This window comes from Nonomuraea sp. IBHARD001 (assembly GCF_056106265.1).
In genome coordinates, this window is sequence record NZ_JBWBBW010000001.1 from 402670 (window position 1) to 489843 (window position 87174).

General features: G+C 66.5%; 67 protein-coding genes, 5 pseudogenes and 3 CRISPR repeat arrays. Of the genes and pseudogenes, 36 read left to right on the top strand and 36 right to left on the bottom strand.

What is annotated here, in order from left to right; genetic code table 11:
- Positions 1-496 precede the first annotated feature (496 nt).
- Positions 497-6895: a DNRLRE domain-containing protein gene (locus tag ACTWNK_RS01665; protein ID WP_474301691.1), complete on the top strand. Its 6399-nt coding sequence runs from the start codon at positions 497-499 to the stop codon at positions 6893-6895.
- A gap of 87 nt (positions 6896-6982) precedes the next feature.
- Complete coding sequence (locus ACTWNK_RS01670) at positions 6983-8047, top strand: hypothetical protein (RefSeq protein WP_474301692.1); 1065 nt, start codon at positions 6983-6985, stop codon at positions 8045-8047.
- A gap of 348 nt (positions 8048-8395) precedes the next feature.
- Here the strand turns inward: ACTWNK_RS01670 and ACTWNK_RS01675 are convergent, their stop codons facing one another.
- A complete protein-coding gene (locus ACTWNK_RS01675; protein ID WP_474301690.1) occupies positions 8396-8680 on the bottom strand; it encodes a hypothetical protein in 285 nt (94 codons plus the stop codon).
- A 767-nt stretch (positions 8681-9447) separates the two neighbouring features.
- Here ACTWNK_RS01675 and ACTWNK_RS01680 point away from each other — a divergent pair.
- A complete protein-coding gene (locus ACTWNK_RS01680; protein ID WP_474301693.1) occupies positions 9448-10746 on the top strand; it encodes an IS630 family transposase in 1299 nt (432 codons plus the stop codon).
- A gap of 42 nt (positions 10747-10788) precedes the next feature.
- On the opposite strand, the pseudogene ACTWNK_RS01685 reads toward ACTWNK_RS01680, so the two are convergent.
- Positions 10789-11911 (bottom strand): annotated as a pseudogene (locus ACTWNK_RS01685) (IS630 family transposase).
- A 106-nt stretch (positions 11912-12017) separates the two neighbouring features.
- Here ACTWNK_RS01685 and ACTWNK_RS01690 point away from each other — a divergent pair.
- Complete coding sequence (locus ACTWNK_RS01690) at positions 12018-12461, top strand: hypothetical protein (RefSeq protein ID WP_474301694.1); 444 nt, start codon at positions 12018-12020, stop codon at positions 12459-12461.
- A gap of 74 nt (positions 12462-12535) precedes the next feature.
- Here ACTWNK_RS01690 and ACTWNK_RS01695 read toward each other — a convergent pair whose 3' ends face one another.
- The 8 genes from ACTWNK_RS01695 to ACTWNK_RS01730 form a co-directional block, all read right to left on the bottom strand.
- Positions 12536-13642: a hypothetical protein gene (locus tag ACTWNK_RS01695; RefSeq protein WP_474301695.1), complete on the bottom strand. Its 1107-nt coding sequence runs from the start codon at positions 13640-13642 to the stop codon at positions 12536-12538.
- A gap of 142 nt (positions 13643-13784) precedes the next feature.
- Positions 13785-14336 carry a hypothetical protein gene (locus ACTWNK_RS01700; RefSeq protein WP_474301696.1) on the bottom strand — a complete coding sequence of 184 codons (552 nt, stop codon included), beginning with the start codon at positions 14334-14336 and terminating at the stop codon, positions 13785-13787.
- A 462-nt stretch (positions 14337-14798) separates the two neighbouring features.
- Entirely contained in the window at positions 14799-15131 is a 333-nt protein-coding gene (locus ACTWNK_RS01705; protein WP_474301697.1) for a hypothetical protein, read from the bottom strand.
- A 63-nt stretch (positions 15132-15194) separates the two neighbouring features.
- On the bottom strand, positions 15195-15650 hold the full coding sequence (locus ACTWNK_RS01710) for a Scr1 family TA system antitoxin-like transcriptional regulator (protein ID WP_474301698.1): 456 nt from the start codon (positions 15648-15650) through the stop codon (positions 15195-15197).
- Positions 15635-16042, bottom strand: coding sequence for a helix-turn-helix domain-containing protein (locus tag ACTWNK_RS01715; RefSeq protein ID WP_474301699.1), 408 nt, complete (start codon positions 16040-16042; stop codon positions 15635-15637). The genes ACTWNK_RS01710 and ACTWNK_RS01715 overlap by 16 nt, the downstream gene beginning before the upstream one ends.
- The gene (locus tag ACTWNK_RS01720; RefSeq protein WP_474301700.1) at positions 15955-16575 is read right to left on the bottom strand and encodes a DUF6879 family protein; all 621 of its coding nucleotides are present in this window, start codon (positions 16573-16575) and stop codon (positions 15955-15957) included. The genes ACTWNK_RS01715 and ACTWNK_RS01720 overlap by 88 nt, the downstream gene beginning before the upstream one ends.
- A 505-nt stretch (positions 16576-17080) precedes the next feature.
- Positions 17081-17395: a hypothetical protein gene (locus ACTWNK_RS01725; protein WP_474301701.1), complete on the bottom strand. Its 315-nt coding sequence runs from the start codon at positions 17393-17395 to the stop codon at positions 17081-17083.
- A 71-nt stretch (positions 17396-17466) separates the two neighbouring features.
- Positions 17467-18765: an IS701 family transposase gene (locus ACTWNK_RS01730; RefSeq protein ID WP_474301761.1), complete on the bottom strand. Its 1299-nt coding sequence runs from the start codon at positions 18763-18765 to the stop codon at positions 17467-17469.
- Positions 18766-18983: 218 nt separating this feature from the next.
- On the opposite strand from ACTWNK_RS01730, the gene ACTWNK_RS01735 reads away from it, so the two are divergent.
- Both ACTWNK_RS01735 and ACTWNK_RS01740 read left to right on the top strand, forming a co-directional pair.
- On the top strand, positions 18984-19274 hold the full coding sequence (locus tag ACTWNK_RS01735) for a hypothetical protein (protein ID WP_474301702.1): 291 nt from the start codon (positions 18984-18986) through the stop codon (positions 19272-19274).
- A 347-nt stretch (positions 19275-19621) separates the two neighbouring features.
- Entirely contained in the window at positions 19622-19960 is a 339-nt protein-coding gene (locus ACTWNK_RS01740) for a hypothetical protein (RefSeq protein ID WP_474301703.1), read from the top strand.
- On the opposite strand, the gene ACTWNK_RS01745 is transcribed toward ACTWNK_RS01740, so the two are convergent.
- Complete coding sequence (locus ACTWNK_RS01745; protein WP_474301704.1) at positions 19951-20469, bottom strand: GNAT family N-acetyltransferase; 519 nt, start codon at positions 20467-20469, stop codon at positions 19951-19953. The two genes, ACTWNK_RS01740 and ACTWNK_RS01745, sit on opposite strands and share 10 nt — an antisense overlap.
- Before the next feature lie 263 nt (positions 20470-20732).
- A complete protein-coding gene (locus tag ACTWNK_RS01750; protein ID WP_474301762.1) occupies positions 20733-21125 on the bottom strand; it encodes a dihydrofolate reductase family protein in 393 nt (130 codons plus the stop codon).
- 488 nt (positions 21126-21613) lie between these two features.
- Between ACTWNK_RS01750 and ACTWNK_RS01755 the strand changes: the two genes are divergently transcribed.
- Positions 21614-22036: a toll/interleukin-1 receptor domain-containing protein gene (locus ACTWNK_RS01755; RefSeq protein ID WP_474301705.1), complete on the top strand. Its 423-nt coding sequence runs from the start codon at positions 21614-21616 to the stop codon at positions 22034-22036.
- A gap of 345 nt (positions 22037-22381) precedes the next feature.
- On the opposite strand, the gene ACTWNK_RS01760 is transcribed toward ACTWNK_RS01755, so the two are convergent.
- Positions 22382-22969 carry a hypothetical protein gene (locus tag ACTWNK_RS01760; RefSeq protein ID WP_474301706.1) on the bottom strand — a complete coding sequence of 196 codons (588 nt, stop codon included), beginning with the start codon at positions 22967-22969 and terminating at the stop codon, positions 22382-22384.
- Positions 22970-23148: 179 nt separating this feature from the next.
- Between ACTWNK_RS01760 and ACTWNK_RS01765 the strand changes: the two genes are divergently transcribed.
- The 3 genes from ACTWNK_RS01765 to ACTWNK_RS01775 all read left to right on the top strand — a co-directional run bounded on the left by ACTWNK_RS01765 (position 23149) and on the right by ACTWNK_RS01775 (position 24106).
- Positions 23149-23499: a lasso peptide biosynthesis B2 protein gene (locus ACTWNK_RS01765; RefSeq protein WP_474301763.1), complete on the top strand. Its 351-nt coding sequence runs from the start codon at positions 23149-23151 to the stop codon at positions 23497-23499.
- A 125-nt stretch (positions 23500-23624) separates the two neighbouring features.
- Positions 23625-23897, top strand: coding sequence for a protein-L-isoaspartate O-methyltransferase family protein (locus ACTWNK_RS01770; protein ID WP_474301707.1), 273 nt, complete (start codon positions 23625-23627; stop codon positions 23895-23897).
- Complete coding sequence (locus ACTWNK_RS01775) at positions 23897-24106, top strand: hypothetical protein (protein ID WP_474301708.1); 210 nt, start codon at positions 23897-23899, stop codon at positions 24104-24106. The genes ACTWNK_RS01770 and ACTWNK_RS01775 overlap by 1 nt, the downstream gene beginning before the upstream one ends.
- A 180-nt stretch (positions 24107-24286) precedes the next feature.
- Here ACTWNK_RS01775 and ACTWNK_RS01780 read toward each other — a convergent pair whose 3' ends face one another.
- The 4 genes from ACTWNK_RS01780 to ACTWNK_RS01795 all read right to left on the bottom strand — a co-directional run bounded on the left by ACTWNK_RS01780 (position 24287) and on the right by ACTWNK_RS01795 (position 27294).
- A complete protein-coding gene (locus ACTWNK_RS01780) occupies positions 24287-24529 on the bottom strand; it encodes a hypothetical protein (RefSeq protein WP_474301709.1) in 243 nt (80 codons plus the stop codon).
- Positions 24530-24710: 181 nt separating this feature from the next.
- A complete protein-coding gene (locus ACTWNK_RS01785; protein ID WP_474301710.1) occupies positions 24711-25181 on the bottom strand; it encodes a cytidine/deoxycytidylate deaminase family protein in 471 nt (156 codons plus the stop codon).
- The gene (locus ACTWNK_RS01790) at positions 25178-25858 is read right to left on the bottom strand and encodes a RibD family protein (RefSeq protein WP_474301711.1); all 681 of its coding nucleotides are present in this window, start codon (positions 25856-25858) and stop codon (positions 25178-25180) included. The genes ACTWNK_RS01785 and ACTWNK_RS01790 overlap by 4 nt, the downstream gene beginning before the upstream one ends.
- Positions 25855-27294, bottom strand: coding sequence for a helix-turn-helix domain-containing protein (locus tag ACTWNK_RS01795; RefSeq protein ID WP_474301712.1), 1440 nt, complete (start codon positions 27292-27294; stop codon positions 25855-25857). The genes ACTWNK_RS01790 and ACTWNK_RS01795 overlap by 4 nt, the downstream gene beginning before the upstream one ends.
- A 236-nt stretch (positions 27295-27530) precedes the next feature.
- On the opposite strand from ACTWNK_RS01795, the gene ACTWNK_RS01800 reads away from it, so the two are divergent.
- From ACTWNK_RS01800 to ACTWNK_RS01825, 6 genes and pseudogenes are all read left to right on the top strand, one after another.
- On the top strand, positions 27531-28484 hold the full coding sequence (locus tag ACTWNK_RS01800) for an AAA family ATPase (RefSeq protein WP_474301713.1): 954 nt from the start codon (positions 27531-27533) through the stop codon (positions 28482-28484).
- A gap of 20 nt (positions 28485-28504) precedes the next feature.
- Positions 28505-28978, top strand: coding sequence for a hypothetical protein (locus tag ACTWNK_RS01805; RefSeq protein WP_474301714.1), 474 nt, complete (start codon positions 28505-28507; stop codon positions 28976-28978).
- Positions 28979-29885: 907 nt separating this feature from the next.
- A complete protein-coding gene (locus tag ACTWNK_RS01810; protein ID WP_474301715.1) occupies positions 29886-30122 on the top strand; it encodes a hypothetical protein in 237 nt (78 codons plus the stop codon).
- Between the two features lie 61 nt (positions 30123-30183).
- The gene (locus ACTWNK_RS01815) at positions 30184-30759 is read left to right on the top strand and encodes an RNA polymerase sigma factor (RefSeq protein WP_474301716.1); all 576 of its coding nucleotides are present in this window, start codon (positions 30184-30186) and stop codon (positions 30757-30759) included.
- Positions 30746-31645: a hypothetical protein gene (locus tag ACTWNK_RS01820; protein ID WP_474301717.1), complete on the top strand. Its 900-nt coding sequence runs from the start codon at positions 30746-30748 to the stop codon at positions 31643-31645. The genes ACTWNK_RS01815 and ACTWNK_RS01820 overlap by 14 nt, the downstream gene beginning before the upstream one ends.
- 483 nt (positions 31646-32128) lie before the next feature.
- Positions 32129-32419 (top strand): annotated as a pseudogene (locus ACTWNK_RS01825) (hypothetical protein); the annotation flags it as partial.
- Positions 32420-32585: 166 nt separating this feature from the next.
- Here the strand turns inward: ACTWNK_RS01825 and ACTWNK_RS01830 are convergent.
- Positions 32586-32789, bottom strand: a complete 204-nt coding sequence (locus ACTWNK_RS01830; RefSeq protein WP_474301768.1) for a hypothetical protein — start codon at positions 32787-32789, stop codon at positions 32586-32588.
- A gap of 122 nt (positions 32790-32911) precedes the next feature.
- Between ACTWNK_RS01830 and ACTWNK_RS01835 the strand changes: the two genes are divergently transcribed.
- The 3 genes from ACTWNK_RS01835 to ACTWNK_RS01845 all read left to right on the top strand — a co-directional run bounded on the left by ACTWNK_RS01835 (position 32912) and on the right by ACTWNK_RS01845 (position 34688).
- The gene (locus tag ACTWNK_RS01835) at positions 32912-33472 is read left to right on the top strand and encodes a nucleoside triphosphate pyrophosphohydrolase family protein (RefSeq protein ID WP_474301718.1); all 561 of its coding nucleotides are present in this window, start codon (positions 32912-32914) and stop codon (positions 33470-33472) included.
- Positions 33473-33666: 194 nt separating this feature from the next.
- Positions 33667-34035, top strand: coding sequence for a class I SAM-dependent methyltransferase (locus tag ACTWNK_RS01840; protein WP_474301719.1), 369 nt, complete (start codon positions 33667-33669; stop codon positions 34033-34035).
- A 296-nt stretch (positions 34036-34331) separates the two neighbouring features.
- Positions 34332-34688, top strand: coding sequence for an NUDIX hydrolase (locus ACTWNK_RS01845; protein ID WP_474301720.1), 357 nt, complete (start codon positions 34332-34334; stop codon positions 34686-34688).
- Positions 34689-34988: 300 nt separating this feature from the next.
- Here ACTWNK_RS01845 and ACTWNK_RS01850 read toward each other — a convergent pair whose 3' ends face one another.
- A complete protein-coding gene (locus ACTWNK_RS01850) occupies positions 34989-35558 on the bottom strand; it encodes a DUF732 domain-containing protein (RefSeq protein WP_474301721.1) in 570 nt (189 codons plus the stop codon).
- Positions 35559-35766: 208 nt separating this feature from the next.
- Positions 35767-38289 (bottom strand): ATP-binding protein, encoded by a 2523-nt coding sequence (locus tag ACTWNK_RS01855; protein ID WP_474301722.1) that lies wholly within the window; start codon positions 38287-38289, stop codon positions 35767-35769.
- 693 nt (positions 38290-38982) lie between these two features.
- Here ACTWNK_RS01855 and ACTWNK_RS01860 point away from each other — a divergent pair.
- From ACTWNK_RS01860 to csb2, 6 genes are all read left to right on the top strand, one after another.
- Positions 38983-39180, top strand: coding sequence for a hypothetical protein (locus ACTWNK_RS01860; protein WP_474301723.1), 198 nt, complete (start codon positions 38983-38985; stop codon positions 39178-39180).
- A 422-nt stretch (positions 39181-39602) separates the two neighbouring features.
- Complete coding sequence (locus ACTWNK_RS01865) at positions 39603-39935, top strand: hypothetical protein (RefSeq protein ID WP_474301724.1); 333 nt, start codon at positions 39603-39605, stop codon at positions 39933-39935.
- Positions 39936-40599: 664 nt separating this feature from the next.
- The gene (cas3g, locus tag ACTWNK_RS01870) at positions 40600-43032 is read left to right on the top strand and encodes a type I-G CRISPR-associated helicase/endonuclease Cas3g (RefSeq protein WP_474301725.1); all 2433 of its coding nucleotides are present in this window, start codon (positions 40600-40602) and stop codon (positions 43030-43032) included.
- Positions 43029-45191 carry a type I-G CRISPR-associated protein Cas8g1/Csx17 gene (cas8g1, locus tag ACTWNK_RS01875; protein WP_474301726.1) on the top strand — a complete coding sequence of 721 codons (2163 nt, stop codon included), beginning with the start codon at positions 43029-43031 and terminating at the stop codon, positions 45189-45191. The genes cas3g and cas8g1 overlap by 4 nt, the downstream gene beginning before the upstream one ends.
- Positions 45188-46117: a type I-G CRISPR-associated RAMP protein Csb1/Cas7g gene (gene cas7g, locus ACTWNK_RS01880; RefSeq protein ID WP_474301727.1), complete on the top strand. Its 930-nt coding sequence runs from the start codon at positions 45188-45190 to the stop codon at positions 46115-46117. The genes cas8g1 and cas7g overlap by 4 nt, the downstream gene beginning before the upstream one ends.
- A gap of 1 nt (position 46118) precedes the next feature.
- Positions 46119-47543: a type I-G CRISPR-associated protein Csb2 gene (gene csb2 / locus ACTWNK_RS01885; RefSeq protein ID WP_474301728.1), complete on the top strand. Its 1425-nt coding sequence runs from the start codon at positions 46119-46121 to the stop codon at positions 47541-47543.
- A 186-nt stretch (positions 47544-47729) separates the two neighbouring features.
- A CRISPR array of direct repeats spans positions 47730-48353; the repeat unit is 36 nt; unit sequence GTTGCACTCAGCCTTACGGCTGAGCTCCATTGCAGG.
- 433 nt (positions 48354-48786) lie between these two features.
- On the opposite strand, the gene ACTWNK_RS01890 is transcribed toward csb2, so the two are convergent.
- From ACTWNK_RS01890 to ACTWNK_RS01920, 7 genes and pseudogenes are all read right to left on the bottom strand, one after another.
- The gene (locus ACTWNK_RS01890; RefSeq protein ID WP_474301494.1) at positions 48787-49236 is read right to left on the bottom strand and encodes a hypothetical protein; all 450 of its coding nucleotides are present in this window, start codon (positions 49234-49236) and stop codon (positions 48787-48789) included.
- Between the two features lie 184 nt (positions 49237-49420).
- Positions 49421-50077: a hypothetical protein gene (locus ACTWNK_RS01895; RefSeq protein WP_474301729.1), complete on the bottom strand. Its 657-nt coding sequence runs from the start codon at positions 50075-50077 to the stop codon at positions 49421-49423.
- A gap of 142 nt (positions 50078-50219) precedes the next feature.
- On the bottom strand, positions 50220-50402 hold the full coding sequence (locus tag ACTWNK_RS01900; protein WP_474301492.1) for a hypothetical protein: 183 nt from the start codon (positions 50400-50402) through the stop codon (positions 50220-50222).
- 236 nt (positions 50403-50638) lie between these two features.
- The gene (locus ACTWNK_RS01905) at positions 50639-51490 is read right to left on the bottom strand and encodes a helix-turn-helix domain-containing protein (RefSeq protein ID WP_474301730.1); all 852 of its coding nucleotides are present in this window, start codon (positions 51488-51490) and stop codon (positions 50639-50641) included.
- A complete protein-coding gene (locus tag ACTWNK_RS01910) occupies positions 51462-51983 on the bottom strand; it encodes a DUF6879 family protein (protein WP_474301731.1) in 522 nt (173 codons plus the stop codon). Before ACTWNK_RS01910 ends, ACTWNK_RS01905 begins: the two co-directional genes overlap by 29 nt.
- Positions 51967-52173 carry a hypothetical protein gene (locus tag ACTWNK_RS01915; protein WP_474301732.1) on the bottom strand — a complete coding sequence of 69 codons (207 nt, stop codon included), beginning with the start codon at positions 52171-52173 and terminating at the stop codon, positions 51967-51969. Before ACTWNK_RS01915 ends, ACTWNK_RS01910 begins: the two co-directional genes overlap by 17 nt.
- 1065 nt (positions 52174-53238) lie before the next feature.
- Positions 53239-54361 (bottom strand): annotated as a pseudogene (locus tag ACTWNK_RS01920) (IS630 family transposase).
- Between the two features lie 538 nt (positions 54362-54899).
- Here ACTWNK_RS01920 and ACTWNK_RS01925 point away from each other — a divergent pair.
- Together ACTWNK_RS01925 and ACTWNK_RS01930 are read left to right on the top strand one after the other, a co-directional pair.
- Positions 54900-55367, top strand: coding sequence for a site-specific integrase (locus tag ACTWNK_RS01925; RefSeq protein ID WP_474301733.1), 468 nt, complete (start codon positions 54900-54902; stop codon positions 55365-55367).
- 661 nt (positions 55368-56028) lie between these two features.
- Positions 56029-56798: pseudogene (locus ACTWNK_RS01930) on the top strand (transposase family protein).
- Positions 56799-57161: 363 nt separating this feature from the next.
- Here ACTWNK_RS01930 and ACTWNK_RS01935 read toward each other — a convergent pair.
- Positions 57162-57617: a TnsA-like heteromeric transposase endonuclease subunit gene (locus ACTWNK_RS01935; protein WP_474301734.1), complete on the bottom strand. Its 456-nt coding sequence runs from the start codon at positions 57615-57617 to the stop codon at positions 57162-57164.
- Positions 57618-57925: 308 nt separating this feature from the next.
- Between ACTWNK_RS01935 and casA the strand changes: the two genes are divergently transcribed.
- From casA to ACTWNK_RS01970, 7 genes and pseudogenes are all read left to right on the top strand, one after another.
- Positions 57926-60160 carry a type I-E CRISPR-associated protein Cse1/CasA gene (casA, locus tag ACTWNK_RS01940; RefSeq protein WP_474301735.1) on the top strand — a complete coding sequence of 745 codons (2235 nt, stop codon included), beginning with the start codon at positions 57926-57928 and terminating at the stop codon, positions 60158-60160.
- 24 nt (positions 60161-60184) lie between these two features.
- Positions 60185-61309 (top strand): type I-E CRISPR-associated protein Cas7/Cse4/CasC, encoded by a 1125-nt coding sequence (cas7e, locus tag ACTWNK_RS01945; protein WP_474301736.1) that lies wholly within the window; start codon positions 60185-60187, stop codon positions 61307-61309.
- Positions 61294-62097 (top strand): type I-E CRISPR-associated protein Cas5/CasD, encoded by an 804-nt coding sequence (gene cas5e, locus ACTWNK_RS01950; protein ID WP_474301737.1) that lies wholly within the window; start codon positions 61294-61296, stop codon positions 62095-62097. The genes cas7e and cas5e overlap by 16 nt, the downstream gene beginning before the upstream one ends.
- 6 nt (positions 62098-62103) lie before the next feature.
- Positions 62104-62856: a type I-E CRISPR-associated protein Cas6/Cse3/CasE gene (gene cas6e / locus ACTWNK_RS01955; protein WP_474301738.1), complete on the top strand. Its 753-nt coding sequence runs from the start codon at positions 62104-62106 to the stop codon at positions 62854-62856.
- Positions 62857-62865: 9 nt separating this feature from the next.
- Positions 62866-63897, top strand: coding sequence for a type I-E CRISPR-associated endonuclease Cas1e (gene cas1e, locus ACTWNK_RS01960; RefSeq protein ID WP_474301739.1), 1032 nt, complete (start codon positions 62866-62868; stop codon positions 63895-63897).
- On the top strand, positions 63894-64199 hold the full coding sequence (cas2e, locus tag ACTWNK_RS01965) for a type I-E CRISPR-associated endoribonuclease Cas2e (RefSeq protein WP_474301740.1): 306 nt from the start codon (positions 63894-63896) through the stop codon (positions 64197-64199). Before cas1e ends, cas2e begins: the two co-directional genes overlap by 4 nt.
- A 21-nt stretch (positions 64200-64220) precedes the next feature.
- A CRISPR array of direct repeats spans positions 64221-66994; the repeat unit is 28 nt; unit sequence GTCGCTCCCGCGCACGCGGGGATGTTCC.
- Between the two features lie 94 nt (positions 66995-67088).
- Positions 67089-67741: pseudogene (locus ACTWNK_RS01970) on the top strand (IS5 family transposase); the annotation flags it as partial.
- 1639 nt (positions 67742-69380) lie between these two features.
- On the opposite strand, the gene cas3 reads toward ACTWNK_RS01970, so the two are convergent.
- The 8 genes from cas3 to ACTWNK_RS02010 form a co-directional block, all read right to left on the bottom strand.
- Positions 69381-72206 (bottom strand): CRISPR-associated helicase Cas3', encoded by a 2826-nt coding sequence (gene cas3 / locus ACTWNK_RS01975; RefSeq protein ID WP_474301741.1) that lies wholly within the window; start codon positions 72204-72206, stop codon positions 69381-69383.
- 152 nt (positions 72207-72358) lie between these two features.
- Positions 72359-73566: direct repeats of the CRISPR family, unit length 28 nt; unit sequence GTCGGCCCCGCGCACGCGGGGATGGTCC.
- 106 nt (positions 73567-73672) lie between these two features.
- Positions 73673-74862 (bottom strand): IS3 family transposase gene (locus ACTWNK_RS01980; RefSeq protein WP_474301764.1). Its coding sequence is split into 2 segments (ribosomal slippage): positions 73673-74631 and positions 74631-74862, totalling 1191 coding nucleotides; the frame shifts between segments, so codons are not numbered across the junction.
- Between the two features lie 468 nt (positions 74863-75330).
- Entirely contained in the window at positions 75331-76593 is a 1263-nt protein-coding gene (locus tag ACTWNK_RS01985) for an FAD-dependent monooxygenase (protein WP_474301742.1), read from the bottom strand.
- Complete coding sequence (locus ACTWNK_RS01990) at positions 76590-76817, bottom strand: hypothetical protein (protein ID WP_474301743.1); 228 nt, start codon at positions 76815-76817, stop codon at positions 76590-76592. Before ACTWNK_RS01990 ends, ACTWNK_RS01985 begins: the two co-directional genes overlap by 4 nt.
- A gap of 203 nt (positions 76818-77020) precedes the next feature.
- Positions 77021-78313, bottom strand: coding sequence for a bifunctional DNA primase/polymerase (locus ACTWNK_RS01995; protein ID WP_474301744.1), 1293 nt, complete (start codon positions 78311-78313; stop codon positions 77021-77023).
- 124 nt (positions 78314-78437) lie between these two features.
- Entirely contained in the window at positions 78438-79355 is a 918-nt protein-coding gene (locus ACTWNK_RS02000) for a DNA-processing protein DprA (protein WP_474301745.1), read from the bottom strand.
- Between the two features lie 411 nt (positions 79356-79766).
- Positions 79767-80822: a DUF4192 domain-containing protein gene (locus ACTWNK_RS02005; RefSeq protein WP_474301746.1), complete on the bottom strand. Its 1056-nt coding sequence runs from the start codon at positions 80820-80822 to the stop codon at positions 79767-79769.
- 259 nt (positions 80823-81081) lie between these two features.
- Complete coding sequence (locus ACTWNK_RS02010) at positions 81082-82254, bottom strand: hypothetical protein (protein WP_474301747.1); 1173 nt, start codon at positions 82252-82254, stop codon at positions 81082-81084.
- A 2626-nt stretch (positions 82255-84880) separates the two neighbouring features.
- Between ACTWNK_RS02010 and ACTWNK_RS02015 the strand changes: the two genes are divergently transcribed.
- Both ACTWNK_RS02015 and ACTWNK_RS02020 read left to right on the top strand, forming a co-directional pair.
- Positions 84881-85606 carry a hypothetical protein gene (locus ACTWNK_RS02015; protein WP_474301748.1) on the top strand — a complete coding sequence of 242 codons (726 nt, stop codon included), beginning with the start codon at positions 84881-84883 and terminating at the stop codon, positions 85604-85606.
- A gap of 124 nt (positions 85607-85730) precedes the next feature.
- A complete protein-coding gene (locus ACTWNK_RS02020) occupies positions 85731-87143 on the top strand; it encodes a ParB/RepB/Spo0J family partition protein (protein ID WP_474301749.1) in 1413 nt (470 codons plus the stop codon).
- Positions 87144-87174: the final 31 nt, after the last annotated feature.

The following is an 87174-nucleotide window of genomic DNA, read 5'->3' on the forward strand; positions in this document are numbered from 1 at the left end:
CGTATCACCGCCACCTCCACCTGGGTGTCGGTGATGGTCCGAGGGGCGCCGGGGCGTGGGTCGTCGCTCAGCCCGTCCAGCTGGCGGGCCAGGAAACGGGCCGCCACTTGGTCGCCATGCTCCAGTTAACGCGCAGCCGGGCCGCCACAGCGGTGTTGCTCCGGCCATCGGCGCACTCCAGCACGCTTCCGGGCCCGCATGGCCAGACTTGGGCGGTCGAGCGGCGTGCTGCCAGCCGCGCAGGGTCTGGCGCTCCGGAGTGGTCAACTCCACCGGTTCCAGTCTGGTGTCGCCCATGAGGTCAGCACACTGCCTCCACCCCAATCGCGCAGCAGGTCTCCGAAGACGGGGCGTCAGACAACCCATGAGGCGATCACTCACCCTGGAGAAGCCTTTACAGAAGGTCATCTATATGTAATGATCGCCACGTTTTGGAACACTAGTTCGAAAGACGTGAATGAACCCATCACGACCATCGCCCAGCCTATCCCGCCGGATGCGCCGCCACACTGCGCTGATCGCCGCCCTGACCATGCCCCTCTCCGTCATGAGCGCACCCGCAATCGCGCAGGGACCTGTGCCTCCATCTCCCGCCGCTCCCATCTCCACTCCGCCGCCGAGCTCTCCTGCCACACCCATCGGCAAGGCGCTGGCGCAGGCCCAGAAAGACAGCCGGCGCATCGAGATCGAGTCGCTACGCTCGGAAAGCGCCACCTACTACGCCAACCCCGATGGCACGACGCTCCGCATGGAGCTGAATCTCGAGCCAATCCGGGTCAAGAACGCCAAAGGTGATGGCTTCATCCCCATCGACACCACTCTCGTCGAAGCCGGCGGCACCATCAGACCCAAGGCGATCAAGGGCGACCTGACCTTGTCGTTGGGTGGCGACACAACAGCGATCAAGGCCAAAGACGCCAAGACCCTCACCCGCGTTGACGCCCCAGGCAAGTTGCCCAAACCAACCCTCAAAGGGAACACCGCCACCTACGCATCGACGTACGGCAAGGGAATCGATCTCGTCGTCGCCGCAACCCCGACCGGGTTCCGCCAGCAAATCGTTCTGCGGCAACGCCCAGCGGGGCCGGTGACCTTCCGCATCCCCACAACGCCGCCCAAGGGCCTCTCCTTCGGCAAGGGCGACAAGGGGCAGCCGACGCTGAAGAGCGAGGACGGCAAGATCTTCCTCGTCATTCAGCCAGCGCCCCTGCTCGACGCCGACGCAGCCGATCCCAGCGGAGATTTGGAGGCCGCCAAGGTTGGCAGAGCGGCCGTCAGCCTGGAAAACTCCGATCTGGTCTACAGACCGGATCCTGTGTTCCTCGCTGACCCGGCAACGACTTACCCCGTGACCATGGCCGCAGTCGATGACGACTGGTACGAGTGCGAGATCGATACGCCCTCCAGCACGTACTGCCCCGACGGGGTGAGCACGCCATACGAAGGCGAGCCCATGGACACCTTCGTCAACAACGCGGACTATCCCGACAGCTGGTCAAACTTCAACCTCGACCGGATCCTGGTCGGCAAGTCCAACAGCGGCAACGTGCGCTGGCGCAGCTACATCCAGTTCCCGCTGCCCGCAACCAGTGACCCGTTCTGGGGCTCGACAATCGAGAACGCGGACCTGACGCTGTGGAACCACCTGTCCAACGACTGCGGCCTGTATGTCGGATCGGGCATCACAGCCCGGCGCGTCACCTCCGACTGGGACGAACTGGAATTGACGTGGTCCAACCAGCCGTCGGTCACAAACACAGGCGCGGACACAGAGTACGGCGCCTACAACAGCGCCGCCTGCACGGGGTCGTTCAACTACGAGTGGGACCTCATCCATTCGGTCAACGGGATCGTGCAGGCATGGGCTGCTGGCGAACCGAACTACGGCTTCCAGCTCACTGCAGGTAGTGAATCCGACATCACGAACTGGCGCCGCTACCGCACCCGTGAGTCCACCTATTCCTCCCCGGCGCACGCCCCCAGGCTCAGCGTCGACTTCAAACCAGCGGCGAAGCCTCAGCTCGGCGTCATGGTGCTGAAGGACAATGAAACCCCTCCCTCGACGCACGGGCAGTTCAACCAACTGGTGACGGAAGGACGCATTGGCAACACCTTGCGTGAGCCTGCGCCGGTCACCGACGAGCAGGCGCGAGCCTACCTCGACAACAGTGACCAGGACTATGTGGCTCCTTCCGAAGAAGTAGAGACACCGCTTCCTCCGCCGGAGGGAGACGTGGCAGCACACTGGTCGTTCGATGAGGGCACTGGGACAACCGCCGCCGACAGCTCAGGCAACAACCACCACGCAACCGTCAACGGCGGCATCACGTGGACTCCAGGTGTCAGCACATCCGCGCTGGCCAACATCGGTGTCAGCACCCCCGCGTCGGCAGGCCCAACAGATGAGAGCCTGCTACCGGCCCGTGTTGTCACAGCCCGTCAGGCAGCGGCCAAAGGCACGCGAGTCGAGGTCCCCGAAGAGACAACCGCCACCAGCATCACTTATGCCGAACCGGACGGAAAGACGTTCACAACCAAGATCAGCACGGGACCGGTGCGCACACGGCGCAACGGTACCTGGATCCCCATCGACACTACCTTGGCCGACCAGGGCGGCAAGCTTCGGCCCAAGACCCTCGCTGAGGGAGCCATCGTCGAACTCTCGGCCGGTGGCACGGATCCTTTCGTGAAGATGTCCGTTGACGGGAGGTCGTATGCGCTGCGCTGGCCGACGCCCCTGCCGAAGCCGAAGGTCAAGGGCAGCGTGGCCACTTATGCCGATGCGGCGGGTGCCGGCGCGGACCTGGTGGTGACGGCGTCGCCGACAGGGTTCCGCTACGAGGTGGTGCTGCGGCAGAGGCCCGCCAAGACGGTGGAGCTGCGCATCGGCATCGAAGACGAGAGCCTGACCCTGACGGAGGCCAAGGGCGACCGGTTGCTGGTGAAGGGCAAGGACAAAAGGCTGGTCGCCGTTGGGACCGAGCCGTTCCTGTCGGATAGCAGCGGCGGCAAAGCTCGCAGGGCGGCGGTCAAGCGTGGTGAGACCGATGCGCACCTGGTCACCGAGGGCGGTCGTACGGAGTTGGTGGTCAAGCCGGATTCGGCTTTCCTGTCGGATGCTGCCACGACCTACCCGGTGAGTGTGTCTGCGGCGGTCACGATGCCGCTCAGCACCGATGTTCAGGTCACCTCCGGCGACACGGCCAGCCTGCCCGCCTATCCAGGTGGCCAGGACCTCATGGCCGGCACCATGACCGGCGGGTTGAAGGCACGCACACAGCTGCAGTTCGACACCTTCGGTCTGCAGGGGCGGACGGTGACCGCTGCCACGCTGTCGATGAACACCATCGACAGCCAGGCCTGTGGCCCGGCACTGCCCAACGGCATTCAGGTCGCCCGGCTGACCAGTGCCTGGAACCCGAACAATCTGTACTGGGCCAATAAGCCGACTCTCACCACCGAGGATGCCTCCACCAACTTCAAGGGCGTCAACCAGGACTGTGCCGAATGGCCGGATGACCTGGAGTGGAACGTGACCGGCATCGCCCAGGACTGGGCTGCGGGGGCCGTCAACCACGGCCTGGTGCTCAAGTCGCCCAACGAGACGAACATCAACAACTACCGGGTGTTCACCGCTGTCGAGGCCACCGAGTTCATGAGTGCGCCCACGCTGACCATCACCAGCACCGCCCCTGCCTCCAACCCGGTCGTTTCTGCCCCGTCCATCACTCCGGCGCACACTGTCAGCGGCGTCACAGTGACGACCTCTCTCACCCCGCAACTCGCCGCCGCCGTCGCCGACACCTCCGCCGGAAACCTCACCGGCCAGTTCGAGGTCGAGCACGACCCGTCCGCCGCAGGGCAGGGCACCGGCCAGATCTGGGCCGGCACCTCCGCTGTGGTCTCCGGCGGTCAGGCCGCGGTCGCCATCCCCGCAGGGAAGCTGGCTGATGGCTGGAAGATCCGCTGGCGGGCCCGCGCGGTCAACGCAACCGCCTCCACCACCTCGGCGTGGTCGAGCTGGCAGAGCGCCACGGTGGACGTGCCCAACCCGACGGTCGGTGACTTCCAGGTCACTCCCTCGCAGGTGGTTGACGGCGTCACCGTGACCACAAGCCTGACGCCTGGTCTGCACATCACGGTCACCGACCCGGCGGCTCAGCCGCTGCGAGCTGAGTTCACGATCGAGCACGACCCGGCGGCACCCGCCGGGCAGGGCAACGGTCAGATCTGGACCGAAGCTGTCGACAATGTCGCCTCCGGCACACCAGCCTCGGTGACCGTCCCCGCAAACAAGCTGGCCGATGGGTGGAAGGTGCGCTGGCGCGCCCGCGCGATCAACACCGCCACCACCGTCGGCTCGCCCTGGTCGGACTGGCAGGTCCTGACCGTGGACCTACCAGACCCGGTCTCCGCCCCCATGGTGGGCGCGCTGCAGGTGAGCCCGTCAGCTCAGGTGGATGACAGGGTTGTCACAAACACGGCCACACCGGCGTTACTGGCTCAGTTGAACGACGCGGCCAGTGCTCCCCTGCGTGGCGAGTTCGAACTCGAGCACGATCCCGCCGCACCGGCCAGTCAGGGCAGCGGGCAGATCTGGGCTGGTGGCGTTGACAATATTGCAGTCGGCGCTCAGGCAAGCGTTGCCGTTCCCACTGGCAAGCTCACGCACGGCTGGCTGGTGCGCTGGCGTGCCCGCGCTGTGTCGGCCACCGCCACCTCCACGTGGTCAGACTGGCAGCAACTAGCCGTGGACATTCCAGGGCCCACGGTGCATAGTTTGTCATTCATGCCTTCGGTCGTGATCGATGACGAGGCGAGGACCACTCTCACCCCGACCTTGAAGGCCACGTTCGGCCATCCCAACGATGACCCGATACGTGGCGAGTTCGAGGTCGAACACGCCCCGAACGCACCGGCCAGTCAGGGCAGCGGGCAGATCTGGGCAGGTGTCGCAGACGATGTGGCCTCCGATACGGTCGGCCATGTCGCAGTCCCGACAGGTGAGCTGTCCGACGGGTGGCGAATCCGCTGGCGTGCCAGAGCCGTCGTACCCGGACGATCATCCGACTGGTCTGATTGGCAGCAGGTCACCGCCAGGACGACTTTGACCGACAGCGGCCCGTTCGCGCAGACGACAGAGCCCGTTCTGCCCAGCGGGGACTTCTCCGTGGCTGCTTGGTTGCGAGTCAGCGACAAAGATGGTTCCTCCACGCTGTTGGAGCAGCGGGGAGCCCACCAGTCGCCTTTCCTGCTCGGCAATGATCCCCACGACGGGCTTGTGTTCACCTTCACCAGCGCCGACGATCTGGCGGCAACACGTGAGGGTGTGAGGTCCGGGATTGAGCCGCCGGTCAACGAGTGGTTTCACCTCGCAGCCACATACACCGGTGGCTCACGTGCCGCCAACCTGTATCTGAACGGGACAAACATCGGCAGCGCGGCCCTCACCTTCACGCCGTGGCAGGCGGTTGGCCCGACGACGCTCGGTACCGCGCTCACCGGCACGCTCGACGAGATGTGGGTGTACGGAAGAGAGCTACTGCCTGATGAGCTCTTCGCCCTCATGGACGGCAGCTCCGCTGCCTCACCTGACGAAGGAGCATCCGCTAGAGCAGTGACATCGGCGCCCTGGACCTACGACAGGCTCAACGGAACAACCTGTAAGAACGAATATGGCATAGGCCGCCGCGAGTACGGGTTGCTGAAGAATCGATTCAGTGGCTGCTACAAAAGCACTGTCTTGGTCCACGAGCCCGACGAAGAAAGTCAGCCCGAGGATAGTCTCGACATGGACAACCTCTGGATGGGCGGCTTTCTCTTCGTAGCAAAAACGTTCTCCGGACGTCGCGGCCTCGATGGCGGGGCGACGACTCGTGACATCTGGTACGACGTCTACATGGACGGCGCCTATGACGCGTTCGACGTCCGTGGCGAAGTGAGCAAAGTCGAGCTCACCGTCGGCATGAGCGTGACACAGGGACAACAGTCCTGCAAACATGTGACCTCTTTTGATGGCGCCACCCAGCGAAATCACATCACGAAAACCATGAAACAATGGGCAGACTTCTACGACGCACCCCAGAGTGAACCACGGTACGTCACCACGTTCCGTTTCAGGGCGGCCGCAGGTGACGCCCCCGCGACGCGCAGGAACCGCAATGGCGCAACCGTTCAGAACGTGGAGAAGATCTCCAACTGCGTCTTCGACAACTATGGGAAGATCACTCACACCGATGACGCGGAGCGAATCAAGTGGATGCACGCTTCAGCAAAAAGAGATGGCATCGTCCGATGCGACTCCGCAGACAGCAAGCAGGTGTCGCGTAGCACGGGTGGCTGCATTCTCCCCGTCACTCCTTCTATCCAATGGGTCATGGGCGCAGGCTACGACAAGGCCACAATCCATTACTACAAGGCCTGCTACGAGAAGGCTGACACCTACCCAAAGAATCCGAACAAGAGCATTCCCGGGTGCGCACTCAAGCAGGGCCAGAAACGCCCTCCCGCCAATCAGCTGCTCTGGCGGGTAGGCGAGCCGACAAAGGGAAACAGCAACGCGCGTGCGCGAACCAGGTGCCATAGCCTCTGGCCCAAGTTCAGCGACAACGGCCAGGAGTGCGACGAGTACCCGTTCCAGTCGACGGGCAACAGAACAGCCGAAGGCGACGGAGACTACGGAAACCTGTCGATCTGCGCCATGCCATCAGCAGACAACGGCAAGGCGGGCACCGCTCTGGGACGCCTATACAATAATGACAGGATCATCTTCGAAGACGTATTCTTCAACCGATTCAGGGATGATCCGCCGACCACCCCGGTCCCGACAATGGCAAACCACTGCTGGCCTGGGCACATCAACACCGCCTCCAAGTACTACAGCGGCGTAAAGTAGAAACCTGATCAACCGCCACCGGGTCGATTAGCACCCGGTGGCGGTTGATCGTATCTATCACCACCCCAACCGAATGGCCTCACCCGTATGAAATTGAACGATGCCGTCAGGTACTACACGGACCTTCTCCAGTCCTCTGCTCCGTTCGGGGAGACCTTGGCATGGACTGTGGTTCGCCCTGTCGAGGGACTATTGCCCTCGGTAGAGGACATCGCCTCAAGGCTTACCGGCGGCGGCAGCCCCGTTCTCGTGGAATCTGACGAGGAGTTCACCGAGGAAGCGGTATTCATGGACGACTGGCCCGTCTACCTAGAAAAGGCGGACTCAGCGATCATGCTGGCTGAACCCAGCGGTTTCAGCTACGCCGCCCGACACCAGGTAATGAGATGGCTGAGCCAAGATGCGCAGGTCTGGCATCTGTCATGGAACGTCGCAGGCACGCGGGGCATCGAGTACGCCGCCCACGGGCAGTACCTGGCCCGGATCCCATCGCTCGAGCCGGAGTCGGTGCACGGAGCGGATCCCAGCGCCCTCGAGGAGGAAGCTGAGGCCTTGAAGGCCGTGTCGGGCGCACCCTGGCCAGCCCGGCAGGCGACTGCGATGGCCATCATCGAGGCGCGCACCGGTGCGCGGCTGCCTGCTGACTGGTATGAGCGCCCCCGTACGGTCGCGATCGTCGATCCATTGATCGACGAGGAATGTCCGCCGATCGGTTTTCGGCACCACGAGCCGGATCTGGCGGCGCGGCTCTGCCTGGCATCGCCGGAGACCCGCCGTCTGATCCTGCTTCACGTCATTGACCTCCTGATCGAACGGTTCGCTCTCGGATCCACCGCTGTGACTCAAGCCAAACAAGTGGTGCACGATCGCCTTCCGATCAGTACCGATCTGCTCCAGCGTGTTTCGAGTGATTGGGAAGCCCTCGGACAGCGATGGGCCGGGCAAGGCGCCGCAGTTCGGGAACAAGCTCACGATGAGTGGACGCGATGGGTGGCAGCCAACGGAGTGCGCCACGGTATGCGCTCATTCCAGGAAGAAGCGACTGTTCTCGACGGCCTCACCTATGCCAGATTCGCCTTCGGTGACGAGTGGCCCGGCATCCGGGCATGGATTCGCGCCGAACTGAGGTCCGGATTCTCTCGTTCGCGTTAGGTTGTCCACTCGTGTATGCACGGTGTTTCCATGGGCGGGAGGAAACCTCGCCCTTCTCAGTACGCCGTTCTGCTCGAGCGTGGAGTTCGACTCCAGCGCTTGGGCGATGCCTCGGTGGCGGACGCCAGTGCGGTACTGGGGTGTGGCGACCCTCTTGCTGGCCTGCATGCTGCACGCAGTGACCGCCGTCCGTGGCCGTGAGCGGGCAGGCCAACTGCTCGTGCGGGTTCTGGCGGTCGGTGTTCTGCTGATGCATGGCTCTGGAGCGCTGTCGCTTTGGTGTCGGCGACGCCGACGACCAGCAAGCCTTCGCGGTGGTTGGCGAAGGTGGCGACGCCGATCGCAACGTCATGAGACTTGATCTTGCCGGCCCGGGGCAGCAGAGAGAAGGATCACGTCCACAGCGGTGGTGCATGAGCCGTTGTTCGCGTGATCCTGATCTTTCAGGTAGGCGGTGAGTCTCCGCAGGAGCGTTCTGGGAGAATGTTTCGCCTGGATCATTCGCATGCGGGCCTTGGCAGCCACGTCCAGGTCCAGGTAGCGATGGACCTTGGTTCTTTCGTCGGGCTGTTCGGCCACTGCTGCGCCGATGGACCTGACGATGGTGGCGCGGTCGGGGACGATGCCCGCCACGTCGGTGCAGTGGCGGATTTCTTTGCTTGGCCGCTCCCACGGGGTCGTTGGATCAGATCTGCATCGAGACCTCTATGTGGAGCGGCGAAGGCCAGGAGACTTTCACGGACGGATCGCCAGAGCATGGTGACGCTCGAACCGGTTGATGCCGCCTTCCACGGCTGAGCAGGCTCGGTAGTCGACGGCGTCGAACAGCGACGGCCTTCGACCCGGCTGCTGCGGCCCTGGTGGCTAGCGATTCGGCCTGGCTCGGCGAGAGGGCTGACCTGGCACTGTAACCAGGAAAGGATGAGATCGTGGCCCCATACCCACGGCGCAAGACGAGGCCTGTGCGGTCGTGCACGTGCACGCCATCTTGCTCCTTCGGGCGTCCACGTCGACAAGCGGCCAACGTAGCGGTCTATTGGGGACTCTAGAATTTATACCGTACAGTAGCTTCGTACTGTCTGGTATAGATGCTAGAGTATGCAGTGTCCTCTCCTCTGGCCGGACGCAGGGCACGCGATCCCGTCCCCTCGATGAAGTTCGCCAACTCTTCAAGAAAGCAGCGCAGCCTCAGGTCGTTGCGCCTGCTCTGGGCCCGGCACCTCCAGGGCCACCCCTGCCCGATAGGCGGCCAGCCAGCGTGGCCAGGTGCGGGAAGTGACGCCCACCAGGCTGGCTGTGACGACCTCGAAGGCTGCCGGACGGGCCACTAGTGTCATCCGCCTGAAGTTCGGCGGGTAAATCCTTATCCTGGATGGATAGGCGATTCCGGCGCGTCAGCGGTGAAGATCGTGTTAGCGGACGCCGAGCGAGCTCGGCTCCACGTCCTGATGGTGGATATGCCGGGACTGGCTGATCGCGCGAGGATCGTGCTGGCCTGCGCTGAACCGCAGGCCAGCAACGCGCAGGTGGCACGGGACCTCGGGATGAATGTGGCAATGGTGCGGCGCTGGCGCGGAGCCTACGCACAAGGCGGGATCGACGCCCTGCTGGACAGGCCCCGAACCGGGCGGCCCAAGGCCGAGCTGACGATCACCGAACAAGAGCGGGTCACGCTGCAACGGTGGGCGCGAAGAGCGAAGTCGGCGCAGGTCCTGGCGATGCGCTCGAAGATCGTGCTGGCCTGCGCCGAGGGCAAGGCCAACCAGCAGATCGCCACCGAGTTGCGGGTGCATCCGGACACGGTCTCCAAGTGGCGCTCCCGCTTCCTGCGACTGCGGCTGGACGGGCTGATCGACGAGCCGAGACCTGGCCGGCCACCGTCGATCACCGTGGACCAGGTCGAGCAGGTGGTCGTGACTACCCTGGAGCAGACACCAACCGGCGCCACCCATTGGACGCGGGCCTCGATGGCCCAGCGCAGCGGGTTGTCGGAGTCGACGATCGGCCGGATCTGGCGCGCTTTTGAGCTCAAGCCGCACCGCAGTGACACCTTCAAGCTCTCCACCGACCCGTTGTTCGTGGAGAAGGTGGTCGATGTGGTCGGGCTCTATCATCACCCGCCCGAGCGGGCGGTGGTGCTGTGCGTGGATGAGAAGTCCCAGATCCAGGCCCTGGACCGGTCGCAGCCTGTGCTACCGATGATGCCGGGCATGCCCGAGCGGCGCACCCATGACTACGTGCGCAACGGCATCACCAGCCTGTTCGCCGCCTTCAACGTCGCCGACGGCACGGTGATCGGCCAGCTGTACCGTCAGCACCGCGCTGTGGAGTTCAAGAAGTTCCTGGTCACGATCGACAAGACGGTGCCCGTGGAGCTGGACATTCACCTGATCTGCGACAACTACGGCACCCACAAAACGCCCGCGATCAGGGCGTGGCTGGCCCGTCATCCCCGCTTCCACATGCACTTCACGCCCACTGGCTCCTCCTGGATCAACCAAGTCGAGCGCTGGTTCGGCTACCTGACCGACCAGCTGATCCGCCGTGGTGTCCACAAGAGCGTCCAGGCGCTGGAGAAGGACATCCGCACCTGGATGGCTCTGTGGAACACCGACCCCAAGCCGTTTGTGTGGACCAAGAGCGCCGAAGAGATCCTCGAATCCCTCGCACGATATTGCCGACGAATTTCAGGCGGATGACACTAGTGCTGTGACCACAAATGATCACCGGGTTGTCGAGAGTCAGGCTGCCACGCTGAGTGGGCGCCCGCCCCAGCGGATGCCCTTCTCACTGCGAATGCGGGCGCGTTCGCGGCGTTGGGCGGCGAGCACGTCGGGGTGGCGGGCGTGGGCATTGCGCCAGCGCAGGTAGGCATGCAGAGCCCGGGTCTGGACGGTGTGGTTGGGGTGGTCGGAGTTGGCCAGGGTGAACTGGCGCAGCGGGCCGAAGTGCGCCTCGATCGGGTTGGCCCAGGAGGCGTAGGTGGGGGTAAACAGCAGCCTGACCTTGTTCTTGGTGGCCCAGGTGCGGATGCGCCAGTTCTTGTGCGCTGAGAGGTTGTCCAGGATGACGTAGATCGGGGCGCCGTCCGGTCGGGCAGCTCGGATCGAGCGGAGTGCGGCCCAGGTGTGGTTGATGCCCTTGCGCCGGTGGTTGACGCCCCACAACAGGTCGTCGCCGACGGAGTAGCAGCCGTGGAAGTAGGTGACGCCGTGGGTGCGGTGGTAGGTGGCCGGCAGCCGGTCCGGCTGGCCCGCCGGTGCCCGGCTTGTGCCGGCGGTGGGCCGGATGCCGAGCGGTCCGAACTCGTCGAAGGCGAAGGTGCGCTCGGGCCGGCGGGTCAGGGCGTAGTCGATCGCGTCGAGTTTGGTGTCGAAGTCGGGGTCGGGTGAGTCTTTCCCGGGTCTTGGTGCGCTGGAAGGTGATCCCCCGGCGGACCAGCAGCAGGCGTAACGCTTCGCGGCCGAGGGTGATCGCCCGGTCGGGAAGGCGGTGCAGGTAGTTCAGGAGTTTGCGGATGGACCAGCGGGTGAAGGGCCGGCCGAAGTTGGTCGGGCGGGTGGTGGCCGTCTTGGCGATGAAGTCTTCGTCGTCAGGACTGGTCAGGCGGGGACGGCCTCCCGCCCACTGAGGGTCCAGGCAGGCCAGCCCGATCTCGTTGAAGCGGTGGATGACGTCGCGGACGGTGTCCTCGTCGGCTTGGACCAGGCGGGCGATGACCGGCACGGTGTTGCCTCCGGCTGAGGCCGGCAGGATCATCGCTCGCCGGTAGCGGACCGTGCTGGTGGTTCCGCGTCGCACGATCCGCTGCAGTTTCTGTCCTTCTTGGTCCGTGAGCCTGCGGACCCTGACCGGTTGCGTCACCCTGCCTCCAAGACTGATCGGCCGTGGTCAGTCCATCCAATCGGCAGAAGTGTTGTGCACGCCAACCCGGTGATCATTTGTGGTCACAGCACTAGGCGGTGGCAACATGCGCGCCACACTGGCCTGGCTGGAGCGCGGCGAGCAGGCTCCGCCGCCGATGAAAGCCCCGAAGAAGGTCAGTTCGCCGTATTCGCCGACTCAGCTCGGCCGCCTTCGCGGTTGGGCCGAACGTCTGCCCGGCCAGGCCAGAGGCGACGCGCTGGCGCTGATGGCCCTCGGGTTCGGTTGCGGACTGACCTCCGGGGAGGTGGCCGCCGTCCGCATCGAGCATCTGCGCTGTCTGGACTGCGGCGCGGTCGTGGTCGCTGTTCCTGACACGCAACGGTTGATCGTCTGCCGCGCCGCCTGGGAGAACGTCCTGGCCGACGCACAAGCAGCTGATCGCCTCAGCCTTCCCCGCGGAGCCGCAAGGAGTTTCCCGCCTGGCCAACCCTCGTCCAGTCCGGTGGCAGCAGGCTTGAGGGGCGAATCTCTGTCGCACCCCTCATAGCGACACACCTCGCCCGGCCCGCTCAAGGTCAGTGGATGAGCATCGATACCCACGCTTGTGCGGGCATGGCCTCATCACTTGTGGGTAACCACCTGATCGCTGTGGCCGGGAAACACCATGACCAGCAGATGCTGCGGCAGGCTCTCCGCCGGGACAGGCTCGCGATAGTGCACTCGTACGCGATAGCGTCCCCTGCCCGACGAGGCGAGGTTCAGCGGCACGATCGAGCCTGATGCGACAAGCTCGGAACGCCCTGTCGGGCTCTTGTGCCCAATCTCGATCACCTTGTCCCATCCGGCCACTTGGACAGGCGGCCGATGTCGGTACGTCTCTGCGGTCACACAGGTGTCTGCCTCGCTATCGGTGGCGATCAGGAGATTTCCTTGCGTGCTGCCCACCAGGTCACGGTGCAGGGCGGGGCGTTCGTCTGAGGTGAGCTCGTGATCCTCGAACGCTTGGAGCCCCGTATCCGACCGCATCCGGTCCCGGGCAACGCCCACGGGCTTCAGAAGCGGCCGATGCTGGAAACGGTCGCAAGCCGCTTGGCTAGCCGCTTCCTGAAGCTTGATCCTCGCTTGTTCGGCGGCGATCTCCCTGTCCGATTCCCGGGCCGCTGCGGGACAGATCGGCAGGAGAAGCGAGACGTGCATGCTATTGCCTGGATAGGCGGCACATTGCTTGCGCCCGTAGGCCAGCAGCAGATGGTCGGACATCGCCGGGAAGACAGGACGCGCGTTGCAGAGGAAGGCCTGCTCACCATCTCCCGCCTTCGGCCAACATGCGTCGCCGCCAGTGACCGGCCTGGTCGTGACCTCGGTGACGGGCAGGACGAACAACAGCAATCCCAGCCCCAGCCCTGAGATTGCACGCCTGACCTCCGTCCGCCGGATGAGCCCTCGCATCCGATACCGGTGCGCCCGCACCGACATCAGGGCGCACAATGAGGCCAGAACTAGAGCGAGATCTCCGAGCAGAAGGTCCCCAACCCCGCGCCAGAAGACGTCTAGGTTTCGACGACATGCCGCATCCACGCCCACGTCGATGCCGAGCGACAGCGCTCCAGAGCCATGCACCAGCAGAACACCGACCGCCAGAACCCGCACGAGCAGTTGGCCTGCCCGCTGCCGGCCACGGACGGCGGTCACTGCGTGCAGCATGCAGGCCAGCAAGAGGATGGCCACGCCCCCGTACCGCGCTGGCGTCCGCCACCGAGGCATCGCCCAAGCGCTGGAGTCGAACTCCACGCTCGAGCAGAACGGCGTACTGAGAAGGGCGAGGTTTCCTCCCGCCCATGGAAACACCGTGCATACACGAGTGGACAACCTAACGCGAACGAGAGAATCCGGACCTCAGTTCGGCGCGAATCCATGCCCGGATGCCGGGCCACTCGTCACCGAAGGCGAATCTGGCATAGGTGAGGCCGTCGAGAACAGTCGCTTCTTCCTGGAATGAGCGCATACCGTGGCGCACTCCGTTGGCTGCCACCCATCGCGTCCACTCATCGTGAGCTTGTTCCCGAACTGCGGCGCCTTGCCCGGCCCATCGCTGTCCGAGGGCTTCCCAATCACTCGAAACACGCTGGAGCAGATCGGTACTGATCGGAAGGCGATCGTGCACCACTTGTTTGGCTTGAGTCACAGCGGTGGATCCGAGAGCGAACCGTTCGATCAGGAGGTCAATGACGTGAAGCAGGATCAGACGGCGGGTCTCCGGCGATGCCAGGCAGAGCCGCGCCGCCAGATCCGGCTCGTGGTGCCGAAAACCGATCGGCGGACATTCCTCGTCGATCAATGGATCGACGATCGCGACCGTACGGGGGCGCTCATACCAGTCAGCAGGCAGCCGCGCACCGGTGCGCGCCTCGATGATGGCCATCGCAGTCGCCTGCCGGGCTGGCCAGGGTGCGCCCGACACGGCCTTCAAGGCCTCAGCTTCCTCCTCGAGGGCGCCGGGGTCCACTCCGTGCACGGACTCCGGTTCGGGTGCAGGCCGAGCCGGGCGCGATCAACTGTGGGATCACCCGACGTGATGCGATCGATCGCGAGCTCTTGTGTCAGTCCAAGTCTGCTCGTGGCCAAGATGGGCGGCCGGGTCATCGAGCCCGGTGGTCACGATCGAGTTCAGCCTGCCTCGCTGCTAGTCGGCCGAACTCAACAGCTTGCTAGGCTGGTAGGCAGCAACAGCGACTGCTCTTCGGCCCCCTGCGCCGGAGCTCGGGCTCAACCAGCGCGATCAGCATCACCCCGAATGATCCAATTCCCCACTCCTCAAGATCGCCAATCGCCCGAGTGGTGTCCTGCGCAGCAGCGGCGGGCTTGATTAGCCCGGCAGGAGTGGCTATGTTGCGCCCTCCCGAGCCTGCGGAACACCACCGGGGATTGCTGTTCTATCTGGTCGCGGCAGTGTGGCGCCGCCGATGATCCAGACGGTGTTGGGCCGCTTCTCCAGCACCGTGTTGATTTCGGCGAGGGCGAGGCAGCCGGCGATCCCCAGCGTGCCGGGATCGCCGCTCTCCCCCACGCCTCGCCGAAGCATCTGCGCCCTGTACTGCGCGCGTGTCCATGCCGGAGGGGGCTGCAGGCTCGGCACCCGGCCGATTTCGTCGAGCTCAACTGAGGTGAGCGGACCTGTGAGCAGTTGCTTCCTGGGCCGCCTTCTGCTGGGAGGCATGCCTAGAACGGTAGGAGCGCGCCCACGGACGGCTCAACGAACCTGTACGAACTTGTACGCCAGTTAGGCCAGCGCTTCGACGGCATCCGAGACAAGGGCGCGAGCAGCATTGCCGTAGACAGCCGCGGAAGCCAGCGCATTGAACGCCTTCACATACAGAGCGATCTCGCGTGGCTGCGTGACCGTGACGATGGCTGTGGTCAGCTCAATGGACACATTCACCTCCCCGTACATGTGAAAGGTCTCGCAGGCGTGCTGCGAGCGGGCGGCCATCCACGGAATGACGCCGACAGACAGGTTCGGCTGGCGCATCACGGTCAGGATGTAGCGGAGCTGCTCACGCATGATGTGATCAGGAAAGATGCGATTCCGCAGCACCGACTCCTCCATGATCATGACGCAGGTGCGCCGCCCGTCGGCGAGGAACCGGCGTCGAGCCACACGAAGCTGTACTCCCTCCTCGATGTCGGTGTTGCCCGCTTGGTGGAACTCGTTGAACCATGTCATGACAGCTCGCATGTAGTCCGGGTCTGCAGCGGCCACAACATGAAGTTCGAGCTGTAGAAGCGGTAGACGGTGGTGTTCTCATACAGCTCCAGGCCCAATTCCTGAAGGCGCCGCTGGCTACGCTGAACCCGTCGCCACTCCACGTAGGCATTCGCCGCATTACGGCTTGCGGCGATCAGATTGGGGATCTCCTCAGGGACACCGCAAATCGTGCACCAGATGCGGATGTCAGCGTCCGAGGGAGGCGTACGGCCACTGGTGAGGCGGGAGCACTTCGTCTCATCCCAGCCGGCCTGGCGGGCCAGCGCCCGAGCGGTCAGCCCGGAATCGCGCAAGATCTCGCGCAGCCGGTCGGCGATGGCCTGACGTGCCTGCTGGGCGCTGGAGGACGGTGACGTTGCCACGAACCGTTGAACTCTGACATGGCGGGTGTGTACTCCGAGTGCTCGATGCCGCGTTCCCACACAGCCTTGAACGCCGCCGCGCAAAGCGCCGCCTCGCCAGCGTCATCAGACAGCTCAAAGCCTGCGGGCTCTCCGTCGCCGGTCTGGAAGACCCAGCACACCTGCCCGTCGTCGACCTGCCAGAAATCGCAACCGGGAAGCGCGATGTCTCGCGCCCGCGGCCGAGCCAGCCAGCGAACCTGTTCACCGCCGGCAAGGTTGGAATAACCGGTTACGGCGTGCTCGAACGCGATGTAGTCACTGTGCGGCTCTGAGACCACACGGGCTCGCCGGAAGGTGACACCCCTGTCGGCGTGCTCCGCGATGAGGCGAACCCAGCCGTCCATGTTCCCGAGCCGCTCTAGCTCGGCGACGCTCGTACCGGCAAGCCACGCCTGGAAGTCAGGCTCGCTGCTGCCGTAGGTGTCGCGCATCTCCAGGTGCGTCACCGAGTACTGCGCCTTGCCGAACAGCTCAATCAAAGTCTGGATCATGACCGCCGCACGCCTCCCATAGGGCCTTCCTCAGTTCCTTCGGCACTCGAACGGCTCGTTCGTAGGTCTCGATATGGCTGACCTCACGAATCCTCGCAAGCACGTCCGCGTCGTCCTCCGCCCAGCCCACGATGACGAGACTTCCATCAGTGTCATCATCAGCCCAGCCGGAGGTGAGGGCAGAGGGTGGGGGCAGGGCCTGTCATCGCGACCTCCTGAAGCGCTGCCCGCTGGGGGACGAAGACCGTCCCGGTACTCACGTATGAGTCCTGACGGTCTGCCATGAGCATCGAGCCACTTGGGCACTCGCTCAGGCATCCACCACGCACTGCCCCTACCTTGATCGCCGCCAACGGCGAATCGACCACCTCGGCATCCGCCGATGGTTTGGTGCTGCTTGCTGGACAGCTACATCCATGCAGCTTGAATTGCACGGATGCAGCTGTCGCCTGGTGTGGGCTCTATCGCCGAATACACTGAGGTGTTCTCGGCCAGTCTGCTCTGTTCACCACGGCCAGGCGTCTTCCGGAATACGAAACAGCGCTCGATGGCCGGTAAACCAATCGTGATCGATAAATCTGCCGGTGACGCGACCGATTAGCAGCAAATAGTCGTTGATTTCGGCTTGAGCTTCCTCGCTGGGAGTGAGTGCGACAGCGTAGTCCGCGAACATGTCATCCAAGTCGCCCGTAAAGTTGGAGTCGCGCCCGTACTGCCCTCTACTCTCCCCGTCACGCCAATAGATGAGGCCCCGAGCCCCGTCTTGATCGTATTCCAGAAAAAAGAGCTGGGAGCCGTTTGCGCTGAGCGGTTCCGGCACCACGCCGGGGCCACGCAGACCGACATTGTGCAGCCATCCCGGAGCATGCGCGCCTACTACCCCAGCCGCACTTATCGATCTTTGAGGTGTTGTCGCTGGTAGTGGCTTCGTCGGGAGCGGGCTTGATGGCGTCGTCGCCAGCGTGACCAGTGCAGGATGTGAGACCGGCTGATGGGCGGCCGGGTCAGCAGGGCGAAGAGGCGGCGGATCTCGTTCGCGGACATCTCGATGAGCTGGCCGGTGCCGGCCGGTGGGACGGGTGCGGCGCTGAGGACTGCACGAGTCACGGCCAGGAAGGCCAGGGCGAGCATGGCCAGAGTGATGTAGCGATACCAGGCGGTATAGAGCCGCACCTGGTACTGGTCGAAGGCGGCTTCGTTCTTGCCGGTCTGGAAGCATTCCTCGATCGTCCAGCGAGCGCCGGCCACCTTGACCAGGCGCTGTAGTGGCACCGGTCGCGGAGTGTGACACAGGTAGAAGGCCAGGTCGCGGGGATTGCTGAGCGAGCGGCGGATGAGCAGGCGGCGCGCAGGGCTGTCAGTGGCGATCAGCGCCCAGTCGTAGCGCCGTTCGCCCTTGGCTCCAGGGCCGCAGGACAGGCGCTGCCATCCGCTCTTGGGCACCTTGACGGCCATGACGTCGGCGCGGACCTTGCCCACGCCGGTGGCGATCTGGTGGGCACGGGAGACCGCGAACACGTAGGAGATCTGCTGGTCTTCCAGGTAACGGCGCAGGGGTCCGTTGTCGCCGTATGCCTCATCGGCGGTCACCCAGCCGAACGGCACGCCGGCCGCGAGTGCCCGTCCGATCATGGCCTGCAGGAGTTGGGGTTTGGTGGCGAAGCCGACCTGCTCGGGGACATGAGCGCTCGCGCAGCGGTCCGGCCGGGCGATCCAGGAGTCTCTGGGCAAGTAGAGCTCACGATCCAGCACTGCCCGGCCACGGCTGGAGGCGTAGCCGAGGAACACGCCGATCTGGCAGTTGGTGACCTTGCCGAGGGTGCCGGTGTATTGCCGCTGCACCCCTGCCGAGCGGGTGCCTTGTTTGGCGAAGCCGGTGTCGTCGCCGACCAGCACCCCATCGGGCTCGCCCAGATACCGCATCAGGTAGGTGCGGATATCGTCGCGCACGCCATCGACGTCCCACTTGGCGGCGTTGAACAGCCGCTGCATGCCATCCGGGGTGGCCTCACCGGCGTACTCGGCCAGCGACCAGCCGTTCTTATGCTCCAGCCCGGACAGCAGCCCGCCGAGGCAAGCACGTGCACGCTGTCGAACTTCGGGACGTTTGAACCGGTCGGCTACCAGCGCGAAGGCGTCATCCAGACCCGCTTGCAGACCAGCGGCGCTGACATGTTCTACCCTGGCCAACGCGGCCACCGCATGATCTTCAGTTCCAACACACCTGAATGATCACAGCGGTGGTCGCTCGTCTTTCACCCGGCTACAAGCATGGACGAGCGTGCTCGAGCATGGACGAGCGCGCTACAGCACGACGCAGGCCGTTGCCGCCCAACTCTGAAGTGCGGCTGGAGTACTACCCAGATGACCTCGTCGGATGAGTCGGGGTCGTGTCGGCTCCTGGCGGTTTGAAGGTCGCAATCCAGTCTACTGGATGGGTCGGCGCGCAGGATATTCGCTACGAGATCTTCCACCTCACCGGCGGATTCGACTCCGGCACCGCCGCCGCCCGTGCGGCCACCCGCTGGCCCGGCCAGATCACCACTGCAGCACTTCAAGTCATCGGCGCGGGGCGCGCCCAGCAACACCGCCGCCGCACCCAGATGCGTGCAACTCTGCCGTTCAACGAACACGACCTTCTCGTTCAGATGCCAGCGCGTAGCAGTGGTGGCGCCGTGGTCTCCAGAGACAGCTGGTGACCGGACTCGGCGGAGATGAGATGGTCGCGCTGTCCCCGCAGGATGCGAGGGCAGTTCGGATGCAGTGGCGGAGCATCAGCGCAGTCAAGCGCGTGTGCGCCGTGCTCCGCGATCTGACCGGTGAGGCGGTAGAAGCTCCCCTGGCTTGGCCCTGACGCCCGCCCCGCACTGCGCAACGGCGGCGACGCCATCGCCCCGCCAGCTATTGTGAACGCGATCACCCTGCTTGTCAGTGATGTGGGAGTTGGCAGCAGCGACAACTTCGGATTCCTAGGGAAGGAACAGGGGTTCCTCGTACGGGCTGATCGCCTCGCCGCGGGGCCGATCCCCCCTTCACCTTCCCCGCGATGATCCTTCTCGGCGAACAGCTCCCTCTCCACTGGCGCGAGTTTGAGAACCTCCAACGCCGCCACATGCAAGCGCTCGGTCCCAGTGACGAGGTCTGCAATCCTGTCGAGCGCGAGTCGTTTGTCTGGCTCGTCGAACACGCGCTCAAGACCTACGGAATCTCGCTCCTGCAGCAGATCCTCACCGATGGATCACCGCTGATCGACGCTCACCTGGTCGACCCCGACGAGCTGAGAAGTACCCTGGCCGCCATGGAGCACGAGCCCTACGAGGAGGAGCTCCACGCCAAGCCGTTGCAAGTCGTCGACCTACACCTAGCCGCGACCGCCTACCTGTGAAAAAGTTCCGCGAGGTCTAGCCGCTCGGCTGGGCGCGCCATCATGAACAGCCGATGGCCTTTGAACTCGACCTCGCGGACCAGATCGTAGCCCTGAGTCAGGTAGTAGGTGGCGAGCTCGGGGAACAGACAGTCCCGCCGCACCCACCGCATCCCGAGCCGGGCAGCGCGGTCGACCGCCCACCATGCCATCAGCGTCCCTGGCTTCACATCGTGCAGGTCTGGCGACGTCACCGACGTTGTCATATAGAGGGAGGGCTCAGCCTTCTCCTGATCGGTCCACCCCCAAGGCGGCCCCTGCTCCTGCACTGTTGTCCGACCGGCAATCTGGGAACCGTCACGCTCCAGTACCCACACATCCCCGCACGGGTTGTCGCAATGGGAGACCAGGTCGTCCAGTTGCGGCCGCCATGACGGCATTCCCCGCTCCTCCATCCACGCACACCGAGCAGAGATCATCTCCCGCATCGCGGGCCGGTCATAAGCGGTTGCGGGGCGCATCACCAACATGAGCGCCATCCTGCCGCCCCGCAGGGCGACGTGCCTGGAGAAGCAGGTGTCCCGGGCACCCCAAGGCCTGGCAGGTGACGTCCGCAAGCGATCACGCAGGATTTCGGAAAGCACGTCCATCACCTCTGCGAGCCCTTTCTTCCTCGCAGGGGCAACGGTCTGTTGTCGTGCTCATCGCTGTCGTGCTCGTCGTCGGAGGGCGAAGGTAGCTCTCTTGCGGTGCTGCAGTTTCGCTGGCGGCCGGGTGGTGAGTCCCATGGTGGTCATGCCGGTGCTCGACAGGTTGCACTGACCTGCACATGACGGGCGCTGCGGCGCACCCGTGTGAGGTGGAATCCCTCAGGAAGGTCCAGCCCGGCGGCGTGGGTACCAGAGCCGGGTTCCAGGGGTGGTTCCTGCACGGGGAGAACGGTCTCGATGTGGTCGACGAGTCCAGCCGTCAGGAACGGTGTGGCCAGGTCAGTGCCACCGGCCAGGAGCAGATGCCGCACGCCGCCGTTGTGCAACCTGCTGACCAGCTCCTCGGGGTTGTGCGTGTCCCCCGCTGTGGGCAGGTCTATCTCGCCGGCTCCGTGTCGTTCGTGAATCGCCTCGCGCACGGAACCGTGCCGGTCGAGGATCGCGTCGACCTGCCAGGCAAGGTCGCTGGTAGCGATTCCAGGCGGAGGATTCGGTGAGGGCTCGTGGAGTGATGGTCGGGTCGGCGTTCTCGCAGACGCGCTCGCCTCTTGAAGAAGTTGGGCCCGGTGTCAGTGTCCATTGTCGGTTGCACTGGTGTCCGTAGTCGTCTGCACGATGACCGAGCGGCGCGGGTCCCCACAGGACTCGAAACGGGACTGTCGGTGGTCGCTCATAGACTCGAGCCATGCGATGCACAGCGCCCGTACGCGGCCACATCCGTGGCGGCGGCGCAGACTGCCCTGTTCATGGTGGCCGATACCGGTCCTCCTACTCCTCGTTCTCCTACTCCCCGTCCTCCGATACCTCGCCGATCTCTCGCGCTTCGAGCGGTAGAGGCGGATCCAGTGGTGGGGGTGGCGCTGGCCGATCGACTCGTCCGCGGTGGTCGCCGGCCAACTCTCCCGTCACCTACAGCTCGGACGAAGTCTCGGCGCTGGATCGCTACCGTCAGAAGGTTGAAGCGGTGGGACCGCGCGTCGAGTCCTATGACCTGTTCCTCTGCCATGCCTGGGACGACCGGCGAGAGACCGCGACTGAACTGCATGACCTCCTCGAAGCGCAGGAGGTGTCGGTCTGGTTCAGCGAGCGGGACATCATCCTCGGCCTGCCGTTCATGCGGGAGATCGACAAGGGCCTGGCCAAGACGCGCATCGGTCTCGTCCTGATCACGCCAGCGTTCCTCAAGCGCATCGAAAGCGGTGGTGTGTCCGAGAAGGAACTCTCTGAGCTGCTGGCTCGCGACCTGCTGATCCCCGTCGCGCACGGGGTGTCCTACGCCGAAATTCGGGCGATCAGCCCGCTCCTTGGCTCCCGCAACGGTCTCAGCACTGACGAGGACTCGCTCGAAGACATCGCGAAGAAGATCGCTGAACTCGTCGCCTTGTAGGGGTGGGAACCGAATATGTCAGGAAGGGCCCAGCGAGGCCGGGTAGTGGCTGATCAGCCCGCTTGCTCAGCCCGACATGATCAGCCGGAGGTGAGGGCAGAGGGGGGATGCAGGCCCTGCGAGGCCCCCTGAAGCACTGCACGCTGCAGGACGAAGACCGTCTCAGCACCTCCGCTACACACCACCCCTACCTTGATCTCCGCCTACGGCGAATCGACTACCTCAGCATCCGCTGGTGTTCGGTGTTTGGTGCTTGACAGCTACATCCATGCACGGATGCAGCTGTCGTCAGGCATGGGATCCATCTCCGATTATGCAAGAGTGTTCTCAGCCAGTCTTCTCTGTTCACCACAGCCAGGCGCCTTCCGGAATACGAAATAGCGCCCGACGGCCAGCAAACCAATCGTGATCGATGAATCTGTTGGTGACGCGACCAATTAGCAGCAAATAGTCGTTGATTTCGGCTTGAGCTTTCTCGCCGGGAGTGAGTGCGACAGCATGGTCGGCGAACATGTCATCCAAGTCGCCCGGCAAGTTAGAGTCGCGCCCGTACTGCCCTCTACTCTCCCCATCACGCCAATAGGTGAGGCCCCGAACCCCGTCTTGATCGTATTCCAGAAAAAAGAGCTGGGAGCCGTTTGCGCTGAGCGGTTCCGGCACCACGCCGGGGCCACGCAGACCGACAATGTGCAGCCATCCTGGAGCGTGCCCACCTACCCAGATGACCTCGTCGGACGAGTCGGGATCGTGTCGGCGCCTGGCGGTTTGAAGGTCGCAATCCAGTCTACTGGACGGGTCGGCGCGCAGGATATTCGCTACGAGATCGACATCATTTCCTTCTACCCAGGTGCCAGCAAACCCTGCCGAAAAGCCATGCGAGCTTAGGAGCCCAAATTGATCGTCGACCGGAAAAGAGAGGACTGTATCAGACATTCTTGCATCCCTTTCTGTGTAGCCCACCGCCGCCCTGCAGAGCGGCGGTAGGCAGAGCTGTTACCAGACGGCTTTTGCTGTTAAGCAATCAGAAGTCAGAACCGATCACCCAAGTCTGCTATCGATATTTTGTGTAAAACTTGTTCAAGGCGACACTTTCCGCGACGTGCTCGACGCCGTTGCTGGCCACGTGCTCGCTGCGGGCCCTTGTCAGGCTGCCTTTTGCCAGACCTCAGTGCGTGCTCATGGCCGTGGGCCGCTGCTGCCGCCGCAACGCCACACCGGCTCAAGCCGAAATCGCCGCCACAGCATCCCGCCAGGCGGGATGCTGGATGCCCAGCAGATCAGCCTGTCTGGAGAACACCGTGGCCGCCATGCTGACTGCGGCGCTTCGGGGGCGGCGTGTGGAGGTGTGCACTGGGGCGCGCATGCAGCCCTACACCGCTCACGCTTGGATCGAGACCGCCGCCGGGCCTGCGGGCGAGTCCTGCCACCCCGACCGGCGCTATCACCTGCTCCTGCGAATCTGACCGCCGCACCTGACCACCCATCAGAGGGGACCCCACGTGGCCGTCGCACCGATCGTCAGCCCACACCTACAGCGCACCCTCGCACACGTTACTGAAACCCACACACGATCGAAAACGACGGCTCCATGCTTCCGCCGACCTCGGCTCCCGCCATCATCGCCACCATGATCGACCTGCTTCAGGTCGAGTCCGGCGACCATGTTTTGGAGATCGGGACCGGGTCAGGCTACTCCACTGCCTTGTTGTCCCACCTGGTAGGCACCACAGGCCGCGTCCCCTCGGTCGACATTGACCCTGCCCTCATCAGCCGGGCCGAGCGGCGTCTTCACACCGACGGCCGTACCAAGGTGACTCTGCTCGCAGGCGGCGGCACCAGCATCGCTTTGGGGCGACGCTGATGCACATCCCGCGCATGTGGCTGAGCCGCGCGGTACCCGGCGCGATCGTGGTGGTCCCGGTCGAGGTGACCCGTCCTCGTCAAGACCTTCCTCGCAGTCAGGGCACGCCGAGTGGCCGCACCGAGAAACTGACTGCCGACCACCTTCTGGAGGCCGGGTTTGTAGAGGCGACCGCCCGGGTGCTCGACCAGTGGATCCTCCCGCCCTGAGGCGTGGACGTCCTCACCCACGATAGTGAGGGTCACCCAGGGAGGCTGTCATCCAGCTGGCTTCGCACTGACAGCACCAGTACCGGCCAGCACCTTCTCCACCAACTGCAGGCTGGCAGTCGGATAGTGAGTGGGCCACTTGATGCCCAGGAGAATGCGGCTGACTTCTACGCCTTGCTCCTAGCCGCCCGGCCCGATGCCCTGACCACGGCCGCGCTCGGCGAGCCTGTGTGGCTCATCGGTGCCACCACCCCGGCTGGCGCTGCCTTCATCACTTCCCGCCAAGCCGACCAGCACGTCGCGGTCGGTGACGGCAGCGCCCAGGAACTGCTGAACACCTGGGCGACCGACTGGCGCATACACGACAGGCCTGGCCTCGATCAGGTTGGCGCCGTACAGAAGCCTGGAAACGATGGTTGGCACCTCCGCCCCACTCTGACACACAACGCAGGCGGCTCGGGGTGAGCGCCTGCTGTCCAGCCGACTGCGCTCGCCCATCGCGAGGCAGCGAGGGCGAGGTCACCGACACTGATCCCCCCAGCAGGCTCCCCGCCCAGCCCACAGGGCGTGTTCGATGACATGCTGGTCGCCAAGCGCGCCGGGTTCATGCATCAGGACGACGGTTTGGGCGTGTCAGGTGCTTGTTGGCTGCTTCGACCAGCGGGGCCAGGGCCGGGAGTTCGGTGACGGTGACGCCTGCGGCTGCCAGGTCCTCGGCCCCGCGGCAGTCGGCCACGAGCAGCGCCGGTTCTCTCCAGGCGAAGACCACCCGGGCCAGGCCGGAGGCGATGATGAGCTGGGTACAGGTGAGCGGCCGGGAGGCGCGGACGGTGCAGGGTTCCAGCGAGGTGTAGATCGTGGCCGAGCGCAGGCGCGGGTCGTTGGTGTCGAGCTTGGCCAGAGCGGCTTCTTCGGCGTGGACGTGCTCGTCGCTCTCGCGTGAGTAGCCGGTGGCGAGTTGCCTCCCGTGGTCGTCGACGACGATGGCTCCCACGGAGAAGGCCGTGTGCGAAGGGGGGCACCGGTGCGACAGGGTGATGGCGGCTTCCAGCCAGGACCGCTCCTGCGTGCTCACGCCTGTGCGCGGGCGGTGTAGCGGATCAGGACGATGTCTCCGATCTGGCGGGTTTCGGCCACAACCATCCTCCTGCCAGGGCCTTGCGGGAAGACGCCCGCGTTCACGAAGCGGGGTGCACCGGGGTCGCCGACGAAGAAGGGGGCGATGGCGAGGTGGATCTCGTCGGCGAGGTCGTGGGTGAGGAATTGGGTGTGGACGGTGGTGCCGCCTTCGACCATGAGCTGGGTGACGCCGCGTTTTGCGAGGTCGTCCAGCAGGTGGGGCAAAGAGAGGGGCTGGCCTGCGTCGACGACGTCGGCCAGGCCGTCGAATGTGCTGCGGGTTGAGGCGTGGGCGGCGGTAGTGGTGTAGATGATCTTTTGTCCGCCGGTGTGGAAGAACTTCGCCGCGGGGTCGAGCGGGCCGCCGGAGGTGAGGGTCACCTTGATCGGGTAGGGGGGCAGGCCGTGGCTTTCGCGTTCGGCGCGCAGGTGCTCGGAGTTGACGAGCAGGCGGGGGTTGTCTCGCCGGATGGTGTTGGCGCCGATCAGGATGGCGTCGCTGTCGGCGCGGACTTCGTCGACGCGGGCGAAGTCGGTGGCGTTGGACAACAGCAGCCGGTCGGGGCTGGTGTCGTCGATGCATCCATCGATGGACATCGCGACGCTGAGCAGGACGTGGGGGCGGACGGTCATGCTGGTGGTGTTCCGTTCTGCCGGGGAGCGTCGGCGCTCACGTGGGTGAGTTCGGCGGTGAAGGCGCGCACCTGGGGGGTGCTCTGCCACGGGGCGAGCGTTTCCCGCAGCGGGGTCAGTTCGGCGAGGATGCGTGCTGATCGGGTGTCACGGGCGATGGTGAGCGCGGCGCTGGCGGTACGCGCGGCCTGCTCGGGGTCGCCGTTGAGTGCCTGTGATCTGGCCATGCGCCCCAGGTACAGGCCGCGGTCGCGAGCGAACTCCCCCGGCCATCCGTTCAGGGCGTGCTGGTAGGCCTCGACGGCCTTGCCGTGCTGGCCGAGGCAGGCCCATCCTCTGGCCTCATGGATGGCGATGTAGGCGGTGGTGCACCACGGCGCCCATTCCCCCGGCGCCGCAGGTGGTGCGTGGCCGGTGAGGTCACGGGCTTGTGCGATGGAGCGACTGAAGGCGCTCTCGTCGCCGTGCAGGGCGTGACCGCAGGCCTCGGCCTGCACGGCGGCGGCTCGTACTCGGGCAGTGAGACCGCTGCGCCGCTGGGCTGCCTGAGCGCGCGCGATGGCCGCAGGCGTGTCGCCCGTCTCGGCGGCCCGCTGGGACTGGCGCATGAGAATGTAGGCGATCAGCAGCTCGTTGTCGGCCTCGTGAGCCCACAGCAGCGCATGGTTGATCCACTGCTGGCCTGAGGCACGGTCGCCGAGGTCGTCGCTGAGCCAGCCGATGAACTCGGCGTAGGCGGCCTGCAGGTCCACCACAGCCGCTCGTGCGGCGCAGGCGGAGGTGCGGGCGAGTTCGCGAAGCAGGCCCACCTGGTGAGCAGCTGCGGGCAGGACGGCGCTGGCGCCCAGGATGTTGTCCTGATCGGCGAGGACGGCTCGCAGGCGGCGCATGTTGCCCAGCACGTCGGCGAGGTGACCATCTGCGGGAAAGGCCACGGCGGTGCCCGCCTGTGCCTGGTCGTGGCCTAACCACGCCGTCGTGGACAACAGGCCGGTGAGCGCGGCCAGAAGTGTTCTGCGGTCTATCGACATCGCCGCCATTTCCCACAGCCCGGCCGGAAACACAAGCCTATCGAAGGAGATCTGAGCGAAGGTCGCGCGGTCCGGCTCTCTGGTGAGGCCTGACGGCTGGCTGGCGATGATGGGCGCCCCGTCGACCCGGGTGGGGTGCGCGTTCGCCTGTGAGGTGTCGCGGAAGAGGGTCTCGGCTGGCACGTTCAGGGCGCGGGCCAGGAGGACTTTACTCATGCCCCGGGGCTCGTGGGTGCCCGCTTCCCACTGGCGGATGGAGCGCAGCAGGCTGGCTTGCTGTGGCAAACGCGTGTCGGGGCCGGCGACCTTGCGTATCCGGGCGGCCAGATCTTTCGGGGTCAGGGCAATGGCCTCCCGGGCGGCGCGAAGCCGCAGCGCCCACGATGGAAGGTGCTGCTCGTTCATGGGCACCCAGTTCCTGGAGGGGGAGAACAAGGAAGAAGGATTCTTCCCTGCTTTCTGTATCAGGGTCACGCGTTTGGCCTCGGCGGGCCAGATCGCTGGCGTCCCCATGGCGGCACGGCCTGGGTACGACGCGGGCAGTTTCGGCTGCGACCCTCTGCAGGTGAGCTTTCGTTCTGTTCGACGGCGCATGTTTGCTGAGAAGGACAGCTATGAGAGATGTGGTCCTTGGAGGTTGGATGCTGGTCAAGCCTGCGCAGGTGTTCGGTCGGGAGTTTGAGTGGCGCCATCTGGCGGCGTTCGCCGACCGGCAGGCACAGGGGCCGCAGCTGGGGGTGGTCAGCGGTCGGCTGCGGGTGGGGAAGACGTTCCTGCTCGAGGGCCTGGCGCATGAGGCCGGGGGCTTCTATTTCAGTGCAACGGAGGCGACGGAGACCGAATCTCTGCTGTTGTTCGCCGAGGCGCTGACGGCGTATGTGGACGCGCCGACTCCGTTGCGGTTCGCGAGCTGGGACGAGGCGATCGTGCACGTGTTCTCGGTGGCGGCTCAGCACTCTGGCCCGGTGGTCATTGATGAGTTCCCCTACTTGTGCACGGTGTCTCCTGCGCTGCCGTCGATCCTGCAGCGGGAGATAGACCGGGGAATCTGGCGGAAGGTTTCGGTGAAGCTGCTGCTGTGCGGGTCGGCCATGTCAGTCATGGGCGGGCTGCTCGCAGGCGCGGCTCCCCTGCGCGGACGGGCCAACCTCGAACTCGTCGTGCGGCCTTTCGACTACCGCATGGCGGCCGGGTTCTGGGGGGTCGGCGACCACGCCTTGGCCGCCCGCCTTCACGCGGTTGTCGGCGGACGCCCGCCTATCGCCGCTTTGTCAACGACGATGCTCCGCACAGCCTCGGCGACTTCGACGACTGGGTGCTGCGCACCGTGCTGGACCCTGGAACTCCGCTGTTTCGCGAAGCCCGTTACCTCCTGGATGAGGAGACCGAAGCCCGCGACCCCGGCCTGTTTCACTCTGTCCTGTCCGCCGTCGCACACGGGCGTTCCTCACGCGGTGGGATCGCCGATTACATCGGCAGGAAGAGCACCGACATCGGCCACCCACTCACGGTCCTGGAAGACTGCGGCCTGTTGCGTCGTGAGCCTGACCTCTTCCACGCCGGCCGATCCCACTACCGTATCGCCGAACCGCTGATCACCTTCTACCAGGTCGTCATGCGGCCTCAGTGGGGCCTGCTCGAAAGCGGCCGTGCGGGCCTCGTCTGGAACGCTGCCAAGTCTCGCTTCGCCTCACAAGTCCTCGGCCCCCACTTCGAGCAGCTTTGCCGCCAATTCGCCGAAACCGATCAGGCCACCACGCTGTGGGGTGATCTACCCGCTGAGATCGGCTCTGGGATTCTCATCGATCACCGCAACCGCACCAAGCTCGAGCTCGACATCGTCGTCCTTGCCCAGCCCGACAGCGGTGAACGCCGCCGTGTCCTTTCCATTGGCGAAGCCACGTGGGGCAAAACCATGGGACCTGCCGACGTGACCCGCCTCGCCAGAGCCCGTGACGTGCTCACCGAACGCGGCTACGACACCACCGACACCAAGCTCGCCTGCTACAGCGCCGCCGGCTTCACCTCCGACCTCGCCAAGGACTCTGATTCCGTCCTCGCCATCGACCTCACCACCCTCTATTCCTAGTGCTGCCACCCTCTCTTCGGGGATCAACAGCCGAGCAACCCGGCGAGCAGCCCTCACGCTCGACGCCCCGGACACTCCGCAAGGAGTGAGTCCGGTGGCAAGCAGGTTCCTGGAGCAGCATGGCGTGGCTCCCGCGCCCGGGTGCGCGCTCTGGTCGCAGTCGGTCCCGGTACGCAGCGGCGCTGCGGTACCTGGATGGGTGGCTGTGGTCAGAGGCCTGCCCCTCTTCTTGGTAAGGAGGCAGGTGAGCGGGGAGACGGCGAAGGCACGACCTCCTCCCCCAGGCGCGAGCGCGCATGCGGGTGACAGTGTGCGCGCAGGCTAGATGGGCAGCCGAAACACCTTCGCTCATCGGGCTGCATGCCCGGGCACATGCTGGCACTGACTGCCCCCCTTGTCCCGCATACCCGGCTTGTCAGGCCGCAGGCAGGTGCTCGCAGTGTCGCGCGAGCACCTGCCTCCCGCACGGGGGCGGTGAGACAGCATGTGCACATTCCATCATCACCAAACGATTAAACGTGCGCTTTGAACTGCACGAGCGAATATCGAACCCATAGCGGACAAAAACTACATACAAACCGCCGGGGCAGTTTCGACCACCCACCGGCCACTGTTGCCATCCATGCTTGTCCACCCGATTTCACAACAAAAGGCGAGAGCTCGCCCCAAGCCGCCGAAAGACTTTCACATCAGGAGTCGACCATTCGGCCAGCCCATTGAATTTCGTTCTGTTGGAGCCCCAACTAATGATCGCCGCAGGTGAAGCGGCCGAAGTACGACAAGAGAAAGAAAATCCTCACCCCACCTTCCCGATCATGACCCTTTTTGGCCACTTAAGGACAGAGCACCGCCTCTGGTGCCCACCTCGGCTGCCGAGACTCCGCGCCCACCTGAAAGGAACCGATGCATGGATGGGCCCACTCTCGCGGTACTGCTGACCGCAGCACTGAGTGCGCTTACCACCATTTGCGGCATGAGCCTGCGCGGGCGCACCACCCGCCAGCGCTCCCGCGAGCAAGCCCGGCGTGACCACCTGAGACGCCTGCCGCCTGGCAGCCGCCTCATCGACATGGGTGAGCGCGGCATGGTGGTGGAGGTCGGTCATACCGGCAGGTCGACAGAAACAGCCAGCGATGCCCGTTGATGACCAAGCGGCGCGGTCGCTGCACTCCAGCCCATCCTCCGACACGCACACTTTGGACGCGGTGAACGCCAACCAGGCGCGTCAAGCCTTCGTCGAGCTCTACGACAGCGAACTGCCGGCCCTTGTTCGCTTTCTGGTCCTCAGCTCGCCGGACGTCACTCAACAGCAAGCAGAGGACGCGGCCCAAGACGCCTTCTTGCAGCTGTGGAAACTGACCGCCGACCCTCTCCAGTGGGCCCAGGTCGGTCAGCCCTCCGGGTGGCTGCGCGCTGTTGCGCTCAAGAACCTGCGGCGGCCGCCGGGGCCGCGCCAGAGAGTGCGCGCAGTCTGCGTGGCCTACCCTCCCGAACTCTCGCCGGTTGACGACGCCTACGCCCACCGCGGCGACCACGACGATCACGCCGAACGCGTGGCCGAGGAGTTGGCCGTCAGAGCCTGCCTTTCCGCGCTGCCCGAACACGAGCGATTGGTTCTCCTCTGGCAACTGGAAGGCTTCAGCGCGGTGGAGACCGCAGCGCGCCTGGGAATGTCGGACCAGAAAGTGCGTGACCTGCTGAAGAAGGCCCGCAAGGCTCTCAAGCGTCGCCTTCACGATTCCCGCCAGCTACCGGGAGGGACCGGCCATGACCACTCCTGACGACAACCTTCCCGACGTTCCGCCACCTCCCGACGCCGCGCTGCTCTGCGGTCATCTGCGCCAGCAGGAGCTGCCCACATGGTCTGCCCTGCCGCAGCAGTGGCCGGACGAGCTCGGCGACGAGGAACTCGATGCGATGCTGACCAGGGTGAGCGACAGGCTCCTGCAGCGCATTCGCAACAGTCTCGACACCAGCGCCGGCCTGATGGGCATCATGGGTGGCTTCTGCGAGGAGCCGGACTCCCCCGGCGAGCTGCAGTCGTCGCACGATCCAGCACTGGCGCGGATGCTGGCCGTGGTTCGCGCCCGCCTGCGAGCCCGCGACCTGTATGTGTGCTTGGGGCTGCAGCCGATGACGTCACACGGCCACCATGAGGCTCTTCACCTCGTCGCGGCCCTGACCCGGGAGTTGGCCGTGGCCTACGACCTGGCCAACGAGCACGCGGTTGACTTCGCCCACACCGTGGCGGCGATCTTGGACGCCGGGGTCGGGTTCGCAAGCCTGGCGACCACAGGCGCCCTCGGCTCCACCCTGGCCAGAGACCACCACATGGCCCACACCCTCGTTCACGCCCGTGACATCTCCTACAAGGTCACGACCGCACTCCTGGAGGACCGCGATCGCCCCCGCGCCTACAGCATCACCCGCACATTACGCGGCGAACTCGACGACATCCAGATCGACCTGTCGGGCGCTGACCTGTCCGAACTGCCCATTGCCGGGCCTGATGATCTCGACGCCTTGGGCGGTGCCCTGTGGGATGAGGCGACGATCTGGCCCGTAGCCGTCGGCCAGCACATCCGTACCCGCTCCAGAGAGGTACGTGACGGCTTGTATGAGATCGGGCGCGGAACCGAACGCGACCCTGCTCTGGCGCACTGCTAGCCGCAGGGCGCATGGCACCCAAAGGCGAACACGTGGCTGCCACTCGCGTGGGAACCCTGTCTCGGCCGCCGCCCGGTCTTTCCTCCCAGGCTGCGCCGCCGGCTTCCTGCTCGGCGTGGGCAACGGGCGGGTCCGACAAGCGCGCTTACCGACCTCCTGCGGCCGGGGCGCGGCGGGCGCGCTCACCTATGCCAGGCCCAGCGGGTGCGTTGCTGAGCCTGGCGGCACATCGCAGATCCGGAGGGAGGACGGTCCGCCTGTCGGGCCCCTCCCCCGGCTTCACCAGCGATTCGGCCCAAGGAGCCTCTGATCACCTTGCTGCCCTCCACACCTTGCCGATAAAGCTCGCCGGGATCGCCCACGCCTCGACCGTCCGGTTCCGCGACCGCGACGCCGCCCGCGCCGTCCTCGACGCCGGGCACACCGGCACCGAGATCACCGCCCTGTACACCGCCCTCACCGCCCTCACCGGCCTCCTGGCCCGTGCACGTTCGCGACCTGGAGACCCGCCTCACCGCCGCCGGGGCGCCGGTCGCGGCGGCGCGCCTCGCCCTGAAGACCGCGTGGGAGAACAGCCTGGTCGCCTGTCGCAACACCTGCAGCGGCTGGAACCGCGAACATCGCGAGTTCGCCCTCGCCGCCCACGTCCCCGGCCTAACCATGGACCACAACCGCGACACCGCGATCGGCGCGCTCGTCACCGGCAACCTCGACCGGTACGGGCCCGCCATCCGCGACGCCGCCTGGTGGTCCGGCCTACCCGTCGGCGACATCGCCCGCGCCTTCATCTCCAGCGGCCAGCCCTCATCGCCGTCGCCACCCCCTGGGCAGCCGAGGCGGCCTCCATGTTCGCCGACCAGTGGGAGGCATGCCGCGCACCTGCGCCCGTCCCGGCCGGCGTCCAACTCCTCGCCCACGAGAACACCGCCCCCAAGACCTACTACCAGACCTGCGGCCGCTCCCTCACCGACCTCGCGCCCCGGGCGGTGTTCAACCAGATCGGCGAGGTCAACCCCACGATCATCGCCGACGGCACAGTCGTCGGCACCTGGAGCTGGGACTCCGGCCAGCGCGCCGCCGTCCCCGCCCAGCGCCGCGAGGCGAAAGCCGCCGCCGACCAGTTCACCGACGCCTTGCGCCTCACCTGGGCGCCGCAGCCCGGCCGAGGCGAGCGGGCAGCTGACCTTGACCGGCCTCCTGGAATAGCCGGTCTCGCTACCGACTGGCTGCTACCGTCGGCAATCTCTCCGGCCCCAGGAGCCCGACATGCAGCCCCTCGCCACGACCGCGTCCCTCGCCAACGTCCAGGACTACGTCGCCACGATGGAGGTCGAACGGGGACTGGACGGCCAGGACGCCCCGTCCCAGTGCCTCAAGCTCACCGAAGAGGTCAGCGAACTCAGCACCGCCGCCCTGCACGAGCCCAGCGAGATCCCCGGCGAGGTCACCGACGTCCTCATCCTCCTCACCTCCATCGCCAACCGGGCCGACATCGACCTCACCGCCGCCATCGCCCGCCGATCCGGACACCACGACGCCGTCACCCTGCCCACTCTTCCCGGCCATGCCGCCGCCACCGGCCGCTACACCGGACTCGGCGTCGCCGACCTTGCCCACCGCGCCCACATCCAGACCGGCGAGATCTGCCGCGCCGTCCGCAAACTCCAGGGCAACCCCGCCGACCCCGTCGGCCGCACCGTGAACCTAGCCGACGCGGCTGCCGACCTGTTCCTCACTGTCGGCGCCATCGCCGCCGCCGCCTCTTGCGACCTCGCCGACGCCTGGCGCGCCAAGGAACACATCAACAACACCCGCACCTGGCAGTAACCCTCTCTCGGCCGCCAGCCGTCGTTCCCCCTGAATCTCCTACGCCTCTTCTCCCCCGCCGATACAGCGCATCGCCCCACGCAGCCTCGGGCCGCACGAACACCGCACCGTCTTGGGAAGCGATGGACAGCGGCGCCGCTGGCAGCTGAAACGCCGAATACGCGCGCGGAACCCGCTACCACGGCGATCCGCCCGTGCCATTCGTCGACGACACCCTCGCCGCCGCCCGCACCGCCGAGATCGACCGCAGTCTGTACATCGGGTGCGGGAACGGCCGCAACTACATCCCGCTCCTGGACGGCGGACTCGACCTCGTCGGCCTCGACATCTCCGACGCCGCCATCAAGCAGCTCGCCGACCGGCACCCCGATCTCCCGACCGGCTCATCGTCGGCGACACCGCCCCCTCTCCCCACTGGCAGCACCTACCCGCTCGTGATCGGGCTCCAGGCCTTCCAGCACGGCGACCGGACCACCGCCCACGCCGCCATCCGCACCGCCCAAGACCTCCTCGCGCCCAGCGGACTCATCGCCATCCGCGGCAACTCCCCCTCACCGACCTGATCTGGCCCGACCAACCTCACCGAAGTCCCCGAACGTGCCCGCGGCCTCACCGTCCGCTACAACGCCGGACCGAAAGAGGGGGCCTTCGCGTCGACTTCTTCGGCAAGGCAGAGCTCACCGACCTGTTCCCAGGCTTCGAGACCGTCCTCCCGCTGCGGTAAGCCCGCATGGGCTGGCCCCATGCCCGGAGCGTGGGTCCAACTACGAAGCCTGCTGGTGGCGCTGCAAAACACGTCCCTGGGCCGCGCGAACAGAGCAGTATCCGTCGTCAGAGGATCCCGGTGGGATCCGGGGTCGTGGATCTCCAGGCAGGCCTGGCTTGCTCGCACTACGGTCGAGTGGGGCCCGACGAGGAATGCGAGGGCGGCAGCGTCGGCTGCTACCTGTTCGACGACCAGCGCCGTATGCTTCTCATCCAGCGCGCGAACGACCGTGACCGCGCACCGCACTCCGGGCACCCCGGCATCCACGGATCCCTGGAACAGGTGGTCATCACCGAATCGCGCGGAGAGGCTGGCGTCACCGCCCACCGGATGCGCTGGCTCCGCACCGGCTTGCGGACCCCGAACGCGTGCAGCCGTAGCGTCGGGACGGGCGGCCACACCTGGGCGCTACCCTCATCGGGCCCGGTGACGAAAGCAGCCCGGTCGTGATCGTCCCACTCCCCCAAAATGATCATCCACTCGTCGCCAGTCAGCCATGCGCGTGGATTGTTTTCCTGGGTACTGAACAGCTGACAGGGGCAACGCTCGACCGTATCCAAGCCGTCCATGTTCGCCCAGGAATCCCCATGCTGAACACGGCCCACAGCTCCCTGCCGCCGTAGGCATCCCGAGTGCCTTCCCCAACCGAGCCGCCCATGCGTCGAGTCCGCAACGACACCCCACTAGCCAGCTCGGCCTCGAACTGCATGGCGCCCGGCCGCCGACCTACTCATCCGGCCCGTTGGGCAACTAGTCGATGTGGCGCGGGCACAATCCGACAATGGCTGCGCCAGCCATGAAGGCGCTGTCCTGCACTGCGATGGCCGGATCCCCCATGGTCACGCTGAACAGCCCCTCCCCAGCGTCGAAGCGTGAGCACATCCACTGTCCACGCCGTAGCAGCTCGGCGGTCTCCATTCCCTGGAAGGCTCTTCGGTGCTGCACTGCGGCGAGGAACAGCAGCGTCGCGTCCTGATACTGATCCTTCTTGATCTCCCCTTCCCCACCGTCGCCGGACCAAGAGGAGAGTGCCGCTGGCCCAGCAAACGGAGACAGTCGGCGCTCTGCCCTGGATGACGGCGAGCGCTGAGCAGAACCGCACCTCCAACGACCATGAGAGCGACGGCCCCTGCCTCCGCCTCGCCTGGGGAGAAGGCTGATGACGGAGCACGGATCGCACCATACGCTGCACATCACGACACCGCCCCGGCTTGCCTGCTCCTCGGGCCACCAAGGAGACAGTCTCTGCCTTGCTTGACCTTCTGGGTGGCCACGCGATGCAGACCGGGTTCCCGTATGCGGCTTCCTTGGCGGCCACATCCAGATATGACACGCCCCTTCAGCTCGGTCGCCCGACCTACACTCCGCAGGACGAGTCAGGAGCAGATGGTGCGACCGGTGAGCGGTAGGAACAACATCCACGCGCGAGGCCAACAAAGGAAGTAATGAACAACCCCACCCACATCAGGTAAGGGCGCAGTTCCCCCTCGCGCGGATGCGGGGTGGAGAGAGGGCAGGCAACCTGCATCTACTTCGGGCCCGGCGGCCAAGCTCCTGCAGCGCGACGCAGGGCTTCCTCGACGCCTTGGACTTTGGGGGAATGCAGCCGCATGTAGAGGGCCAATGCCCGCTGCAGCACGGCAAGAGCGTCGCCGGGTGGCTGCTGGCGCAGGTGGCAGTGTCCGATGCCCTCCAACGCCCGCGCCTGCTCCATCGGGCTGCCAATGTCATCGGCGAGACTCAACGCCCGCTGGAAGCAGTCGTGGGCCTTCTGCCCGTCAGGGGAAGCATAGGCCGCTAGATCACCGAGGTCGTTGAGGACCTCGGCCTGGCCGAGCCGGTTGCCGAGTTCGGTGTGCAAATCGAGCGCCTGAACATGGCACCGGACAGCTTGCCCATACTCACCCCGGACCCGATGCACGAGCCCGAGATTGGTCAGGGCCCGGGCCTGACCAAACCGGTTGGCGAGTTCAGCGAACAAAGCCAGTGCCTGAGTATGCCGATCAGCCGACTTCCTGTACTCCTCCAGGAGGTAGTGCACGAGGCCGAGATTGGTGAGGGCGTTGGCTTGCCCGAGCCGGTTGCCGAGTTCGGTGTGCAAATCGAGCGCCTGAACATGGCACCGGACAGCTTGCCCATACTCACCCCGGACCCGATGCACGAGCCCGAGATTGGTCAGGGCCCGGGCCTGACCGAGCCTGTTACCAAGGTCGGTGAACAAACCCAGCGCGTGGGCATGCAGCCGCGCCGCTTGCTCGTATTCGCCCCGGTTCCAATGCACGAGGCCGAGATTGGTGAGGGCGTTGGCTTGCCCGAGCCGGTTACCGACTTCAGTGTGCAAATCGAGCGCCTGAACATGGCACCGGACAGCTTGCCCATACTCACCCTGGTTCCAATGCACGAGCCCGAGATTGGTGAGGGCGTTGGCTTGCCCGAGCCTGCTACTGAGATCGGTGAACAAGCCCAGCGCGTGGGCATGCAGCCGCGCCGCTTGCTCGTATTCGCCCCGGTTCCAATGCACCCTGCCCAGATTGGTGAGGGCGTTGGCTTGGCCAAGCCGGTTACCTAGGCCAGTGAACAGGTCGAGGGCCTGAGCGTGCCGCTGAGCCGCTTGCCCGTACTCACCCCGGAGGTAGTGCAGAATGCCAAGATTGTTGAGGGCGTAGGCCTCGTCGAGCCGGCTGCAGGTCTTGCGGGATGCGCTCAAGGCGATGTGGTGCAGAGCGAGGCTTTGCTCCCAGTGGCCAGCGATGTCGAGGTAGTCGGCGATAGCCATGGTGAGCGCGACGGCTTGGCTGGGGTGAGTGAAGGCGGCGGTTTGGACGGTGGCATGCACGTTGCCGCGTTCGGTCTCCAGCCACACGGCGGCGTTTTCGGACGTGGTGACCTGTGGGATCTGCGCGAGCGTGGTGGCGCCAAGTGAAGCGGGAGCCGAGGGATAGAGGAGAAAGTGGCAGCCAGCGGTATGCATGGTGCGCAGGTAGTAGTTCAGTAGGCGCTCGAGTGCCCTGTGGGCGGATAGCTGACTGGTATCGGCCGAGTTGCGGGCGAGGGTACGGGTGTAGCAGGCGAGGAGATCATGCAGGCGGTAGCGGCCGCAGCTGATCTCCTGGATGAGGGAAGCCGCGTACAGGACGTCCAGGTGCCGTCGCACTCGGCTCAGCGGCAGACCGGCGAGGGCCGCGGCACTGTAGGCGTCGAAGTCGGCGCCTGGGTAGAGGCCCAGCAGGCGCATGAGGTGCTGTCGTTCCCGGGGCAGGTCCCGGTAGGACAGGTCGAACGCGACGGCGACACTGTGATCGCCTTCGGTCAGCTCATCCAGCACGTCGTGACCGCTCATCTGCTGGACCAGGTCGGCCACCGTCCAGGCGGGGCGGTTGGCGTGCCGGGCCGCCATGATCGTGATCGCCAACGGCAACCCCCCGCATAGGCGGACAAGTTCGCTCACCACCGCCGCGTCGTCGCCGGTGAGCGGACGGTTGGTCCTACGTCTGAAGAGTTCGGCCCCCTGACCGGGAGACATGCTGTCCAGAGTGAGTGGAATGCCTCCGGCGACGGCCAGCCGGGCCCGGCTCGTGATCAGCACCACGCACTCCGCAGTGCCGGGGAGTAGCGGCTCCACCTGGTGCTCGCCAGCAGCGTTGTCCAGAATCAGGAGCATCCTCTTGCCGGCCAGCCGGTCGCGCCACAACGCCGCCCGCTGCCCCAGGCCAGTTGGGATGGCTGCGGGGTCGACGCCGTCGGCGCGCAGCAGCGCGTCCAGGGTGTCGGCGGGGGTAGCGGGGGCGTTGTCGAGGCTGTGGGCGTGCAGGTCGACGAACAACTGCCCGTCAGGGAAGCTGTCGGTCAGCAGGTGGGCGGCGTGCACGGCCAGGGCGCTCTTCCCAACCCCCGGCAGGCCGTTGATCGTGTGGATCACCACCACTACCCGCCCCGCTGCGGCCTGACTATCTCGCGCGGCGACGGTCTGGATCAGTAGCTGAAGCTCCGAGTCGCGGCCGGTGAAGGCAGCAACATCACGCGGTAGTGTCCGGGGGGCGGCTCGCGCCACCACCGCAGCAACTGGTGCTACGTGTACGTCGCGACCGGCAACATACGCCTGACCGTAGCCACCGACGTTGTACTGGGTACCCACCGCCGGGGCGGCGACTGGGTCGGGCTGGTCTGCTGGTCCGGCTGGCCAGGACTGTAGGTGAGGGTCGGCCATCACACTTTCACCTTCCGGAAAGAATCAAGCACCGGCGTCGAACGGTCCTGCTAGGGCCTGAGCCATAGCTTGCGCCCCGAGACATCTTCGGCCTGTGGCCCAGGGCATCGAGCATTCTTCGCCCTTCGGCTGGCCGAAGCCGGGCAGGAGCGGAACGCAACCGCGGACGGCGGCTAGGGCGAGGACTTCGTGCTGTGGGCCAACCCCTGCGGCTCCATTGCCGCCGCATGGGTTGCTGCGCACCTGAGCTGACACCACCGTGTGGTGTTGCCACAGCCCGCTGTGCGAGCTATGGCGTAGGAGAACGTGCACGGCTGGGCACACCGCCTTCCCGCCCCCTCATCGCCAGCCACTCCCCCGCCGCAGCATCGCCGCCCCGTTCACCCTGACCGGACACGCTCGCAAACGCCCAGACAAGAAGGTTGTTCTTCGGCTGCGCCGCCGGTCCGCGCGTTGTCGCGACTGAGGTGGTCATGGCTACAGAGATCGCTTGTCCGCGGTGCCCGGCAGGCCCCAGCACTGAGGCTGGACTCATGCATGCTCGTCGTCGGCGCGGGCCTGCCCAATCCGGAGATGTGCTTTCGCGATCAGCTCTCCAACAACGCAGGCTTGGGCGGCTACCTGATCGACACGGCATCGCGCGTCCAGGTCTCACATCCCTGTTGGAAGGCGGCCTCTGAGGCCCATCAGGTGAGGTCGCGGCTGTCACGTCAGGCTGATTTGCTCCGCTTGTGATGGGAGCCGGACCGAGGTGGTGGCAGTCGACAGGCGCCTCTGAACGCTTGCTGGTGACCTCGATGACCACGCATCTCCCGTCGCTGCAGCAGCGGATTGCGAGCTTCGATGCCGGTGTGGTTTGTGATGATTGAAGAGAGGTAGAACCTGCTCGCCTCCTTTACATTGTAGATTTATAGCTGCGGAAGCCGGAGCTCAGGAGAGCAACCCTGCTGGCTTTGGCTGCCCGGCGTTGAGACTGACGACAGCGGCGACAGCTCACCACCTCTTGGAGTGGATAGCCGACTTCGTTTCCCTCGTCGAGGCCCCCCTCAGCGTTCACAGTCGCGCGACGCCGGGTCCCCTGCGGTGCAGATGCTTGCAGAATCTTGCATCTGCGTGAATGGCCGGGATCTGCAACCCGCTTCCTCTACGGTCGTCTCGTGAGCATCCTTGACCAGCTAGAAGACCTAGAAGCCTCCTACCAGCGATCCCTTGTCGCCATCCTGGACCAGGCTCAGACCGCGCAGGAGCTGAGCTGTGTGGCCAACCACCTGGCCAACATGGCCGGCGGGCCGCTGAGCATCATGCCACGCCGCATCACCGAGAACCTGGAGTCGATGATCGCCTTGCCGGGCCTCATCCAGGACCCACTCCGCCAAGCGGCCGAAGAGACCCTCCTTAACACCAGCCACGCCCTGAACCTGCTGCAAGCGACAGAAACACTGGCCGGGCAAAGCGTCTCGTTCCTGGCAGAACTGGACGAGCCCCACTGAGAAAACAAGAACGGCAAACGAGTGATGGTCATGCGCCCAAAGCCGCAGCGCCAGCACCACAGCGGCCACCACACTGCACATCCCGAAGGACGGTGTCAAAGTTTCGACACCGTGAGCCAAGAGAGCAGCGACGAGGGGTACAGGACAGCCTGAAGGTCGAACCCAGCCAGGGGAACGACACCTATTTCCCCTCGGCTCCTCGGGTTCCCTGGAAGTGGCCTTGATCTGCGCCACCCTTCGGCCGCACGGCCATGGGGTTGGCGCGGCGGCTGCACGGGCGTGAGAGGCACGGTAGGACAGCCGCATGTGCTGCGCTCCGACGGCGGCTTGCGAGAGCGACTGACCGTCATCACCAACGCACCGTGCTTGCACCCGCCCCTGACTACCAAGCCCCATTGTGGCCAGTGAGGCAGGCCGATCAGGCAGCGTTGTCGCCGCTGCGACGGGGTGCGTCAGGTAGGGCCGCTCGCCATCGAGCCTCCCCGAAGGTGAAACGTGGCCAGCACAACTCAGATCACGCAGAGATCGGCGTTTTCGGCGAATAGATGGATGGGACCCACTACGCTCGCCATTCCCGCGTGTCATGGCGATGGATGCCGCTCTGATTGTTGCTGCGGCACGCTGGTTTTCCGATGCTTATGCGTAGCTCTCCAGAGGTGTCTTTGTGAGCCCCTCCCAGCAGGTGCGAGAGTTCGATGCCTTCGTCGCGCGTGCGGCCGGGGAGAACCTCACCCCGTATCCGTACCAGGCGAGGCTGGCGGTCGAAGGGTTGCCGGATCTTCTTCGGGTGCCGACGGGCGCCGGGAAGACGATGGCGGCCGTGTTGCCGTGGTTGTGGCGTACGGCGGCGTTTGCGGATGTGACGCCTCGGCGGTTGGTGTATGTGCTGTCTTTGCGGGCGTTGGTTGAGCAGACGGCCGGGAAGGTTGCGCAGTGGTTGTTCAATCTCGGGCTGCGCGGCTCTGCCGATCCGAAGGTGGCCTCTCGGGAGGATGAGGTAGCGGTTCAGGTGCTGCTGGGGGGCTCTGAGCGGGAAGACGACCTGTGGCAGCTTGAGCCGGGCAAGCGGGCAGTGCTGATCGGTACGCAGGACATGGTCTTGAGTCGTGCGTTGATGCGTGGGTACGCGGAGGCGCGGGCGGTGTGGCCGATCTCCTATGCCTTGTTGCATTCCGACGCGCAATGGGTGTTCGACGAGACGCAGTTGCTGGGCCCCGCCCTGCCGACGAGTGCGCAGTTGCAGGGGTTGCGTGAGGTGCTGGGTACGGCGGCGCCGACTCGGACGATGTGGATGTCGGCGACGCTGGCCGAGGAGGGCTTGGCGACGGTCGATCACGACACCTCGGCCCTGCGGACGGTTGAACCGGCGGCGGAGGACCGTGACGGCGGGCTGGCCGTACGGCTCGACGCGACCAGGACCGTACAGCGGCTGGAGGTGTCTGCGGACGTCAAGGCCTACCCTGCGGCGGTTGCCCGGGAACTGCTCGCACGGCACGTACCGGGCACCCGGACGATCGCGGTGCTGAACACCGTGGGACGCGCCACCGCGGTCGCCGAGGCCGCGCGGAGGCTTGACCCGCAGGCGGATGTGGTCTTGATTCATTCGCGGTTTCGCCCCGCCGAGCGGGGGGCGCTCATGAACCTGCTCACAGATGATCCGCCTGCGGCCGGGCGGATCGTGGTCGCGACGCAGGTGCTGGAGGCGGGCGTCGACGTCTCGTCCAGGACGCTGCTGACCGAGGTCGCGCCGTGGAGTTCGATCGTGCAGCGGGCCGGGCGGTGCAATCGTGCGGGCGAGTACCCTGCCGCGTCCTTGTTGTGGTGCTCCCCACCGGCCAAGGCTTCGGCCGCGCCCTACGAGCAGCACGATGTGGATGCCGCCGCGGAGGTGCTGGGCCGGTTGGAGGGTGTGGCGGTCACCTCGACTCGGTTGCAGCGGCTTGAGGTGAAGCAGGTGCCGCAGGTGCATGCGGTTGTCAGGCACCGGGATCTGCTGCAGTTGTTCGACACGATGCCCGACCTGAGTGGGGCCGACGTCGATGTGAGCCCGTGGGTTCGGGATGGTGACGACGGCGGCGTCTTCGTGGCGTGGCGCGATTGGTCGGCCGGCGGCGGGCGGCCGACTGAGGACGAGCCGTGGCCTGCGCGCCGGGAGCTGTGTCCGGCGCCGATCGCCGATGTGCGCAAGCTGACTGGTGTTGATGCCGGTGTGCGTCGGGTGTGGGTGCGCGATCGGGTCGAGGGGGCGTGGCGGCGCGCGGGTCGCTCCGATGTGGTGGCGGGGGCGGTGTTGCTGGCGAATGCGGCCGGTGGGGGTTATGACCCGTTGCTGGGGTGGGCTCCGGGGAGTCGAACGCCGGTTGTGTCGCCGGCTGTGGGACAGCCCGGACTGTCGGAGTCGGCCGATGACTCGATCGGGGCCGATCCGCTGGCCTCGGGCGGGCAGCCGTGGGTGTCGCTGGCCCAGCATCTGCGTGACGTCGAGGAGGAGGTCGCCCGGCTGTGCGGGGAGATGCGCCTGCTGGGGCTGGGGGCTGCGCACCTGGAAGCCGCAACGCTGGCGGGGCGCTACCACGATCTCGGTAAGTGTCATCCGGTGTTTCAGGAGACGCTGCGGAAGGCGGGCGATCCGCCGTTCGAGGGTCTGCTGGCCAAGTCGCCGGGCGGCCGGACGCGGCATGGGCGGCCGTACTTCCGGCATGAGCTGGTGAGCGCGTTGATGCTGGACCATCCGTCCTGCCAGCTGCTGGACGGCCGGGACGAGCGTGACCTGATCGCCTATTTGGCCGCCGCCCATCACGGGAAGGTCCGGATGAGTGTGCGCTCGGTCCTGGAGGAAGGCTCCGGTGAGCGGCCGGCGATCCTGGGCGTGTGTGACGGTGATCGCACGCCGCCGGTACCCGGCGAGGGCGTGGGGGCGCTGACGTTGTCCACGGACTCGCTGCGGTTGGGAGCGGTCCAGGGGCGGACGTGGACGGCTCGGGCGGTGGGATTGCGTGATCGGCCGGATCTGGGACCGTTCCGGCTGGCGTTCCTGGAGGCGTTGGTGCGGATCGCCGACATGCGGGTGAGCCGCGCATATCGGGAGGGCTCGTGAGCCGAATCGTGCTGCGTGGGTGCCGGGCGGACGTGCTGGCCGGGTACTTGCAGGCGCTTGGGTTGTTGCGGGTGGTCGCCGCGCAGGTCGATCCGGGGGCTCGGCTGCATTGGCGTGGTGAGGTGGCGGTGCTGGAGACCACCTTGCGGCAGGAGGACATCGCGCTCTGGCTGGCGCGCTCGTACGTGCCGGCGTCGATCGTGTCGCCGTGGAACTCAGGGTCGGGGTTCGCCGGGAACGGCAAGAGTCCCACTGCGGAGCGCACGCTGCAGGCTCTGCAGGATCTGGGCGACGAGCGGTTCGGGCCGTTGCGTGTGGCCGTGGCCGTGGGGCGGCGGGTGGTGGCCGAGGGGCAGCGCAGGGGGTGGGGCGGGAAGAAGGGTGAGTTGTGGGACAAGGCCCACAAGATCGACGTGGTGCGGCTGTGCCGGAACATGCTGCCCGACGACGCGCTGGCCTGGCTGGACGTCGCGGTCACGCTCACCGCCGACGACCTGGCCTACAACGCGCTGGCCGGAACCGGCGGCAACTTCGGGCGCCAGGATCTGTCGGCCACCTTCTACGACCGGCTGCTGCGCCTGATGGGGCCCAAGGGTGATCCGGTCGAGAGCCGCAGGTGGGCGGAGGCGGCGTTGTTCGGGCGTGAGGACGTGGCCTACCTGCGTGACACGGTCGGTCAGTACGACCCGGGCCGGGCGGGCGGCATCCACTCGGCCGGTGACGAGAACGGGGACGGGTTCGCCAATCCGTGGTCGTTCGTCTTGGTGATGGAGGGCACGCTGCTGTTCGCCAGTGCCGCGGTCCGGCGTAACGGGGCCGAGGGCGCGAGTGGGGCCAAGCCGTTCTTCACCCGTTCGACTCCGCTCGGGCACGGAAGTGCGGCCGAGGCCGAGCCGGTCAAGGGTGAGCAGTGGGTCCCGTTGTGGGAGCGGCCCGCCGGTGCGGCGGAGGTGGCTCATCTGATGGGTGAGGGGCGGGTGCAGTGGCGTGGCCGGCAGGCGGTCAGCGGGCTGGAGTTCGCGATGGCGCTGGCTTCACTGGGAGTGGATCGGGGATTGACGGCGTTTCACCGGTTCGTGATCGCCGAGCGGCTGGGGCAGAGTCCGCTCGCGATCCACGCCGGGAAGGTCGCGGTGAGCGCCCGGCCGGAGGAGAGGCTGTTGCGCGAGCCGTACCGGTGGCTGAACCGGGTCCGCAGAGCCGGCCCGCCCGGCGGGGTCGCCACGGGGCTGCGCCGGGTCGAGCGGGAGCTGTTCGCGGTGGCGGCCGGTGAGGGGCGGGAGGCGCTGATGCGGTTCGTGGTCGAGTTCGGGCGCTTGCACGAGGCTGTCGGGCGTTCGGGTCAGATGCGCGGAGACGTCGGCCCATACGCGCCGGACGAGGCATCCAACTGGCTCTGTGCGCTGTCGCCCTCTCCTGAGGTGTGGCTGGCCGCCGGACTCGCTTCGTTGCGCGATGGCGCCGGGCGGCGTGACCGGCCACAGATGCGCGCCCTGCTCAGCCGGGCCGCACGCAAGAGCTGGCAGGATGCGCCCGGCGGCGGCGTCGAGGTGTACGGCCCGACCCTGGTACGGGCGCTCGTCGCGGCGCATCGGACCAGGACGATCGACGGCGCTGCGGGCGGGCAGAGCGGGTACGAGCACGGGCAGCGGCTCCCGCTCGGGCTGGTCGCCGCGTTCGCCTCGGGCGAGGTAGGCGACGATCTGGTCGCCGACTACCTGCGCGGCCTGCTGGCCCTCGGGGTGCCTCCTGCCGGGGCGGCGGTGTGGCCGCAGGTGGAGCGGCTGCTGCCCGACTGGACGCTGTCGCTTCTGCTGCCGTTCTTCGGCACCGGGGAGCTGACCGTCGCGGTGCTCGACGCCCGCACCGGGGAGCGCGCCTTGACGACGGTACGGCTCGCGCCGCAGCCCGGCTGGGTCACACGCCTGGCCGCCGGTGGTGTGGACGGTGTGATCCGGGAGGCGCTGCTACGGCTGCGCATGGCCGGGCTGCGCCCCCGCGTAGCCGATCCGCCCGCCTCGCGGGCGGACGGCGCCCGTCTGGCCGCCGCGCTGCTGCTACCCGTCACCCGGCGTGCCCGCGAACGTTGCCTGGCCCGGATCTGCGTCGCAGAGGTCGTCGACCATGCCGTTTCCGAACCTGAAGGAGTACCCGCGTGATCCCCCTGGACCAGCCGCGCCTGCGTTTCACGGCCCATCTGCAGCCAGTGCTGGGCTCGACCTTCCAGCCGACCAGCTTCCCCGACATCGGCGCTGCCAAGTTCAGCCGGGCGGGTGGCGGCGACAGCCTGCTGGTGGAGTCGGTGCAGTCCATGGCCAACCGGCTGGAGGCCACCGCGTGGGAGCGCGCCGCGAGCCGCCCGGCCGGCCTCGTTGCCGCCCTGCCCTACGTTCGGGTGCATCGGCGCGACGATCCCGACGCCTACCTCACCTCCTCACGGGAGGAGGCCCACCGGCTCGCCTCGGCGTTCGTACGCGACTCGACCCTGGACGGCGCCCCGATGCTGGAGGTCGTCCGCGATCGGCTCGGCCTGGTCAAGGACACCCCGCTCAGCTATCCGCGGATGGCACGGGCGGTGCTGGGGCTGGACGCGTTCTGCCTGCTGCACGGGGTGTTCTTCAGTCACAAGGCGTGGCTGGGCCAGCCCCGGTTCACCCGGGCGATCTCCGGTGTCGTCGAGGCGCACGACGTACGCGAGGTGCTCAGCGGCGGGCGCAAGTCCGATCACGTACGGCATCAGCTCGTCGAGGGCGAGGGCGGGACCAGCGAGGGCTACGGCTCGATCCCCTTCCATCGGGTGGAGTGGACAGCCGGGGAGATCAAGGCGATGTTCGTCGTGGACGTCGACCTGCTGCGCTCCTACGGCCTCGGGACGGGCGTGACCGAACTGCTGGCGGCGCTGGCACTCTGGGAGATTCGCACGCTGCTCGGGCGCGGGCTGCGACTGCGTACCGCGTGCGATCTGGAGGTCGTCGAACAGCCCAAGGACCTGCCTGAGCAGGCGGAGCTGGAATCGCGCATCGCCGAGCTCATCAGCGCGGAAGGCGTCGGCGCCGAGCCGATCACCGTACTGTGGAAGAACTGACATGACCGTCGTCCTGGCCATGCACTTCCCCTGGGGGCGCTACCACGCCACACCATGGGGGCGTTACCTCAACGAGGGGCTCGTCGAGGTGCCGCCCTCACCGTGGCGGCTGCTGCGGGCGTTGTACTCCGCCTGGCAGACCCGGGCGCCCGAACTGGACGCGCAGGTCGTGCACTCCCTGCTCGGCGTGCTCGCGGTGCCGCCTTCGTACCGGGTGCCCGGCTACCGGATCTCGCATTCACGCCACTACTACCCCGACAGCAAGCACCGCAGCGGCTCGACCAGCACCGACAAGGCCGTCGACGCCTTCGCGGTACTGGACGACGACCAGACCATCTACGCCGTATGGCCGATCGACCTGGAACCCGAGCAACGGGAAGCACTGGGCCGACTGGCCAAGTCCATCCCCTACATCGGGCGGGCCGACTCCACCTGCGAGGTGCAGGTGCTTGAGCAGGTGCCGCCGGAGGCCGCCGCTCACGCCCATGCCGAGCCGATCGGCTTCGACGACGACGCCTTGACCGGGCACCACCAGGCGATCGAGGTTCTCTGCCCGGAGCTGCCCCTGGACCTGGCCGCGTTGGTACAGCGCCCCGTGGACGTCCGAGCCGCGAAACTGCTCTATCCCCCAGGCTCACGGAAAATCGCCTACGCCGTGCCCACGACGTCAGACCCCTCCCCCACTCCATCAAGATCTCACGCCGCCGTCACCGTGGTACGGCTGGCCGTACGCGGAGTGCGCCGGCCCCGGATCCAGCATGCGGTGCCGTTGATGGACGCGTTGCGCGGCGCCTGCGTCAAGATGATCACACGGCGGGAGGAGGCACACGACAGCCTGCTGGCCGGCAAGTCCGCAGACGGGACACCGCTGGCCGACGCACACCGGCACGCCCACTTCCTGCCCTACGACTCCGACGGGGACGGGCTCATCGATGAGATCGTCATCTGGACCCCCGGCGGGTTGAGCTCGCGCGAGCTGGACGTGCTCGACGCCTTGGGGCGGCGTGGCGTCGGTGTGCCCGAAGGGGTGACCGGGCCACGCAATCTGCAGGTGCTGCTCACTGCCGCCGGGGACGGGGACCTGCTTCCCGAGGTGTGGACTCGGCCGTCTCGGGTGTGGCGGTCTGTGACACCGTTCGTGCCGTCGCGGCATCGGCGGCGTCATCAGGAGGTTAGGGGGTATTTGGCTGCCGAGGTGGGACGAGAGCTGGGGTATCGGGGGCTGGCCTCCGATGAGGTGGTCGTTCGGGAGGGGAGGGATTCGCGGTTCGCCGGGTTCGTTCGCCGGCGGTGGCGCGATCGTGGAGCTTCGGGGGTTCGGGATGGGCATGCACTAGAGGTGGAGTTCGGTGGCACCGTCGCCGGGCCTTTGACGCTTGGTCATTTGTCGCATTTTGGGCTGGGGTTGTTCGAAGGCAGGGGCTGAGCGCTCGGATGCTTGACAATTGAAGAGCGGTGATTGGGATCGGGCGTGCATGTGCGGTTCGGAACCCCTAGTGCACGCGGAATCCCTGGGGGGTTCCCAATCGCAAGCTGCCTGTTTCGGGCACGAACCACTCAGCATGTGCGGGGTCTAGAGATGCTGTGTGAACGTTTGCCGACGTCACAGACCGTTGCACTCAGCCTTACGGCTGAGCTCCATTGCAGGCGTACTTCGGCACGGGAGCGCCCTATCTCATCGCCTCGATGTTGCACTCAGCCTTACGGCTGAGCTCCATTGCAGGGACGACGTGCGGCAGCTGGTGCGCGCGGCGCTGGCCGTTGCACTCAGCCTTACGGCTGAGCTCCATTGCAGGCTGCGCGCCCCGACGTCGCGGATGTCGCTCACCCGCACGTTGCACTCAGCCTTACGGCTGAGCTCCATTGCAGGCACTCACCCAGCGGAGAAGCCGAGCTGCGAGGGTCTGGTTGCACTCAGCCTTACGGCTGAGCTCCATTGCAGGTCCGGTGTCGGCGACGCCGTCAAGGCGATGGGCAGGGGTTGCACTCAGCCTTACGGCTGAGCTCCATTGCAGGTCCTTGGGCGCACCGGCCTTGCTTGCGTAGTCGATGAAGGTTGCACTCAGCCTTACGGCTGAGCTCCATTGCAGGTGGGGGTCCCCTACTCCAGCCGGGCAGGCCCGCTCCACGTTGCACTCAGCCTTACGGCTGAGCTCCATTGCAGGGCACTCCGCCAACCGCTGTTGCTGCGCGGCGCCATGTTGCACTCAGCCTTACGGCTGAACTCCATTGCAGGTCGGGGTCCATGCGTTCACCACCGCCCAGGACCAAGTCCTGAACTCAGCTTCACAGCCGAGCTTCATTGCAGCGCCATTGACGGGGAGCGCCACACGATCTGAGATGCCAGCAGATACCGGACAGTCCTGACGGCCCGAATCCGGTCTGCACTCGGCGCGGACCGAGGTCGCCACCCAACAGTCCGACTGCTGATCCCAGCCCCCGGGGCCCTGTTCCAGGCTCCCGAGATTGCGACCTGCCCTCACGGACATGGCCCCCACTTCTGCAGGGCAGTAGGTGTATGTAACCTTCGAACCGCCCGGTACGTGAAACCGGAGACATACCGCGCTCCCGGTCCAGCCCGCTCGCTCACCACCGGGCCACAACCAACCACCACCCCAACGCCATCGCGGCGAGCAAGGCCGGGACCAGGATGTAGAGATGGTGCCGCCTCATCTGGCCCCGAGCGGGCACGGGTAGGCGGCGTGGAGGTTGGGGCAGCAGATCACAGCGGTGCTGACGAACCGGCCGCCGATAAGGCGGTCACCCCAGGTGACGTCAACGATGGCGGGCAGAGCCGTCCGGGCGTTCTTCAGGCGGAACTTTTTGTGCCACCCGGCCTCCACCGGTTTCCCGCTGTAGACCGGCATGAGTTCAACATGGGCGTCCCATTGATCGCTCAGCCACGCAACAGCCTTGTCGGGCTCACCGAAGGTCTCCTTGATCTGCGATGGGCTCTTGAGCAGCCAGTCGCAGGTCCGCTTCGGCGGCAGGAGTGAGGCCAGGAACGCGGCGTTGGCAACCGCGTCCCGGGACGGGCGGCGCAGCGACTCCTGCTCGCGCTCGCGGCCCTGTCCGATCCACTGGTAGGCGTGCCAGTGATACACGCTGTCGTCCCCCACGTACCCCATGTGTCCTCTTCTGTGGTGGCGGAAAGAGACTGTGAGCCCCCGCCCGCGACCCGACGGCCGGGGCTCGTCCCGGCTCGGCCTCGCATCCCAGCCCCCATGCAGGCTGTTGCCGAACCGGGCGCGACCGGCCGGAGGATCCGGCATGGTCCTGCCGATCACGGGCTCTTGAAGTCCCTCAGCGCGCGGCCGATGCTGCTGCTGCGTGAATGGTCTTGACCAAGGGCTCCCACGGCACCGCGACGACATCATCCAGGCGCACCAGGAGTTGACTGGCCAGCGCGTAGCGCAGGTGGAAGGAGTCCAGCCGCAGCTGGGCACCGCGCTCCACCAGGCGCGCCTTCCCCCCGTGCGGCTCGAACAGATCCGCGATCACCGCGTACCGGGAGTAGCCTCCCACGCTGTAGACCGCAGCCGAGAGGCGCAGGTGCGGGCACTGGGCGATGGCCCTGGGAATGCATGACAGGCAGGTGGGAGGGGCGTTGGTGAACCCCGAGACACCAACGCCGTCTTCCCACGTCTCCTCGCGCGACAGCAGCCACCACACCCGGCCACTGTCTGGGTCGCGGGCGGGTCGGGCGCATGCCTGGCACAGGGCGTGGTCCATGCACCGCCATTGGCGGACCACGTTCACGGTCTTCAGATCCGGGCGGCCCTGCCGGTTGTCGAGCATCCGGGCCCGCAACACCCCGTGCCGCCAGTCTCCGACGATGGGATCGCGGTGCGAGAGCCGGACGCCGCCCTCAGGGTGGCGGGCCATCCGCAGCCGCTGGGACACCACTTCACCCAGGTGTCCGATGACATAGGGGACCTCGAAGCCGGTCACGGTGCTCACGCCGGTCCCCGACGCCGGAACTCCGGGTCCACCCAGGCCGTCAGCATCGCCCCGAACGCCCCGATCTCCAACCCCTCATGATCGGCCGGCCGTTGTGTCGGAGTCTCGTCGGCGGTGGGCTCAGGCCGCCCCGCTGAGGCGCTCATGCCACGCTCTCCCGAGCCCGCAAAACCGCCCCGGACGCTACCGGACCATCAGGGCACGGCAGCACGGCCCCGCCGATGATCCACAACGTGTTCGGCCGCTTCTCCAGCACCGTGTTCAGATCGGCGAGGGCCAGATAGCCGTCGATCCCCAGCGTGCCCGGATCGCCGCTCTCCCTCACACCCCGCCGAAACATCTGCGCCCTGTACTCCTCGCGCCTCCACGACGGAGGAGGCACAGGGTTCGACTCGCAGCCAATCTCATCCAGCTCAGCATCGGTAAGCGGTCCAACAAGGACCGCCTTCTCAGGCTTGGCACGACGTCTTGGGTGGCGTGGGGCCGCCTTGCGTGGGGGCATGCCTCGACGGTAGGAGAATTCCCAATGAGGATGAAGGCTTTTCCTGTTGAGGAATAAATCTATACCTTGCTACGGAACTCGCAAGCTACCCCTTCCAGAAGATCACGTGCAGCATTACCTCTCAGCGCATGCTCGCGAAAGAAGTTGAAAAGTTCAAGATGGTAGTCAACATCTTTGGTGTCGCGCATTATTATCGCACCACTGAACACTTCTGCCGTGACCAGTCGATTGTCGTAAATGGTGAAGGTATTGAGGGGGCCGGCGTCCACATGGGTTCGCAGAGGGATTATTTCCACGTGAGCATTTGTCAGCCTTGAGACTGATATGATTCGGTCGATCTGAATTGCCATGGCCGGAGGCGAGACTAGCGCCCAACGCACCGCCGCCTCCGCGAATAGGAATATAAAGGTCTTGCCTGTGTCATAAAGAACTGCTTGTCGTTCCAGCTTCTTTGCCAGCATCCGAGAATGGTCACCGGGGACGCGACTCATGGTCGCCTTCGCGTACTCGGGGGTGTTGAGCAGACCAGTAACCATCACGGGAAGGAAGTACCGTAGCTCGGTCGCAGCTGCCTCCAGGGCCGCCAGCTCGCGTTGCTTCTTGTCCAAACCCTTGCGGAGTGCTGCACGAAGCGCCTGGTACTCGGTGTTGGCGATGCGCGCAAGGGCTATCACCTCGTCCGCGATATCGCGCGGTGTTCCGAGTGCGGTGAGTATCCGTTCCGCGTCTAGCGTAGATGGCTGGACGCGCCCTGTTTCGATCTTGGATAGCTTGGCTTGGCTCATGCCGCTACGCGCGGCTACGGTCTCACCGGTTAGCCCAGATGCATCCCGTAGCCGACGCAGCGTTTGAGCAAGGCTGGCGCGATCGCCGTCTTGCTTTTCAGGCTCTATCTGCAACGTACTCCGCAAACGGCACGGACAACTCGACAGCGATGTCGCGATACCGGATGTATTCCGTAGGGTCAGTGCCCTCCATTAGCTCTCGGCCTATTTGGGAGCCGTCCGGCCGGTAGAGCATCTGGACAACGTGTGTTTCATCAAACAGGTAGAAGTCGTGGCCTGGCAAATCTGGGGCGGGCATGGCGGTGGTGTCGAGGATTCGAACCTCCTCGCCCGCTTCTACATTGAATCTATACCACCACGTGAATTCGTATCGCAGGTAGTCCGACAGCGGTCGCCTAAGAACGTGAACGCGACCGATAGTGCGTTTCGTTGAGCAGTAGCGGCGAACCTTGTCAGTCCACTCCTTTGCGTGCTCACCCGTGGGCACTTCTCCGGCCAGAAATCTTAGAAATGTGTCGTCCTCGCCCGGCATGGCGTAAGTGGCATGCGTTTCAAGGCGGAACGCGGAGCGCTGGAACCCTTCAAAGAAGGCTTGCCATGCGTCATTCTCCAAGCGCACGCGCAGTCTCCCTGATAAGGGATTCTGGAATCTCAACCACAGACTCACCATCTGGGGTCGTAATCGTTCTGATGGTATATCCCTGCACGGCGACGAATCCGGGCTTCGTGGATCGGAATACCGTGGGGCAGTCGTTCGACCCACAGTTGTCAGTACCGCAGTCGCCGCCAGCGATGATGTCGTACTGCATGGTGCCTCCTGTGATCGGGAAGGGGCCTACAGGAAAGTTAGGCCGACGCCTCCATGAGGTCAACATCAGTTCCGTTATTCCAGAACGAGAATAACGGAAGTGCCTGCGCCATCAGTCGTGGGCGTCGGCAAGTCACCTGATGCGCGCGGGGCCCTGAGCTCTGAGTGAACGGAACGGGAAACCGTCAGCTCAGCCCAGGCCAGGGCCGGCCTCGGAGTCATCACAACGTCAGCACACGTCCCGGTATCAGCAGGGAACAATCACAACCAACAAGAAGCCCCAGACTCCCGACGAAGGCCGCGAACTGGGACTCTATCTCCTGTTTGACCAGGTCGGACTAGTTCTGCTAAGGAGACCCGATGGACGAAACCGGAGTAGTCCACTGTCGCCTGGACGAGCGCTGTCGAGGGTGTGATGCCGGCGTTGTGCATGCGCAGCGCCGGGCCTGCGCCGCCGAGCGCGTCGGCCTGGTGCTGCGCCATGCTCTCAAGCCGCACACGCACCGGTAGGGGCTCCTTGCTCGGCGGCGGGCCTGCTTCCCTGGGGTGCGGATTCAGCCGTCTCGGGTGTGGCGGTCTGTGACACCGTTCGTGCCGTCACGGCATCGGCGGCGTCATCAGGAGGTTGGGGGGTATTTGGCTGCCGAGGTGGGACGAGAGCTGGGGTATCGGGGGCTGGCCTCCGATGAGGTGATGGTTCGGGAAGGGAGGGATTCGCGGTTCGCCGGGTTCGTTCGCCGGCGGTGGCGCGATCGCGGAGCTTCGGGGGTTCGGGATGGGCATGCACTAGAGGTGGAGTTCGGTGGCACCGTCGCCGGGCCTTTGACGCTTGGTCATTTGTCGCATTTTGGGCTGGGGTTGTTCGAAGGCAGGGGCTGAGCGCTCGGATGCTTGACAATTGAAGAACGGTGATCGGAATCGGGGCTGTATGTGCGGTTCGGAACCCCTAGTGCACGCGGAATCCCTGGGGGGTTCCCAACCGCAAGCTGCCTGTTTCGGGCACGAACCACTCAGCATGTGCGGGGTCTAGTGCTGTGACCACAAATGATCACCGGGTTGTCGAGAGTCAGGCTGCCACGCTGAGTGGGCGCCCGCCCCAGCGGATGCCCTTCTCACTGCGAATGCGGGCGCGTTCGCGGCGTTGGGCGGCGAGCACGTCGGGGTGGCGGGCGTGGGCATTGCGCCAGCGCAGGTAGGCATGCAGAGCCCGGGTCTGGACGGTGTGGTTGGGGTGGTCGGAGTTGGCCAGGGTGAACTGGCGCAGCGGGCCGAAGTGCGCCTCGATCGGGTTGGCCCAGGAGGCGTAGGTGGGGGTAAACAGCAGCCTGACCTTGTTCTTGGTGGCCCAGGTGCGGATGCGCCAGTTCTTGTGCGCTGAGAGGTTGTCCAGGATGACGTAGATCGGGGCGCCGTCCGGTCGGGCAGCTCGGATCGAGCGGAGTGCGGCCCAGGTGTGGTTGATGCCCTTGCGCCGGTGGTTGACGCCCCACAACAGGTCGTCGCCGACGGAGTAGCAGCCGTGGAAGTAGGTGACGCCGTGGGTGCGGTGGTAGGTGGCCGGCAGCCGGTCCGGCTGGCCCGCCGGTGCCCGGCTTGTGCCGGCGGTGGGCCGGATGCCGAGCGGTCCGAACTCGTCGAAGGCGAAGGTGCGCTCGGGCCGGCGGGTCAGGGCGTAGTCGATCGCGTCGAGTTTGGTGTCGAAGTCGGGGTCGGGTGAGTCTTTCCCGGGTCTTGGTGCGCTGGAAGGTGATCCCCCGGCGGACCAGCAGCAGGCGTAACGCTTCGCGGCCGAGGGTGATCGCCCGGTCGGGAAGGCGGTGCAGGTAGTTCAGGAGTTTGCGGATGGACCAGCGGGTGAAGGGCCGGCCGAAGTTGGTCGGGCGGGTGGTGGCCGTCTTGGCGATGAAGTCTTCGTCGTCAGGACTGGTCAGGCGGGGACGGCCTCCCGCCCACTGAGGGTCCAGGCAGGCCAGCCCGATCTCGTTGAAGCGGTGGATGACGTCGCGGACGGTGTCCTCGTCGGCTTGGACCAGGCGGGCGATGACCGGCACGGTGTTGCCTCCGGCTGAGGCCGGCAGGATCATCGCTCGCCGGTAGCGGACCGTGCTGGTGGTTCCGCGTCGCACGATCCGCTGCAGTTTCTGTCCTTCTTGGTCCGTGAGCCTGCGGACCCTGACCGGTTGCGTCACCCTGCCTCCAAGACTGATCGGCCGTGGTCAGTCCATCCAATCGGCAGAAGTGTTGTGCACGCCAACCCGGTGATCATTTGTGGTCACAGCACTAGAGATACTGTGTGGACGTTTGCCGACGTCACAAACCGTTGCACTCAGCCTCACGGCTGAGCTCCATTGCAGGACCTCGGCCGCCACCCAGCGCCCCGGAAGCAAGGTCGTGTTGCACTCAGCCTTACGGCTGAGCTCCATTGCAGGTTGTAGTAGCCGAAGAACTGGGCGAGGTGATCGGTGTTGCACTCAGCCTTACGGCTGAGCTCCATTGCAGGAGCCACTGGCCGATGACGGCCTGGCCGCCGCGCTCGTTGCACTCAGCCTTACGGCTGGGCTCCATTGCAGGCCTCCGAGGCCCGCCGATCGACTGAAGTGGTTGGCCTGAGGCGCACAGCAGATTCCGGGCAGTCAGCTACATAAGCTGACAGAAGTCTGAAAGAAGTCAGGTGTGAGACGAGGCGTTGCCGGCGGTTCTCACCGGGTTCGAGGACAAGCAGTCCGCATGGTGCTGGAGGGCGAGCGGCACCCGAGGTATGGCGTACCCGGATGCCGAGCCCAGTGCTGGTTCGGGTACGGCGGCAACGACACCGTGAGCAGCCGCCACTGCTGCTCCTGCGGGAGATCCAGGCCATCTTGGACGGGTGCGCAGCCCGACCTCGATCACGGTGAGTGGGCCGGGAACCTGCGTGACCGGCTGCTGTTCCCGCTGCTGGCTGAGACGGGGATGCGGCTGGGTGAGGCGCTGGGCCTGCGGATCAGTGACTTCGTCATGGGTCGCGGCGCCACTCCGTATGTCGAGATCGTCCCGCACGAGGACAATCCCAGCGGGACGCGGGTGAAGATGATGCGCCCGCGCCGGATCTACGTCGGCGCGAACTTGGAGCGTTTGTTCGCCGACTACCTGACCTCCTGGCCTGCCACACCCTTGAGTTCGTCCTGCCAATCAGCATCGATTCCCCGCTGCTGGTGAGTCTGTCTCGGCCGCTGCTCGCCGCGCTGGGGGAAGGCACCGTGCGCGACAGACCACGCTGCTGCGCGGCAAGGACATCGGTCCGGCCGGATGGACACCGCACTGGTTCAAACACAGTCATGCCACCGCGTTACTCCTGGCCGGGACTTCTGCGCACGCAGGATTTCGCCGGTCCACCAGATGGGGTAGGCGCCGGTGCGGGTGAAGTCGTCCCGGCCCTCCGTGATCGCTTACCGCATGACAGCGACGACCCGCGTCATCGACCAACCCGAATCGCGGCTTCTTCCGGACGGGCCGTCGATCGGCAAGCTCCAGCAGCCCTCAGTCTGGTAGCGGCGCCGAAGACTCCCCCACCGTGCTCGTGCTCGCGCGGTTGCCTGCAGCGATCAGTTCATGCTCTGGCCCGCTCCCGAGCGGTCAGCGAGTGCCGGGTCGGGGCGTAGTCAAGCGCGGTCGTACACCTTCGCCCGCGTCTGGCCTCATGCCGTGCAAGACCTTCAGAATGTGGTCCTCCCAACCACAATGAACGCTTTTCATCCTCCTGGCGGGTCATGCGGGTCACAGCATGATCGCGAGTCGAGGATCCGCCTGATCAAGTAGAGAAGCTCCTGGTAGACGGGTTGATCACCACAACCAAGTCCGTCGTCACCAGGAGCTTCAGGTGTTGTTCTACCGTGCTGCGGTCGATTTGTCGCGTTCAACGCTGAACTACGTAGCCGGGATGATCCGCCGGCACCGTAAGGCGATCAAGTCTGTGTGGCGGCAGCTCAACCCCGGCCAGCAGGCCCTGCTGGTGCTGGTCTACCTGCGCAAGGGCGAGACGTTCACCGATCTCGGAGCCGGATTCGGGGTATCGACGACCACCGCGTGGCGGTATGTGGAGGAGACGGTGAAGCTACTGTCGGCCCGCTCCCCGAAGCTCGCACAGGCCTTACGGAAGGCAAAGTAGGACGGGCTGCACTACCTGGTGCTGGACGGGACACTCATCCACACCGACCGAGTCAAGGCCGACCGCCCCTTCTACTCCGGCAAGCACCGCGTCCACGGGATGAACATCCAGGTCATCGCCGGTCCAGACGGCGCGATCCTGTGGACCTCCGGGGCGCTGCCGGGCAAGAGTCACGATCTGACCGCCGCCCGGATCTGGGGCATTCTGCGAGCACTGGAGCGCGCCGGGATCGTCGCCCTCGCCGACAAGGGCTATCAAGGCGCAGAAGGGCCGATCGTCATGCCGTACAAGGGCACGAGCGAGCCGGAGTCGCAGAAACAGGCCAACCGCGCCCATGCCCGGCTTCGCGGTCCGGGTGAGCGCGCGAACGCCCAGCTCAAGACCTGGCGTCTTCTCCGCAAGCTCCGCTGCTGCCCGCACAAAGCCGGACACCTCTGCAAGGCCATCGCCGTTCGCAGAACTACGAGCTCGCCCGAGGATGAAAGGCATTCAATGCTCTGTCCACCGCATGCTGGGGAATAGCCTCAAGGAGGGAAACGGGCGGGATCCTCGGCCGCGACAGCTCGCTGCTCATCACGTCCTTTCCGTGATCTTCCGCCTTGGAGGGCGTGGCGGCGAGGATTCCTCGCGTCGACATACTCGGCTCCAGCGCAGCGACGTTGTCGGGCACCGCGTCCACCATGGCGGCGCTGTTATGCAGAAGGGTGTACGTACGTTCGGAGCGCCAGTCCACTGCAGGTGAAACTCGGTGCGCAGCACGGCCGGCACGTCACCGGCTTCCTCTGCCCTGGCCCGCAGCGGAGTCGGCTGACGAAAGATCCTTTTCCAGCTCCCCGACGACCTCATCACGGACACGGCGTGCGTGCCGATAGCGAGCCAGCCGCCGCACGTTGGCCATGAGCACCGGATCGGGGACGCCCAGATGCTCGAACTCCCAGCCGACCGCCGCAGGCCTCGGCCGTGCGGGCGAACGCCTCAGCGCTCCGATCGTTCATCTGATCCGCGGCGCGGACGTCGATCACCCTTGCACGGCCGTCGTCCAGCCGTACGACGGAGTCGGGCGCGTGACGACGAAATTCATCGTCACGCCAGTGCAGCCACAACGGCTGCGAAGCGTCCCCCACCACCTGCGGATCGACGTCCAGCAGGATCAGCCGGTTTCGCTCCAGCCACGACTCATAGCCGACATGACCGTCGGTGGTCGCTGACCAGCACCGACCGGGAAACGTCGCCCTCCCTTGGACCAACGAAATCTCCGCACGGGTGGTACCCGATCGAGGGGCGGACCAGGCTTCGCCCAAGCATGCCCGTAGCCAGTGCGTGCCAGAGAGGTCCCCAGATCGAAAGCTCTGAGCGTCGGATCACCGTAGGCGCGTTGTTGCTCCCGCACAGTATTGACTCCAGCACCAGGAGCCTCAGTAATCACTTGACCTTCGGTGACAATGCTCAGGCTGCGTTGCGACAGGACAGTTCCCGCCGGTTTTTGGTAGCGGAAAATGCGAAATACGGGCCGGTAGTTACTGATGCGCCGGAAAATATTGGCGCTCCCCCCTACGCTCGCCTCTGTTCTTAGTCCCTGATCATTTCTTTCTCCGGCAGGCGGCCGTACATGGAGCAGTTCGACCTGGCGTGCGATGCGTGGCTGCCGCTGCGACGACGGGACAACGGCGGGCTGGAGGCACAGGGGATCGAAAAGGCCCTGATTGACGCCGACGCCTACACCGAGATCGTTGTCGAACTGGCGACGCAGGTACCCGCGCTGCTGCGGCAGGTGCTGCTGCCGGTCGTCGCCGACGCCCTGGGGTTGCCCGCTGACCGGCAGGCATGGCGAAAGCGCTTCGAGGCTGGAGCGTTCAGCGAGGACGAGCGTGATCGGATTCGGACCTACCTGGCCGCGTACCGCGGCCGGTTCCAGGCGTTCGGCGCGACGCCGTTCGCCCAGGCCGGGGCGCTGGAGGCGATGAGCGGCGATACCAAAGGGGCCGGGCTGCTGGTGGCGACGGAGTTCACCGGCAACAACGTGCCGCTGTTCGCGTCCAGGACCGAGGCCGAGCCGCCCGCGCTGACTCCGGCGCAGGCGATGCGGTGGGTGGTGCACGCCCACTGCTGGGACACCGCGGCGATCAAGACCGGCGCCAAGAACGACGACAAGGCGAAAGCAGGTAAGACGACCGGAAATCCGACCGGTCCGCTCGGGCAGTTGGGTGTCTTGATCCCGGTCGGGCGCACGTTGTATGAGACGCTGCTGCTGAATTTGCCGATCGGGAAAGAGTCGCTGCTGGGGACCCCGCACTGGGCGCGCGACCCGTCGGGCCCGGCCTGGGAGAGCGCAGGGGACCCGGACGGGCTGCTGGGATTGTGGACCTGGCAGTCGCGGCGCATCCGCCTGGTACCCGAGCAAACCCCGCACGGGGTTCGGGTGCGGCAGGTGATCGTGGCCGCAGGAGACCGGCTGCGGCATGTTCCGGAGTGGGAGCCGCACACCGCATGGAAGTACGACAAGCCGACCGGTAGGACCAAAGTGGCCGACCGTAAACCGCGCCGGCACGTGCAGGGCAAAGCGATCTGGCGCGGCCTGGAGGCGCTGCTGGCCGTCCACCACAGCGACCTGGACAGCGGATCGGTCGAGACCAGCGCCCTGCTGCGCCAAGCCGAAGACCTGCGTGCGGACGGCGCACTAATGGAGGACTACCCGTTGCGGGTGGAGGCGTTCGGTGTCGCCTACGGTACCCAATCGGCCGTCATCGACGATGTCTACCACGACGTCATCCCGTTGCCGGTGGCCGCGCTGCGCCAGGACGCAGACCTGTACGGGGTGCTGGTGGAGATGACCGGCCAGGCCGAGCGGCTCCACCGGATCATCAACGGCCTGTCGGCCGACCTGCGGCGCGCCGGCGGGCTGGACCCGATCCCGTGGGACAAGGGTCAGCGCCCCGGCGAGCAGGTGCTGCACCTGCTCGACCCCGTCGTACGCCGGATGCTCGGGCATGTGGCCGGCTTGGACGACGAACGCATCGAGCAGGCGCTGTCGGCCTGGGAACAGGTCGCCGGACGCACCGCGCGCCAGGTCGCCGACACCGTGTTCGCCGCAGTGCCCGAAACGGTGTTCGGGCCGCGCGGTGACGGCAGCGGCAAAGCGGAGGCGGAATTCGGGCTTGGCCGCGTCGAATGGCGGCTGCGGCGCGCCCTGGCCGCAACGTTGCCGCGCTATCGGCCCAGCACAACCACCCCGCACAGGAAGGACACGCAGGTGCCCCCGTACTGGACTCGCGTCAACCCCGACGGCACCTGGCTGCAGGAGCCCCGGTCAGGCCGTCCGCCTGGCCCGCCACCAGGCGAGCACCTGGCGGCCATGCGCGCCGGTCTGGGCCGCAGCTACGGCGAGGTGGCCCAGCTGTGGCGCCACTACACCAGCGAGGTCGACGACGATCTCGCCCGACGCGGACTGGTCTCCGGCGAGCAGCAGGCCGAGCATGCCGCGCTCGCCCTGTACGGGCTGCACCAGCAGTCCAAGAAGACTTCGATGCACCAGCCCGGAGTCCGGCTGGGCAAAGCGCTGTCGGTGCTGCGCACCCACGACAAGTACACCCATGAGGCGATCGACAGGCGGGTGGAGGCCGCGGCCACCAGCACCACCCAGGAGGCGTTGCTGATCAGGCTGCGCGCTCTGATCGACCTGCTGCGCACCATCGACCAGCCCCTCGACTACGACAACCTGATGCACCTCATCGGTCAATGGCGTTATGAGGACGGCCGCCGCGCCGCGCGCCGTCAATGGGCCGTGGACTACCAGGTGAGAAACCCGGCCAGCCCCGACGACGACCAGGCTTCGGCCCAGTCCTGACACCCGCGATCAACGGAGATAGTGATGTCCAAGCGGCAGTACGTCGATTTCCACATCATTCAGACCGTGCCCCCGGCCAACCTGAATCGCGACGATCAGGGCAATCCGAAAGAGGCCAGGTTCGGAGGCGTACGCCGCTCCCGGGTCTCCTCCCAGGCGTGGAAGCGAGCCACGCGCAAAGAATTCGACGACAAGCTGCCCCAGGCCGAGCAGAGCACGCGCACCAAGCGTATCGCCGGGCAATTGGCCGCACGCATCGACGATCGCACCGGCATCGGAGCCGAGGCGGCCGCGCGCCTGGCCGGGGCTTTGCTGGAGCCGCTGGGCATCTCGGCCGGTAAGAAGGCCGGTAACACCGCCTACCTGCTGTTCTTCGGCTACCAGCAGCTCGACGAGATCGTCGCCCTGATCGCCGACGACGCCACAACACTGGCCGGGCTCGACGACGAACAGCTCAAGGCCGCCACCAAAGACCTGGACGTCGCCGACAAGCTCAAGAGCGGCCACACCATCGGGGTTGCGCTGTTCGGGCGAATGGTCGCCGACATCCCTTCCCTGAATGTGGACGCGGCCACCCAGGTCGCGCACGCCATCTCCACCCACGCCTGCGAGATCGAATCCGACTACTACACCGCCGTCGACGACGCCAACGAAGCCGACGAAAGCGGCGCCGGCATGCTCGGCAACGTCGGCTTCAACTCCGCCACCCTCTACCGCTACGCCACCATCGGAGTGCACCAGCTGGTGGACAACCTCGGCGACGCCGAAGCCGCCATCGAGGCCGTCGAACGATTCGCCGAGGCGTTCGCCCTGTCGATGCCGACCGGGCACATCAACTCCTTCGCCCATCGCACCCGGCCCACCCTCCTGGCAGTCGTCGTGCGCGACGACCAGCCCGTCAACCTCGTCTCCGCGTTCGAGCGCCCCGTACGCGACAGCGACGGCATCGCCGCCGCCTCGGCCCAACGGCTGGCGCGGGAGTACCTGCGCTCCACCCTGCAATGGGGCGACAGCCCGGCCCATGTGGCGATCTGCCACGCCTTCGACGACGACGACACTCTGACCGGCGCGTTCGGGCCCAACCAGCCCTTCGCCACCATGCTGTCCGGCCTGAATGAAGCGCTCAGCGCCTCGTGGACGGCACGCTGATGCCGCCGTCCGCCGTCCTGCTGCTGCGGCTGGCCGGGCCGATGCAGTCCTGGGGCGACCAGAGCATGTTCAACCGGCGCGAGACCCGCCCGCACCCCACCAAATCCGGAGTGATCGGCCTGCTCGCCGCAGCCGAAGGCCGCGCCCGCCACGAACCCCTCGGCGACCTGCTCAGTTTGAGCATGGGCGTACGCGTGGACGAGGAAGGCAGCCTGCTGCGCGACTACCACACCGTCAGCGACTACCAAGGCCGTCCACTGCGCCAGGCGGGGGTATCGGCCAAGGGCGTCCAGAAGCCGACCTCACCCCCCAAGTACACCCACATCACCCAGCGCTTCTACCTCCAGGACGCCGTGTTCGTCGCCGCCGTCGAAGGCCCTGAGCCACTCATGCGATCGCTGGCCGCCGCCGTCCACCGCCCGGCCTTCCCTCTCGCCCTGGGGCGGCGTTCCTGCGTGCCGACCCAGCCGATCGTGCTCGGTCTCACCCCCCAGCCGATCCTTGCCGCGCTCACCAACCTGCCGTGGCAGGCAGGCGAACACAACAAGAGCGCTTTCGGCCGACACCACGGGTGGCGAGAGCGCATCGACCGGATGGTGACCATCGACACCCCCGACGGCGAACAGGTCCTGCACGACGAACCGCTCTCCTTCGACCCCCACGACCGCCGCCACACCACCCGCAAGGTCACCCACGTGTGGTGCTCCATCCCCACCGGCTTCCCCCACCCGGACCCATCGGATGAGCCCGCCACCCCGCACGACCCGTTCGCGCTGCTGGGCTGGTGAGCGACGATGACCTACCTGTCCCGCATCAGGATCAACCCGCTGCGCGCCCAAAGCCGCACCCTGCTCACCAACCCCCGCGTCATGCACGCCTTCGTCAGCGCCGCCGTCCCCACCACACCCGACGGCGAACGCCTGCTGTGGCGCCTGGACACCGACAACCCGCACCGCCCGCTGCTGTTCGCCCTCACCCGCACCACCCCCGACTGGAGCCACCTGGTCGAGGCCGCAGGCTGGCCGGCCGCAGACGGTGAACACACCGCCGTCGCCGACTACGCCCCCCTTCTGGCGCGACTGGCCGTCGGCCGCGAGTTCGCCTTCCGGCTGACCGCCAACCCCGTCCAGAACACCAACCGCCCCGACAAACCCACCCCACGCCAAGCCGAACGCCTCGCCGCCGGGTACACCCGTTCCTTCCGCCTCAACCACCGCACCGCAACCGCTCAGCTCGGCTGGCTTCTGGAGCGCGCCACCCGCAACGGATTCGAGATCCCCCCGGCCCGCACCGACCCCGGTATCGCCCTACCCGGCAGCGACCAGGACAGCCCCGCCTCCGACGTCCGGCTGACGGGCCGCGACCGGCACGCCTTCGCCAAAGGCGGCCAAGGCCACAAGGTCATCCTGCATACCGCGACGTTCGAAGGGCGCCTGCGCGTCACCGACCCCGCCCTGCTGGCCAACGCCCTGAACAACGGCATCGGCCCCGCCAAAGCGTACGGATGCGGCCTGCTCACCCTCGCCCCCCTGCCGGGCACGCGGTAAGGGCAGAAGTTGGACGACATCTGGTGGAAGGCCCACCCTCATGACCTGCACCGCGTCAGCGACCGCGTCTCCAGCCTCTACATCGAACGCAGCCACATCGATCGCGACGACAACGCCGTCGTCATCGTCAACAAGCGCGAAACCGTGCGCGTCCCCGCCGCGCTGGTCGCCGTCCTGCTGATGGGCCCAGGCACCCGCATCACCCACGGGGCCGTCCGCCTGCTCGCCGACTCCGGCACCACCGTCTGCTGGGTCGGCGAGCAGGGCGTGCGTATGTATGCCGCCGGGCTTGGCCCGGCCCGCGGGGCCGCCTTGCTGTATCGCCAGGCCTGGCTCGTCACCCGCCCCAAGGAACGCCTCAACGTCGCCCGGACCATGTACGGCATGCGATTTCCCGGCGAAGACGTCTCCACCGCCACCATGCAACAACTACGCGGACGCGAAGGCGCCCGCATCCGCAGGCTCTACCAAGCTCACTCCCAGCGCACCTCCGTCGCCTGGAGTCGCCGCGAGTACCGGGCCGGTGACGCCCACGCGGCAGGGGATGACCTCAACCGTCTGCTATCGGCCGCCAACGCCGCCTTGTACGGCATCTGCCACGCTGTGATCGTCGGTATCGGCGCCAGTCCCGGCCTGGGATTCGTTCACACAGGATCGGCCATCTCCTTCGTTCTGGACGTGGCCGACCTCTACAAAGCCGACTACACCATCCCGCTGGCCTTCGACCTGGCCGCCGAGGGCCTCACCGAAGAACGCGACGCCCGCACCGGCCTGCGTGACCGCATCGCCCAGACCAAACTGCTCGACCGCATCGTCGCCGACATCAAATCCCTTCTCACCCCGGAAGGAACCGACCTGCCCGAAGACGACCACAACCAGCTTTGGGATGAGCGCGTCGGAGCCGTGCCCGGCGGCACCAACTGGGCCGACGACTCCGAAATCGCCGTCAATCTCGGCCTGGACCTCATCCAGCCCACCATGGGGGAGAACCACATCGCCGTCATCGGCCCCGAATTCGACACCTCCGGCCCCGGCTCATGACCGTTATCGTCCTCATCGCCGCTCCCGAAGGCCTCCGCGGCCATCTGACTCGCTGGATGATCGAAGTTAATGCCGGTGTTTTCGTCGGCAATCCAAGCCGTCGCATCCGTGACCGCCTTTGGGACCTCCTCGCCACCCGCATCGGCGACGGCCAAGCCATCCTGGTTGAACCCGCCAGCAATGAGCAGGGCTGGGCCGTCCGCACCGCAGGCAAAGACCGCTGGCACCCCGTCGACTATGACGGCCTCATCCTCTCTGCTCGCCGCCGAATCCAACTGAATGAAAACCGTCCCGCAGGCTGACAACACCCCAGGTCAACAAGCGTCGCTCCCGCGCACGCGGGGATGTTCCCAACATCAGCAGCTTTCAGGCGGCGCTGCGCACGTCGCTCCCGCGCACGCGGGGATGTTCCCGAGGACGAGGTCTACGAGTTCTCCGCGCAGGAGTCGCTCCCGCGCACGCGGGGATGTTCCGCTGACCTGTGAACCTATCTCGCCCCACATGCAGTCGCTCCCGCGCACGCGGGGATGTTCCTACGACGGCGAGCGGCATGGTCAGCCGCCGCTGGTCGCTCCCGCGCACGCGGGGATGTTCCTACCTCTCTTATCATTTCCAATTGCGCCCATTCGTCGCTCCCGCGCACGCGGGGATGTTCCCTGGAGTTGGTGGTGCGGGAGAAGGAGGCGAACGTCGCTCCCGCGCACGCGGGGATGTTCCGCCCGTCGCCCTGCCCGCCGAGACACAGCAACTGTCGCTCCCGCGCACGCGGGGATGTTCCCTTCGCCCGCGACCACACGACGCGGGCGGCTCGGTCGCTCCCGCGCACGCGGGGATGTTCCTACGGCTGCTCCCTGCCGCCCGCCATGTGCATGGTCGCTCCCGCGCACGCGGGGATGTTCCGTCACCCACGCACGGTGCGCGCCCTCTGCCCACGTCGCTCCCGCGCACGCGGGGATGTTCCTGCCCTGGATTTCGAGCCGCGTTGACTGCACGGGTCGCTCCCGCGCACGCGGGGATGTTCCCGGCGGGGTCGCCCTCGTCGACCTCATGCTCGGGTCGCTCCCGCGCACGCGGGGATGTTCCGCACCCGGTGGGCCGGTCACCCCGCTGGAGCCCGTCGCTCCCGCGCACGCGGGGATGTTCCGCCGTGTAGGCCGAGGATCATTTTCATGGCCTGGTCGCTCCCGCGCACGCGGGGATGTTCCCTGCCTGGCGAGGTCACCTGCTGCCAGCTCACCGTCGCTCCCGCGCACGCGGGGATGTTCCCTCGTCCTCCCGCTCATCATGGCCAATGATCGCGTCGCTCCCGCGCACGCGGGGATGTTCCCCACTTACGGATCTCGCGCTCGTCTTCCGGGGTGTCGCTCCCGCGCACGCGGGGATGTTCCGCGGATGCGGCTGCCGGGCCCGGCGTACCCCCGGTCGCTCCCGCGCACGCGGGGATGTTCCCGGTGAGGTGATCAACGAGGCGGATGCTGTGGCGTCGCTCCCGCGCACGCGGGGATGTTCCCTCGTGGCCAGCCTTTCTGGTGCCCAACTCATGGTCGCTCCCGCGCACGCGGGGATGTTCCGGTGTGCTGGGGGAGCATCGTGTGGTCGATGCCGTCGCTCCCGCGCACGCGGGGATGTTCCTACTTCGCCGACCCGGTGTTTGACGAGGTTGCGGTCGCTCCCGCGCACGCGGGGATGTTCCGCCATACGCAGCGACATCGAACGGGCCGAGCTGGTCGCTCCCGCGCACGCGGGGATGTTCCCTGGGGGGCCTGGTTGGTGGTCGACTCGGCGACGTCGCTCCCGCGCACGCGGGGATGTTCCGTCTCGACGAACTCCATGTCCTTCTGGGTGAACGTCGCTCCCGCGCACGCGGGGATGTTCCGCTCTTGTGGACGCGGGCGATATTGAGGGGTTGGTCGCTCCCGCGCACGCGGGGATGTTCCTGCAGGCGCAGGGCCGCAGTCAGGCGTTCGCGAGTCGCTCCCGCGCACGCGGGGATGTTCCCCAGGCGACCACCGGCCAGCCGACCCACCGGCCGTCGCTCCCGCGCACGCGGGGATGTTCCCGACCACGCCGCAGCCAGGCACCCCAGCACCCCCGTCGCTCCCGCGCACTCGGGGATGTTCCCCTTTCCGCGGGTCAGCAGACGGTGCAGCTCAAGTCGCTCCCGCGCACGCGGGGATGTTCCGCCTTCCGGCAGGGCCTGCCCAAGCCACGGGCGGTCGCTCCCGCGCACGCGGGGATGTTCCGGCGTGGCGCATCCACCCGGTGGCCTGGTCCTGGTCGCTCCCGCGCACGCGGGGATGTTCCCCTACGACAGGCGGAGCCTCAGGCAGACGGGATGTCGCTCCCGCGCACGCGGGGATGTTCCCTGGGCGATGTTCGCGCGCAGCTCGGCCCGGCGGTCGCTCCCGCGCACGCGGGGATGTTCCGCGCAACCCGGGCCTGTCGATCGTCGTCAACCGGTCGCTCACGCGCACGCGGGGATGTTCCAGTGTCAGGTTTTTTCAGGCTTCTCTCCCGGACGTCGCTCCCGCGCACGCGGGGATGTTCCGGCGTCAGCCCTGCCGGGCTTGATCCTGCTCTGGTCGATCCCGCGCACGCGGGGATGTTCCTCGGACACCGACATCCGAGTAGAGCGAGACGTGGTCGCTCCCGCGCACGCGGGGATGTCCCAGGTCGTACCGGCGCAGCCCTGGGATGTCCTCGTCGCTCCCGCGCACGCGGGGATATTCCCTCCGGCCAGGGTGCCCAGGATGGCCACCACGGGTCGCTCCCGCGCACGCGGGGATGTTCCCCGCCGGTTCTGGTTCTCCCACCCGGCCCGCCCGTCGCTCCCGCGCACGCGGGGATGTTCCGGCGGTCTTTGACGTGCCAGCCCTCATCCTTGAGGTCGCTCCCGCGCACGCGGGGATGCTCCCCCGCCCGACGCCGCCCGCGACACCATGGACGAGTCGCTCCCGCGCACGCGGGGATGCTCCCGACATCGGCGCGTCGACACGCAGCCGCAAGGTGTCGCTCCCGAGCACGCGGGGATGTTCCGTGCGTCGGGTGCGGGGGCTTGCTCGCGTTGTCGTCGCCCCCGCGCACGCGGGGATGTTCCTCGCTGGACGACCTGCGCTGGCCTTAGAGGTCCTAACAGAATGATCTCTGTTGTGCTTTGATCTCTCGCTGTAGTGATGGCGAGAGGAGCGAGCATGGCGCGGCTGAAGCCGTGGGAGGTCAGTGACGAGCTGTGGGCGGTGATCGAGCCGTTGGTGCCCAAGCATGAGCGTCGGTTCCGGCATCCGGGGCGCAAACGACTTGATGATCGGCTGGCGTTGCAGGGCATCTTGTTCGTGCTGCACACGGGGATCGCCTGGGAGCACCTGCCGCAGGAGTTGGGCTATGGCTCGGGCATGACCTGCTGGCGGCGGCTGGCCGTGTGGAACAAGGCCGGCGTCTGGCAGCGTCTGCACGAGGTGCTGCTGGACCGCTTGCGCGCTGCCGGCGCTCTCGACCTCTCCCGCGCCGCGGTGGACTCCTCCCACATCAGAGCGCTAAAAGGGGGGCGCAGACCGGGCCGTCCCCGGTCGATCGAGGACGGGCCGGCAGCAAGCACCACTTGATTACCGACGCCACCGGCATTCCGCTCGCGGTGATCCTGACCGGCGGCAACCGCAACGATGTCACGCAGCTCCTGCCGCTGCTGCACGCCATTCCCAAGGTCCGCGGCAAGCGCGGACGCCCCCGCCAACGTCCCGATGCCGTCCTCGCCGATCGAGGCTACGACCATGACAGGTATCGTCGCCTCGTCCGTGAGCTGCAGATCCGTCCGCTGATCGCCCGCCGCGGCACCGAACACGGCTCGCTCATCGCACCGGGCTGATGGTCGTGGCGGCCTCGACATCCAGCACACGACCATCTGCGGCCATCGACTCGTGCCGCTGAACCGGCACGCGGTCAGCGCCCGCGCGGACTGATCGTCTCCGGCCCGGCGGGCACCGGCAAGACCACCGCCGTCACCCAGCTCGGGCTCGCCCCACGAAGTGCTGGACCCGACCCGCCACCCAGGCGTGAGCAATCGTATCCCAGTCGTCTACGTCAGCGTCCTACCCGCCGCCACAGCCCGCATGGCGGCAACGGAGTTCACACGCTTTTGGACTACCGAGCGGCTACCGGGCAACATCACCGGCGTTCTGGACTCGGTCTGCGGCGTCCTGGTCGGCGCCCGAGTAGGGCGGGTCCTGGTGGACGAACTCCACAACATCTCCCTGACCACCCGATCCGAGAGCCGAAGTCGCTGACACGCTCAATACTTCTCCGGACGGATTCCAGCTACCTTCATCTACGCGGGGATCAACCTCGAGCGCACCGGACTGTTCAGCGGCACGCGGGGACACCAGATGGCCGGACGCTTCACCCTCGTTCCCACCGCGTCCTTGCCTCTGAACAGCGAGTTGCGGGGCCTGATGGCCAGCTTGGAGGGCATCTTGCGTCTGCACGCCCACCGCCCGGCATCCTGACTTCCCTGGAGCGCTACCTGCACCAGCTCATCAAGGGCACGATCGGCTCACTCTCGCACCTCATCCGCAGAGCGGCCCTGGATGCGATCTTGACTGGTGGTGAGCGCATCATGAAGAAGACCCTGGACGCGATTCCACTCGATCGCAATTCACCCTTGCGCACATGACGGAACGACCGATCCACGACATCGCGGTCCGTACCTGCCCGGGCTGCGGTGAACTTTCTTCCCTCCTCAGGACCGCTCGCGCGCATTGTTGCGAGGTCGCATGCCGGATGCGCGCCTGCTGGCGCCGACTACGAGCTCGGCAAGCGCTCCTTGGCGGGTTGCTCGATCGCCGCGGCTTGGTTTGTCAGCGTCCAGTCGGTCCCGGACAGGCGCGGGAGCAGGGTCTACTGCTCTGACGATGGCCACACCCATGCTCACCGCGCCCGGATCTGGGGGCGTTCGGGTTGTCGGCGCAGATTCCGGAACGCCTGCCCTTTCGGCCACCACCCGCCGAGCGCGAAACAATCAGCTCTTCTCTGGGCTGGCTCGCGCTGGCCACCCACACTCTCGAGGCCGCGTTGCTCTTCCAGCTTCGCTATCGACTCGTCTCGGGCGCCTCCCTTGCTATCAGGCGCCTATTCGCCGTCGTTGACCTGCCTGAGCAGAGCCTCCGTTGTGCCCTTCCCGAGCTACGCAACAGTGAGGATTTGGCTCAACATCTCGTCCGTCCCGCCTGTCGGCTCTGCATGGGCGCACGGGGGGTGTTCCGTTCAGGTGTTGCGCTGGGAGCGGCCAGCGCACGGCACCTGCCCATGGTGTCCTCCCTCACAGCTCGGTGACCGCCGGCCGCCTACCTCTGATGCCGCGGGATCGCTCAGTCTTCGTCGAGACAGGACAGGAATGGACACGGCAATCATTGACGCACACGATTCACTATTCGTCAGAGCGCCACAACCTCGCCGTCGCTCAGATCATCGTCGGGCCGTACGCCTGGCTGCTATCGGATCCGATCGACGACCAGGCCCAGTTCGTTGTCGTAGCAGACCGAGAACGGGCCCACCTCGCTCCTCTCCCCTGTCTTGAGTTTCAACGCCCGGCTGTGGCGAAGCCATGCGTGGTCGCGCCAGCCAGCCAAGGGCCCCAGCTCGCTCTCAGCCGCTACGGAGAGTGCGGCCGGAAGGCGTACGGCGCCGCCTAAGACCTCGTCCACACGATCGGGCGACACCTCGCCGTTCGGTCCCAATCGCCTGCCTTTCCATGTGGTGTACCCCTGGTCGTCCTCGTAGACCACGATGGCTTCGACGCTGGGTTCGCCATCACGAACGATTGCGGAGACGACCTCGTCACCACCGCGGGTCTCCGCGTAGTGCAGGCCTTCCAGCGTCGTGTTCTCGTGTTCGGCGAACCGCGTCAGCAAGAACCTCTCGGCGCTCTTCGCCCGAATACGCTGCTGCGCCTCCCATGCCTGCCACGCCTGAGCCTCCGCCTGTACCCACGCCAGCGGCATCGCGATGTGCCCGCCATACCCACAGGCCACCAGCTGCGGCACCTGGCCGGGGATGCCCCAGGCCTTGCCGGCTGCCCCGGCGACGAGCGCGGCCGTGCGCAACAGCAGGTACCGCCCATAGATCGCCTCACTGGCCGGTAGTACCCAGGGGGCGGCTGACGTCGAAGGCCGGAAACCTGTGACGACGACGCACGGCTCCCGCAGCGGCTCGGGGCGAAAGACACCGCCATGTCGATGCAAGCGGCCGATGCGCTGCAAAAGCAGGTCGATCGGCGCCAGGTCGGTGACGAGGATGTCGGCGTCGACGTCGAACGACTGCTCGGCAAGCTGGGTGGCGACCAGGATCGTCCGGCGGCGCGCCTCGCTGGACGGTCCGAGCCGATCCAGCGCCCTATCGGTACGGTCTGCGCGGTGGGCGGCATGCAGTCGTCCGTGCAGGAGCATCACCTCTTCCGTCCCGAAGTGAGAGCAAAGCACCTTGTAGGTCTCCTGGGCTCGCTCGACAGTGTTACGGATCACCAGGCCACAGCCACCGTCACGCAGCCGATCGGCCAGCAACTCCACCACATCGGAGTGCGTGTTCGTATCGCTCCGGGCGGCAGAAGTCTCGGCAAACACCTCGATGCGCAGGCGAAGGTCTTCCTGACGCCAGGGCGGGCAGTCATCGACGAACACCTGCGCGCTGCCCTCCTGCAACCAGGCAGCCGTGACGTTCGGATATCCGGCAGGATCGGGCAGTTCGAACGCCGGCGCCGACTCGCGCCAGGCTGCGCCAGCCAAGTACGCCTCTGTCAGGGCGCGCCGCTGGTCGGGCGGCAACGTCGCCGACAGCAAGACGACGGGAACACGTGCCTGTCCCAGCCAGCGCAACCCCTCCTGCAGGAACTGAGACATGTAGACATCGGCGGCATGCACCTCGTCCAAGATCACAACCTTGCCCGCCAGGCCAGCCATCCGCAACATCACGTGCTTGGTCCGGGTCGCGGCGAACAGCAGCTGATCGATGGTCCCCACGACCAGCGGCGCCAGCAGACCGCGTTTACTACCGAGGAACCACTCTGCTGGCGCAAGCCGCTCCGACACCTCCTGAAGGGGGCTGTCGAGGCCATAAAGCGCATCCTCCTCGACACTTCCGTACATGTCGTCGGGGCGCTCGCCAGCTTCCGTCAGGAGGCGCTGCCATTCCTTGTTGAAGCGCCGCTTACCGTGCAGAAGTGCCACCTGCGATTCCAGCCCCGGGGCTACCTTTCCCGCCCACGCCCGCACCTGAGTGAAGATCGGATCGCTGGTGGCCTGAGTCGGCATTCCGACAAAGACGCCATCGGCGCCGAACCGCGCCGCCAGGATCTCCGCACTCATCAATGCGGCCTTCGTCTTGCCCTCCCCCATCGGCGCCTCGACGATCAGCAGGCCAGGGCCACTCATCTGCCGCGCCGCTTCCATCACCATCACCTGCGAGCGGCGCGCCACCTGGCCAAAGCGGTCCTGGAATGCCTCCGGCCCGGGAACTGCCAGGCTCCCCCACCCGCCCCGCAACCCCAGCTTCTTCCATGCCTTGGCCGCACGACCCCGGGAGACCTCCACGCCCACCTGCCCAAGATCGTCCAAGCCCTGGAAATGCTCCTCGTCGCTCGCGATCCAGTCGGCCATCACCACCAGGCCACTCAAATGCAGCTGATCGGCGCGACTGGGCACGTGCGCGGGCTGCACCTCCCCCAGGCTCTGATAACCCATCTGCCGGGTGAAAACCTCGACCACGGCTGACTGCGCCCTGCGCCAACCCGCCCCCTTGCCATGGAGGTGTCCGAGTGCGGAAACCGGCTCTGTCAGCCTCGAAACCGGCGGAAACCTTCCGTGATGGCCAGCGATCAGCGGCCACACCCACGCGATCTGCTCCGGCTGCCATCCAGCCTCACCGAGCACATGCCGCATCAACCTCCCGCCCGCCTGATCGTGGCGCCACCGCTGCTGCCGCTTGGGAACCCAGGTGAGACCCGCACCCTGTACCGCCCGCGCACCGGTCTCATCCATGCGCTGAAACGCCGGTGTCGCCTTCCCGCAATCGTGTACACCGCACACCCACGCGAACAACCGCCGCCCGCGCCCCGCCCCTCCAGCCGTCCTGTCCAGCAGGGCCTTTGTCGAAGGGGCGAGGTAGTCATCCCAGATCCGCTCGGCCACTGCAGCGGTATCGAGAAGATGACAGATCAGCAGGTTCGTCCGCCCACCCGCCCGCGCCGCCGACTTCCCCCACAACACACCCAGCTGGCGCACCAATGCATCATCGCCGAGAAACCCAAGATCACGCTCGTCCACGTCATCCTCCCCGCTCTTGCCTGGCGGCACTAGAATTGCCACCGGCAACCACGACTAGAGCCTCCATACAAGCCCAGGCCGAGACGCTACACGCTCCAACCCAACCGAACGAGAAACCGCTTTCCCCGTAGGGAAGCACCAGGTCAGCAAGTGTCGGCCCCGCGCACGCGGGGATGGTCCGATCGAATTCCCGATGAGGGTGTCGTAGAGCCAGTCGGCCCCGCGCACGCGGGGATGGTCCTGAGCTGGGCAGTAGCGGCCTAAGTGTGGAGCAGTCGGCCCCGCGCACGCGGGGATGGTCCCCGGGATGCGCTCATTGCGGCGTTGGGCGAGGTGTCGGCCCCGCGCACGCGGGGATGGTCCCTGCGTGGTGCTCGGCTGCCACATGCAGCTCGGGTCGGCCCCGCGCACGCGGGGATGGTCCCTGCGTGGTGCTCGGCTGCCACATGCAGCTCGGGTCGGCCCCGCGCACGCGGGGATGGTCCCTGCGTGGTGCTCGGCTGCCACATGCAGCTCGGGTCGGCCCCGCGCACGCGGGGATGGTCCCTGCGTGGTGCTCGGCTGCCACATGCAGCTCGGGTCGGCCCCGCGCACGCGGGGATGGTCCCTGCGTGGTGCTCGGCTGCCACATGCAGCTCGGGTCGGCCCCGCGCACGCGGGGATGGTCCCTGCGTGGTGCTCGGCTGCCACATGCAGCTCGGGTCGGCCCCGCGCACGCGGGGATGGTCCTGACCCAACGGCCCTGATGAGTGGGGCTCTCAGGTCGGCCCGCGCACGCGGGGATGGTCCCTGGGACGTCGCCGGGATGACGTTCGACAACATGTCGGCCCCGCGCACGCGGGGATGGTCCGCGGCCGTCCATAGCTGTGGTTGTGCTGGACTGGTCGGCCCCGCGCACGCGGGGATGGTCCCCAGGAGATGGATCAGTGCCACTGATACAGCAGGTCGGCCCCGCGCACGCGGGGATGGTCCGTGCCGACGGCGTCCCCCCACCCCTGCCCAGGTCGGCCCCGCGCACGCGGGGATGGTCCCATCGTCGTACCCGAGTCCAGTGCGCACAGGGCGTCGGCCCCGCACACGCGGAGATGGTCCTGCCGCGAGTGTGATCTGTTTGCGATCCGTCATGTCGGCCCCGCGTACGCGGGGATGGTCCGGCGTGGGACGCGCTGGGCAGCACGGTCGACATGTCGGCCCCGCGCACGCGGTGATGGTCCATGCAGCATGCGCTCTCTGGCCTTGGCCACCAAGTCGGCCCCGCGCACGCGGGGATGGTCCGGCCGTTGGTGGGGGCAGGGCCTTGTATCAGGCGTCGGCCCGCGTTGCCTTGCGGATGTCGGCCCCGCGCACGCGGGGATGGTCCCGTGGTCAACATGCGGGCATCACCTTGAGGTTTGACAGCACTGGGCGTCTGCAGTGTATGAGCGGGCAGTGCAGGGTGAACCGCTCCGGGATCGGTGGAGACTCTATTAGCTGACTCCAGCCGCCGGTTGGGGCTGGTGTTGAGCGTAGTAGACGGCTTCGTGTTCGGCTGGCGGGACGTCGCCGATGGCGGTGTGCAGGCGCTGACGGTTGAACCAGTCGACCCACTCGGCGGTGGCCAGTTCGACGTCGGCAAGGCCTTTCCATGGTGGTCGGGGTTTGATCAGTTCGGTCTTGAACAGGCCGATCTGCGATTCCATCAGGGCGTTGTCCAGCGCGTCGCCGACGCTGCCGATCGAGGCGTCGATCCCGGCCTGGAGCAGGTGGGCGGTGAAAGCGAAACCGGTGTATTGACTGCCCGCATCCGAGTGATGAACCAGACCCCACCCGGCTGGCATGCCGGTCCGCGCGCGTCGCCACAGCGCCATGTCCAGGGCATCCAAGACAAGCTTGGCTCGTTTGGTGGTGGCCGCCGACCAGCCCACGATCGCGCGGGAGTACACATCGACGACGAACGCGACGTAGACCACGCCGGCCCAGGTCATCACGTAGGTGAAGTCCGCCACCCACCGCTGGTGGGGGCGCGAGGCCGTGAAGTCGCGATTCAGCAGGCCGCCGGCACGCTCATGTCCGGCGTCGCGCACGGTGGTGCGCAGCTTCTTGCCCCGTCGGACGCCTTCCAGCCCCAATTCGCCCATCAGCCGGGCGATGGTGCAGCGCGCTACGACGATTCCTTCGCGGCCCAGCTGCCTCCAGACTTTGCGCACGCCGTAGACGCCGTAGTTGTCGGCGTGCACTCGGCTGATGTGCTGCTTGAGCTCGGCGTCACGTACAGCGCGGACGCTCGGCGTGCGATTCTTGGCGGCGTAGTAGGTGCTCGTTGCGATCTTCAACCCGTGCGCGGTCAGCACACGGCAGATCGGCTCGACCCCGAACACCTGGCGATGAGCGTCGATGAACGCTACGAGCGCTTGTGTGGCCGGTCGAGCTCGGCCGCGAAGAAAACCGACGCCGCTTTCAAGATCTCGTTGGCCCGCCGCAGTTCGGCGTTCTCCGCCTTCAGCCGTTTGATCTCCTCGGCCTCGGTCGACGTGGTCCCGGGCCGCCGTCCTGCATCGATCTGCGCCCGGCGCACCCAGCTGCGCACTGTCTCGGCCGTCCCGATGCCGAGCTTTGCTGCGACCGCTTTCATCGCGGCCCACTCGGTCGGATAGTTCGGCCGGATCTCCGCGACCATGCGCACCGCGCGCTCACGAAGTTCGGGAGGGTAGGGGGGACGGACGTGCCATGACTCGACCCTCTCAAGGAAACGAGTCTCCACCGAAGCCGGGGCGATTCAGGGCGCTGGGCGCAAGTACTCTTCCGCGTGTGAATCAGTCGGCCGTCGAACTGCACGTGAACGACGTGGCGGTTCCTGCAGGATACTGACACATCTGACGAGGATTACCCGGAACTTCAGGCCCTGTGCCGCGCGGGTATGACAAGCCAGCCGTGATAGATCAACACCTCGCACTTGACGCCTGAACGGCAGTGCTCATTCCATGCAGCAGGGCGACGGTGACATCAGCGTGTTGACCCTTGTCAGCTCGAGGTTGCTGCAGATGTGAGGGATGGCGCGCAGGGGGCGGTGGTGCCGTGGGAATGCAACCGCTTATCCGCGATCGGCCGGGCAAGATCATGGTCGGCGTTTCTGTCTCGCTCTGCTTCAGATTCCGCGTGATCGCTTGTTCGGTTTGGGCCGCGATGTTGGGGACTGTTGCTCGGCGCCGGATTGGGATCGTGGTGCTGTTGCGCCCGTGGTGGGTGAGGAGAGGTGTGCTGCTTGTGCTCGTTCGTGAGAGCGTAGGCCGACTTGTTCTGCGAGCTTTTCTCCCAACTCCATGGTGTAGCGCACAGTCGGTAGCATGCGGCTTTGCCATCCTTGTAGAGCAGTGGTGACGTCGGCGCCATATCGCGCGCATTGGGTGAGGGTGGCGACGAGGTCGTGAATTTGCTCGACGCCGTTGTTGGCTCCTCGCCCGGTCAGCGGGGAGACGGGGGCGAGTGCGTCTCCAACCAGCACAGCGTGACCTGCCCCTACGGGGAAGGCCATCTGGCGTGGGGTGGGGGTGGTGACGAGGCTGGCTGCGGACCAGGTGGTGGTGGTTTCGATCATGCGGATGGCGTCTGGGCTGAAGTGGGCGCGTGCTTGGTCGATGACCAGGGTTCGCGCTTGCTCGGTCATGTGGTGTGGAAGTACGAAGTTGCGCTGGGTGGGGGTGATGCCGAACATGTCGGTGAAGCGGGCTTCCGTCATCGGCGTGTACAGGGTCCAGTCGCTGCCGATGCGCCCGTCGGGGAGTTGAGTGGGGAAGACCGCCAGCCGGGTGTGGGGTGGTTCGTAGCGGGTGTAGTCCTGCAGGCCTGCCGGCATCCAGGTGCTTTGGCCGCGCCAGGCGACGATGCCGGAGTAGGTGAGTTCGCGTTGGGGGTCGAGAAGGGCGCGGCCGGTTGAGCGGCGTCCGTCTGCGAACACGATGAGGTCTGCTGAGATGCTCTGTCTGTTTCGAAAGTGCAGTTGTGGCCGGTTGTTGGTGGTGGTGTCGAGGCCGATGACGCGCATGCCGGTGTGCAGCGTGTGGAGGGGCAGGCGTGTGAGCAGGCTCCTGTTGATGAGGTGCCAGGCGGTGTGGCGGGCGGGGTAGAGGGTGCTGAATCGGTCGCCTTCCGTCCGGTCGGCGATCTTGATGGAGACGATGCGTTCGCTGGGGAAGGGGATGATCTCCGCCTGGGGTACGCCTATGGTGTCCAGGATGCCGAGCGCTGGGTGCTCGAGGGTGATCGCGCCGCCGCCTTGGGGTGGGTGGGGTGCGGCTTCGTACACGCTGAGACGGCTGAAGCCTTCCTGATGCAGGCGCAGGGCTGCTGCAGGCCCGGTGATGGAGCCTCCCACGATGGCGATGTGCGAGTCGTAGGTGAAGGCCGTCACGATGGGCGCGCCTGCCATTGTTCGGGGGTGAGGCTTCGCACCTGGCTGCTGACGGCCGCTGCGCCCAGGAGGGTGCCGTCTTCGGCGTGGAAGTAGACGTGCTGCTCGGTCGTGATCACCTGGTGGACCTTGTACCACGGGGATGCGGTGCTGTCGGGCACTGTCACGTGGATGTACCAGTGGGGGTCGATGTCGGTGGCGTTGTGGTATTGCGCCGATGTCATGGACATCTCCTTTGGTTGTGCAACATCATGCTGAAACCCCGACTTTCTGACAAGCGCTTCAGAATTTGTCATGGTGATAGTCAGGTCAAGGTCTCGCCGCCTGGCGGGATTTCTGACGCGCCATTGCGGCACAAGGTCAGGTGCGAGGGGCCGAGCTCGGCGGCGGTTCATCTCTGCGATGCCTGATGTCAAGGGCGCCAAGGTCAGGGGTGCAGGTGAAACGGGCGGCGACGGCCTGCGCTCATGCCGGAGTGGATGATGGCGGCGATGCGGCGGCCTTGATGGGGCCGGGCGAGGGTGGCGGCCTGGGTCAGCCGTTGTTCGGTTTCGTCGTGGCACAGGTATCCCGCTGCTACGAGGCCGCCCGCGGTGTAGGCCGCACGATTGAGCCTTTCGGCGAACGCGCTTCCGTGAGTCGTTGCCGCGCAGGCGAGAATGTCGTTCAGCAGTGAGGACAGAACCCGCTGGGCCGACGATCGTTGCGCGCTTCTCTGTAGCGCACACGCGGGCAGAGGTGATGCCACCGGCGCGGGGAGGTCGCTGAGTCGGTGGCCGGTGCGCACGAGTTCGCCGCGTAGCCAGTGCGGCAGGCGCGAGGGCAGCGCTGCGTCGGCGAGCGGTGTGTAGGGGCCTGCTCGTGTGATGATGCCGGGGGCGATGATGTAACCGCCTTCGGCTCGGACATCGACGTAGCGGGCGAGCGCTCGGGCTGGGCTGTTGCCGGTGGAACACAGGAACACCTCCCCGCTGTCGATGCTGTACCACACGTGCAGTCCGCCTGAGGGGGTGCGGACGCGCAGTGTTGAGGCGTCGTGGGCCGGGTTGATGGCATGGTGGTGCTCAGCCAGCAGGGTAAGTGCCTCGTAGCCGTCGGTTGCGTAGCGGGGGTCGATGGTGCGGGCTGGCTGCGGCCCTGGCGGGATGTGCGGCGGACCGGCAGACCATTCCGGGGGTGTGTCGATGTCGATGACGAGCAGGTTTGACGGAGATCCGCATGCGACGCCGACCCCGAAGCGGGGGTTGTGGTGCCACCACTGGTTGATGCGAGTGGGGTTGGTGGTGGCGGCGTAGAAGCTGTGGCACCAGCGGCCGAGCGGCAGGCAGGGGCATTGGCGGGGGTCGTGCTGGGCCTGCTGGCAGCGCTGGCAGTTGCGTGCGGGGATCTTGCTTCCTGGGGTGAGAGGGTGAACGGGCCAGTCGTTGGTGGCGCACCATCGCGCGATGGTGATGGGCTCGGCGTCGGTGCTGCTCAGAGCTGATGCTGCCTTCCTTGTGCTGGTGGCGGGGTGCGAGCCGATCGCGTGGGGGCGCCGCTGCAGGCGAGCGTGATCACGGTGTGGGGTGCTCGCCCGGTGCGGTGGCGGGCGGCCGCAGAGGCTGCGCCGCGTGCCCCCGGCTATCGGCGGGAGAAGGCGCGGCTGGGCGATGGGCGTGTCTGCTGGCCGAGCAGGTCCTGGTGGAGATGACCGTGGTGAGCGTTCTGGGCTGCTTGGCACAGCCGTGTTCTCGCCCCTTCAGCCGATCGGCGATCGCACGCGATCGACGTGACGGTGTGAGCCAGGCGGCGCCTTCGCCTGCTCTCGTTGGCCGCGGCGATGGGCAGCGGCCAGGCCGCGTTGACTACCTGTGCGGCAGGCTTGGGATCAGGTCGATGAGGTGTCGCGGCTCGGCGACAAGCCGTGCCTGTTGGCTGATGATCAAGTCGTGGCATCCCTCGGATTGGGCGGACGTGACGGGCCCGGGTATTGCTGCGACAGGCCGGGCGAGCTCTCTCGCATAGGAGGCAGTGCTGATCGCGTCGCTGTGTCGTGCCGCCTCCACCACGAGCGTGGCTTGGCTGCTGGCCACGATGCGGTTGCGGGCCAGGCTGCGCTCGCGTGTGGGGTGCTGGCCTATCGAGCACGCGCTGATGAGGGCACCGTGTCGCGCGATTGCCGCAAGCAGTTGCTGGTGGGCGCTGGGGTGGCCGACGTCGATGCCGCAGGCGAGGACGGCGATGGTGGGCGAGCCGGTGGCGAGGGCTCCTTGATGTGCTGCGACGTCGATGCCGTAGGCGCCGCCGCTGATGATCGACCAACCAGCCTGGCCTAATTCGATGGCGAACTCGGAGGCGACGTGCGTCCCGTAGGGGGAGGCCGTGCGTGAGCCGACGATGGCGATCGAGCGGTGAAAGGCCGCTGACAGGTTGACCTCGCCTCGTACCCAGAGGGCGAAGGGTGCGGCGGCGCCCCAGTCGCTCAGCGCGGCTGGCCAGTCCGCTGCTCCGGGCACCACCACGTGTGCTCCGCATTTGAGCCCTGCCTCCAGATCGGCCTCGGGGTTGGTCTGCGCCAGCGTGGCGGCCCAGCGCTGGCAGGTTTCGGTCCACACGGGTGCGGGGGTGTGGGCTGGTTGCAGGGCTGCGAGGTGGCGGGTGGAGCGCAGAGTGTCAACGGCTTGGACGGGAGTGAGCTGGGCGACGAGTTGGCCCAGTTCGACATCGTGTGGCCGGGCGATACGAAGCAGCGTGAGTCGGGCGAGAAGGTCTTGATGGGTCATGTGCTCTCCTGGCTGCGCAGGGTTGTGGCTGTGGAGACCGGGCGGGGCGGGCCAGGTTGCGGGTGGCTGGATCAGCGGGTGTGTTCGGCCATGGGGTGAAGGTCACAGTGGGGGTGCGGCCGACGCTGGGGTGGATGACGCAGCGTCTTGTGTTCCTTGTGGCAACGCTGGCCGCCGGGGGTGACGGCTGCGCCGCGCGGGTGATAGGCCTTCCGAAGCGGGTGATAGGCGGGTGCCTGGGCGCTGGTCGTGATCCGAGCCGTTGCTGCGGGCCCTCTGACGGATGTGACCGTCTCCGGCCTGCGGCGAGGGACGGCGCCGGCCCTGATGGTGGGTGCTCACAGGAGGCGCCGTGCCCTCTGCCCTGCCCTGAGCGAGCACGGCGGTGTGGCTCAGGGCAGGGCGATGGGGTCACCAGTCTGCGGGCAGCTGGGGCAGGGCCTGCGCGGGGTACTCGTCGACGGAGGCGGCGATCTTCTCGGTGATGCCTGCGAAGTTCATGCCTGCGATCTTCTCGGGAGGCAACCCGTGGGAGAGGGCAAGGTGCACCAGCTGGGCAAGACGGTTGCCGGGGTCGTGGCTCAGCGCCCGCTCGATCGCGATGCTGGCGAGCACGCCGTCTCCTGAGCGGTAGCTGAACAGTGCCAGGAGCGTTGCCGGTGCGATGCTGAAGGCTGGAGGGACTCGGCGGATCATGTCGCTCCAGAGGCTGACATGCACCTCGTGCTCGAAGTGATCAGCGAGAGCGATCGCCGTGTCCCGAATGGCCACGGCCGTCAGGAGGATTCCTAGCCACGCCACCTGGTCTGCGGAGTGTTCCTGCCCGTTGACGGTTCTGCGGAGCGCCTCGCTGATCTGTTCGCGTCCTTCCTCATACCATCCTCGAGGTGTTGTCGCCTGCCACGCGGTGCGGACGCGCTGGCATGCGGCGTGCATGGCATCACTGACCTGTTCCTGCTCGGGGCCGGTGATCGGGTCAAGCGTGCTCTCCAAAGCCGACCGGTCCGGCAGGGCTGCAAGCCCGGCCTTGATCGCAGCGTTCGCGACGCGATTGCCGGTGCCCTCGTAGGCGCGCCCTTCTGGCGGGCAGCATTCCGGGTCGGGGCAGGTGTAGGACCAGTACCGGTTGTCGTCGGCGCGTAGCGCGTCGAGGATGTCGATCCCTGCCCCCTCCAGTGCGCTCCGCGCGGCGTCGATCAGGGGCGTGAGGAGCGCGCCGGGCCCGTAACCGACCAGCAGTGCATGCCTCCAGTTGTTGCGGGTGGTGATCTCGACCAGTTGCTGCATGATCTGGGGAATGTCGGCGGAGTTGTTGGGCACGTCGAAGCGCGTCATGCCGCGAATGACCTTTGGCCCGTCGGAAAGCCCGACCGTGACGAGACTGAGCGTGGGATGAAATCCCATCATGTAGGGAATGATGGTGAGCATTTCGGACGGGTGGGTGATGTGAATATCGTCGGGAAACACAAGGGCTCCAGAATGAATGGGTGAGCGTGGAAAAGCGCCACACGAAAGGGGATTCGTGCGGCGCGTGGTTTGGGCTGACATCGTCGGCGCGGCGCGCCAGGTGTGCGGTTGGTCTCGGACGGTGTGCTGCCGTCGGAGCAGGCGGGAGGAGGGCGCGGCGGAGCAGGGCGGGTGCGCCCGAGATCAGGACTGGCCTGTGGCAGCTCTGCCGCTGGCTCGGGCAGGTACACCGCGTTGCCGGGGACGTGGCACCGATACCTCACTCACCCGCGAGGTGTTCGCCCAGTTGCGCGTTCTTCCAGGTGGTCCAGAAGCTTGGGCGCGACTTCTCGTTGACGAAGTACGGGGCGGCGACGAGGAAGGACTCGGTGGTGGGCAACGCCGGACGGCGTCGTTTGTCCCACACGCGGAGCACGCCGCCGTGCTCGTCGACATCCCGCTGAGGTGCCCGTGCGATCAGCAGGTGCTCCATCTCTGCGCGTGACCCCACCGCCTGGGCCGACACCCTGCGGGCTCCCCCGTGCTCCAGCACCGCTCGCTGGACTTCGTACACCGCCCATGTGACGCGATCCAGGCGGGCTTGTTGTTCGGCCAGCACGGGGGCGAGCTGGGGGCGGCTGGCCATCAGATCCAGGAGTCGCAGGCCGTGGTGGGTTGTTCTGTTCACTCCGGCCAGGCCTTGGGCGGGGTTGAGGCGGATGGCGATTTCTTCCATGGCCAAGGGAAGAAGCCCTTCGCGCGGGAATTGCTGGAATCGATCCAGTGTCCGTCGTTGGCCCGCCCGGCTCGACATCGCAAAGGGGCAGAAGGTGCACGCCGATTTCACCCAGGTGCGGCCGGTCTTTTCTTCGATGCCTGCCAAGCAGGCTGCACGATCTTTGCCTTGTTCTGCCAGGGGGTACCAGCCTCGGCGCGTCGTGGTATCGGCTTGCTGGTCCTTGATGATGCGTTGTGTCTCAGTGACCTCGTAGCCGATCAGGTGGAGGTAGCGCTGACCGCGCGTGACGTGCGTTTCCCGGATGAGGTCGAGTGGTGCTCCCTTGGATCGTTGTGAGCATCGTTTGGGGCCCACCAGTTGTGGAATCGTGCCAGCCAGGATCATCTCGTGGCCGAGGGTGAAGTAGGGGCGTTCCTGGGTGGGCCGGGTATGGCAGAGGGTGGGGCGATCGGTGTCCTCCAGGATGGTTATACCTGCTGCGGCGAGCAGACCTCCTCGCGCTACCTGAATGGTGCGCACGCGCGCCTGGGCCAGACGTGGAAAGAGAACCTCCTCCAGGAGTTGCTTGGTGTCAGGCCACTCGTGGCCTGTCTGCGCCATCATGACGGCGCCTGCGCGTAGTCTGCGCGCGTCGGCGGGGCTGTCTAGCAGGGTGAGGAGTGCCTCGACGGAGTCGACGCCTCCGCCGAGGCCCACGACGATGGGCTCGTTCACAGGACTCCTTCGGAGAGGGAGACAGGTGTGCCGTCCCGGCATCAGGCGGGACTTGATGGGGTGAGGGCGGCCCCCGCTGGTCGTGACTTGATGAGGCGCGTCGCAGGGGCGGCGGTCGCTGCCGGGTGTCGGTGGGCCCCTCAGCGCATGGGGGGCCGGCTGGGCGCAAGCGGGCTCTGTCCGCGCTGAGGTGCGGCCCTCGATGTTCCTGGACGTGATACGTCGTCAGGGAGCGCCGTGAGGCCGCTGGGATAGAGATGGTGTTCTCGCTGCCAGCCAGCGGACGAGGCGCGGCGTGCTGGCCGCGGATGGTGACGTAGCGGGAGTGGGCGAAGGCATCGGTCGAAGACCGTCAGCGTGTGCCGCTCTCAGGCCTCCGTTTCTGTCAGAAACGGTGGCCGCCGGAGTACAGGGGGCTGTGGTTCAGCTGAAGTCAGGCCGAGTAGCGCGATCGGATGTGCCCGCTCCGGCTTTCAGTGATCACGTCCTGCTCCTGGTCTGCGGTGAGGGTGTCTGCGGTTGCCGATGTGGGATTGTCCCGGCAAGGCATCCGGGACAGCTGCGGCGAGCTGAAGGGATGCAAGCAGGAGTGGGCCGCCGGTTGTTGCGCATTGTTTTGCGCGCTGCGGCCTAAGAGGTCGGCAGCGACGGCGCAGCGCGCAAAACAATGCGCAGGGCGGCCCTCTCCTGCTTGCGTCCCTGCTCGACGTAGCTGTGCAATGCCTGGAGTCGGGACAGGCACACACCGGCGACACCGGACGCTGCGACGCGCCCTGGGGCATCGACTGCGCCACCGCAGGGGTGGCCCGTTGAGTGTCGCGCGATTACCTTCCCGGCAGGCCGCGAGGTCTTGGCTTTGGCTGCATGGTCCGTGCTGCCGGTCAGCCTGCGGCACGCGAGGGCGAGCACGCTTCTCACCCCGGGGCCATGGGGCTTCGCCTCTCCCCCGCTGCCGCAGCTTCTCCGTACCGACTTGCTCAGTGACCTGGATGGCCGAGGCCCCCACCAGGCCGCGCATCGCCGAGTGTGCTTCCGTGATGTGGGGGCATCCTGATCAGCTCAGCCTGCGTGCTGAGTTCGCGATATCGGATCTGCTTCAGCGATGGCTACCTGATGCTCGCTCCAAGCGCTGCCCGATACCGGCATGCGGTGGCCACAGATAGACGACCCGTGGACGTCGATGGCATGCAGGGTGACGAGCACCTGGTGCTCGGCTGTCTCGATTCCCCATCGAGATCGCTTCTGCCGGACGGTGGGCATGCCATCACTCCCCCACGGCCTGGTCTCCGCCTCCAGCGTCCTGCCTAACTCTGTTCTCTTCTGCCACGCCTATGAGGTGGAAGTCGCGGATGAATGCCTCGCCTCCGCGCCTCCTGGCTTTCTAAGGGCAGCCCGTTTCTGTCAGAAACGCATTGCTCGCGACGCAGCCTGGAGTTGCTCGGTCGGCCCTTGCAGCACAGCTCCGTCCAGCTGCGTTGCCATCGGCCCACAGGTGCAGCCCCTGGGAGGGGGCGAGTGTGTGCTGTCCTCCGCGTGTTCGCGTCCAGCACCGCGCCTGCGCCCGCCTTGAGGTTCTCGTCGTGGCCGCTGCCCTCGTCAGTGGCGTTCGCTCGACAGCCTTGGCGGTCGGTCCGAACCCGCACGTGCCCAGCTTGCTTCCGGTTGTGGTGCCTCTTGCCCGCTGCTGCGGCCTCGTTGCATGCCTCTCCCCCGTGCTGCTGAGGTTTGCTGCTGTCGCACAATCTGGATTCAGCCGGTGTTGTGATGTGCCCTCCTGGCGTTGATTCCCGCCCGCCCTCATGGTTCGACGGAGCCGAGCGAGGGTCACTCCCGGATCTATAGGCGCCACTCCCCCGGTAGGCATGGTGTGCACGCCTTGCCCTGCGGCCCAATGATGTGATGATCGTCGGCGCTGGGTGCGACAAGGTGCTGAGGCAGACGGGGGCGCCCTGCGGATGCGTGAAGGGGCCGATGCGTGAAGGGGCCTGTTGTCAGCCTGGTAGACGCCGTGGTGCCGTTTCTGACAGAAACGGCACTGGGTGGCGGAGTGGCAGTCGCTCCGGTGGCCCGGATCCTCCTGGGCCTCTGTCCCCGCAATCGGCGCCTGCTGTGGGCGGCGTGGCAGCATGCATCCGCGGTGGGTGGCATCTAGGTCGCCGAGGAGGTCGAACGACTCCACAAGGCGATCGGCACGTCGTTGTGGCCCCTGGCCGATCTCATACGAGGGCAGGTTGACGGTTCGGTAGAGGGCTCCGGCCGAGTGGGGGGCGTAGGCAACGGTCCGGCCAGAGACAGCGCACCCAGGGCGATGGCCGAAGGAGGTCGTTGCCGCTGGCCCCGCCCGCTGGAGGTTGGGCACTGGAGACCGGGCGCCCGTGCGACGAGGGGACTCCCCCCACCGTGCTGGCCGCCACCGCACAAGGCGCGAGCCTGGTTTCCGGTGGTGAGATGCTTCGCCATCACTCCCCTGGGCTGTTCAGCCTCGAAAGTCGCGGTCCTGCGCGGCTGGCGTGCATCCTGCCAGCTGCGACACCTGGATCAGGGTCCATCGCGTTCGCTCAGGTCGAGGTCGGGCTTCGCCGTGTCGGAGCACACCCTTGAGCGCCGTAAAGATAGTCTTTACGGCATGCCTGCTCGCATCATCCCGCTCATCACGCGAGAACAGATGAAGGCCGCACGCGACGACATCCTCGACCGGGTCGCCAGCCCCTACTCCCAGCGTGAGCTGCGACGCGAAGCGGACGACGACTCCCCCATCGGGCTCGTGCACTACCTCGCGTCCTGGCATGACACGCACGCTCAGCCCCCGCTGGCTGAAGATCTCGTCGACGCTTTGAAGCTTCTCACCTACGCCCGCCGCAATGTGGCTCATCATCCTGCGGCCCTTGACGCACTGGAGCTCAAGGTCCTCCTGCTGGGCAAGCGAGCCAACGCCAGGTTGAGCGACCTCGGCCACCCACTGGGGCTGTCGACACGGCAGGCCACCAGGGCGCGCATCCTCGCGCTCCAGGCGGGCTCGGAACGCCGATCGGACCCAGCCGAGCCGTTCGTCGGCAAAGCGTCTTTCACACCTGACGCCGTCGACGAGCCGCGTGTCCTGATTCTTGCCCAGCGGCTGGCTGACACGTGGCCCAGAACGGAGGGCGACCTGGCTGACGAACTGGAGCAGCTGAACATCACCTTGGAAGGACTCCGTCTCGGCACATCGAAGATGTATGGCGGGCGCGGATTTCGGACGCTCTGCGCCCGGCTACGCACGATGGTTCTCCCGGAGTACGACCGCCTCGAGTATGCGAGCGAGCGGGCTTCGATGGCTGATGTGGTGGACGAACTCGCTCAGCTGATCACCTAGGGCGACGGTGTCGCCGTTTCTGACAGAAACGGCGACACGACCGGTCTTACGCCCCTTTCGTTTCTGCCATAAACGCTACTGTTGCTTCAGTTGCCGGTCCCGAGCCGAAGTTCTGGAGATCTTGATGCCCCGAGGTTCCAAAGCAGGAGGGTCAGCCAATGCCCCGACGACAGTGCAGACTGCTGTTGTCCTGCAGGAGCGATCACTCGTAGCCTCGCCTCGCGCGAAGGGCGCAGGACGCCCCGTCCCCGTCAGTGCCATCGCGCCGAACCCGCAAAACCTCCGTGACGACGCCACCAGCTCAGAGGCGCACCGCGCGGAGATGGCCAACTCGCTGAAAACCATCGGCCTGATTCAGGCTGTCGTGATTGCCGACCTGGCGGAGTATCTGAAGGTTCGGCCGCAGTTCGCAGGCACCTTCGGCAAGGAGATCGAATACGTCCTGCTCGCCGGTGAGCGCCGCTGGCTAGGGCACCTTGACCTCGGTCTGGAGAAGATCCGGGCCGAAGTGCAGAACGAAGCGCTCGAGTACATCGACGACATCTTCCTGCATGAGAACCTTGGCCGGGTCGCACTCAACCCGTTCCAGGAAGGCGAGGGCTATCGCCGGGCTGTCGAAGGCGGCATGGGCCTTGAGGAGATCGCCACCCGCCACCACCGGAGCAAGGCGCATGTGTCGAAGCGGCTGCGTCTGCTGCAGCTCCCGGGCGATGCCCGGCGTCTCGTTCTGAGCTCAGAGCTCAGCATTGACACCGCCTACAACCTGCTGACGGCTCTGGGAGCTGGACAGGAGGAGTTGGTGATGCGCGCCTGGGCCGCCATGCGCGAACAACGCTTGAACGCTAAAGAGGCCGCGCGGGCGGTGCTGATTGACTCCTCAGCTGCGGAAGAGGTCCCGCCTGCTTCGCGGGCCCACTCCCCTGCTGACGAGCCGGACGCGTCCAGCAGGCCGACGTCCAACGATGCGTTTCTGGCAGAAACGATCAGTGCCGCCACACAGTCGTTCACGACGGATGCGACCACATCCTCTGACGCGACAGCATCTGTCGCCGCCTCACCCGTGGTCCGTCCGTCCCAGGCTCCCACGTCTTCGCCCGACGCCCAGGAGAAGGAACGCGCTGTTGCCGCAGCGGCGCGTGAGGCCGCATGCCTGGAGCTGTTGAGCGTCTACGCAGCCTCCGAGATCAGCCGCGAAAGCGCGCAGGTCGCGCTGGCGGCCATCAGCAACGCCAGCAGCCAGACCCTGGCTCAAGCCCATCGCTGGCTGCGCGCCGTCCAGGACATGGAAGCCGAAGCGCTCGGCACCTCGAAGGCCTTCACCAAGGCGATGATCTCGTCCGCAGATCCTCGCCGTATCGCACGGCTGGCCTATGCTGTTGCCCTCGCCGACGCCGAGGCCCGGGCCAACGATCGACGGCGAGAGTGGGACGCCGCCACCATCGCGCATGTCCGGCACCTCATCGAGGTAGCCGCGTATGTGCCGTCGACCTCGTGGGAGCAGGCGCAGCTGCATTCCCCCGCCACCGGCCGCTCGTGATCATCACCAGCATCCTCCCGAAGGAGATCGC

What these genes read in the sequence shown, in the direction of transcription:
- ACTWNK_RS01665 (WP_474301691.1), top strand. Translation starts at nt 497, where the DNA reads ATGCGCCGCCACACTGCGCTGATCGCCGCCCTGACCATGCCCCTCTCC.
- ACTWNK_RS01670 (WP_474301692.1), top strand. Translation starts at nt 6,983, where the DNA reads ATGAAATTGAACGATGCCGTCAGGTACTACACGGACCTTCTCCAGTCC.
- ACTWNK_RS01690 (WP_474301694.1), top strand. Translation starts at nt 12,018, where the DNA reads ATGCGCGCCACACTGGCCTGGCTGGAGCGCGGCGAGCAGGCTCCGCCG.
- ACTWNK_RS01700 (WP_474301696.1), bottom strand. Translation starts at nt 14,336, where the DNA reads ATGGCCATCATCGAGGCGCGCACCGGTGCGCGGCTGCCTGCTGACTGG.
- ACTWNK_RS01705 (WP_474301697.1), bottom strand. Translation starts at nt 15,131, where the DNA reads ATGCCTCCCAGCAGAAGGCGGCCCAGGAAGCAACTGCTCACAGGTCCG.
- ACTWNK_RS01710 (WP_474301698.1), bottom strand. Translation starts at nt 15,650, where the DNA reads ATGCGAGCTGTCATGACATGGTTCAACGAGTTCCACCAAGCGGGCAAC.
- ACTWNK_RS01720 (WP_474301700.1), bottom strand. Translation starts at nt 16,575, where the DNA reads ATGATCCAGACTTTGATTGAGCTGTTCGGCAAGGCGCAGTACTCGGTG.
- ACTWNK_RS01740 (WP_474301703.1), top strand. Translation starts at nt 19,622, where the DNA reads ATGATCCTTCTCGGCGAACAGCTCCCTCTCCACTGGCGCGAGTTTGAG.
- ACTWNK_RS01745 (WP_474301704.1), bottom strand. Translation starts at nt 20,469, where the DNA reads ATGTTGGTGATGCGCCCCGCAACCGCTTATGACCGGCCCGCGATGCGG.
- ACTWNK_RS01760 (WP_474301706.1), bottom strand. Translation starts at nt 22,969, where the DNA reads ATGTCTGATACAGTCCTCTCTTTTCCGGTCGACGATCAATTTGGGCTC.
- ACTWNK_RS01770 (WP_474301707.1), top strand. Translation starts at nt 23,625, where the DNA reads ATGCTTCCGCCGACCTCGGCTCCCGCCATCATCGCCACCATGATCGAC.
- ACTWNK_RS01775 (WP_474301708.1), top strand. Translation starts at nt 23,897, where the DNA reads ATGCACATCCCGCGCATGTGGCTGAGCCGCGCGGTACCCGGCGCGATC.
- ACTWNK_RS01790 (WP_474301711.1), bottom strand. Translation starts at nt 25,858, where the DNA reads ATGACCGTCCGCCCCCACGTCCTGCTCAGCGTCGCGATGTCCATCGAT.
- ACTWNK_RS01795 (WP_474301712.1), bottom strand. Translation starts at nt 27,294, where the DNA reads ATGAACGAGCAGCACCTTCCATCGTGGGCGCTGCGGCTTCGCGCCGCC.
- ACTWNK_RS01800 (WP_474301713.1), top strand. Translation starts at nt 27,531, where the DNA reads ATGCTGGTCAAGCCTGCGCAGGTGTTCGGTCGGGAGTTTGAGTGGCGC.
- ACTWNK_RS01805 (WP_474301714.1), top strand. Translation starts at nt 28,505, where the DNA reads ATGCGGCCTCAGTGGGGCCTGCTCGAAAGCGGCCGTGCGGGCCTCGTC.
- ACTWNK_RS01810 (WP_474301715.1), top strand. Translation starts at nt 29,886, where the DNA reads ATGGATGGGCCCACTCTCGCGGTACTGCTGACCGCAGCACTGAGTGCG.
- ACTWNK_RS01820 (WP_474301717.1), top strand. Translation starts at nt 30,746, where the DNA reads ATGACCACTCCTGACGACAACCTTCCCGACGTTCCGCCACCTCCCGAC.
- ACTWNK_RS01835 (WP_474301718.1), top strand. Translation starts at nt 32,912, where the DNA reads ATGCAGCCCCTCGCCACGACCGCGTCCCTCGCCAACGTCCAGGACTAC.
- ACTWNK_RS01850 (WP_474301721.1), bottom strand. Translation starts at nt 35,558, where the DNA reads ATGTGGCCGCCAAGGAAGCCGCATACGGGAACCCGGTCTGCATCGCGT.
- ACTWNK_RS01860 (WP_474301723.1), top strand. Translation starts at nt 38,983, where the DNA reads ATGCTCGTCGTCGGCGCGGGCCTGCCCAATCCGGAGATGTGCTTTCGC.
- csb2 (WP_474301728.1), top strand. Translation starts at nt 46,119, where the DNA reads ATGACCGTCGTCCTGGCCATGCACTTCCCCTGGGGGCGCTACCACGCC.
- ACTWNK_RS01915 (WP_474301732.1), bottom strand. Translation starts at nt 52,173, where the DNA reads ATGCAGTACGACATCATCGCTGGCGGCGACTGCGGTACTGACAACTGT.
- ACTWNK_RS01925 (WP_474301733.1), top strand. Translation starts at nt 54,900, where the DNA reads ATGGTGCTGGAGGGCGAGCGGCACCCGAGGTATGGCGTACCCGGATGC.
- casA (WP_474301735.1), top strand. Translation starts at nt 57,926, where the DNA reads ATGGAGCAGTTCGACCTGGCGTGCGATGCGTGGCTGCCGCTGCGACGA.
- cas7e (WP_474301736.1), top strand. Translation starts at nt 60,185, where the DNA reads ATGTCCAAGCGGCAGTACGTCGATTTCCACATCATTCAGACCGTGCCC.
- cas6e (WP_474301738.1), top strand. Translation starts at nt 62,104, where the DNA reads ATGACCTACCTGTCCCGCATCAGGATCAACCCGCTGCGCGCCCAAAGC.
- cas2e (WP_474301740.1), top strand. Translation starts at nt 63,894, where the DNA reads ATGACCGTTATCGTCCTCATCGCCGCTCCCGAAGGCCTCCGCGGCCAT.
- ACTWNK_RS01990 (WP_474301743.1), bottom strand. Translation starts at nt 76,817, where the DNA reads ATGACATCGGCGCAATACCACAACGCCACCGACATCGACCCCCACTGG.
- ACTWNK_RS02000 (WP_474301745.1), bottom strand. Translation starts at nt 79,355, where the DNA reads ATGACCCATCAAGACCTTCTCGCCCGACTCACGCTGCTTCGTATCGCC.
- ACTWNK_RS02015 (WP_474301748.1), top strand. Translation starts at nt 84,881, where the DNA reads ATGCCTGCTCGCATCATCCCGCTCATCACGCGAGAACAGATGAAGGCC.
- ACTWNK_RS02020 (WP_474301749.1), top strand. Translation starts at nt 85,731, where the DNA reads ATGCCCCGAGGTTCCAAAGCAGGAGGGTCAGCCAATGCCCCGACGACA.